This is a genomic window from Nocardia sp. NPDC004123, assembly GCF_053603795.1.
In genome coordinates, this window is record NZ_JBSGGG010000017.1 from 1 (window position 1) to 113,648 (window position 113,648).

Below are 113,648 nucleotides of genomic sequence, written 5' to 3' on the forward strand. Positions count from 1 at the left end.
ACTGCGCGTGGGTAACCCGCTCGAGGAGGGCGTTCTCGTCGGGCCGCTCATCACAGCGCTCTCAGTTCTAGATATCAGCAACAGAATTAGTTGCTGCGACAGCCGATGTTTTCGAGGCCGGTCTGCACGTCGCAGTTTCCGCGCGGGGCCATCACGCTGCGCCCGACCTGGGACGAACTTGTCGGTCCAGAGATAGCCATGCTCGCCGGATTCGTCGATACCCACGAGAAGTCGAGTGCTCCGAACCACGAAATGAGCTGCGCGGCAACCGATCCCGTGCCAGATGGGCTTTCCGTGCACCGGCCTCAGGACAGTTTCGCTTCGGGGGCGAAGGCGGGCAGTTTTTCGAGGCTGCTGCGGACGGCTTCGGTGCCGTACTCGAACATCTGCCGCTCGTAGTCGTCGACCGCGTTACGCAGATCGCGGCGGCCTTCGTCGGCCTCGATCAGGCAGCGGCGCAACAGGTCCGCATCGCGCAGCGCGGTGTTCGCGCCGTTGCCGCCGGTCGGAGAGGTGGCGTGGATCGCGTCGCCGAGCAGCGTGACCGGGCCGGACGCCCAGCGCTCACCGGGCTTGACCACTCGGATCGAGAGCAGTGTGCTGTTGTCCGGGTCGGCCTGCTCGATCAGCGCGCGCAGCGCCGGGTGCCAGCCCTCCATCCTGGACAGCACGGCGTCCTGCGCGGTCAGGTCCTCCAGCGAACTGTTCGGCGGCAGGATCATCGCCCAGCGCACGTAGTCGCCGATGTCGGGCAGCGTGACTTCGGGGGCCAATTGCTCGGCGGCCTGCTTCGGCGGGGTACGGAAGCGCATCGCGCCGAGCAGCAGGCTGACGCCGTCGCCGGCGATCTTCGAGCCGAAAGCCTTGGACAGGGCTGCGAATTCGTCGGTCAGCGGGGTGCGGCCGATGACGAACCGGACGCCGGTGTCGGCGGGGGTGGTGTGCGGCGACAACACCCCGCGGACCGCGGAGGTGACGCCGTCCGCGCCGACGAGCAGGTCGGCGGTGGCCGGGTGGCGGCGGGCGAACCGGGCTCGGACCTTGCCGTCGGCCAGCACGTCGTAGCCGGTCAGCGCGGCATCGGTGTGCACGGTGAGACCGGTCAGCAACAGGTGTCGCAGCACCTGCCGGTCGACGACGATGCCGGTCCGGCCCGCGCCGAGCCTGCCGATCTCGTTCAGTTGCGGGTCCAGGATCAACTGTTCGGCGGAGGCGTCCATGACGATCTCGTCGAGCAGCGGGTGCCAGCGCGTCGGCAGGCAGTTTCGCACCGCCTGGAAACCGATCGGATTCAGCACGAGCCGGTAGCCCTGGAACCGCGCGACGATCCCCGGGTCGCGCTCGAACACGTCGGCCTCGATCCCGGCACCACGCAGACCCTGTGCGAGAGCCAGACCTCCCAGACCGGCTCCGACGACGGAAACTCGCATCACGCACCTCCTGGACAACGATACGAACTTAGTTCGCCATGACGATCTAAGTTCTACGTAACGAACTTAGTTCGTGTCAAGCTATAGTTGCCGGTATGCCCGCCGATCCCCGCCAACGCCGCGCAGCCCGCCACGCCCAACCCGCAGCCGAGGCTGCCGTGTCGGCACCACGCAAGAAGCCCATCACCGTCGAACGGATCACCGACGCCGCTCTGGAGGTCGTCGCCACCGAGGGGTATGACGCGCTGACCATCCGCCGGGTCGCCGCCGCGCTCGGCACCGGTCCGTCGTCGCTCTACGCACACATCGTCAACAAGGACGACATCGACGATTTGCTGATCGGCAGGCTCTACGCCGAAGTCGAGCTCCCCGAACCGAATTCGGACGCCTGGCGTGAGCAGTTGCTCGGGGTGTACACGCAGATCCGCGACCTGTACCTGAAATATCCCGGAGTCTCGCGGGCCGCGCTGGCCATGGTGCCGACCAACCTGGAAACCCTGCGGGTCGGCGAAGGAATCCTGGCGATCCTGCTCGCGGGCGGCATCGAACCGAGGACCGCCGGATGGGCCCGCGACGCGCTGTCCCTCTACGTCAGCGCCTATGCGCTGGAACAGTCACTGGTCCAGCAACGGCGCCGCCATCAGGATCAGGAATGGGTGCTCAGCCACGAGGAGTTGCTGGACCGCTTCACCGCACTGCCTGCCGAGAAATTCCCGCAGACTCGACGCCATGCCGCCGAGCTGATCTCCGGCACCGGACCCGACCGCTTCGAATTCGCCCTGGGCCTGCTCATGAATAGTCTGCGGCCTGCATCCAGTTGACCTGGGGCGCGCACTGGCCACATGGCTCGACATGAGCGTGCAATCAACAAGTTACTGATCGACGGAGCCGTCTTCAGTTGTCAGCCAAAGATATTCAGTGCGATTACGCTCATGAGTCACCTCGATGACCTCGGACCAGCACACCGCCCACCCGGTTCTAGTGCGCGACTACCTGGACTAGCAATCACCCGAGGTCGGGCCGCTGAGCTGCAGCTCAGCGGCCCGATCTCGTATCCGGACACGAGCACACCGCTCTCGATTCTGGGTGGCAGCAACAGAATTGAGCTGCATCGGTCGGAGGTCCGTTTCCCTGCTGACCATTCCGGGTGCGGCGAACGTGGGCAGTGCTGTCAGCTCGGCGAGGCCGGTTTCTCGCCGGGGAAAAGGATCGGGCTGATCAAGTACGGTCTGCGGCCCGGGCCGGGCTGGTTGGCCGCGAGAGGTGTGACGAGGTCGCGGAAGCCGGTGAGCATGGTGTCCAGCTCCTCGGGGCTGAGCCACAGCGTGGCTTGGCGGTAGCCGACCGAGTCGGCGACGGGGTCGGCATCGGGCTGATCGAGGTAGGCGTTGAACTCCCCGATCAGGACGGCCATGGCGGCCGCGAACCCTTGGCGGTGATCGTCCGCGGTCATCGCGCTACTCGCCTCGGGGGAGATGGTCGGGCGATCGGATCGCAGTCGGTAGGAGCGTTCCACCGCGCCGCGCACGCGTCGCTCATCGCCGATCTCGAGCATTCCCCCCTCGGTGAGCAGGCCGATCTGCCGGTAGACGCTGGTCCGGGGCACATCGGGCATGCGGTCGCACAACTCTCCGGCGCTGCGCAATCGGCCGCCGGACAGTGCGTGGATGATGCGCAATCGCACCGGGTGGAGCAGCAACTCGGTCGGGTCCATTCCTCAACTATCCCATATCTGGTACCGTTCCCAAAGTTGGTATCGATAGGAAGGGTGACCGTGATGCGGGATGTTCCTGGGCGTCGAATGACATTGAACGGCAACGAGATCTACTTCGAGGAGTCCGGCACCGGGAGCACCTGGGTGGTGTTCGAATCCGGTTCGGGCGCCGGGCGAACGCTCTGGGATCCGGTGGTGCCGCTCCTGGGCGACACCGCGCGCACCGTCGCCTACGACCGAGCCGGCCGTGGCCGCAGTGGCCGTCCCGCGGAACCGCAGACCATCGACGACATGGCGGCGACCCTGGTGGCGTTGGTCCAGGCGCTCGCGCCGGAGCGGGTGATCCTGGTGGGCCACAGCATGGGTGGGCTGATCGTGCGCCGCGCCGCGGAAACGCTGTTGCCGGCCGGGCTCGTCCTCATCGACCCGACACCGGAAAACGCTCCGAACTACGACAATTGGGCGCCGACGGTCCGAAAGACCGACCGTATCCTCGCTGTGCAGCAGGCATTGAGCCACTTCCCGCCGCTCATGCGGCTTTTGACCAGTTCCTACGGCCGCAAGTTCCCCGCCGACTCCTATGCGACCATGCTGGCCGAGGACTTCACGTCCGCCGGGCTCACCACAACCCGCCATGAGATAACAGCCGTCGCGGCGGCGATCGACGAATTCCGCCGCCGCCCACCAGAACCGCCGAACTCCGGCGTCATCGTGATCTCCGCGATCCACGCCGCCCGCTACCAGGCTCGCAATCTCGACCTTATGCGCGAATACCAGCGCCGATATGCCGAACAGGTCGGCGCGCAATTCGAGGACGCCGTCTCCGAGCACATCATCCCCGCCGAGCGACCCGAGCAAGTCGCTGCCGCGGTTCGCCGACTGATAGACGCTGAAGCATCGCTGGAACCGTGATGGACAAAACGAAACTCCCCCGCCGAGCTACCCGGCCGGTCTCTACGCGCCGGTTGCTGACGAGATCAATTCGATCGCACTGGAAGTGAGCGGTGCTTTACCCACCTAGCTGGATGGACGGTACTTCCGCAACCTGAGGTGGGTCGGCGGGCTTATCGGGCTGTGACGAACCCCTGGGAAACGAGCCAGTCGCGTGCGACGGTGGCGGGTTCGGCGCCTTCGAGGTCGACCTTGCGGTTGAGTTCGGTGATCGTCTCGTTGGTCAGTAGCCGCGAGATCGGCTCCATTACCGTGGCCACCTGAGGGTGTGCGTCGGCGAAGGATTTCCGCATCACCAGTGCCGCATTGTATTTGGGAAAGAAACCGAGATCGTCGTCCAGGATGCGCAGGTCGAGGGCTTTGATGCGGCCGTCGGTGGTGGCGACCGACCCGAACTGGCAGCCGCCGTTCGCGGTGGAGGTGTAGACCAACGCGTCCTGCATGATCTGTTTGTGCACCTTGCCGGTGTCGACGCCGTACTTGCGGGCCATGCCCGGGAATCCGTCCTGGCGGACACTGAATTCGGTGCCCAGGCAGGTGGGTCCGGTGCCGGGTTCGGTGTTCACGGCCCGCGCGTAGTCGGAGAGCGTCTTCGTCCCGGTCCGCTGTGCGCTTGCCGCATTGGTGACCAGCGCGTAGGTGTTGTTCATCGGGGCGAGGTCCGCCCACAGCATGCCGTGCGCGGCCAGGTCGGCGTCGCGCACCGCCTCGAACTGCTGCTGCGAGTCCGGAATCGGCGTCTCGTTGCCCAGGTAGTTGATCCAGCCGGTGCCGGTGTAGTCGTAGGCGATGTCGACCTGCCCGTGTAGCTGGGCATCGCGCAAACTGTTGGACCCGGTGATATTGGTGAGATCACGCACTCGCGCGCCTGCCGCGGTGAGCGCGAATTCGATGACATAGCCGAGAATGTTCTGCTCGGTGAAATCCTTGGACCCCACCGTGATCGCCACGCCCTGCAACCCCGGATCCGGCCGGATGCTGCCCGCTCCGACCGGCAATGGCACCGCCCCGCCGGATTCGAGCCCGCATCCCGCCACCAGCATCAGCCCGAGCGCGGCCAGCACCGCCGTCCATCGCCTCCTCATCGCAGGCCCCGTGGGCCGAGGAACTGTTCGGCGAGGGCTCCCAGCCAATCCACCAGCAGCGCGAGCGCCACCGCCAGAATCGCCCCCACCCACAGCGTCACATTGTCCCGCAACTTGTATCCGGTATCGATGAGAATTCCCAGCCCACCCGCGCTGACCAGGAACGACAGCGTCGCCGTCCCCACCGCCAGCACCAGCGAGGTCCGCAGACCCGCGAGGATGTACGGCACCGCAAGCGGAAACTCGATGCGCCGCAACACCATAGCCGCGGACATCCCCTGTCCCCGCCCGGCATCCACCAGCGTCGGATCAACCTGCTGATACCCGAGAATGGTGTTCCGCAATACCGGCAACAACCCGTAGAACGCGATCGGCGCCACCCCGACCCAGAACCCCGTCCGCTGGGTCACCAGGTAATACAGCACGATGAGCCCGATGGCCGGCGCGGCCGCACCGATATTGGCCATCCCCACGAAAACCGGTGCCAGCCTGCGAAATCCGGGCCGGGTGAGCAAGGTCCCCAATGGAACCGCGACAGCGACGACGATGGCCGCCACCGTCGCCGTGATCACGACATGCTGTCGGGTGACGGTCACGACATTCGCCGCATTCATACTCGCCTGCTGGGTGGCTGTCAGATCCCGATCGAACGCCCACACCAGCACCGCCACCCCCAGCCCAACCGCCAAGGCCGGCTGCGCCACCAACCGAATCAGCTCCGACCGCCGCTCGGTACTCCGCCCCCTCATGCCCGCTCGCCCGATTCCGCCGCGCTGGAATCCTGTACCGCATCAGCGGGTTTCGTGGTGGCTCGGCCGCTCTCGGCGCGGGTGGTGGAGAGGTGGGTGACGAGGGTGTCGATCGCGATCAAGCCTGCGTATTCGCCGTGATCGCCAGCGACCACGGCGTGGGCGGTGCTCTCGGCGAGTAGTATTTCCAGCGCCTCCTGCAGGGACGAGCGCAGGGCGACCGTGCCGGTGACCGGGTGTCCGGCCTCGCGCAGTGAGGGGGCGTGGGCCAGCTCCTCGGCCGAAACCCAGCGCAGGGGGCGGTGTTCCGCGTCCAGCACCAGGCCCCAGTGCCATTCCCGCTCGGCGAGGGTGTTGCGCAGGGGTTGCATCTCATCGATTTCGGTGGCCGTCGGGCACTGCCCGAGTTCGACGTCCTCGACGCGGGTGAGCGTGAGCTGTTTGAGCCCGGCGTCCGCTCCGACGAATCCGGCGACGGTGTCATCGGCGGGTGCGGCCAGGACGGCGGCCGGGGTGTCGTATTGCAACAGTCGGGAGCCGTTGCCCAGCACCGCGATTCGATCGCCGAGTTTGACGGCTTCGTTGAAGTCGTGGGTGACGAAGACGATCGTCTTGTGCAGTTCGGCCTGCAGGCGCAGCAGTTCGTCCTGGAGGAGCCCGCGGGTGATCGGGTCGACGGCGCCGAACGGCTCGTCCATCAGCAGGACGGGCGGGTCCGCGGCGAGTGCCCGTGCGACGCCGACGCGTTGCTGCTGACCGCCCGACAGCTGGCGCGGGTAGCGGCGGCGGAAGGTGCCCGGATCCAGGCCGACCAGGTCGAGCATCTCGTCGACGCGGGCGTTGATCTTCGCGCGATTCCAGCCGAGCAGCGCGGGCACCGTGGCCACATTGCGCGCCACCGTCTGATGCGGGAACAGCCCGGCCTGCTGGATCGAGTACCCGATCTGCCTGCGCAGCTGGTCCGGATCCTGACGACCGATATCGCGCCCGTCGATGGTGATGGTGCCCGAACTCGGCTCGATGAGCCGGTTGATCATGCGCATGATGGTGGTCTTGCCGCACCCCGACGGGCCGACGAACACCACGATCTTCCCGGCCGGAATGGTGATCGAGAATTCGTCGACCGCCGGATCCCGTTGCCCCGGATAGCGTTTGGTGACCGCGTCGAGCACGATCCGCGCGCCATGTGGTGCGTGTGCGGAATCTTTTGCCGCAGTGACGGTTTCAGTCACGAATCCCCCTCGGGGTAGTGAACCGGCCGACGCCGGCCAGCAGGGCGTCGAGCAGCAACGCCAGCACGATGATCAGCACCGTGCCGGTGAGGGCCTGCGGCACCGCGGTCGGGCTGCCCAGCCGGGCCAGCCCGGAGAAGATCAGGTTCCCCAGTCCGGGCCCCTTCGCGTAGGCGGCCATGGCCAGAATCCCCATGATCATCTGGGTGCTGACCCGCATCCCGGTGAGGATCGACGGCCACGCCAGCGGCAGTTCGATGCCGACCAGTACCCGCAGCCGGTTCATCCCGACCCCGCGCGCCGCGTCCGACACCGCCGGATCCACCCCGCCCAGCCCGATGATCGTATTGCGCAGGATCGGCAGCAGCGCGTACAGCACCAGCGCGACCACAGTCGGCCGCACGCCCAGCCCCAGCACCGGAATCAGCAAGCCCAGCAACGCGAACGACGGCACGGTGAGAATGATGCTGGCCAGCGCGGTCGCCAGCGCCGACCCCCACGGGCTGCGGTGCACCGCGATACCGATCAGCACCGCCAACGCGGTCGCGATCAGCATCGACTGCACCACCGCGGATACATGCAGATACGAGTCGGTGAGCAGCTGCCTGCGATGATCGACGACGAAATTCCAGAGCGTGCCCAGAAGCCCCCTCCTGCCTAGGAGTTCACCCCACAGTGTATTGACGCGAACCCCGCCGCGAGCCTTTTCGACTGTCGCCGAGACGATCAGCAGCGGTACGAAGGCCGCTGCGGTCGAACGGACTTCAGTCGGCGCGGTAGCGCAGCATCACCACGGTGTCGAAGTGCCTCGTCTCGGCCAATCGAAGCTGGATGCGCTTGTCCAGTGCCGGGAAGAGCGGTGTGCCGCCGCCGAGCACCACGGGCGAGACGAACAGCTGGTACTCGTCGATGAGCCCGTGTGGCATCAGCGCGGCCGCGAGGCTCGCACCACCGACCTCCATGACGCCATCTCCCGCGGCCTTGAGCCTGCGAACCTCGTCGACCGCGTTCGCGCTGACCAGGGTGCTGTTCCAATGGACTTCGGTGAGCGTCCGGGAGAAGACGACCTTGGGCTTCTCCCGCCACAACCCGCCGAACTCGCGCTCGATGCGTGGCGCGTCCTCCGGCACGTGCGGCCAGTACGCGGCCATCAGCTCGTACAGCCGACGACCGTGCAGCGAGACCTCGATCTCGCGGTACCTGTCGTTGTGGAACTGGTGCAACTCCTCGTCCGGGTCGGTCCAGTCGATGCTGCCGTCGCGGTCGTTGACGTAGCCGTCCAGGGACACGCCGAACCCATAGATCAGTTTCCTCATGACCGGGTAGACCTCCTACGCGCTCGAAACTCATCAGTAGTCATCGACGGCTGTGTCGCTGTGGATCCCACCGGCAACGGCAGCGGTCGACGGTATGTGGTGAGAGACTGCCACGTTGTGGACAACCAGGAAACCGCCCCGGTCTACCGAACCCACGATTGGCACATCCAAGCCCGCGAGTACGCCCGCCACGAAGCTCGCCGTGGACGCCGGTTCGCCTACACCGCTTTCGATCCCCCACGCACAGCACTGGTCGTCCTCGACATGGTGCCGTTCCACGTCACCCATCCTTATGAGTGCAAGAAGTTGGAGTGGTTACCGAATCAGCTGGGGTGCAACGAGTTTGATGACGGCGGCCGCTGGCTTCATATCCGCTGCGCGCCCGAGGTGTGATCTACCTCAGGGGCGGTAGGGTTCGGGCGGTGGAAGGGATGGCATCGATGAGACGACTGGCGGTTGTGGTGGGGTCGGCCATGGTGGTGGCCGTGGGGCAGTTCGGGGTGGGTGCGGCGCAGGACGATTCCGGGGCCTTGGATCGGCTGGTGGAGTTGATGAGCGAGCGGCTCGGTACTGCGGATACTGTCGCGGCCGTCAAGTGGGCGGGCGCGTTTCGGGATGGGGGCGAGCCGGTGATCGACGATCCGGTTCGTGAACAGGCGATCTATGATGCGATGGCTCAGCTGGGGGCGGAGCGGAATCTGCCTGCGGGGCTGGTCCGGCAGGTGTTCGAAGGTCAGATCGAGGCCAGCAAGATCGTCCAGCGTGGGCTGGTGACCGAGTGGCGGTATGGGCTGGCGACGGCGCCGGTGCCCGCGACGGATCTGGCCGGGGTGCGGCCGGTGATCGATGGCCTCAATGTCGCGATCGTCGACGAATTGGATAGCGAGCGGACCGAATTGACGCGCTCCGACTGCCCGGCGCGAGTCGCCGCCGGGGTGCTCGCCGTCGCCGGCCACGACAATCTCGACGCTCTCCACGCGGCGGCGCTCGTGCGCGCGTCGACTCCATTGTGTGGGAGCTGACATATGCCCCCAGCACAAAGACGTCACCCCGATAGGTACTGCCTCAACCGGCACCCGAATTCGGCTGCCGAGCAACAGCGTTCGTGGCAACTCAGTCGAGACAGAATTCGTTGCCCTCGATGTCCTGCATCACGAGGCACGACTCGTTGACGCCATCGGCACGCAGTAGTCGCACGCGTACCGCGCCGAGCGCGACCAGCCGTGCGCACTCGGCCTCCAGCGCGGCCAAGCGCTCTTCACCCACGAGCCCGGTGCCGACTCGCACGTCGAGATGCACCCGATTCTTGGTGATCTTCCCTTCGGGCACACGCTGAAAGAACAGTCGCGGACCCACACCTGACGGATCGACGCATGCGAACGCTGAACCCTGATACTCAGGCGGCAGGGACGAATTGAAATCGTCCCAACTGGCAAACCCCTCCGGTGGCGGCGGAATGACATACCCCAGCACATCGCACCAGAACCGAGCGACACGCTCAGGCTCTGCGCAGTCGAAGGTCACCTGGATCTGTTTGACCGACGTCATCGGTCCACCATAGCGGCGGGGACCTTCGTCTTCCGCACGGCCCGACCTCGAAATCGCCACGCTGACAACGTGATATGGGATCACGTCTGCACAGTCGATACCGAACTGCGAATCGCGCCGGCCTTGTTCAGGGGTTCACCGAGCGGCGAGTGGGCACGATCAGCCATATGCGTTACCCTTAGTTACATCAAAACTGGAGGTGTTGTGGACAGGGTGAGCATGATCGAGCAGCTGGTCGGCGGCATCAACCGGACCGCCGGCCGCAACGGCCGCCCGTTCGACGAACACACCCCGATCCGGACCCCAGCGGGACGCCGCCGCAACTGGGCGCACTACGGGGTGATGGTGCCCGGACTGCCCGCACCGCATCGATTCTTCGGCGTCATGTCGATTCTGGGCACACCCGGCGTTTCGATCTTCGCCAATGACCATGCGATCACCACTACGCCCGCCGACACCGTCTACACCAGTTCGGCCACCGCGGCCATGTCCGATGGGCAATTCCTCGTCCACAGCATCGAGCGCGACTGTGAATTCCGTTCCGACGGGATCTTTCTGAGATACGGCGACGAGCTGCTGATCGAAGGCCGCTACCCGAAGTTCACGCTGCATCGCCGCCATCACGAGGTCGAGGTCCAACTCGACATCTGTGCCACGGACGTGATCTCCCATTTCGCCCACGTCCCCGGCATCTACGACCACTGGAGCCTGTTGGCACGCTGCCGGGGCAGTATCCGCGACCAGCATCAGGTCCTGCCGGTCGACACCCTCTGCACTTTCGAATACGCCACCGGCGTCGGGCTGCACAGCATCGCGCCCGGAGTCCGCCGCAATCTGCCGGTACCGTTCTTCACCTATCACGTACTCAATATCGACCCGGCCACACAGGTCCTGCTCGTACAAGTGCTAGGACCCGCGAACCTGCCCATCCAACGTCGGGTATACGTGCGAGGAGTCGATGACTACGGCAGCGTGCACACCCGCGGCTTCGACTTCACCGTTACCGAATATCGGTCGCGCACCACGCCAACCGGCAAAGCAATGCGCGTTCCGAAGCGACTGCACTGGCAGGTACTCGACTCCCGGAACAACCCACTGATCACCATCGACGGTGTCTGCAACGACGACTTCAGCTACGGCCTCGGCGCCGGTTTCGTCGGCAGCTACGACTACACCGGCATCTTCATCGGCCGCGCCGTATCCGGAACCGCCTACATGGAGTACATCGACCTCCGCTAGCCATCACAGGTCACGGCAGACGATCCGGGCACCTGCCCACTCGCTCTCCAAATCCCGACCTTATCGTCGGGCAACAGGATTGCACCACACCAGGATTCGAACAACGTTGCGGCGGAATGGAAGTCATCGGTGTGCGCCGTAGGGGCGTCGGTGCCGGATCGATCCGGCGATGCGCAAGATCCGGCCGACAGACGGCTGGCCGAGGCGGCGTTGGAGCTCGGCGCGGTAGTCGGCGAAGGCGGCGGCGACCTCGTCGAGGTAGACCAGTCGAGGGAAGTCGATGATCGGCTGGTGGTCGATCAGGAAGGCGGCGGTCAGTTCCACGACGCGGTGCTCGTCGGCTGCGGCGACGCCGAGGTCGGCGAGAACGTCCGGGGCGACTATGAATTGGGATTCGGCGGAGTCGGTGCCGTCGTCGACCAGGACTCGGTATTCGTGGTCGACGACGGGTTCGACTGCGATTCGAGGGTTGGTCATCGGGACAGGGGGCTGTACAAGACCAAGCCGTTGCCTTTGTTGTCGTAGACGACGGCGCGGCGTTCGTGGGCGTCATCGTAGGGGCCCTCGACGATGCCGCCGCCGCTGGCCTCGATGGCCTTGGCGGCGGCGTCCACGTCGGCGGTTTTGATGCCTACGACTACCTGGCCATGGATAGGGTGGTCGACCGCGGTGGCGAGGGCGAGGGTGATGGGGCCGCCGTTTAGGGCGGCGAAGTGGGCGCCGTCGCGGAACTTCAGGGGCATGCCGAGGGTTTCGGTGTAGAAATCGATGGATTCATCGAGGTTGTCGGTCGACAGGATGATCATCTTGACTTCCTGATCGCTCATGGCTGCCTCCTGTGGGCGAAGTGGTGGCGCGCCCGGAATGCCCGGGTTCGGTCGCCCACCATGATGGCCGCTCCGCGCCGCCGGGGATCACCAACGACACGCCGCCGCCCACTGAGTGGGCAAATGTGAGCCGGCTACCGCCCGTTGAGTGTCCGTTTTCCGCCACACTCTTTTGTTTCACGGAATCAACTTTTATAGTTGATTCATGGAAGCAAACAAAGACCAGGTTTCGCGACTCGCCCGCAGCACCGCGCGATTCGCGGAAGCCATGCGGCAGGGCACTTCTCGCGCCTACGACCCGGTCCGGGTCGGCGTGCTGCAGTGCGCGGTCGAGTCCGGGCCGCTGCGGGCCGGGGAGATCGCCGAATGCCTGGACGCGTTGCCGTCTTCCATCACCCGGCATGTCCAGTCGCTGATCGACTCCGGGCTGGTCAGCACCTCCCCCGATCCGGCGGATCGGCGGGCGGTGCTGGTCGAGGCCACCGAGGCGGGGCGGGCCGAGCTCGCGCAGTTCCTGGAGATCGGCGACCAGGTCTTCGGCGAGGTGATCGCCGACTGGTCCGCCGAGGATGTCGACACGCTCACCCGGCTGCTCGATCGCATGATCGAGGCCTGGGCCGCGGCGGGAGCACACCAACAGCAGCGGGCGAGCCGCAAACGCCCGGGCCGATTCGGCTGGAGCCGGATCTGACCTCAGGAGAGGACCAATTGCCATGGCCACCAACACACCCCTGCACGTGATCATCGCCGGCGGCGGCATCGGCGGGCTGGCGCTCGCCAACGGCCTGCGCCGCGCCGGCGTGAGCGTCAGCGTCCACGAACGCGAAACCCAGCGCACCGACCGGCTGCAGGGTTTCCGCATCCACATCAACCCGCACGGCAGCAATGCCCTGGCGGAACTGTTGTCGCCGGAGCTGTATTCGACCTTCGTCGCGTGTGCGGGCCAGGGCGGCAACGGGTTCGGTTTCGTCACGGAACAATTTCGCGAACTCCTCCAGATCGATCCGGAGGAGGGTGAGCACACCGCCGGCGGACACTTCGGCATCAGCCGGATCACGCTGCGGCAGCTGCTGCTCGCCGATCTGGGCGACGTCGTGCACTACGGCAGCATGTTCGACCGCTATGAGCGCCTGCCCGACGGCCGGATCCGGGCCCATTTCGGCAACGGCGTCTCCGAAATCGGTGACGTCCTGGTCGGCGCGGACGGCGGCACCTCCCGGGTACGGGCGCAATACCTCCCGCACGCCGAGCGCGTGGACACCGGAATCGTCACCATCGCAGGCAAATACGGCCTGACGCCGGAATCGCGAGCCCGCCTGGACGTCCGGCTGCTGCGCAATCCGCTCAGCGTCATCCCGCCGAGCGGCTGCGGAATGTTCCTCGCCCCACACGAATTCGACATCCCCGCCGGTGCGGAACGCATCGCCGGGAACCAGCCCGGCCTCGACCCCGGGCTGCTCCTCGACAACACCCAGCCGTACGTGTTCTGGGCCTTCGCGGCCAAACGCGAACGCTACGGCGCCGATCTGGAGGAGCTCTCGCCCGTCGGCCTGCACGAGCTGGCGGTGCGCATGACCACCGGCTGGGCGCCCGAATTGCGCGCCCTGGTAGCCGATTCCGATCCGGAGACCGCCACCCTGCTGCCGATCAAGACCTCGGTCCCGATCCCGGCCTGGCAGACCACGAATGTCACGCTGCTCGGCGATGCGGTGCACAGCATGACCCCGTTCGCCGGTATCGGCGCGAACACCGCACTGCGCGACGCCCGGGGGCTGTGCCGCGCACTGGTGGCCGCCGAACGCCGTGAGCTCGGACTGCTCGAGGGCATCCACCGATACGAAACGGACATGATCGACTACGGCTTCGCGGCGGTGCGGACCTCGCTGACCGCGGCCACCCAGTCGGTGTCCGACAGCCGGTTCGCGCGCGGCGCCGGCAAACTCGTCTTCCGCACCGCCAACGCGGTGCCCGCCATGAAGCGAAAGATGTTCGCCGACTTGGGTGCCGAGTAATAGCTGCCGCGCATGTGCCGCCCGCGTGCCGAGCGGGTGGCATATGCGGATCACCACCCTCCGATGTCCAAAGTCCTACGCGCACATGACATTCAGAAGGCTCGCAGATTGCTGATCCGGCGGAGACGTCCCGGCCGGAAGTAATTTGAATGAAACATTCCCTTTCAATTTCCCAATCCGAACCTTGCCCGGTAGTGTGCCGTCGTCGCCTCCGCGATCGCGAAACCCCTGTTCTGGCAATGGAGTTCGAGTGCTGGAAATTCACCACTTCAGCTACGGTTGGATCACCCCCGTACTGGCGTACGTCATGTCCGTCACCGGATCCCTGCTCGGTCTGCGGTGTACGGCACGGGCCCGGTCCGGGGACGGACGCAGCGGCTGGCTCATCTCGGCGGCCGTGGCCATCGGCGGCACCGGCATCTGGGTGATGCACTTCGTCGCCATGCTGGGCTTCACCATCCGCGGTGCGGTGATCAAGTACAACGTGCCGCTCACCCTGCTCAGCGCCGTCATCTCGGTCACCGTGGTGTGGATGGGCCTGTTCATCGTGGCCCGCGAGCCATTCGGCCGCTTGTCGCTGTTCGCGGGCGGCGCGGTCACCGGGCTGGGCGTCGGCGCCATGCACTACTCGGGCATGTACGCCATGCGGTCCGACGCCATGATCGACTACAACGCCGGCATCGTCACGCTGTCCATGGTGATCGCGGTGGTCGCGGCCACCGTGGCACTGTGGTTCACGCTGGTCATCACCGGTATCTGGGCCACCATCGGCGCAGCCCTGATCATGGGTGTCGCGGTCTGCGGCATGCACTACACGGGCATGGCATCGATGAGCGCGCACCACATGGACAATCCGGCCACCCCGCAGGGCGCGGGCCCGATGGAATTGCTGGCCCCGCTGATGATCAGCGTCAGCATGGTGACGCTCGTCCTGCTCATTCACGTCGGCCTCACCGAGGTGGACGAACGCTCCATGATGCCCGAACCGGAACGGCCCGAAGCGGCGGCGCGCGCGGGCTGGTCGCTGCGGGCGGTCTCGGCGGCGGCCGACACCCGCGGCTCCGGCCAGGACGAGCCCGGTCCCCGCGACTACCGGACCGCGGGCCTGTACGCACCGGCCGCCGACTATCAGGCGCCGGGCCGCCATGAGATGTCCGCGCCCGGCGACTGGCGTTCGGACCAGTTCTACCCGGCGGCCGGCGGCCCGGCGGCGCGCCCCGACCGGAATCCGGTTCCGCCGCAGCGCAGTACCCGCTACTCATAGCCGCACCCGCCCGACTGTGGGCAATCTCCATTCTCAACCGGGCAGGCTGAGAATTGCCGACCCGGTTGGCTGAGAATCCGGTTCCGGTGTTCGACTTTGGGGCACTTCGGCAGCAAACTGACTGCCGTGGAGCACCACCAGCTGGAGTTGATCTTCGCGGTCCTGTTCGCGACCATCCTGGCCCAGCCGCTCGGACGGCGGCTGGGCCAGGCCCCGGCGGTCCTCATGACCGCCTTCGGCGTGGTGCTGGCCCTGATTCCGCAGGTGCCGAATATCGAGATCGATCCCGAACTCATCCTGCCGCTGGTGCTGCCGCCCCTGCTGTACGCGGCCGCGCGGCGCACCTCCTGGCGGCAGTTCGCCGAGAACTGGGTGGCCATCAGCCTGCGCGCGGTGGTGCTGGTCATCGTGACCACGGCGGCCGTGGCCTGGGCCTTTCACCTCTGGTACCCGGCCGTGCCGATCGGTGCCGCGGTCGCGCTCGGCGCCCTGGTCGCGCCACCGGATCCGGTGGCGGTCTCGGCACTGGCCGGCAAGCTGGGCCTGCCCCGGCGTCTGGTCGCGGTGCTCGAGGGCGAGGGCCTGTTCAACGACGTGACCGCGATCGTCCTCTACACGGCCGCGATTCAGGCCGTGGTGACCGGTTCCTTCTCGGCCTGGGGCGCATTCCGCGATTTCCTGGTGTCGGCGCTGGTCGGTTCGGTGGTCGGGCTGCTGTTCGGCTGGGCCGGAAGCAAACTCATGCAGCGGCTCGACGAGGCCCCGTGGCGGGTGGCGTTGGGACTGCTGCTGCCGTTCGCCGCCTACGGGCTCTCGGAGTCGCGGGGCGGGTCGGCGGTGCTGGCGGTGCTGGTCTGCTCGATGTATCTCACCGAAGCCGCAACCGATTTCAGCGACAGCGACTACCGACTGGTCGGCGACTCCTTCTGGGAGATCACCGAAATGCTGGTCACCGGTTTCGCTTTCGGCCTGATCGGGCTCGAGCTGAGCACGGTGCTGCGCGACGCCGGACCCAACTGGCCGCGCTTCATCGGCGGGGCGGCGGTGATCATCGCGGTGGTGGTGGGGTTGCGGCTGATCTGGCTGCTGACCACGACCGTGATCTTCCGATCCTGGTGGCGCACCCGCGACAAGGACGAGCCCCACACCTGGCGCGAGACCGTGGTGACCTGGTGGGCGGGCATGCGCGGGGTCGCCACGGTGGCGCTGGCACTGGCCGTGCCGTTCACCACCGACAGCGGACAACCGTTCCCGGGCCGCACCGAAATCCTGTTCACCGCCATCGCGGTCGTGCTGTTCACGCTGCTGCTACAGGGCCCGACCCTGCCCGCTGTGGTGCGGGCGACCGGCGTGCACGCCGACACCGGCACCGAGCGCGCCTTCGAACGCCAGCTCTGGACCCGGGTACTGGAGGCCGAACTGGCCCGGCTCAAGGAGATCTCGGAGACCGAGCACCTGCCCGAGGAGGTCTACGACCGGCTGCGCACGGGATTCGAACGCCGTCTGGCCCAGGCGGATCCGGAGGCCGCCGAGGACGATCCCCGGACCCACACCGATCGCACGGTGGCCTTCACCACCAAGATGCGGTCCATCACCAATGAGGTGCTGGAGGCGGGCCGGGCCGAGGCGCTGGCCGCGCGCCGCGAACCGGGAGTCCCGCCCGATGTGGTGGACCGTGTCATGCGCCGGCTGGATCTGCGCCGGTGACCGACCGCTACCCGGTCCGGCCCAGCTGCACCAGGACGGCGACGAATTCCCGCAGGAAGGATTTTCGGGTCAGCAGCCGGGAGGTACGTGCGCCGGTGACCTGAGCACGCAGCCCCAGCCGCCGGACCAGCCCGGCCGTCCGCAACACGTGAAAGTCACTGGTGACCACGGTTATTCGCACCTGCTCCGGATCGATGCCGCGCCCGCGTAACTCCCGGACGGTGAACCGCAGGTTCTCCTCGGTATTGCGGGACCGGTTCTCACGCAGGATGAGGTCACCCGAAATGCCCTGCGCCACAAGATAATCAGCCATCGCCTCGGCCTCGGCCACGGTTTCGCGCCCGCTCTGCCCGCCCGACACCACCAGCAGCGGCGTACGCCCCCGGCGGCGTTCCTCCCCCACCACCTCGAGCGTCCGGTTCAGCCGTCTGGCAAGCATCGGCGCAACCCGATCGTGGCGCAGCCGGCAACCGAGCACGACCACCACGTCCGCGCCGGGCCGCGGGGACAGCCGCGCACGACCGACCGTATAGCCGGTGAACCCGAGGAACGGCACCAGCACCGCGGTTCCCGCCAGCGCCGGCACCACTCGCCATCGTCGCATCCCGCCTGTACCTCCTGCTCCGCGCCGCGTCGGCACTGTTCGAGCGGCCTGCCACAAGCCCGGGTGAACAGTACTTCCCGCGCCGGCGGCGAGGCCGGGCGGCAGCGGATTCGCGCAGAACGCGAAGACGTCACCGAGTGGTGCCCACCACCGCCGGTCTACCAGCCGGCCCCACTGTCCGCCGGCTCGACGGGCCGTGGCACTTCCACCGAGAGCGTGTCCGCATCGATGAGCGTACGGTCGGCCGACGTGTCCTTCAGATCGACCCCCGACCGGCCGAGCCGCCGGGCACCATCGACCAACCCCGTGACGACCTGAGCCGCACGTGCGTACGAGAGCCCTTCGGGCGGATGAATATTCGAGATGCAGTTCCGCTCGGAATCGGATCGTCCGGGTCGCGGGCAATGGGTGAGATAGATCCCGAGACTGTCGGCGACCGACAGCCCGGGCCGCTCCCCGATCAACACCAGCACCGTCCGCACACCGAGCGCCGCACCGATGTGATCCCCCAGCGCCACCCGGGCCTGCGTGGCGATCACCGGCGGAGCGAGCGTGTATCGCCCCTCGAACGCCGCGAGCAACGCCGCGAGCATCGGAACCCCGTGATCGGCCAGCGCCCTCGACGAAAGCCCGTCCGCCAGAACGAAACCCACGTCCGCCCCACTGTGCGGCACCGCCGGGTCATCGGTTTCGGGCAGCCGTCCGAGATCCGGACGCCGCAGGTACTCCGAGCGATCGCTCGCCCTGCTGCGCACCTGCACCGGCTCGCCGAGCCCGAGACCCCTCACCTCGGCGGCCAGGGCCGGGCTATCGAGCGGACTGTGCACGGCATCCCGGGCCGCGGCATGGGCCGACCGGAACTCGAGCACCTCTGCGGTGGACAGCGCGTCCCCGGTGCGCCCGAGCCCGATCCGCGCCTGCGTACTGCGCCGCAGTCCGTCCCAGAACGCTTGCGCGGCAATGTCCTCGGTGCGGCGGATCGGGCGCACGGGTTCGATCGGGCTCACTGGTCTCCCTCCGGGTACGGGCCGGCGTTGTCGGCGATTCCGATCGACGGCACCGGACGAGCCTCGGCGATCCGAGTTCCACTTCTGTTCGCGCAGAATCGTTTTCGTGCAGGGGTAACCCGCGAGGTGGCGCCGATGATCACGCCGCCCCCTTGGCGGCCAGTGCACGCAGCGGGGAGGACAGGGGCTCGACGGGGAGAATGCGGCCGGTCGAGTCCATCATGCCGAGACCGTTGAGCCAGGCGGCGAATTCGGGGGCGGGGCGGAGATCGAGGATCTGGCGGGCATAGAGGGCGTCGTGGTAGGCGAGGCTCTGGTAGCCGAGCATGACGTCGTCGGCGCCGGGGACCGCGATGACGAAGGGGCAGCCCGCGGCGGCCAGCAGGGTGAGCAGGGTGTCCATGTCGTCCTGGTCGGCTTCGGCGTGATTGGTGTAGCAGACGTCGACGCCCATGGGGAGGCCGAGGAGCTTGCCGCAGAAGTGGTCCTCGAGGCCGGCGCGGATGATCTGCTTGCCGTCGTAGAGGTATTCGGGACCGATGAAACCGACCACCGTATTGATCAGGAACGGGTCGAGGTCGCGGGCGATGGCGTAGGCGCGGGCCTCGAGGGTCTGCTGGTCGACCGGCTTGCCGCCGGCGCCCAGGTGCGCGCCCGCCGAAAGCGCCGAGCCCTGACCGGTTTCCAGGTACATGACGTTGTCGCCCACGGTCCCGCGACGCAGCGACCGGCCCGCCTCGTTGGCCTCGCGCAGCAGCGAGATGGTCACGCCGAAGCCGGAATTCGCGCCCTGGGTGCCAGCGATGGACTGGAATACCAGATCCACCGGCGCCCCCGCCTCGATGAGCCCGAGCGTGGTGGTGACATGCGAGAGCACACACGATTGCGTCGGAATCTCGAAGCGCTGCCGCACCTCGTCGAGCAGGTACAGCAGATCGGCCGTGGCCTGCGGCGAATCGGTGGCCGGATTGATGCCGATCACCGCGTCCCCGCACCCCAGCAGCAGCCCGTCCAGCACCGCCGCGGCGATTCCGCGCGGATCATCGGTCGGATGGTTGGGCTGCAATCGGGTGGCGAGCGTGCCCGGCACCCCGATGCTGGTCCGGAACCCGGAGCGCACCTCGGCCGCCCGCGCGACCGTGATCAGGTCCTGATTGCGCATGAGTTTGCTGACGGCCGCGGCCATCTCCGGCGTGAGCCCGGGTGCGACGGCCCGCAGGGTGGCCGCGGCATCGGGCCGGGCGGCCACCGCGAGCAGCCAGTCCCGCAGCCCGCCCACCGTCAGATGCGAAATCGCCTGGAACGCACCGCGATCGTGCCCGTCGATGATCAACCGCGTGACCTCGTCGGTCTCGTACGGCACCACCGGTTCCTCCAGGAAGACGCCCAGCGACACCTCGGCCAGCGCCCACTGCGCCGCCGCCCGCTCGGCGTCGGAGTGCGCCGCGCACCCCGCCAGCTCGTCCCCGCTGCGCCGCGGTGTGGCCTTGGCCAGCAGTTCGACCAGCCCGTCGAAGGTGTAGGTGCTGCCGCCCAGGCGCTGATGGAAGATCACCCTCCCGATGGTCCGGGCCCATATTGCCGGTCGGTAACCACCGCTTTCCCCCGGCATTACTGCGCGTTACGCGTGCCGGACTACCGCAGGACCGGCCTCCTCTCCCGCGATGTGGAGGTCGGCCGATGGCCCCGGGCTACCATGGCGCCATGGCAGGCATCTATCAGCCGCCCTGGCTGCGCACCGTCGATCTCGGCGAGCGGTTCCGCACCCTCGGTGTCTGGTGGCGGCAGCCGCACCGGTTGCGGCGCGCGGTCCGCGCCTATCGGAATCTGCTGGCGGTCACCCCGGCATGCATCGCCTACGCCTTCACCCTTTTCATCACCTGGTGGACGCTGCGCGGCGCCAGCGACATCGTGGGCCGGCGGCTGATCTTCTCCGCCTCCACGAATCTGCGCAATATGCAGAGGGATCCGATCCAGGTGCTGGTGGCCTCGGCCTTCTGGACCGACGGCGGCTTCCCCTGGGGCGACATTCTCATCCTCATCACCCTGATGGCGCTCGCCGAACGCTGGCTGGGGTCGCTGCGCTGGATCCTGGTGGTGGCCACCGGTCATGTCGGCGCCACCCTGATCACGGTGCTCGGCATCGCCCACAAGCTCGACAAGCAGCTGATCCCGACCCGGGTGGCGTTCGCCTCGGATGTCGGCCCCAGCTACGGCATCTCGGCCATGATGGCCGCGCTGACCTTCCGGCTGCGCGGCCCGGCCCGCTGGCTGTGGGGGCTGGCCATGGTGGTCTGGTACGCCTACGGCGTCTGGCACGGCCGCACCTTCACCGACTACGGCCATTTCTTCGCGCTGCTCATCGGTTTCACGGTCGGCGCGATCGCGGTGGCGCTCTCCCACCGCCTGGTCGCGGTGCAAGCGCGCAGGGCCGCGGCGAAGCCGGCCCGGGCGGCCGCGAATCCGGCCGCGGCCGGTGATTCAGCCGGGGACGGGATCGACGCGGCCGCGCCCACGCTGGGCGAACCGGACGACCGGCTCGACGAGGCGCGCCGCGATCGGGCCGAGCACGGCCATCATTAGCACGTAGGCCGAGGCCAGCGCGGCCAGCCGCCTGCTCACGCCGCCCAGCGAAACCGCGAGGCCGGCGATGACGATGGAGAATTCGCCGTGCGCCACCAGCGCCGCGCCCGCGCGCGCCCGGCCCATCCTGCGGATGCCCTGCCGCGACGCCGCCCACCAGCCGGTGCCGAGCTTGGTCAGCGTGGTCACGAAGGCGAGCAGGATCGCCCAGCCCAGCACCGGCGGGATCGCCCGGGGATCGGTGTTGAGCCCGAAGGCCACGAAGAAGAGGGCCGCGAACAGATCCCGCAGCGGTTCGAGGAGTTTCGCCGCCTCCTGCGCGGTGGACCCGGAGATGGCGATGCCGAGCAGGAACGCGCCCACCGCCGCCGACACGTTCAGCGTCGAGGCCGCGCCCGACACCAGCAGTGCCGCGCCGAGCAGTTTGAGCAGGAACACTTCCCGATCGTTGCTGTCCACGATGGCCGATACGTAGCGGCCGTAGCGCAGCGCCACGATGAGCACCACGGTGATCGCCACCAGCGCGATGGCCAGCGAGCGCAGCCCGTTGGCGAAGCTCAGCCCGGCCAGCATCATGGTGAGGATCGGCAGGTACACCGCCATGGCCAGATCCTCGAACACCAGGATGGACAGCACCACCGGCGTCTCGCGGTTACCGAGGCGGCCCAGGTCGTTGAGCACCTTGGCGACGATGCCGGACGACGAGATGTAGGTGACGCCGCCCATGGTGACCGCGCCGACCGCGCCCCAGTCCAGGATCAGCGCCACCACCACGCCCGGCGTGGCATTGACGACGATGTCGACCAGACCGGCCAGCCAGGAGCGGCGCAGTCCGGTCACCAATTCGGCTGCGGTGTACTCCAATCCGAGCAGCAGGAGCAGCAGCACCACGCCGATCTCGCCGGCCGTGTGCCCGAATTCGGTGGCGGCGTGCATCTTCACGATGCCGCCCTCGCCGAAGGCCAGGCCGCCGAGCAGGTAGAGGGGAATCGGCGACATGCCGAAGCGGGCGGCCAGTCGCCCCAGCATGCCGAGCGCGAACAAGATCGCGCCGAGTTCGAACAGGGCTAGACCGGTCGAATCCACAGGGTCAGCCGTCGGCCAGAATGCGAGCGGCCGCGTCCAGCCCGTGCGGCGTGCCGACGACGACGAGCACGTCCCCGGAGTCGAGCACCTGATCTGGCCCCGGTGACGGGTGCAGTTGCCCCGCCCGCATGATGGCCACGATGGAGGCCTTGGTCCGGGTCCGCATGGCGGTCTCGCCGAGCATGCGTCCCCGGTACGGCGAATTGCCGCCGATGGTGAGCTGTCTGGTGGTGATCCCGGGTAGGTCCGAGTGTTCTTCCTTGAGCTGCTGCACCAGCTGCGGTGCGCCCAGCAGATTGGCCAGGACCGCCGCCTCGTCGGTCGTCAGGGGCACCTGGGCCAGGCACGCGTCCGGGTCGTCCCGCTGCGACACGATGAGATCGATGCCGCCGTCCCGGTGCGCCACCACCCCGATCCGCCGCCCCGATCTGACCTCGAAATCCTTCCGCACACCGATACCGGGCAGCGCTGTCACATCGACGTTCACGCAGTCCAGATTAGGACAACCCGCGCGAATACCGGGGAGCTACGTTCCGGCGCACCCCGGCGCACGAGTCGCTCGATGCGGGCGCCGGGTCACTCCGCGGTGAGCGGCGCGAACGATCCGTCGGGGCCGGGCAGGAAATCGGTGACCTCGACGACCGCGGCCAGCGGCAGCGGACCGTACAGGTGCGGGAAGGTCATGGAGTCCGGGTCGGTGGGCACGCCCGGCTCCCACTTCACCGGGGAACCGAGCCGAGCCGGATCCAGGTGCAGCAGCACGAGATCGGTGCGACCGGCGAAGAGGCGATTGGCGGGCAGGTGGGCCTGGTAGGGCGCGGAGAGGTGGATGAATCCGGCCTCGGCCAGCGAGGGGGCGCGGTATTCGCCTGCGGCGCGGGCGTTTTCCCATTCCGCCCGGGAGCAGATGTGCAGCAGGGTCGGCGGCGTCATGTCCTGTTCGGTTCCCACCCGTCCAATCTAGGTGAGTGCCTCGGGTTCAGAACGGTTCGGGCCGGGCCACGTGGACGGAGATGTCGGCAACGCCCACCCGGGCGGGGGCGAAGCGCCGACGGCCGTTCCTGAGCCCGGACCGGAGATGCTCCCCCGCCCCCCTCGGACGGTCCCGCGCCATCTGGTAGACCGGCAGGTACGACTCCCCGTACCCGACCGCTCGAGGAACCATGAATCCGTCCAGCATCATGTCCGCCCGCGACCTCGAGTTCCTGCTCTACGACTGGCTGCGGGTGGAGTCGCTGACGGGCCGCGACCGCTTCGCCGACCACTCCCGCGACACCTTCGACCAGGTGCTGCGGCTGTGCCAGGACCTGGCCACCACCTACTTCGCGCCGCACAATCGCGAGAACGATCTGCACGAGCCCACCTTCGACGGCGAGCGCGTGCACATCATCCCCGCGGTCGGCAAGGCACTGCAGGCCTTCGCCGACGCCGGAATGATCGGCGCGGCAATGGATTACGAGATCGGCGGCATGCAGCTGCCACACTCGGTCTACACCGCGTGCATGTCGTGGTTCCACGCCGCCAATGTCGGCACCGCCGCCTATGTGCTGCTCACCACCGGCAATGCGAATCTGCTTGCCGCGCACGGTAGCCTGGAGCAGATCGACGCCTACGTGCGCCCGATGCTGGAGGGTCGCAGCTTCGGCACCATGGCCCTGTCGGAGCCGCAGGCCGGGTCCAGCCTGGCCGACATCACCACCCGCGCCGTGCCCGCCGCCGACGGCTCCTACCGTCTGTTCGGGCACAAGATGTGGATCTCCGGCGGCGACCACGACCTCTCGGAGAACATCGTGCACCTGGTGCTGGCCCGCATTCCGGGCGCACCGGAGGGCACCCGCGGCATCTCGCTGTTCGTGGTCCCCAAGTTCCTGCCCGACGCCGAGGGCAACCCGACCGTCCACAACGATGTCGTGCTCTCGGGCATCAACCACAAGATGGGCTGGCGCGGCACCGTCAACACCGCCCCCGTCTTCGGCGACGGCAATTTCACCCCCGGCGGGGAGCCGGGCGCGATCGGCTATCTGGTGGGCGCGCCGAATCACGGTCTGGCCCAGATGTTCACGATGATGAACGAGGCCCGCATCGGCGTCGGCCTGGCCTCCACCGCGCTGGGCTACACCGGATACCTCAAGTCCCTCGACTATGCCCGCACCCGCCCACAGGGCCGCCCGGTCAGCGCCCGCAACGGCGCGCAGGTGCCGATCATCGAGCACCCGGATGTGCGGCGCATGCTGCTGGCCCAGAAGTCCTATGCCGAAGGCGCACTCGCGCTGCAGCTGCACTGCGGCAAACTGATCGACGAACACCGAACCGCGGCAGGCGAATCCGACCGGGCACGCGCCGCCACCCTGCTGCGCATCCTCACCCCCATCGCCAAGTCCTGGCCCAGCCAGTGGTGCCTGGCCGCCAACGATCTGGCCATCCAGATCCACGGCGGCGCCGGCTACACCCGCGACTACGATGTCGAACAGCACTACCGCGACAACCGCCTCAACCCGATTCACGAAGGCACCCACGGCATTCAGAGCATGGACCTACTCGGCCGCCAGGTCACCCTGGACAATGGCGCGGCCCTGGCCGCGCTGCTGGAGACCATGGCCGCCACCATCGCCGCCGCCCGCGCGACCGGTGACGACGAGCTCGCCGAGTACGCCGCCGCCCTGGAGGCCGCCACCGGCCGCCTGGCCGCCACCACGGCGGGCCTGTGGCGCGCGGGCAATCCCGAGGCGGCCCTTGCCAATTCGGCGGTCTATCTGGAGGCGTTCGGCCACGTGGTGCTGGCCTGGATCTGGCTCGAGCAGGCGGTCACCGCCACCGCGCTGTCCGCCCAGGACCGTCCGCACGCGGCCGAGTGGGAGACCTTCCGCCAGGGGAAGCGACTGGCCGCCCGGTACTTCTTCCGCTGGGAACTTCCGCGCACCACACCGCAATTCGACCTGCTCGACTCCGGCGACCGCACCACGCTGGAACTCGACGAGTCCTGGTTCTGAGCCCCGGGGCGCGAATCCGCCGTTCGCGCTGCGCGAACGGCTCCGTGACCCGATGCGTCACCGCGGTGCCGGCGCGCAGCCATGGGCCGAGGTCAGGCCGGTCGCGGACCGGTCTCCAATCCAGCCGCCTTGATTACGGTTTGCTGGCGTCCCAGCCACAGAGACCAATCGGAGTGTGAGTGTCGGTGTGCCCGGGTAGTCTCCGGGTAGACAACTCGATCAACGTGTTCGAACGGGAGGTTGCGAAGTCCCCACGGGCAGTCCTCAGGACCTGTTCGCTTTCAGCGAAATCGCAGGTCGTGTTACAGAAAACACACGGGAAACTGCACGGGAACAAAGTGCTCGCGCCGAACGTCTGAGAGAGTAGTCAACAACCACTGCTGGGAAGTAGCGGTAGCGAGGTTCGCGGATTGGACCGCGGGCCCCACACCAGGCGAACGGTGCGTGAGGCACCCAGAGCCAGGACGGAGGAGTCATGCCAGGAACCCTGACAAGCACCCCACTGACCGCGGTCGATCGTTGCGACCGCTGCGGGGCGGCTGCGCGCGTGCGCGCAACCCTTCCTGCCGGTGGAGAGTTGCTCTTCTGCCAGCATCACGCCAACGAGCACATGGATCGCCTTCGTGAGCTCGAGGCCGTGATCGACACGGAGTCGGCACCGGCGCTGTAACAGCTCCTCCACCTCGGAGAGACTCGATCGGGAGTCACCGTTCTCCGAGAGCCCGCTCGACAATTGAATCTTCCCAACAGAAAACCCGGCAGCGGGCGACCAGCAGGTCGCCCGCTGCTGCTGTGTACGGGACCGTTCGACGCGTAATGTGACCAGCGACACACCAATTGAGCTGTGGCCGGAGACACATGGATTCCGTTGCACGCAACGCGAGATTCATCATGTGCACACGGCGAGATCGGGCGGGTACAACGGACGGGTGCCGCAGACCTCACAAGCCACCTACCTGCAGGATCGACATATGGTCGCGCTCTGGACGTGGAACGGCCACGCCACCGGAAGCGCGCCGCGAGACCTGGGCGAGGTGGAGAACCTCGCTCTCGCCGTTCCGGGCCGGGACGGCATCGGCGTCACGGACGTGGAATGCGCTCTGGTGGAACCGGAACGGTTATGCACTCTGGCTATCGCCAATCCCGGGGAATCGATACGCCTGCTGCGCGAGGCCCTCGAGACGGAGGTCGAGGCGCGGCGGCTGCCGGTGGCCGCGCACGCCGTCCCGAATGCCACCGGGACCGCCATCGCCTCGGCGGGGCGGACTCTGCGGGCGCTGCGGGACACCGTGTTGCTCGACGCCGAACTGCGGTCCGGGCTGAAGGCCGAGCTGCGGCCCTATCAGGCGCGCGGCATCACCTGGCTGCGCGAGGCCACCGCCACGCACGGCGGCGCGGTGCTGGCCGACGAGATGGGCCTGGGCAAGACGGTGCAGGCCATCGGGTACCTGCTCGGGAAGGCCGGAGACGGGCCACAACTCGTAGTGTGTCCAACATCACTCGTGGGCAACTGGACGCACGAGATCGAGCGATTCGCGCCCGGACTGCGCGCGGTGGCCTGGCGGGGCGGGCCGGCGCCGGAGGCCGAGCCGGGAACGATTGTGGTGACCGGGTATCCCACCCTGCGCGGGCACGGTGCCGCGCTGGGCGGGCAGCGGTGGGCCACCGTGATTTTCGACGAGGCGCAGGTGCTGAAGAATCCGCACACGCAGGTGGCGAAGGCGGCGCGGGCGATTCCGGCCGAGGCGCGGATCGCGCTGACCGGTACGCCGGTGGAGAATCACCTCGACGAGCTGTGGGCGCTGCTGAATCTGATCGCACCGCAGGAGTTCACGCACCGGGCGCAGTTCCGGCGGCGGTTCGTGCGGCCGATCAGCGAGGGATCGGCGAGCGCGGTGCTGCGGCTGCGGGACGCCGTCGAGCCGATCGTGCTGGGCCGCCGCAAATCCCAGGTGGCCGCCGCGCTGCCGGCCAAGATCCACTGCGATCTGGTGTGCGATCTGAGCGCGGAGCAGGAGCAGCTCTACGACCGGCTGCTCGATCGGGCCGAGGCGGCCGGGTTCGGGACCGGGGCGCAGCGGCACACACGGGTGCTGGCGGTGCTGACCGAGCTCAAGCAGGTGTGCAACCATCCGGGGCTGATCACCGGGGAGCTGGGCGAATTGGCCGGGCGCTCCGGGAAATTCGACGTCTGCTCCGACATTCTGGCCAACAACCTCGACGTGGACGCGCCCACCCTGGTGTTCACCCAGTACCGCAAGACCGGTGAGCTGCTGGTCCGGCACTGTGCCGAGGAATTCGGGGTGCGGGTGCCGTTCTTCCACGGCGGGCTGAACCAGCAACAACGCGGGGAGATCGTCGCGGACTTCCAATCACCGGACGGCCCACCCATATTGGTGCTCAGCCTGCGGGCAGCGGGTACCGGGCTGACGCTCACGCGGGCCGCCGACGTCATCCATTTCGACCGCTGGTGGAATCCGGCGGTCGAGGCGCAGGCGTCGGATCGCGCGCATCGCATCGGGCAGACCCGCACCGTCACCGTCACCACGCTGACCTCGGGCACCACCATCGAGGAGCACATCGCGGGCATGCACGACCGCAAGTCGGCGCTCACCGACCTCAGCGATGCGGCCGGAGTCGCGGAGCTGGCGCGACTGGACGACGAACGACTGCTGGAGCTGCTGCGCCGGAAGCGGGGGAACTGAGATGGCGGACAACGAATTCGGGTACACGGCGTGGGGCAAGGACTGGGTGCGGCTGGCGGAACCGCTCAGCCTCACCAAACCCGAGCCGCTGCTCCCCCGCGCGCGCAGCATCGTCCGCAACAACGGCGTCCGGACCGAGATCGAGGGCACCGTGGTGCGGGCGCACATTCATCGCGGGTCGGAGGCATCGGTCACGCACCTGGAGCTGACGTCGCTCCCGCGCGCCACCATCGACGCCATCGCCGCCGTGGTGCCCGCCGACACCCTCACTCTCGGCGACGAGCTGCACGCCGCGGTCATCGCCGCCGGGATCTCGGTGACGCCCATCCTCGCGAGCACCGACTGCTCCTGCCGCGCCCGCAACGCCCGCTGCCTCCACATGCTCGCCACCTGCTACGCGGTGGTCCGCCTGATCGACGAAAATCCCTGGCTCGCCTTGGATCTCCAGGGCTATCGGAGCGCTCCGCCCGCCACGGACACCCCGATGCCGGTCCCCCGCTGGACGCCTATCGACGCGCTCGATCCGGCGGTCTACTTCGGCTGACAGCCGCTGCGACCGACGCGGATACGGTTGCGTTCGTCGCGGACATACCGCAGGCCGACCCGTCCGACCGGCGCACTCTCGCCGAGCTGGCCGCCGCGGTCGCCATCAGTCCGCGCACCCTGGCCCGCGGGTTCCTCGCCGAGACGGGAATCATCTTCGGCCAGTGGCGAACCCAGGTCCGCCCGGCCGCCTCGCTCCCATTGCTCGCTTCGGGCCTGCCGGTCGCCCGCATCGCCACCCGCGTCGGCTATGCCACCCCGAGCGCCTACATCGCCCCCTTCCACCGCGAGGTGGGCGTCTCCCCTGCCCGCTACTTCACCCGCTGACCCCGGCCTTGTCGGACCGGGCGGCTACCGTCGGCCCATGGCGATCTCCACGTACGCGTTCACCGCCGAACTCTGGGAATGGGAAGCACAGGCCTCCTGGCATTTCGTGAGTCTGCCCGAGTCGGTCGCCGACGAGATCGAGGAGCGCTTCGGGCACACCGCCGCCGGATTCGGCTCGGTGAAGGTGAAAGTCGCGGTCGGCGGCAGTCGGTGGTCGACCTCGATCTTTCCCGACGGCAAGCGCGGAACCTATGTGCTGCCGGTGAAGAAGGCCGTCCGGGTCGCCGAGGGGTTGAACGCGGGCGACCCGGTCGAGGTCGAGCTGCAGGTGGTGTAGTCCGCGCTGGTCAGATCCGACGCAGGGCCGCGATGCGCTGGGAGAGCTGGTCGGCGGTGGCGAGAGCCGTTGGGGGGCCGCCGCATTCGCGGCGCAGGTCGCCGTGGATGACGCCGTGCGGTTTGCCGGTGCGGTGGTGGTGCATGGCGACCAGGCTGTTCAGTTCGCGGCGCAGCTCGGACAGGCGGTCCGCGGTGGCGGCGCGTTCGACGGCGGCCTCCACGCCGGCGCCCGAGGGCCGAGCCTCGGCGGCGGCGCTGCGTTCCTGGAGCTGACGGGACTGGCGTTCGCGCAGCAGGGCGCGCATCTGGTCGGCATCGAGCAGGCCGGGAATGCCGAGGTAGTCGGCCTCCTCGTCGCTGCCGGAGAAGGTGGCGGTGCCGAAGGAGTCACCGTCGTAGATGACCTGGTCGAGCTCGGCGTCGGCGGCCAGGGCGACGAACTTCTTCTCCTCCTCGCCCGGCTCGTCCTTCTGCCGATTGGCGTCGATGAGCAGTTCGTCCTCGAGCGCGTTCGCCTCGCGATGCGGCTTGCCGATGACATGGTCGCGCTGCAATTCCAGCTGGGCGGCCAGATCCAGCAGCACCGGCACCGAGGGCAGGAAGACGCTCGCGGTCTCACCGGTCTTGCGGGCACGCACGAAACGGCCGATGGCCTGCGCGAAGTACAGCGGGGTCGAGGCGCTGGTGGCATACACGCCGACCGCGAGGCGCGGTACGTCGACGCCCTCGGACACCATGCGCACCGCGACCATCCACGGGTCGGTGTTCTCGCTGAACTCGCCGATGCGATCGGAGGAGTCCGGATCGTCGGACAGCACGATGGTCGGCTTGGTGCCCGAAATGTGTTCCAGCAGTTCGGCGTAGTCGCGCGCCTTCTCCTGGTCGGTGGCGATCACCAGGCCGCCCGCGTCGGGCATGCCGGTGGCGCGCAGCTGGCGCAGGCGGGTGTCGGCGGCGGTGAGCACCTTCGACATCCAGTCGCCGGCCGGATCGAGGGCGGTGCGCCAGGCGCGGGCGGTCTGTTCGGCATTGAGGGGCTCGCCCAGGCGGGCCGAGTACTCCTCGCCCGCGCTGTCCCGCCAGTGCGCCTCACCGGAGTAGGCGAGGAAGACCACGGGCCTGACCACGCCGTCGGCGAGCGCCTCGGAGTAGCCGTAGGTGTGGTCGGCGCGCGACTTCTCGAAACCGGACTCGTCGGCTTCGTAGGTGATGAACGGGATCTTGGAGTCGTCGCTGCGGAACGGGGTACCGGTCAGCGCCAGCCGGCGGGTGGCGTCACCGAACGCCTCCTCGACCGCCTCACCCCAGCTCTTGGCGTCACCGGCGTGATGGATCTCGTCCATGATCACCAGCGTGCGGCGGTTCTCGGTGCGCACCCGGTGCTTGAACGGATGCGACGCGATCTGCGCGTAGGTGACCACCACGCCGTGGTAGTCCGACGAGGTGGAACCGGTCGAATTGGAGAAGTTCGAATCCAGCTGAATCCCGTTGCGCGCGGCCGACGCAGCCCACTGATGCTTGAGGTGCTCGGTGGGTGCGACCACCGTCACCTGGTCGACAGTGCGGTCGTTGAGCAACTCGGCCGCCACGCGCAGCGCGAACGTGGTCTTACCCGCGCCGGGGGTGGCGACGGCAAGGAAGTCGCGTGGCTTGGTCGTCAGATACTTCGTGAGTGCCCTGCGCTGCCATGCACGTAACGAACCGCCACCACCCGAAGTCACTCGGTAGAGAGTAGCGATCGAACCCGACAGCTTTCCAATCCGACACAGCCCCGCGGAGTGCCGCACGCCACATCGCGGGTCCGGTCCCATTCGAAGCGCTGGTAGGCGATGCTTAGGCCACGATGAACGCGCACGACGAATCTCCGCAACACGCCGACGCGTCAGTGCCGACGGCGTCCGTTGTGCTCGCCGCCACCCGCTGGGGCCGCATCCGGCAACTCGTCGTCCACGTCGCGGCGAAGGCGTGGAACGACGCGATCTTCGCCAAATCCGCGGCGGCCGCCTTCTGGCAGACGCTCTCGCTGGCCCCGCTGCTGCTGGGACTGCTCGGCAGCCTCGGCTATGTCGGGCACTGGTTCGGCCCGAACACGCTGAACATCGTGCAGTCCAAGATCGTCAGCTTCGCGCGGAAGGCGTTCAGCCCCAGCGTGGTCGACAGTCTGGTGCAGCCGACCGTCAACGACGTGCTGCAGCGCGGCCACGGCGGGGTGGTGTCCGTCGGGTTCGTGCTGTCGCTGTGGGCCGGCTCCTCGGCCATGGCCACCTTCGTCGACGCCATCACCGCCGCGCACGGCCAGGCCACCGCGCGCCATCCGGTCTGGCAGCGAATCTTCGCGCTGCTGCTCTACGTCGGCTTCCTCGTGATCGCGGTGCTCATCCTGCCGCTGATCGCCCTGGGGCCCACCCTCATCGGACGGATCCTCCCGCACACCTGGCGCGAGCCGGGCCTGCGGCTCATCGAAGCCTTCTACTACCCGGGCACCGGCCTGCTGCTGATCGTCGGCCTCACCTTCCTCTACAAGACCGCCCTGCACCGCACCCTCCCCTGGCATCGGCTCTTCGGCGGCGCGCTGGTCGCCGGCGTGTTCTTCATGGCGGCCAGCGAGGGCCTGCGCCGCTACCTGGCGTGGGTGACCCGGACCGGCATCTCCTACGGCGCGCTGGCGACCCCCATCGCCTTCCTGCTGTTCACGTTCTTCCTGGGTTTCGCCATCATCCTCGGCGCCGAATTCAATGCCAGCGTCGAGGAATTCTGGCCCGCCCGCGCCACCCGGCTGGCGCAGTTCCGCCACTGGTGGAACGCCCGCAAACGGTCCCGGCCCGCGGACCCGGCGCCCACCGCACCGAAACCGGAGGACCCGCCGCCCGCGCCCGAGTCGCGGTCGCTGCGCTCCAGCCCGTAGGCCTACATCACCGTGTGCCGAGATGCGCCTCGATCGCTTCGACCGCTGCGCTCGCACCGTCTTCCCCGGCGATGTGGGCCGCCAGCCGAGCGGCATTCTCACGGTAGGAGTTGTCACCGGTCAGTGCCCGCAGGGCGCCGACCAAGCCGTCCACCGACAGCTTCTGGAGTGGGATGGTCGCCGGACTGACATCGACCCGGCCGCCAGTCCACCGGACGTGGCGAAACGGCCGGTGAATATCCGTGCAGCACAGGCCATTCCGACGCGGTGCGGCGGCGGCGCAATTCCCTGGCGGACACCTTCGGCAGGCCCAGGTCGCGCCGGAAGCCCGCGACGGGTTCACGATAGACGGTGTCGAACAACCACGCCCCGAACTCTCGGCCGAGCGCCACCGTTAGAGCTACATCATGTAACAGATACCATCTGCTTCGTGGCTAAGCTGAAGGTCTCCGTAGACGTCCCGATCCCGCCCGAGCGGGCCTGGTCGCACGCCTCCGACCTGCCCGAACTCGACAAGTGGCTCACCCTCCACGAGGGTTGGCGCGGCCCTGTCCCCGACGCGCTCACCCCCGGCACCCGCCTCATCGGCGTAGCCACCGTCAAAGGCTTCCGCAATCGCGTCACCTGGATCGTCGAAACCGCCGAACCCCCGAACCGCCTGGTCCTCAACGGTTCCGGCATCGGCGGCACCAAATTCGGCCTCGAACTCCGCGTCTCCCCCAGCCCCACCGGCTCCAAGGTCACCGCCGACTTCACTCTCGGCGGCGCACCCCTCTTCGGTCCCATCGGCTCGGCCGTCGCCCGCGCCCTCCGCGGCGACGTCGAACGCTCCCTCGACCGCTTTGTCCAGCTCTACGGCTGACCCCGCGCAAAAGAGCGCCGTTTCGATGTGGGAGGTCGGATCACTTCGTGCGATTCCGCTCCATGGCGTCGCGGCGGACCGCCGTGACGGCTTTGCGGGCGGCGACCTGGACGGGGTCCCACACCGGGGAGAAGGGTGGGGCGTAGCCGAGGTCGAGGGCGACGATCTGGTCGACGGTGAGGCGGGCGGTGAGAGCCACGGCGGCGATGTCGATGCGCTTGCCCGCCCCTTCGCGGCCGACGATCTGGACACCGAGCAGGCGGCCGGTGCGGCGTTCGGCGAGCATTTTCACCGTCATGGGTGCCGTGCCGGGGAAATAGCCGGAGCGGCTGGTGGATTCGATGGTGACGGTGACGAATTGCAGTCCGACCGCGCGGGCGTCGCGTTCCCGCAGGCCGGTGCGGGCGACCTCCAGGTCGCACACCTTGCTGACCGCGGTGCCCACCACGCCGGGGAAGATGGCGTAGTCGCCGCCGACGCCGGAACCGATGATCTGGCCGTGCTTGTTGGCGTGCGTACCGAGGGGGATGTGGCGCTCGGAGCCGGAGACGAGGTCGAGCACCTCGACGCAATCGCCTCCGGCCCAGATGTTCTCGTGTCCGCGCACCCGCATGGCGAGATCGGTCAGCAGACCACCGGACTCCCCCAGCGGGAGACCGGCCGCACGGGCGAGGTCGGTGGCGGGGCGGACGCCGATACCGAGAACCACCACATCGGCGGGGTATTCGGCATCAGCCGTGGCGACGCCGGTGACCCGGCCCCGCGCATCGGTGTGGACGGCCGTCAGCTCCGCGTTGTCGATGACCTGAATCCCCATGCCCTGCATGGCCTTCCGGATCAGCACACCCATATCCGGATCGAGGGTGGACATCGGCTCGGCGCTGCGATTGAGCATGGTGACCTGGAATCCCCGCCGGAGTAGCGCCTCCGCCATCTCCACACCGATGTACCCCGCACCGACCACCACCGCCCGCCGGCCCGCGATCGACTCGAGGGTGGCGATGAGGGCTTGTCCATCGTCGAGCGTCTGCACCCCGTGCACACCGGCCGCGTCGATGCCGGGCAGCGCGGGCCGGATCGGCGTCGCACCGGTGGCGATCACGAGTTTGTCGTAGCCGATCCAGCTCTCCCGGCCGGTGTCGGGCTCGCGAGACCGCACCCGCCGCCCGGCGACATCGATCTCCACGACCTCGGTTCCCAGCCGCAGATCGATGTCCCGCGCCCGATGTTCGGCGGGCGTGCGCGCGATCAGATCGTCCGGCCCACCGACGTCCCCGCCCACCCAGTACGGGATCCCGCACGCCGAGTACGAGGTGAAGTGCCCCCGCTCGAAAACGACGATCTCGAGCTCCCCCACTCCCTTCAACCTGCGCGCCTGTGACGCCGCCGCCATACCCGCAGCATCCCCGCCGATGATCACCACGCGTTCGCCCATGCCTCACACGGTACGAGCGTTACGGCACTGCCGGCCGATGCCCCGGCATCATGCACAGCCAACTGACAGTCTCATCACATTTGAATGAAGAGATCAGGACATGAGGTGGCATGCGAGCCGCCCCAGGCCGTCGAGGGACCCGATCAGACTTCGAAGGCGGTGGCCGGCAACGGACTTGCGGCGATCCGGCGCGCCTCGTCGTGCGAAACCCCCAGGGCGCACAGGATGAGTTCGGCGGCCCCCGCCGCCGCGTCGCGCCACGACTGGTGGCCCTCCAGCACCATCCACATGGCGCTGACCACGGTGCCCATCAGCATGGAGGCGACACTCAGCTCCATTCCGGGTGCGACGACATAACGGCCGGAGGCGATTCCGGCGGCCACGTCCCGCATCGGCGGGCCGGTCAGCATCTCGCGCAACGACTCGTCGGTCAGCGCGAACCGGACGACGAAGCGGCCCGCCGCGGGGTTCTCGTGCGCCATCCGCACGATCATGCGGGTACCGGTGGACAGCCGCAGCGGCGGGTCGAGGTCACCGTGAGCATCCATCGCCTGCGCGTTGGCACTGTGCAGTTCGAAGGCGAGCTGGGCGCGGACCTGCTCGAAGAGCTGCTCGATGGACTCGACATTGCGGTAGAGCGTGCCCCGGGCGACACCCGCTTCGGTCGCCAGCTCGCTCATGGTCAGGTCCACGCTGCCGCGCTCGGCGAACAGCCGCATTGCCGCCGCGTTGATCCGCCGCTGAGTCGCACTCATCACCCCTCCTTCGCCAACTCGACAGTACAGAACCGTCCCAGGCGGGCCAAACCCCAAACTCTTGAGACGCTCTTGACTCAAATTGAACACTGTTGTTCAATCTACAGCTATGACCGAAACCACATCGGTGCTCGTGGTCGGCGCGGGGCCGGTAGGCCTGACACTGGCCCTGGAGCTCGACTTTCACGGCGTGGAAACCCTTCTGGTAGAGCGCAATTCGACCACCACGCGGCATCCGAAAATGGACATCACCAACAGCCGCAGCATGGAGTTGTACCGGCGGCTCGGCATTGCCGACGACCTGCGCAAGGTGGCGACGCCGCCCGATCACCGGACCACCGTGGTCTGGGCCAGCAATGCGGTCGGATGGGAACTGGCGAAGTTCGAGTACCCGAGCGTCGAGGAGTCCTTCGAGGCGATCGGCCGACGCGCCGACGGCGCTCTCCCACTGGAACCGGCCATGCGCGTGTCCCAGATCATCCTCGAGCCCGCGCTCCGGGACCAGCTGCAGGGCAGGTCCCAGCACGTCGAGGTGCAATATGGTTGGGCGCTGGACAGTTTCACCGAGGACACGGAGGGCGTCACGGCCCAGCTGGTGTCCGGGACCGGCGAACACCGCACCGTGCGCGCCCGCTATCTGGTGGGATGCGACGGCGGGGGCAGCCGGGTCCGGCGGCACCTCGGGATCGGTCTCGACGAGATCGATCTGCGCCGGCTGCTGGTGCGGGAGCTCGGAATTCCCCGGCTCGCAAGGACTTTCACGCGGACATTCCTGGCCGGTGGGCAGCGGCCCCCGGACGGCCGGTTCTACCTGGTGCACTTGACGACTCCCGATCGCGAGATCGCCGCTCGCTTCGGCACCGTGTGGCATCTGCAGTCACCGGAGGGCTGGACCGTCATCTCCCAGAACGACGGCGACACCTGGACCCTGCACGCTCCCCTGAGCATGGGCGCCGACGCCGACAGCATCGACCCGCGCGAATTCGTATTCCGCTGTCTCGGATACCGGTTCGAGATGACCGTGCTGGTCGCCAATGCCTGGACGCCCCGGCTCACCGTCGCCGAGTCCTACGGCCGCGGCCGGGTCTGGCTGGCCGGTGATGCCGCCCACCAGGTGACGCCCGCGGGCGGCTACGGCATGAACACCGGCGTCGGCGATGCGGTCGGGCTGGGCTGGGCGCTCGCGGCCCGGTTGCAGGGATGGGGCGGACCAGGCCTGCTCGAGGCGTATGAGCGGGAACGCCGCCCCGTCGCCCTCCGTAACCGCGAGGCGTCCGCCCGGCACACCGTCGTCCGCGGCGCCATCATGGCCACCTCCCGCGCCACCATGCACAGCGAACGCTGGTTCGGCACGCGTACCCGCCGGCGGATCGGCCGCGAGATCAGCGATCTGGGCAATCTCGAAAACGAAGCGCTGGGAATCGAACTCGGCTACCGCTACGACCACTCCCCCATCGTGTGCCGAGACACCGAGGAGCGGGCCCCGCGGCAGCGGATGGACGAATACCTGCCCGGCACCTGGCCCGGAGCGCGGCCGCCCAGCGTGCGGCTCGCCGACGGCACCGCCATCTTCGACCTGTTCGGCCGGGGCTTCACCCTGCTGTGCTTCGCGGATCACGATGTCGACGGCTTTCGGATCGCGGCCGCTGAACGAAAGGTGCCGCTCGACATCGTCGATATCCGCGACCCGCACGCCCGCGCCCTCTACGAACGCGACCTTGTACTCATTCGTCCCGACCAGCACGTGGCCTGGCGCGGCAACGCCGCACCCGCCGGGCCACTGGCAGTCATCGACCGCGTACGCGGCGCTTGAAATCCCCCGACAACAACGGAGAAGATGACAGTGGACACCCCTGAAAAAGCCGGTTCGAGAAGGGCTTTCATGGTCTGTGCGACGGCAGCTCGACCAAGGAGCACGTCATGATCGGTCAGCCGCGTCCCGATCAGTTGGTAACCACCCGCGGCGTTTCGGTTTCGGTGTCCGCCAAGCGGCGTTCGAGTTCGGCGCCTTCGATGTCGAAGTCGGGCACGTAGCGGGCGAACCACCGCGGGTGGTACCACATGCGATCGCCGATCAGGGCCATGACCGCGGGCACCAGGGTCAGCCGGACGATGAAGGCGTCCAGCAGCACACCGACCGCGAGCGTGAACGCCAACGGTTTGACGATCGGGTTGTCGACGGTGGCGAAGGCGACGAAGACGCCGAACATGATCAGCGCCGCGGCCGTGACGACGCGCGCCGAATGCGCGATCCCATTGCGCACCGCGGCGGTCGCGTCCGCGGTGCGGGTGTGCTCCTCCTTGATGCGGGACACCACGAAGATCTGGTAATCGCTCGACAGCCCGAAGATGATGGCCAGGGTGATGATCGGCAGGAAGCTCAGCGTCTCCGCCTTGGTGATATGCAAAAGGCTTGCGCCCCATCCCCATTGGAAGACCGCGACCTGCGCGCCGAGCGCCGCGAACACCGAGAGGATGAACCCGACGATCGAGGACAGCGGTACCAGGACGGTCCGGAAGGCGATGGTCAGCAGCACCAGCGCCAGACCCACGACGACAACGAGGAAGACCGGCAGCGCCTCACCCAAGCGGCGTGAGGTATCGATGTTCGCCGCGGTGGTGCCGCCCACCAGATACGTTGCCCCGGAGCCGCTCTCGATGGTCGCGCGGTCATCGCGCAGGCGGTTGACCAGATCGGCGGTCGCGCTGTCGTCGGGACCGGTCTTGGGCACGACCTGGATCAGGACCAGGTTGTCGCCCGTGCCCGCGGGCTGCACCACCGCGACGCCGGGCTCCTGCTGCAGCCGGCCCATCACGGTCTGCGCCGCGTCCGGGCCGGTGGCCTGCGAGAGGTCGGTCACCACCAGCAGCGCCCCGTTGAACCCGGGGCCGAACGACCGGCTCACCAGGTCATATGCCCTGCGGGCGGTGCTGGACTCCGATTGCGTTGCGCCACTGGGCAATCCGAGATCCATACGGGTGGCGGGCAACGCGATCACCACCAGCACCGCGATACCCAGCACCAGCAATGGAATCCGGAAGCGGGTGACGAACCGTCCCCAGGCGTGGCCCGCGGTGCGCTCGGGCTCGTAGGCGGCGATGCGCGCGACCTCCTCCGGCTTTCCCGGGTGCAGCGGCGGCGAGATGAATTTGGCGACGGTGCCACCGGCGAGGCTGAGCAGCGCGGGCAGCAGGGTCAGCGCAACGAGCATGGCCACCAGGACCGCGCCGGCGGCGGTCAGGCCCATGACGGTGAGGAACGGGATGTTCGCGACCGCCAGCCCGCACAGCGCGATGATCACGGTCACCGCCGCGAACACCACCGAACTGCCCGCGGTCCCGACCGCCAGCGGAATCGACTCCGCCACAGCCATTCCCAGCACCACCTGGTGGCGATGCCGGGAGAGGACGAACAGCGCGTAGTCGATCCCGCAGGACAGACCCAGCATCAGTGCCAGCGAGGTCGCCGCCGACGGCACGTCGGTGTAGGCCGCGATGCCCAGGATGCCGGTGAGACCGATACCCACGCCGACGGCCGCCGTGATGATCGGCAGTCCCGCCGCCACCACCGCGCCGAAGGTGATCAGCAGAATGACGAAGGCCGCGATGACACCGAGCATTTCGGGCGTGTGCGGGACCTCCGCGGTGAAGCCCGGATAGACGGCACCGGAGAACTCGACCTGCAGACCGGTGTCGCGCGCCCGGTCGGCGACCCGGGTCACCTGGTCGAGGGTGGACTGCTCGACCTCGCCGGCCGAGACGGAGAACTGCACGCTGCCCAGGGCGACGTGTTGATCCGGTGAGACCGCTTTGGCCTGGAACGGGTCGACCACCGCGGCGACCTGCGGCAGCCCCTTCAACTCGGCCATCATCTGCTCGATCTCGCCGGTCACCGGTTGATCGGTCACCTTGGCCAGGTTCGACGTCGCGAACACGACCTGCATCTGCGCACCCGAGAAAGCGGGCATCCGCTGCTGCAGCAAGGAGACCGCGTCCTGCGATTCCGTGCCCGGAACCGTGAAATTGTCGTTGGTCTTTCCGCCCGTCGCGGCGGCGAATCCGATGGCGGCGGCCAGCAGCACGATCCATATCGCCAGCACCCACCAGCGGCGGCGGACGGCGACCTGGCCGAGTGCGTACAGATAGCGGGACATGCGGGTCCTCTCGTGGAGACACCATCCGACCAGCAATCACAGACCTATCGGTACGGTAACACGTCAGATGATGATTTCCTCATAAACGTCGCAATGGTCAGCAACCGGCTCGCCACCGTCGCGCCGGTGCGCCCGGATGGAAAGAAGGCGATGCCGCGCACAATGACCGCACATCTCCGCAGGACTGGACGGTGCCGTCCGGTCGGACCAGAGCCGCGACGGCGCGACCCTGCCGCACCCAACGATGCAGCTCGGTGCCCGGCTCCGCGACGACGATGAACCCGCCGCGCTGCTCGAAACCCGGCCCGTCAGCCGCCGGCGCAGGCGCGGGTGCGCGAGCAACGTGGCCGCGGTGATACCGGCCGGGCTCGCGCCGACGATCACCACCGGGATCGTCGCGGTGCTCACGGCGAAACCCCGGACAGTGCAGCCAGATAGCCGAGCGTGACCAGTCCGGTGACCACCGCGGGCGCGTACTCGGCCACACCGTCGCCGTTGCGGACATGTGCGACCACGGCGCCGGTCATCAACAGTGCCAGGCCGATTCCCGCGGCGATCCCGATCGGCGGGCGGGCCAGACCGATCAGCAGCCCACTCGCGCCGGCGATTTCGAGCGCTCCGATGCCCCGGTAGGCGGCGGTGGAGTAGCCCAGACGCGCGGCGCGTTCCCGCATCGGCGCGAGGGCGAGCGTCTTGGCCGCACCGAACGACAGGAACTCCACGGTGAGCATCGCGGCCAGCATGGTCGACAGGATCTTCATCGGTGCACCTCGACCTTCCAGGTGATCGCGTAGCGACCGAGAATCGCCTCGACGGCCCCTTCGACGGCCTCGGGGCCGAGCTCGACGACGGTCACGATCGCGCCGTCCTCGACCTGCGCGGTGACACCGAGTACGGCCTCGACTCCGGCCAGCGCATCCTGTACCTCGCGACGAGTGGCGTCGGCGCGCAGGGCGAGCTTGTACGGCTTGCCGACGTCGGTCACCGGCAGGACATCCAGCACCGTCACCGTTTTCGGCGTGGCGGCGCGTTCGGGCACCCGCTCCCCCGCCCAGGCGGCGAGCTCCGCCTCGCTCACCTCCGCGCCGGGCGCCAGGGTCACATAGGCCACGGGTACCTCCCCGGCGTGGACGTCCGGGCGGCCGACCGCGCCCGCCGAGGTCACCTGCGGGTGGGACAGGAGCGCGTCCTCGATGACCGCCGGATCGAGATTGTGCCCGCCGCGAATGATGAGATCCTTTGCGCGACCGTGCAGATGAACGAATCCGTCGGCGTCGACATGCGCGAGATCGCCGGTGCTCAGCCACCCGTCGACCACCGCACCGAGCCCGTCCAGCAGGTGCCCGTGCTCGCTGCGGCCGGTCACGTAACCGGCGAAGACCGTGGGCCCGCCGATCACCAAAATGCCGGTCTCACCGGCGGGGAGTTCCGTCCAGACGCCGTCCTCGGACGTGCGAACGACCTTGACCTGCTGGTAGGGCATGCGCTGCCCGACCGAGCCGGGACGCGGCAGATCCGGGAAACTGCGGGCGGTCGCGCACGTCGCCTCGGTGAGGCCATAACCCTCGACCAGCGTGACCCCGGTGTGCGCCTGGAAGTTCTCGCGCACGGCGGCCGGCAGCGGGGACGCACCGACCATCGCGTAGCGCAGGCTCGAGATGTCCGCGCCGATCGGGCACTGCGCCAGCACCGCGTACACCGTCGGCACCGCGCTCATGGCCGCGATCCGGTAGTGCGCCACGATATTCCAGAACTCGCCGTAGAGAGCGAAGTCCCGGTATCCGAGCGGCCCGGCCCAGACCACCGACTGACCGCGGAACAAGGGCGCGAGCAGCGTCACGACGAGCGCGTTGACATGGAACAGCGGCAGCGCGGCGAAGACCACCGCATCCTCGTCGAGCAGGGAGTTGGCCGCGATCATCCACGCATTGGCGACCTCAGCGGACTGCCGGTGCGCGGCCAGTTTCGGCACACCGGTGGTGCCGCCGGTGTGGAACAGGGCCGCCAGATGCGTTGCGGCGGGCGGCTCCCCGGCGAAAGCGGCCCAATCATGTTCGGCTGCAAGGGTATCGAGATAGCCGATGCGCACACCGTCGATGACAGGCAGCGGCACGGTCTCCGTTGCGGCAGCGGTCGGCCGTAGCATCAGCACCGCATCCAGCAGACCCTGGGACGCGAGTTCGGATGCCGACTCCCAGATGTCCGCGGCGAGTTCGGGGCCGGCGGCGATCAGTACCCGAGCGCCGGAGCGGTGCAGGAGCTCCGCGATGTGCGCCCGCGACAGGCCGCCATTGATCGGCGCGGCGATGCCCGCCAGCTGTGCGGCCAGGGTGGCGGGAATCGACTCGGCGCAGTTGGGCGCGATCAGGGCGACCGCGTCGCCGCGGCGCACGCCGAGTGCGTGCAGCAGATTGGCACAGCGGTGCACATCGGCGAGCAACTGGGAGTAGGTGCGCTGCACCGGTTCCCGCCAAGTCGAGGCATCGGGCAGCACGGTGACGGCCGTACGGTCCGGCCACCGCCGCGCGGCGCGCACCAGCAGTGCGTAGGTCGACTCGGGCAGCCCGCGCTCGGCCAGGGGCACCGATTCGATGACGCTCAGGTCCTCCGGACCGCTGTAGCGCGGCCACAGCAGGGCTTCGGCGTCGGACTCGAGGGGCGGGTTACCGGTCACCGCGCGTACCTCACGACCGTGCGCTGGCGGCCCAGGTCGAGGACACCATCATCGGTGCCGATGGTCGCCTCGACCACATCGCCGTCCTGGAGGTACTTCGGATTCTTGGCCTGGCCCTCGAAGAACAGCTTCCACTTCATCTTGGGCGGCAGCAGCGACGCGATGATCTCGACCGGCTTCGGTGGAGCGCTGAGCGCGGTGCCGATCGGAGTTCCGGTCAGCAGCAGGTCTCCGGCGTCCATGCGCTGGAACCGGCTCAAGGCCCGCAGCGTCTCGACCGGCCGGTAGATCATGTCGGCGACCGTCATGTCCTGGCGTACTCGGCCGTTCACCCACAGCCGGAGGCGTAGATCGGTGAACCGCTTCGGCTCGTCGGCGTCCAGCAGCACCAGTGCGGGGCCGACGGGCGTGAAGGTCGGATACGACTTCGCCTCGTAGAATTGGGTTTTCGGCAGCTGCACGTCCCGGGCCGACACGTCGTTCGTCACGACCAGACCCGCGATGTAGTCGCCGAGGGAGTCATCGTCGATCTCGGCGCCGACCGGCATCTCGCGGCCGAACACCAGGCCGATCTCCACCTCGTAGTCCAGCAGCTTCACATGCGCGGGCCGGATCACGTCGTCGTAGGGACCGCTGATCGATCCGGAGCTCTTGCGGAAGAAGGTCAGCGGCACGGTCTCGGGGTTCAGCCCCGAGTCCTTCACGTGGGATGCGAAGTTCGTCATCTGCGCGACGACTCGACACGGTGCGGTCACCGGAGAGATCAGCGAAAGACCTTCGACCGGAACAAGATCCGGGCTAGCGGCGGCCGCGGCGATCGCCGCCCGATCCGCCAGCAGTTCGCGCGTCGTGGTCGCGGCGGTATCGATGCGCGCCGCACCGGCGGGTGTCCGGACCCACCAGGCGTCCGCGGTACGGAGAACGGAAATGCTCATGAGTTGGCTACTTTCAGCAGGCCGCGCAGGCGGCGGAGATCGAATTCGTTGTCCTCGCGCAGCGCGTCGAGGATCGAGCGCACTTCTCTGAGCGATTCCCGCCCAGGGGAGAGACCCAGGAAATCCTTGGTGGCGGGCGGCCCCCACTGCGCCAGCCCCGACGCGCTCATCGGCGCCCAGCCCGGTTCGAGGGTGCAGTCGAACATGTCGCCGTCACTGAAATGCTCGACCATGAAACCGTCGGGATCCCGCCAGTAGTCGAAGATCTGGCTGCCCTGAATGTGGCGTCCGATTCCCCACGACCGCTGATAACCGTGGTCGAGGAGGTACTCGCCGCCGGCGGCGAGCGCATCCAGATCGGCGACCTGATAGGCGGAGTGCACATACCGGTTCGACGGCCCGAGGGTGAGCGCCAGTGTGTGATGGTCGGCCGGAGTCGCGCCACGGTCGCAGCGAATGAAGCTCATCACCGGCCCGCGTTCCCGCTGTCCTGGGTAGAAGAGGAAGTCGCTGACGATCAGGCCCAGATAGCGCAGGTACCAGTCGAGAGTCTCCCGGTACCTGGTGGTCTGCACGACGACATGGCCGAGGCGCTGCACCTGCGCCGGAACCCGGGGCGGCCGCTGGGTGGCATTGACACGCAGTACCTCGTGCCCGCGGTTGAATACCTGCGTCCGCTGCGCGGGCAGCCCGGGCAGTTCGTGGGTTTCGGCGACGACTCGGACCCGCAGCCCGCTCGGATCCACCAGATCGAGACCCAGTCCGCCGAGCGACTCCGGCAGCGGCTGCGGCCGCCGACCGGTTTCCTCGCCCAGGCGCAGCAGATCGCCGGTCTCGGCGGCCCGGAAAGCCGGGCCGACGAACCGGGAACGATCACCGCGCCGCACCAGCACACAGGGCGACCCGGCGTCGGTTCCGCGCAGGTGCAATTCCTCGGATGTCCGCGTGGCGGTGGTGAAACCGAAAGCGCCAGAAAAGATCTCGGCGCGCTCCAGGTCGGGCTTCTCGAATTCCAGCCAGGCCAGATCGAGCACCTTCACCACCGGATTGCGGGCGCGGCCGGGGTGCTCACCCCGCACTGCGCCCTGCGCACTGTGCAGGCCGCTGTGCACGTCGTGATGTCCGCTCATCGACCGCTCCCTTCATGTTCTGACGATATCGTCACTCACGAACCAAAAGTCAGTCAAGACCTTCTGAGAATTTCGTCAGAACTGACCCGGGGCGCTATGCTGGGCGGCCTACGGTGTCAGGGAAGAGGTGGACAGCGATGGTCACGCAATCCGGGCAACCCAATCGCCTGGAGCGCCGGAAGGCGCGTACTCGCGCGGCGCTCGTCAAGGCGGCGCAATCGTTCCTCGCGGCGGGCAGGCTCAGCGTGCCGATCTTGGAGATCACCCAGGCCGCCGACGTCGGGATGGGGTCGTTCTACAACCACTTCCAAACCCGCGAAGAACTGTTCGAGGCCGCCGTCGAGGAAGCGCTCGACCTGTACGGCGTCGTGCTCGACACCCTCTGCGAAAACCTCGACGACCCGGCGCAGGTCTTCGCCCAGAGCTTCCGGCTCACCGGGCGCCTGCACCGCCGCAACCCGATGCTCAGCAAGGTCCTGATCAACAACGGCCTGCAGCTGGCGCGCTCCGAGCAGGGCCTCGCCCCCCGCGCCCGCCGCGATATCGAGGCCGGTGTCCGCGCCGGACGATTCGACGTCCGCGATACCGAGCTGGCGATGACCATCGTCACCGGCGCGGCCATCTGCCTCGGCCAGCTCCTGCACGAGCAGCCCGAACGCGACGACGCCGAAGCGACCGATCAGGTCACCGAAGACCTGCTGCGCATGTTCGGACTCTCCGCGGACGACGCGCACGAGATCTGCGGGCGTCCCCTGCCGTCGCTCGACGCACTGCCGCACACCGACACCGCAGCCTGAACACGTCCGTCGGAATCGCGCGCCGCGCACGCGACGGTCTGGCTTCATGTGCAGCCCGGGGGCTCACTGCGGCTTGCGAACCAGGGGCACTCGCCGGCGCCGACGACGGCCCTCCACCGGTTTCGGCCGGCGCCGAGGGCGGCCGTAGCGCAGCAACTCCATCAACAAATCCTCGGCCGCGCGATACCGCGGTATATCGACCCAGAGCCGCCATACGACCTCCGGATCACCGCGCTCCAGCACGGTCGTGCGCACAGGCAGGACGTAGGCTGCGATCCCCGCGTCGATCAGCGCGAACAGCACTCGGTACACCTGCGACTCGGCCAAGTCGGCGAGGACTGCCCAGGATTGTGAGTTCAGCCCATTGGCCAATCCGCGGGCGGGAACCCAGTGCGGAGTGCTGCGCGAGCCTGACCACGGATCGGGAACCTCACGTGCCGTGGTCATCGCGCCCAGCCGTTCACGGGATGCCTGTCGACCAGACCGGTCAGTCCCGCTTCATCATTTCGTAGATTCGCTTGCAGTCCGGGCAGACCGGGGAACCCGGCTTGGCGGAACGGGTGACCGGGAAGACCTCGCCGCAGAGGGCGACCACGTGGGTGCCCATGACCGCGGACTCGGCGATCTTCTCCTTCTTGACGTAATGGAAGACCTTGGGAGTGTCGTTGTCGGTCGACTCGTCGGTGGTCTCGTCCGGACGGACCAGGGTGTCTGCGCTCACCGTTCAATCATGCCAGGTCGGCCTGTCGCAGGGCGGGCGGCGTGTGCATCCGACGCGCGGTAGTGGAAGACTCGGGGTATGCAGCGTGACGGCGAATCCCAGGCCGACGGCATGAGCGGTGAGGATCGCCCGGACGTCGAGTTCCATCCCGCCGGTTCCATCCCGAAACCACTGCGCCAGTCGCAGGGCTACTTCCCGGGCGAGGAGAAGCAGCATCCGGCGCTGATCACCGAGGCCGCGACCTCGCTCGAGCAGCAGCATCGCGACCGGGTGCGGCGGTACATCACCATCATGTCGTTGCGCATCCCGTGCCTGATCGGCGCGGCCGTCGCCTACAGCGTGTGGCACAGCTGGTGGCTCTCGCTGCTGATCATCGGCGTCTCCGTCCCGCTGCCGTGGATCGCGGTCCTCATCGCCAACGACCGCCCGCCCCGCACCAAGGACGAGCCCAGCCGCTGGGACGGACGACGCGATCAGACAGCGCTGGAATCACGGCCGCACCGGGCAATCGACGGTTAGCGCGGACGTATCCCCGCTGACAGCAGGGCCGCCAGCCCGCACAACCCGCCCGCGATGAACCAGGCCAAGGTGTAGCTGCCCTGCACGTCGCGGATGACGCCCGCGCCGAAAGCGGCCAGGGCGGCGCCGATCTGGTGGGAGGCGAAGACCCAGCCGAAGGCGACGGGTCCGTCCGCGCCGAAGTGGGCGCGGCACAGGGCGACCGTGGGCGGGACGGTGGCGATCCAGTCGAGGCCGTAGAAGATGATGAAGGCCCACATGCTGGGGTGTACGTCGGGTCCGAAGAGGATCGGCAGGAACAGCAGTGAGATGCCGCGCAGCGAGTAGTAGGCGACCAGCAGGTAGCGGGAGTCCACGCGGTCGGTGAGCCAGCCCGAGGCGATGGTGCCGGCGACATCGAAGATGCCCACCGTCGCCAGCAATCCGGCCGCGGTGGTGGCGGGCATGCCGTGATCGTGGGCGGCGCTCACGAAGTGGGTGCCGACCAGGCCGTTGGTGGATGCCCCGCAGATGGCGAAACCGCCTGCCAGCAGCCAGAACACGGGCTTGCGGACGATGGTCGCCAGCACCGTCACCGCGCGGGCCGCGCCGCCCGGCGCCGAGGTGCGCACTCCGACCCCGCTGTCCGGCTCGGCGCCGTAGGCCCGCACCCCGGCGTCGCTGGGGAAGTCGCGGATGAACAGCAGCACCAGCGGCACCACCGCCAGCGCCGTCGCCGACACCACGAGAGACGGTGTGCGCCAACCGTGATCGCGGGCCAGGCTCGCGATCAGCGGCAGGAAGACCAGCTGCCCGGTCGCGCCCGCGGCGGTGAGCACGCCGGTCACCAGGCCGCGATGCTTCACGAACCAGCGCCCGGTGATGGTGGCCACGAACGGCATGGACATCGAGCCCACGCCGACGCCCACCAGCAGGCCCCAGGTCGCCATGAGCTGCCACGGCCGGGTCATGAACACCGTCAGTCCGCTGCCCGCCGCGATCAGCACCAGCGCGCACGCCACCACCCGGCGAATACCGAAGCGATCCATGAGCGCCGCCGCGAACGGCGAGATCAGGCCGTACAGCAGCACATTCACCGACACCGCCGCGCCGATGGTGCCGTGCGACCAGCCGAACTCCTCGTGCAGCGGGTCCATGAGCACACCGGGCACCGAGCGGAAGCCGGCCGCGCCCAGCAGCGCGATGAAGCCCACCACCGCCACGATCCACGCCGGATGCGGCCCCGGCCGCCTGGTCGCGGGTGCGTCGGGCAGCGGTGTGCCGCTCGTGGCCGAGCCGTCCGCGCCGGCGTGCAACGGGGCTGTGCCACCCGATGATTCCCGGCCGAGATCGTCCTTCAGTTCGCTCACCCGATCGAGGGTGACCGAAAAGCCCTTCCGCCACGAGTGGCCAGAATGACACAATGCGTCAAGATCCAGCCATCACGAGAGGAGCATCGTGCCGACACCCCATCTGGTCGCCGTCCTCGTCCTGGAACCGACCGTCGGCTTCGACATGTCGATCCCGCCCGTGGTGCTCGGCGCCGCCGTCGACGAGGACGGCAACCCGCTCTACGAGGTGCACACCTGCGGCGTCGACACCGGCGGTGTGGTCGCCACCGGTGGATACACCGTCATCCCGGAATTCGGCCCCGAGCTGCTGGCCCGGGCCGACACCGTGATCGTGCCCGGCACCCGCATCACCCAGCCGCGGCAGGAGGGCACGCTGCCGCCCCGGGTGGCCGCGGCGCTGGCCACCATCCGGCCGGACGCCCGCATCGTCTCCATCTGCACCGGCGCGTTCGTGCTCGGCGCGGCGGGCCTGCTGGACGGCCGCCGCGCCACCACCCACTGGCAGTTCGCCGACCGGTTCCGCGCGCTCTACCCGAAGGTTCTCCTCGACGAGAACCTGCTGTTCGTGCAGGACGGAAACGTCTGGTCCTCAGCGGGATTGGCAGCCGGCATCGACCTGTGCCTGGATCTGATCCGCACCGATCACGGCAGCGCCGCCGCCAATGGCGCGGCCCGCTACTGCGTGGTGCCGCCCTGGCGTGACGGCGGGCAGTCGCAGTTCATCGAGCGGCAGGTCCCGGAGTCGGGCAGCGAGGGCACCGCGCCGACCCGCCGCTGGGCACTGGACCGCCTGGACCGGGAGCTGGACCTGAACTCCCTTGCCGCGCATGCTCATATGAGCGTGCGCACCTTCACCCGCCGGTTCAAGGCCGAAACCGGCATGGCGCCGGGGGCGTGGATCCTGCAGCAACGGGTCCGGCGCGCCCGACACCTGCTGGAGACCACCGACCTGACCGTCGACGAGGTGGCGCGCAGCGCGGGCATGGGCACCTCCGCCTCGCTGCGCCACCACATGCGCCTGGCGCTGGGCGTGCCGCCGCTGACCTACCGCAAGACCTTCCGCAAGCGCGAAACCCTGGAGACAGCATGACGATTCGCTGGATGTGGGCCTTCCTGGACCGTCCCGCCGCACAATTCGACGACAGCGCCCGGTTCTGGACCACGGTCACCGGCACCGAGCTCTCGGCGCCACGGGGCGAACGCGACGAATTCGTCACGCTGCTACCGGATTCCGGGGCCGCGACGGTCAAGATGCAGGCGATCGAGGGCCCCGCGCGCGTGCATCTGGACCTCGATGTCGACGATGTCGGCGCGGCCACCGAGCGCGCCCAGCAGCTGGGCGCCACCCTCGCCGCGGACTACATCCTCACTTCGCGCATCGGCTACGCCGTCCTGCACTCTCCCGCCGGAATGCCCTTCTGCTTCACACCTTTCCGCGATTCCGCGGGCCCGCTCACCCCGACCGTGACCGGACCCGCCGGCGACCGCAGCCGGCTCGACCAGATCTGCCTCGACATCGGCGCGAGCGACTACGAGACCGAGGCCCGCTTCTGGACCGACCTGACCGAATGGTCCTGGCGCCCCAGCACCCTGCCGGAATTCGCCCGCCTCTCCGCGCGTCCCGGCCTTCCGATCGACCTGCTGCTGCAACGCCTCGGCGATGACCGACCCACGTCGGCGCACCCGGATATCGCCTGCACCGATATCGAGGCCACGGCGACCTGGCACGAGCGGCTGGGCGCACACCGCGCCGAACTCGGCAAGCACTGGATCGTCATGACGGACCCCGCCGGCCAGCCCTACTGCCTGACCGGCCGCCGGCCGGCCTGAGGCGCGGGATCGTCGAAGCCCCCGCGTGCTTCGAGGCTCCTCGGAGCCGGGAAGCACGCAGGGGCTTCGACGTAGCCGGTCCTGCTACTTGCGCTCGGTCTGCGGCTGGCGGCGTGCCGCTTCGCCGGAGTTGGCCAGCGCCTCGAGATCCTCGAGGAACTTCTCGATGCTGTCGGCCCGTGCCTGGGGCGAACCGATCTGCTCGCGCACCTTCTCCTCGGTGAGAGCGAGCATGGCGGCGGCCAGATCCTGCTCCAGGTCACGGATCATCTGCCTGCGGTACTGCAGGATCTGATCGCGGCCCTGCTTGCGCACCCGCTCCACCTCGGCCGCGGCGGCCTCACGCATCTGCTGGATGATGCGGTCGGCGTCGGCCCGGGCCTCTTCGCGCATGCGGTCGAGCTCGGCCTGTGCCTCGGCGACGGCATTGTCGTAGGCAGCCTTGGCGGTGGCCAGTCGCTGCGCCGCCGCCTCGCTCTCCTCGAGTTGCCGCCGGATCTGGTCCTGAGCGTTGTTCATGATCCTCTTCACGGGTGGCACAACGTATTTCACGAAGAACCACACGATGACAGCGAAGCCGAACAGCTGGCTGAAGAAGACGGGCCAATCGAAGGTGATGTTGTAAATACCCTCGGCGAGATGGGTATCGGTGAGGATCATGCAGACCCCCGTCCTCTCTGCTGGCCCGCGCTGGTCCGGGCACGATCGTTCCCGCCCAGGACCCGGGCGGCCAGGTCCTGAGCGAGTGGTTCGACGGCTTCGCGTAGTTCGGCGGCGACCTGGTCGGCCTCGGCGCGGAGGTGCGCCGTGGACTCGGCCACGATCTGGTCGGCCTCTTTCTGTGCCTCGCCGCGCATTTCCTCGAGGATCGCGCGCCCTTGGGCCCGGGCCTGGTTGCGGATGTCGGCCGCTTCCGTACGGGCTTTCTCGAGCGCGGACTCGTAGCGCGCCTCGGCTTCGGCGAAGGTTTCGCTGGCTTCCTTGGCGGTCGCCGTCGTGACCTCGACGCGTGCCTCCCGCTCCGCCAGCACCTTTCGTATCGGCGGAACCACGAAGAACCAGATGACTCCGAGCACGATCAGGAAGATCAATAACTCAGCGAAGAAGGTGCCGTTGGGAACCAGGAAGTTCCCGGCGGCCTCCACATCCGTTCTGGGAGACATGATGACGTCTACTTACCGGGAGTAGCGAATACGAACAATGCCATGAACGCTAGATTGATGAAGTATGCCGCTTCGACCAGACCCACGGTCAGGAAGAAGTTCACGCGCAGGCGGCCCTCCGCCTCCGGCTGCCGGGTGACGCCGTTGATCAGAGCGGCGCCGGCCAGACCGTCACCGATACCCGCGCCGATGGCACCGCCCGCCAGAATGATGCCGCCGCCGATGAGAGCGCCCTGGACGATACTCGCGGTTGCTGGGTCTGCCATTTTTCACTTCCTTTGACAAAGGGTTATAGCGCTGAACAGCTGAAGCCGCTCAGTGGTTTTCACTCTCCAGCGACATCGACTGGCTGAAGTAGAGGATGGTCAGCAGGGCGAAGATGAATGCCTGAATGGCTCCGACGAACAGGTCGAAGACCTTCCAGATGGCATTCGGTCCCCAGCTGATCCAGAAGGGGAACAACGTGATCACCGAAACCATGACGCCGCCCGCGAACATGTTGCCGAAAAGTCGCAACGAGAGCGACAGCGGTTTGGCGATTTCCTCGACCACATTGATGAAAACCATGGGGCCCCAGCCGGTGTGGCCCTTCAGCAACTGTTTCACGTGCCCGCCCGGGCCGCGCCGCCACGCGCCCGCGGCGTGATAGAGCAGGAACACGAACAACGCGAGCGACAGCGTGAAATTGAAATCGGACGCCGGCGGCGCGATCAATTCCCCCGAACCGTACTGAACGGGCAAGACGGACAACCAGTTCGAGAGCAGGATGAAGGTGAACAGCGTGACCGCCAGCGGCAGCACGAACGGCGCGACCCTCATGCCGATGGCCGTCTCCACCTGGCTGCGCATCTGGACCGTGACGGTCTCGAAGAACAGCTGCACCCCGTTGGGCACCCCGGAGGTGATCTTCACCCGCAGGTAGAAGGCCAGGGCCAGTACGATCAGCGCGGCCACCCCCGTGGACACGATGGTGTCCACATTGAAGGTCATGCCCAGCAGATGCGCCTGGGCGTGGTCGCCGACATGGATCTTGGACTCCCCCGAGGAATCCTCGGCGGCCAGCAGCGCCGGCGCCGACGAATGGGCGAGGGAAGCGACGGGAATGCTCATGACTGCTGTCGAAGCCCTTTCACCTCGGGCAGAGCGGTATGGAGTACCAGAATCAGCTGAAAGGCCGCCAGCCCGAAGAAGATTCCGACGCCGTAGGGCCGGGTCAGGAATGCCACCACAATCGACAAAGCGGTCAGAATGAGCAGCCGCGACGCCGAGGACAGCGCCAATTTCTGTTTGCTGGGTGTTTCCGCATCCGTGATACGGACGATGGACATCCAGGTAAGCCGGGCGTTCACCCAGCCGAGCGTCAGCCCGGTGGCCATGAAAACACCCAGCAACAATCGATCGAACGCCCCTGTGACCATCAATGCCAGTACGCCGAAAGCGATTGCAATAGCACTCGCCCTACGCATCCGTAGCCTGTTGAGGTCCAATACGACACCGCCTCGCCGTCATCCCACCTCGTAGTGGGGCCGTGCATGATCAATAGCATACACAGCCCAACCTCGTTGCGGGGCAGTATTTTTGATCTTCAAATTGTTGATCTTGAAATTCTGAAACGCTTTTCAGCGAACTTTCCGCCACTTTATTCGGACATCAGTGTTGCACAGCCTTTTCCGCTCCGGTGCCGGTCAGCGACCGCACCTGCATCTCGGCGTACTTGGCGTCGTCACGTTCCCTCGACAGCACGGTTCCCAGCCAGCCCAGAGCGAACGAAACCGGGATGGACACCAACCCCGGGTTGGCGAGCGGGAACCAGTGGAAGTCATGGGATTTGATCATGGCGGTGGGCGCTCCGGAGACCGCCGGCGAGAACACGATCAACACGATCGTGACGGCCAGTCCGCCATAGATGCTCCACAGTGCGCCGGCGGTGTTGAAGCGCCGCCAGCACAACGAATACAGAATGGTCGGTAGGTTTGCCGAGGCCGCCACCGCGAAGGCCAGCGCCACCAGGAACGCCACATTCTGATTCTTTGCCAGAATGCCGCCCACGATGGCCAGCGCCCCGATCACCACCGCGGTGATCCGCGCGACCCGCACCTCGCCGTCCCGGCTGTCGCCGTTCCCGCGCTTGATGACATTGGCGTACACGTCATGGGCGAAGGACGCCGACGCCGTGATGGTCAGGCCCGCGACCACCGCCAGAATCGTCGCGAACGCCACGGCCGCAACGAATCCCAGCAGCACCGGCCCACCCAGTTCCAGGGCCAGCAGCGGCGCGGCCGCGTTCTCCTTGCCCGGCGCCTTGGCGATCTTCTCCGGCCCCACCAGCGCGCCCGCGCCGTACCCGAGCACCAGCGTGAACAGATAGAAGACCCCGATCAGGCCGATCGCCCACACCACCGACCGGCGCGCCTCCTTGGCCGTCGGCACCGTGTAGAACCGCATCAGCACGTGCGGCAGCCCGGCCGTCCCCAGCACAAGAGCCAGTGCCAGGGAAAGGAAGTCGAGCTTGCTGGTGCCGTTCTTGCCGTACTTGAAGCCCGGCTCGAGCAGCTTCGCACCGGTCTTGCCGCCATGGTTCACCGCATCGTGCAGCAGGCTCGAGAAGTTGAAGTCGTAGCGCCCCAGCACCCACACCGTCATGGCCGCGGCCGCGCCGATCAGCAGCACCGCCTTGACGATCTGCACCCAGGTGGTGCCCTTCATGCCGCCGACGAGCACGTAGACGATCATGATCGCGCCGACGACGGCGATCACCAGATTCTGCCCCGCCGAGCCGGATACGCCCAGCAGCAGCGAGATCAGCACGCCCGCTCCGGCCATCTGCGCGAGCAGATAGAACAGGCTCACCGCCAGCGTGGAGGTGGCCGCCGCCGCCCGCACCGGCCGCTGCCGCATCCGGAAGGCCAGCACATCACCGAGGGTGAATTTGCCGGTATTGCGGAGTAACTCGGCGACCAGCAGCAGCGCCAGCAGCCAGGCCACCAGGAACCCGATGGAATAGAGGAAGCCGTCGTAGCCGTATACCGCGATGGCCCCGGCGATGCCCAGGAAGCTGGCGGCCGACAGATAGTCGCCGGAGATGGCGATGCCGTTCTGCGGCCCGGAGAAGGCGCGCCCGGCGGCGTAATAGTCTGCAGCCGTGCGGTTGTCGCGGCTGGCCCATACCACGATGCCCAGCGTGATGACCACGAAGATCGCGAAGATGGTGATGTTGAGCCCGGGCCGGCTGCCCTCCACGGCCGCTGCCAGATCCACGGTCATCGGGTCGGTCCTTCCAGTTCGGCGCGGATCTGCTCGGCCATCGGGTCGAGGGTGCGGTCGGCGTAACGCACGTAGAGACCGGTGATGACGAAGGTGGAAAGGAACTGCAGCAGGCCGAAGATCAGCCCGACGGTGATGTTCCCGCCCACCTTGTGCGACATGAAGTCGTGCGCGTAGTCGGCGAGCAGCACGTACAGCGCGTACCAGGCCAGGAACAGAGCGGTCATGGGGAAGACGAAGCGCCGGAAGCGATGCCGCAGGCGCTGGAACTCGGGGCTGTCGTAGACCTCGGTCCATTCGAGATCCGGACGGCCGGTCTTGGATTCAGTTGTCAACTGCGATACCTCCTGGTGATCCCGGTCACAGTAGCAACGAAGGTGGTCGCGAGCGGGTCGAATAACCGCAGGTGAGATCGCAAATTCATCGATAAGTGAGCCGAAATTAATGGCGTCCGGCGGCCAGCTACCAACCGGTTTCCCCGCGATCCGATCGGGCGAACCGGGCCCGCCGCCGGATGCCCATCGGTAGCGGTGGCAGAGTTCGATGTCATGCCGACGGATCAGACGACCACCTCGTCCCTGCTCGCCGACCTCGCGCCCGACCTACGCGCGGCGCTGACCCGCGTCCGCTACGACGCGGACACCCTGCTCGAGGCGCTGGGCGACGCCGCCCACGCCGCCCTCGGCCGCGGCGAACCGGTCCCCGTCCGCCGCGCCGCCGCCGATCTCGGCGAGCTCGGCACCCTGGTGCGCCTGCTGCTGCTCGGCGATCCGGTCCCCGAACGTGAAGCGGCAGCGGCCCTTTCGCCGGTGAGCATCGACCGCGCCACCGCGGCGGGGCTGCTGGAGCGCGACGGCGACGAGGTCCGCGCCGCCCTGGATCTGCGTCCCCTCGATCTCGGCGAGGGCACCCGCTGGGTGCTATCCGACCTCGACGACTCCATGCGCCGCCGCAGCCTCGACGCCGACCACGTGCTCGGCGTCGGCCATGCCTCGCTGTCGCTGCTGCGCGCCACCCCGACCCGCCCGGTCGGCACCGTCCTGGATCTGGGCACCGGCTGCGGCGTGCAGGCCGTGCACGCCGCCGCCTACGGCCGCACCGTCACCGGCACCGACGTGAACAAGCGCGCCCTCTGGCTGGCCGGGGCCACCGCGGCGCTCAACGACCTCGATATCGAACTGCTGGAAGGCTCCTGGTTCGAACCGGTGGCCGGCCGCCGCTTCGACCAGGTGGTGGCCAATCCCCCGTTCGTGGTGGGCCCGGCCCGCGTCGAGCACACCTACCGCGACTCCGGCCTCGCCCTCGACGGCGCGAGCGAACTTGTCATCTCCGGCATCCCGGACCTGCTGAACCCGGGCGGCACCGCGGCACTGCTCGCCTCCTGGGTGCACCTCGACGGCCAGGACTGGCGCAGCCGCGTCGCGAGCTGGCTGCCCGACCATGGTATCGACGCCTGGATCGTGCAGCGCGACATCGCCGATCCGGCCCTCTATGTCGGTACCTGGCTGCGCGACGCCGGGTTGGATCCGCGCGAGGGCGCCGCCCAGGCCCGCGCCGAACGCTGGCTCGACGCCTTCCGTGAGGCCGACGTCGAGGGCATCGGCTTCGGTTTCGTCTACCTGCGCGCCACCGACGGCCCGACCGAACTGCTCGCCGAGGATCTGACCCACAGCTTCGACGACCCGCTCGGCCCCGAGGCCATCGCCTACTTCGAGCGCTCGGCCTGGCTGCGCGCCGCGGCCGCCGATCCCGACCTCATCCTCGACTCGCGCTACCAGGTCGATCCGGCCACCGCGCTCGAACGCGTCTATCTCCCCGGCGACGCGGGCTGGACGCAGGCGGTGGCGCGGCTGCACCGCGGCGACGGCCCGCGCTGGCAGCACGAGGTCGACGACACCACCGCCGCGCTGCTGGCCGGGATGCGCCCCGACGGCCTCCCCCTGCGCGAACTCCTCGAACTGCTGGCCTTCAGCGAAACCGGCGACGCCGCGACCCCCGACTTCGAGAGCGCGGCGATGACCGTGGTGGCCGGACTGGTCCGGCACGGTCTCGTCCACCCGCGCTGAGCGAGGGCTCTCCCCCGCCGACGGCCGCCGGGTCTGCCCCGGCGGCCGTCGGTATTTCCGCTGGAAACCGCCGCTGACGGGCGGTGAGGTCCGTCACGATCACATGTCGCCCAGATACCGATCCGGGCGGCCGCGGGAATGCGCCCGAGCCGCGATTCGTTCAACTACGTGCTCGAATCACGACGTCCGGGCAAGGCCCGTACACACGTATTCGCTTGTCGCGTCAGGAAGTTCGGGCGCGGCGGTGGGCAACCACCCGGTCACCGAGGGTCGTCCGCCGGTGGCGCGTGTTCCCGGCGATGCGCGCTTCTCAGGAACTTCTCAGCCGTGCGCCGTAAAAACCGCAGATCAAGCGCGGTTTACCGGTGGTCTGGCGGGGAACTTTCCTGAAGTCGGGTCCGTTGAACGGAGCGAGACACCACCGACAGGAGGCAAGTCATGACAAGCCCCGCCACCACTGACGTGCGCACCAGCGAACAAGACCTCGACGCCCAGAGCCCCGCCGCCGACCTGGTACGTGTGTACCTGAACGGGATCGGTAAGACGGCGCTGCTGACGGCGGCCGACGAGGTCGAGCTGGCCAAGCGCATCGAGGCGGGCCTCTACGCTCAGCACCTGCTGGAGACGAGCAAGCGTCTGTCCGCCGCGAAGAAGAAGGATCTGGCGATCCTGGTTCGCGAGGGTCAGGCCGCCCGCCAGCACCTGCTGGAAGCGAACCTCCGCCTCGTGGTCTCCCTCGCCAAGCGCTACACCGGTCGTGGCATGCCGCTGCTGGACCTGATCCAGGAGGGCAACCTGGGTCTCATCCGCGCCATGGAGAAGTTCGATTACACCAAGGGCTTCAAGTTCTCGACTTACGCCACCTGGTGGATCCGCCAGGCCATCACCCGTGGCATGGCCGACCAGTCCCGCACCATCCGCCTCCCCGTCCACCTGGTCGAGCAGGTGAACAAGCTGGCCCGCATCAAGCGGGAACTGCACCAGCAGCTCGGGCGGGAGGCCACCGACGCGGAACTGGCCAACGAGTCGGGCATCCCGGTCGACAAGATCGCCGACCTGCTCGACCACAGCCGCGACCCGGTATCCCTGGACATGCCGGTCGGCAATGACGAAGAGGCCCCGCTGGGCGACTTCATCGAGGACTCCGAGGCCACCTCCGCCGAGAGCGCCGTCATCGCCGGTCTGCTGCACCGCGACGTGCGCAGCGTGCTGGCCACCCTCGACGAGCGCGAACAGCAGGTCATCCGCCTGCGCTACGGCCTCGACGACGGCCAGCCGCGCACCCTCGACCAGATCGGCAAGCTCTTCGGCCTGTCCCGCGAGCGCGTCCGCCAGATCGAGCGCGAGGTCATGTCCAAGCTCCGCAAGGGCGAGCGCGCCGACCGCCTGCGCGCCTACGCCAGCTAGTTCACACCCGCGGAGCCGGTCCCCCTGCCCGGCTCCGCACTCTCCGATCGTCGGGCCACTTTCGAGGCGCTGGCCCGACTCCCGCCGGCCGATTCCGCTGCCCGAACGTCCCCTCCGGGCGCGCAGAGTCGGCCGGCGTTTCCATGCGCCGGGTCCTCCGATGCGAATGTGGTTGCCGGGCAGCGGCGTCCGCACCCCTGCGGCCCAGGGTCAGAGCCGGGTCAGGGATTGGCAGGGGCTGGGGGCCGGGATATCGCCGCGGAAGTAGGCGGTGGGCGGAACGCCCATGAGGGAGCGGAAGTCTGCGGTCATATGGGATTGGTCGTAGTAGCCGGAGGCCGTGGCCACGTGTGACCACGGCGTATTGCCCGCGGCGGCCAGGACCTGACGAACCCGGGTGATGCGGGCATAGTGCTTGGGCGACACGCCGATTCCGGCGGCGAACAGATTGCGCAGCTGGCGTTCGGAGACGGCCAGGTCCGCGGCCAGCGCGGTGACCGGGCCGGCGGTGTCCATGGCGGCGACCGCCGAATCCAGTAGCCGGCGGTGGTCGCGGCGAACCGAATCCTCCGAGAGGCGGTGCGGGAGCACGGCTTCCAGGAAGGGGGCGACCTCGTCGGGATCGAGCTCGAGCAGCCGGTCGGCCAGATCGGCGACCGGGCCGGGCAGGTCCGACAGCACGGCGATCCGGTCGGTCAGCTCGGCGGCCGCGATGCCCAGCAGGGACTGGGACGCACCGGGAGCCAGGCGGATTCGGGTGCAGCCCGCGGCCGTGTCCGGGCTGGAGTAGGTGGCGCGGGTGCGCGGGCCCAGCACCCACGCGTCCCGGCTGCCGGATTCCTCGGTGCGCAGCACGATCGAGGTGACCGCCTGGGGAATGTGGGTGAAGGCGGCGGACCCGGGGTGGACGGTCGGAATGCAGGCGATCTCGGTGATCCACGGACGCAGCGCGGCAGGCGGGGTCAGGCGGCGTTCGAGATCCTCGGCGGTCACGACGGGAGCCAGGGTTTGCGCAGTGGTCACCCGATCAACTCTAGGCAGCTTCGGCGGTCACGGGTGTGCCGGTTTTTCCTATAGCCGGACGGGGGTGGGTCGGCAGGGTGATTCCCATGATCGTTATCACCGGTGCCACGGGCACCATCGGAAGTGAAGTCGTCCGGCAGCTGGCGGCGCGCGGGGTGAAAGTGCGCGCGGTGACCCGGAATCCGGAGAGCGCCCAGGTCCCCGACGGCGTCGAGGTGGTGCGCGGCGACTACGCCGACACCGCGTCGATGGCCGCGGCCTTCAGCGGGGCCGAAGCCGCATTCCTGGTCGGGCTGCTCGGACCCGACTATGTCGAACTGGATCGCGCGCTGATCGAGGCGGCCCGCGACGCCGGCGTCCAGCGCCTGGTGAAGCTGTCCGCCATCGGCACCGGCGACCCCGATCTGGGCCGGGTCGGCACCTGGCACGCGCCCGGCGAGCGGGCGGTCCGGGACAGCGGCGTGGCGTGGACCATCCTGCGGCCCAGCAGTTTCGCGTCGAACACCCTGAGCTGGAGCGCAGCGATCAAGGCGGGGCAGCCGGTGCCGAATATGACCGGCACCGGCGCGCAGGGCGTGGTCGATCCGCGTGATGTCGCGGCGGTGGCGGTGGAAGCGCTGCTCTCCGACGCGCATTCGGGCCGGGTGCTCACGCTCACCGGCCCGGCCTGGCTGACCACGCGCGAGCAGGCCGACGTCCTCGCCGCCGCGCTCGGCAGCCCGATCGAGGTCACCGATATCCCGCACGACGCGGCACGCGAGTTCATGCTGGGGGCGGGCATGTCCGAGGAATTCGCGGCCGGCGCACTGGCCGGTCAGGCCTACGTGGCCGCGGGCGCGAACGCCATCATCACCGGCGATGTCGAGCGGGTGCTCGGCCGCGCGCCGCGCGGCTACGCCGACTGGGTGCGCGACCACACCGACTCCTTCACGGCCTGACGTCCCCGCCCCGGCCGTTCCCGGGCCTACTCCGGGGTCTGCCGGACCGGCTCGGCGTCCGCGAGGACGGACTCCAGCCGGTCCAGCATGCCCTTCCAGCCGCCGCCCATGATGCTGCGCGCCCGCTGCATGACCGGATCCTCCGGATCGAAACCACGGTGGCTGAACAGGATTCGGGTGCCGCGCCCCTCCGGCCGCAGGGTCCAGCTGATCACCCAGCCACTGTCCCGATCGGACTTCGCGTCGTTCCAGCTGACGCTGAGCAGCTGCGGCGCAACGACTTCCAGCACCTCGCCGCGAATCTCGCCGGAAAAGTTCTGACCTGGCATCGGCTGGGTCCTCATCTCGAAGACCGTGCCCACCACCGGTTCGAAACCGATGGGCCGCATCATCCACTGCCCCATGAGTTCCGGCGTGGTGAGCGCGCGCCACACCTTCTCCGGCGGATGCGGGTAGTAGTGATCGAGTTCGATCGTGGTGATGTCGTCGGTCATCATCGGTCCTTCTCCTCGGGATCGTCGGGCATGGCATCCAGCACCGCGCCCAGGTCGCGCAGCCGGGCCCGCCAGAACCGTTCGAACGGATCGAGCCAGGACTGCAAGTCGTGCAACGGTTCGGGTTCCACCCGGTAGAACCGCTGCCTGCCGCGCTTGTCCTCGGCCACCAGCCCCGCATCCCGCAGCACCTTCAAATGCTCCGACACACTGGGCCGCGCCATATCGAAGCGCTCCGCGATCACCTGCACCGACTGCTCTCCCTCGAGCAGCAGCTCGAGAATGTCGCGCCGGGTGGGATTGGCCAGCGCCCCGAACACCCGATCGGCGGTCCCGGACTTCAAGCGGTAGGGCATGACCACACGATAGGTAGGAAATCACCTACCCGTCAACCGTAGGATTACTCCTACCCAATTGACCGAAAGACGGCCACGGAGTCGGACACCGTGGCCATCGAAACGAAACGACGGAGCTCAGAACCCGAGACTGCCGGTGCCGATGCTGCCGCCACCACCGCCGCAACCCGTGGTCGAGGGAGTCGGGACCGGGGCACCGGCGGGCGCCGGAGCGACCGCCACGGTCTGCGTCACCGAATCCGAACCCTGCGAGAGCGTGACCGTGTGAGTGCCCGCGGTCGTCGGCGTCCACTCGGCGCCGAACCCGGCCTCGTCCATCCCGGGATAGAAGGCATAGAAGCAAACCCCGTTGTCGCGGAAGATCACCCGCGAGCTCGCGGTCGGGAACAGCGAACCACCGGCCATCGCCTGGATGCCCGCGGTCGCGCCGACCACGAAGCCACCGGAGGGCGGGATGATCTTCATCTGCAGCAGGCCGTCCGCCGAAGCGGTCGCCGCGGTCATTGCGACCACAGCAGCCCCGGCCATCAAACTCGTTGCACCCCAGCCGATTCGGCGACGGAGCGTTCTACTCACACGCATTTGAAACTCCTGTTCGTCGACCCCGCCGACGGGGTCGACGAACACTAACGTTCGCAGAGTGTGAAATATCGAGATTCCACTTATCTGGGCTGCCCACGCTTTCCGGGGCAGCCGAGTCCCTTCGGGGGCAGCCGAGTCGGGGCCGAGTGCGGCTAGCCGGAGTTGCGGAGTGCGGTGGCCAGTCCGTTCATCGTGAGCAGGATGCCACGCTCGACCAGTTCGGAGGTGTCGCCGGCCCGGCGGCGGCGTAGCAGTTCGACCTGGAGCTGGTTGAGGGGTTCGAGGTACGGGAAACGGTTGTGGATGGACTCGGCCAGGGCCGGGTTGTCGGCGAGGAGTTCGTCGGTGCCGGTGATGGCGGCGTGCATGCGGGCGGTACGGGTGAACTCGTCGCAGATCATGTGGAAGACGGTGTCGCGCAAGGCTTTATCGGGGACCAGGCCGGCGTAGGAGGCGGCGATGTCCATGTCCGCCTTGGCCATCACCTGGGCCAGATTGGACAGGACGGTGCGGAAGAAGGGCCAGCGGCGGTAGAGGTCGGAGAGGGTGGCCAGGCGGGCCGGGTCGTCGCCGATCCACTGTTCGAACGCGGTGCCGGTGCCGTACCAGCCGGGGAGCATGACGCGGGACTGGCTCCAGGCCATGACCCACGGGATGGCACGCAGGTCGTAGACGGAGTTTGTGGGCTTGCGGGAGGCGGGGCGGCTGCCCAGGTTCAGGTCGGCGACCTCCGCGATCGGGGTGGAGGCCCGGAAGTAGTCGACGAAACCGGGGGTCTCGTGGACCAGCTTCGAGTACGCCGCGCGGGCCGATTCGGCCAGCTCGTCCAGCATTTCGTAGGCGGGTTCGGCATCCGCGCCCAGGCCCTCGACATCGAGCAGGGTGGACTCCAGGGTGCCCGCGACGAGCGCCTCCAGATTGCGGTAGGCGGTGCCGGGATCGGCATACTTGGTGGAGATGACCTCGCCCTGCTCGGTCAGGCGCAGCGCACCGCGCACCGCACCGGCGGGCTGGGCCAGGATGGCGTCGTAGCTGCGGCCGCCGCCGCGGCCGACGGTGCCGCCGCGACCGTGGAAGAGCCGCAGGCGGATTCCGGTCTTGCGGGCCACCTCCACCAGGTTCAGCTCGGCGCGATACAGCGCCCAGTTGGCAGCCAGGTACCCGCCGTCCTTGTTGGAGTCGGAGTACCCGAGCATGACCTCCTGCTGCATGCCGCGCGCGGCCACCAGCCGCTGATAGGCGGGCACTTCCAGTGCGGCGCCGAGGATTTCGGCGCCGTCGCGCAGGTCGTCGATGGTCTCGAACAGCGGCACCACCCCGACCGGACTGGACGGTGGAGTGTCCGCGTCGCCCGGATCGAGAATGCCCGCCTCCTTCAGGAGCAGGGCGGCTTCGAGTATGTCGCTCACCGAGGTGCACATGCTGATGATGTAGTTGGGCACGGTGTCCGGGCCCAGATCGTCGAGCGCGGCCCTGGCGGCGCGCACCACTCCGAGTTCCTTGGCGGCGAGCTCGCTCAGCGCCGCGTTCGGTCCGACCAGCGGCCGGCGCGTGGTCAATTCGGCGGACAGCAGCTCGACCCGCCGCGCCTCGTCGAGGGAGGCGTAATCGGAATGCACTCCGGCCCAGGCGAACAGCTCGGCCACGACCTGCTCGTGGGTTTCGGAATTCTGGCGCATGTCCAGGCCCTGCAGATGAAACCCGAAGGTCTGCACCGCGGCCCGCAGCGTGGCCAGCTGGTCATCGGCCAGCAGCCCGTCGCCGGATGCGCGCATGGAGGCGTCGACCACGCCCAGATCGGCCAGCAGCTCGGCGGGCCCGGCGTACGGTTGCGCGCCGACATCGATACCGTCCGTGGGGATCTCCCCCAGCGCCCGGCACGCGGTGGCGCTCAGCCGCGCACGGATACCGCGAACGGCACGGCGGTACGGCTCGTCGGCGCGCTGCGGTGAATCGTCGAATCCGGCGTCGGCGAGAGCCGACAGCTCCGGGGTCACCGGCACCAGTCGCGCCGACTGCGACAGCGTCTTCTCCAGTTCCAGCAGCGATTTCAGGTACCGGTCGAAGGCGACCGCACCCGCGCGGTGGGTGGCCCGCTGCACCACGTCGGCGGTGACGAAGGGATTGCCGTCCCGGTCGCCGCCGATCCACGAGCCGGGCCGCAGGATCGGGCGCGCCAGCAGTTCGTGTCCGGGCCACCGCGATCGCAGCGCGGCCCGCACCTGATCGTTGATGCGCGGGATGACATCGAACAGCGTCAGGTCGTAGTAGCGCAGCCCGACCTCGATCTCGTCCTGAATCCGCAGGCGCGCCAGCCGGATCAGCGCCGCCCGCCACAGCTGCAGTACCTGCCGGCGGATGTCGACCTCGAGCTCGGCGAACTCCGGCTCGTATTTGTTGTAGCGCTGCCGCTGCCGCATGAGCTCGGTGATCCGGGCCTGCACATCGAAGATGGTGCGGCGCCGGGTCTCGGTCGGATGCGCGGTGATGACCGGCGACACCAGGGCGTCGGTGAGCAGGTCTGCCACCATGTCCCCGTCCGGTCCGGTGGCGTCGAGCTTGCGGTAGGTGGCGGCCAGGCTGGAATCCTGGGGCGGCTCCCCCGCCGCCTCGTGCACCGCACGCCGCCGATCCCGCTGCAGGTCCTCGGCCAGATTGGCCAGCAGCAGGAAGTGGCTGAAGGCGCGGATCACCGGGATGGCGGTGCGGATGTCGACATCGCGCAGCATGTCTGCCACCGCGCTGCGCTCCACCTCGGAGCGGCGAATCCGGAAGGCCTCCACCCGGACCCGCTCGATCAGGTCGAAGATCTCCGCACCCTCGTGGTCGCGAATGGTGTCACCGAGGATCCCGCCGAGGAACCGGATGTCGTCGCGCAGTGGCGCGGTCGCTGTCTCGATCTGGTTTGCCTGCACTACGTTCACCTCTCCGAAGCACTGCTTCTGGTGTCCCGGGCCGCTCGTCCTTGTCATAGTCGGGGTCGGGGCGGCTGCTCAACCCATCCGGCGCGGACCGATGTCGAACCTGTTGGGTTCCGGCCCGATCCGCACCCGTCCGTACAGCACGGCCGCGCCCTCCGGCGAGGCCAGTACCGGTTCGCATTGCAGCTCCCGCACCTCCGGCAGGTCGTCGCACAGCGCCGAGATCCGTTGCGCCAGTTCGGCCAGCGCGCCCTTGTCCACCGGTTTGCCGATATCGCGGCCGCCCACGGTGCCCGACAGCAGCGGGGCGGCGCGGGGCGCGTCGATGAGTTCGGCCGACTCCGCCTCGGTCAGCGGCAGCGCCCGGTAGACGCGGTCGCCGAGCAGATCGATGATGGTGCCCGAGAGCCCGAAACTGATGACCGAGCCGAACGACGGGTCGTCCTGCACCCGGAAGGTACAGCCCACGCCCTTGGTCGCCATGCGCTGAATGTGTACCGGATTGCCCGAGATCTCGCGCAGGTCGGTGAACGCGCGCCGCACCGCGTCCGGGCGCCACAGATCCAGCCGCACCCCGGTGAGATCCGGCCGATTGCGCCACATTTCGCCGGTCGCCTTGGCCGCCACCGGAAAACCCAGCTCTTCGGCCGCGTCCACCGCGGCGTCCGCATCGAGCACCTCCCGGAACTCCACCACGCGAATTCCGTAGCAGCCCAGCAGTTCCGCGGCCTGCAGGTCGGTGAGCCAGTGCGCCGAGTCCGCGTTCATCCACTCCGCCACCAGTTCCCGTGCCCGCGCGGTGTCGACGCCGCCCGGACGGACCACCGGCGACAGCGGTCGGGTACGCCAGTCGGCGTAGCGGCGCGCCCGGGCCAGCGCCCGCGCGGCCCGTTCCGGATCCCCGTAGGAGGGAATGGAACCGCGCTCGAGAATTCCGCCCAGCCCGCGCGTGGCGAGCAGGTTGGGCATGCCCTGATCGGCGACGAAGGTGGTGAGAACCGGTGTGGCGGGATCGGATTGGGCGCCGGAGCGAATGGCCTCGGCAAAGGAGGCGACCGCCGCCGGCACCGGCGGCGAATAGATGACGATGACCGCGTCCACCGCCCGGTCGGTGACCGCCGCGGCGACCGCGGTCAGGTAGTCCGCCGGACTCGCCTGCGGCCCGAGGTCGGTGGGCTCATCGACCTCGAGTCCCTCCCCGCGTGCCGCGTCGACCGCCAGCCAGCTCAGCGCGGCGCTGTTGCCGATCACCGCCAGGCGCGGCCCGGCCGGCAGCGGCTGATAGGCCAGCAGCATGGCGCAGTCGAAAAGCTCGGTGATGGAATCGACCTGGATGATCCCGGCCTGCGCGAACAGATTACGCACCAGCGACCGGTCCAGGTCCCGGTCCCCCTCCACCCGTGCGGCATTGCGGCCGCTGTTCACGGCCACAATGGGTTTGGTGTGCGCGACCCGCCGCGCGATGCGGGAGAACTTGCGCGGATTGCCGAAGGTCTCCAGGTACAGCAGCACCACATCGGTGTCCGGATCGCTGTCCCAGTACTGGAGCAGGTCGTTGCCGGAGACGTCGGCGCGGTTGCCGGCGGAGACGAAGGTGGACAGTCCCAGCTGCCGCGCCGCCGCCTCACCGAGAATGGCCGCGCCCAACGGTCCGGACTGACAGAAGAATCCGATGCGCCCGCGCCCGGGCAGCACCGGTGCGAGGGTGGCGTTCAGGGCGATCCGCGGATCGGTATTGGCGATACCGAGCGCGCTCGGCCCCACCACCCGCATACCGTGCGCCCGCGCGGCGTCGACCAGCTCCCGCTCGGCCTGATAGCCGTACGGACCGGTCTCGGAGAATCCGGCGGTCAACACCACCAGCCCCTTGACGCCCTTGGCCATGCAATCGTCGAGTACCGACCCGATCTCGGTGGCGGGCACCGCGATCACCGCCAGATCGACCTCGTCGGGAATGTCGCGCACCGTCGGATACGCCCGCACCCCGCGCACGGCCGTGCGATTGCGGTTCACCGGGAACACCGGCCCCTGGTAGGCCCCCGACAGCAGGTTGGCCAGCACCGCGCCACCCACCCGGCTGGTCGACGGGGTGGCCCCGATCACCGCGATGGACTTGGGCGACAACAGGTTCCCGACACTGCGCGCCTCCGAGGCTCGCTCCCGCGAATCCCGCACCGACAGCAGCGCCTCGGTGGGGTCGATGGCGAACTCCAGATGCAGCACCGACCCGTCGCGGCTGCGCTGCACCTGATATCCGGCGTCCCGGAACACCTGCACCATGGCATTGTTCTCGGCCAGCACCTCGGCCACGAAGGTCTCGAAATCGTTCTCGGCCGCCGCGCCCGCCAGATGCTCGAGCAGAATCGAACCCAGCCCACGCCCCTGATGGCCGTCGGCGACCACGAAGGCCACCTCGGCCGCACGGGGTCCCGGCCGATCGGCCAGGTACTCGTAGCGGCCCACCGCGATGATCTCGTCGCCGAGCTCGGTCACCAGCCCGACCCGGTCCCGATAGTCGACGTGCGTGGTCCGGTACAGATCCTTCGGCGTCATGCGCGGGTACGGACCGAAGTACCGCAGATACCGGGTGCGGTCCGACAACCCCTCGTGGAAACGCTCCAGCGCCTCCGCGTCGTCGGGGGTGATCGGCCGCAATCCCACCACGCCACCGTCGGAGGCCAGCACGTCGGCGAACCAATGCTCCGGCGGCGGAGGCGGATTCACGGGTGTGCCGGGCGTGTCCGAGGGCAGGGGCGGGGCGGCGGAGTCAGTCACGGGGATCCTCCGGATCCAGGCCGAGCAGGCCGAAACTCGCCCGGCGCGTAGCCAATACGGATATGTCGAGAGCCCGGCGGGCGCGGTCGGCGCGCTCGTCGCCGGTTTCGCGGCCGCCCCCGGGGCCGTCCCAGCGCGCGAAGCCGATATCCGCGCCGTCGCCCATGCTCTCGGGCACGGCGACCATGGGCGCGTAGGCGCCGACCTGCTCACGCCACTGCAGCGGCGTCGGGGTGGCGGGATCGATGGTGCGGTCCAGAGCCGTTGCCAGCAGATGGGTCCAGGCCCGGGGCACCACCCGGATCAGCCCGTACCCGCCGCCGCCGACCGCCAGCCAGCGGCCCTCCGCATATCGGTCGGCCAGATCGCGCATGGCGATGAAGGCGGCGCGCTGACCGTCCACCGTGAGTTCCAGATCCGCCAGCGGATCCTCGCGATGGGTGTCGACCCCACACTGGCTGATCACGATCTGCGGCCGGAACGCCGCCAGCGCACCCGGCACCACGGCATGGAAACCGCGCAGCCACAACGGGTCCCGGGTGCCGGGCATGATGGGCAGATTGATGGCTGTCCCCTCGGCCGGACCCGAGCCCGTCTCCTCCGGCCATCCGGTGTTGGGCCACAGCGTCGCCGGGTGCTGATGCACCGAAATGGTCAGCACGCGCGGGTCACCGTAGAACACCCGCTGCACACCGTCACCGTGGTGCACATCCACATCGACATAGGCGATGCGGTCGAACCCGTTGTCCAGCAACCACGAAATCGCCACCGCTACATCGTTGTACACACAGAACCCCGCTGCCGAGGCCGGCATGGCGTGATGCATACCACCACCGATGCTCACCGCCCGCCGGGTGCGCCCGGCCGCGATCTCCTGCGCCGCGGCCAGGGTGCCGCCCACGATCACCGAGGCCGCCTCGTGCATGTGCGGGAAGACCGGATTGTCGGCCGAGCCGAGTCCGTAGGGAGGTGCGGTCGGAACGGGTCCGGGCGGTTGCTGAGCGTGCTTGACCGCCTCGATGTAGTCGTGGGTGTGCACCCGCAGCAGTTCCGATTCCGCGGCCGCCCCGGGTGTGATCAGCTCCACTCCGTCGAGTAGTCCGAGCCCCTCGGCGAGCGCCATGGTGAACTGCAGCCGCACCGGCCGCATGGGATGCTCCGGGGTCCAGGTGTAATCGAGGAACCGATCGGACCAGACGACGGTTCCATCGCCGGCAACGGTTCCGTCGCCGATGGGGGTTCCGTCACCACGAACTCGGCCAGGCATACCTGCCACGCTAATGCGTCGCACGAGTTCGTAGGCTTTGGACACCGCAATGCTGTCGTACCGGGATGGCAGGGTATCGCCGACGCTGTGTGCGCACGGAGAACCCGCAGGGAACACGCTGCCCGTCCTGGGTGTTGACAATGAGTTCGCGAAATAAGCTGTCGCCCGGTGCAGCCGCCGTGCATGGGTAGAATTCGTGCCGACGAAGGGGTTTAACAGGTGAAGGATCTGGTCGACACCACGGAGATGTATCTCCGTACCATCTACGACCTCGAGGAGGAGGGTGTCACGCCGCTGCGCGCGCGCATCGCCGAACGTCTCGAGCAGAGCGGCCCGACGGTGAGCCAGACGGTCGCGCGGATGGAGCGCGACGGCCTGCTGACCGTCGCCGGTGATCGCCACCTCGAACTGACCGAGAAGGGCCGCGCCATGGCGGTCGCCGTGATGCGCAAGCACCGGCTCGCCGAGCGATTGCTGGTCGACATCATCGGGCTGGAGTGGGAGAACGTGCACGCCGAGGCGTGCCGCTGGGAGCACGTGATGAGCGAGGAGGTCGAGCGCCGCCTGGTCGAGGTGCTCAACCACCCCACCACCTCCCCCTACGGCAATCCCATTCCGGGCCTGGACGAACTGGGCCTGCAGGCCAATGCCTCCGCCGACGAGAAGCTGGTCCGGCTCAGCGATCTGCCGACCGGGCAGGCGCAGGCCGTGGTGGTGCGCCGGCTCTCGGAGCACATCCAGACCGATCCGGAGACCATCAATCAGCTCCGGGAGGCGGGCGTGGTGCCCGACGCCCGCGTGACCGTGGAGACCAAACCGGGTGCGGTGATCATCTCGGTGCCCGGCCATGAGGGATTCGAACTGTCCGACGAGATGGCGCACGCCGTCCAAGTGAAGTTGGTCTGATACGTGAAGCTTCTGGTTACCGGAGGCGCCGGCTACGTCGGTGGCGTCTGCGCGCAGGTTCTGCTCGAGGACGGCCACGAGGTCGTGGTCGTCGACGATCTGTCCACCGGCAACGCCGACGGTGTCCCGGCCGGGGCCAAGTTCGTCGAGGGCGATATCGCCACCGCGGGCGCCGAGCTCATCGCGGCCGAATCCTTCGACGGTGTGCTGCATTTCGCGGCCCAGTCGCTGGTCGGCGAGTCGGTGGTGGCGCCGGAGAAGTACTGGCACGGCAATGTGGTGAAGACCCTCGCCCTGCTCGAGGCCATGCGCGACGCGGGCACCCCGCGGCTGGTGTTCTCCTCCACCGCGGCCGTGTACGGCGAGCCGGAGCAGGTGCCGATCGTCGAGGACGCGCCCAAGCAGCCGACCAACCCCTACGGCGCGTCGAAGCTGTCCATCGACTACGCCATCACCTCGTACGCGGCGGCGCACGGTCTGGCCGCGACCAGCCTGCGCTACTTCAATGTGGCCGGCGCGTACGCCGGGCTCGGCGAGAACCGTGTGGTGGAAACCCATCTCATCCCCCTGGTGTTGCAGACCGCACTCGGTCATCGTGAGTCGATCTCGGTGTTCGGCACCGACTACCCGACGCCGGACGGCACCGCGGTGCGCGACTACATCCACATTCGCGATCTGGCGCAGGCGCACCTGCGGGCGCTGGCGCAGTCGCAGCCGGGCGTGCACCGCATCTTCAATCTGGGCAGCGGCACCGGTTTCTCGGTGCGCGAGGTCATTTCGGCGTGCGCGCGGGTGACGGGCCTGCCGATCAATTCGGTGGACGCACCACGCCGTGCCGGTGACCCCGCCGTGCTGATCGCCTCCAGCGCCAAGGCCATCGCCGAACTCGGCTGGCGACCCGAGCACACCGATCTCGACGAGATCGTCTCCGACGCCTGGGATTTCCTGCGCTCGCTGGGCGACCGCGCGCACAGCGCGCGCTGAGTCCGCGGCGACGGCCGTATTGTCATCGCGGCTCCGGCCCGAGGTGGATGCCGAGTTCGGCCGCCGTCTCCCGGCCGGAGTCCGCGAGGCGGCCCAGCCGCTCCGGTCGCAGACCCGTCTGTAAGCCGAGGTCCAGCAGCATCGCCATGCGGTGCTTCGGATCGGCGGCCAGCGCGGCGTCCAGTGCCACGCCCGCGAGCGGGCCGTCCCCGCGCGTGTAGGCGCAATAGCCCAGCAGTGCCGCCGCTTCGGCGCGATCCGGATCCGGCAGCGCCCGCGCCAGCTGCAGCCACAACGCCTCCGCACCGTCGGCGCGCGGGCCCGGGGCGAGCCCGAACATGATGTCGCGCAGCGCCGAATCCCGCAGGGCCACGGCCACCTCCGCCACCTCGGCCGGCGTGAGCCGGGCACCGGCCTCGACGCGTTCCAGGTAGCGCAGCACCCGGCACACCTCGAGCCGCAGCTGCAGGCGCGGATCGCCGTGCTGCACAACCCGGGCCGGCCGCCGGGCCGCGGCGGCGACCGCCACCTCCAGGGCGGCGGCGGTGGCGTCGCGTGCCGCCGGGTCGACAGCGAGGATATCGGTCAGCTCCCGCCGGGAACCGCGCAGCGGCCGGCCCTCCAGCACATGCCGCAACGTCACCATCGAGGCCGCCGGATCCGGTTGCAATCCGCGCGACCACGGTCCGGACAGCGTCCACCACGGCAGTTCGGCGCCGATGGCCTGCACCGCCCAGGCCCCCGCCAGCGGCACGGCGTCGACATCGAGCCGATGTTCCAGCGCCGCAACGAGATCGTGGTGCTTGCGCGCCCGCACACCGCGATGCTTGCGGGTCGGCACCGTGGCCCGGTCGTCGACGACGAGGGCCAGCGCCGCGACGGCCCGGTGCCGTACGCAGATGCCCGCGACCCGCTCGACCAGCATCCCCATCGCGCTCCGCCCGGGATTGTCGAGATCCATGCGGGTCACCACCTCGACCGCCGCGATATCCGGCGACGCCTGATCCGCTCGCAGCACCGTCACCACCAGCGACCGTGCGGGCATGAATCCGAGCATGGCCGGGACGGCCGCGATCAGATCGCCGGGCGCCCGCAGCCGCGCCCCGGGCTCGCCGGGATCTTCGAAGGGCGGGTCGGCGGCAGGTTCGGGGCGATCGGGTGGCTCGGGCTCGACGGCCGACTTCGGCTCGACGGGTGGCGTGGGCTCGCTGGGTGCGTTCATGCCGTCGAGAGTGCGCCGCGCCGCAGACCGCTCCGGGCGGCCGACCTCGGGTTTCGCTGAGGCTGTGGATGTTTCGGCGCGCCGTGGACTACTCGGCGAGCCCCGGGCGGATACGGCCGCGAGCTGTCGGTGCCCGCTGCTACCGTGCGCCCGGACCGCCGGACCCGAACTTGAAATGGATTCGTTTCATTTTGACCGAGCGGGCGCGGTCACGCTGTTACAGTCCGCCTCGGCACTGGTCCTGCACAGTGCTGGAAGGAGTGCCCTGCACAGTGCCGGAAGGAGTATCGCGCCATGCCGAGCACGATTCATCACGGCCGGGACTCACCGAGGATCTCCAGGTAGTGCGGATTGGACATGATGCCCAGGACATTGCCGAACGGGTCCACCACCGAGGCCGTCACGAACCCGGTCCCCTCGCCGCGTTCGATGATCGGCTCGTAGACGGTGGCTCCCATGTCGAGCAGCCGCCCGAAGGTGGCCGCCACATCGTCGACGTGCCAGTTCACGATCTGGCCGCCCGGGACATCCGGGTGGGAGGGCGCGAACTTCCTGTTGATGATCCCGAGCTCGGCCTGGTAGTCGCCGATGCGGAACTCGTAGTACCCGCCCGGCACGGTGAAATACGGTGCGACACCGAGCAGTTCGCTGTACCAGTCCTTGGCCGCCTCCAGATCGTCGGCGAAGTAGTTGACGGTGGCCATTCCACGCAGCATGGTCGTCCTCCTGGGTCGGGGGTGGTTCTCGATCTGAATCCATCATCGCGCTCAAAGTGCTCACCGAATGAGCACTTTTCCGGGCAGAATTCCGGATATGCGCGCGGATCGACTGGTGGCGACCCTGCTGTTCCTGCAGGCCCGGGGCCGGGTGACCGCGGCGGAGGTCGCGGCCGAGCTCGAGGTGTCGGTGGCCACCGCGCGCCGGGACCTGGAGGCCTTGTCCACGACCGGGATTCCGATCTACCCGCAGCCCGGACGCGGCGGCGGCTGGGCCCTGGTGGGCGGCGCGCGCACGGATCTCAGCGGCCTCACCGCCGCCGAGGCCCAGGCCCTGTTCCTGCTGCTGGGCCCGGTGGCGACGGCCACACCCGCCACCAAGTCGGCCCTGCGGAAATTGTTGCGCGCCTTGCCGCAGCCCTTCCGCACCGAGGCCGAGGCGGCGGCGGGCGCGATCGTGGTGGACCCGGCCCGCTGGGGCGAATCGGACCAGCGGCCGCCCGCGCTGGTGGACGAGTTGCAGCGAGCGGTGGTGCGCCGCCGCCGGATCCGGTTCGCCTACGACCGGGCCGGGCGGCGGACCGAGCGGGTGGTCGATCCGTGGGGCCTGGTGGACAAGGACGGCAACTGGTACCTGGTGGCCGGAACCGAGCACGGGCAGCGGACCTTCCGCGTGGACCGGATCGCCACCCTGGCGATCACCGACGAGGTCGCCCACCGGCCGGAGGATTTCGACCTGTCGACGGCCTGGTCGGAGGTGGTCGAGGAGGTCGAACGGCAGCGCTCCGCCCTCTCGGCCACCGTGCTGATCCCAGCCGAGCTCGCGCCGGTGCTGTGCAAACAGCAAGGGCGGCACTGCGTTCTGGACGGCGCGACCGCCGACGGGCGGGTCCGGGCCCGGGTCACCGCGCCGACGCCGCTCATGATCGCTCAGCAGCTGGCGGGCTGGGGCGCGGCCCTCGAGGTGATCGAGCCGGAGTCGGTGCGCGCCGAACTCGCCCGGCTGGGAGCCGAGTTGGCACAGCGCTACCGGACTACCGGGCAGTAAGCGACGGCCGGTCATGCAATTACTGAATCATATTGCAGCACAAGCGATTTCGCGATATTTGATGTTCTTCACTGTTACAGTCCGCTCGGCGCGACCCCATCAACGCGCCGAAAGGATCCTCCTGATGAGAAATAAGCTCCACCGAGACCTCCGACGGCCCGCCGCCGGTGCGGGCGCGGCTGTCGCGCTCGCCGTCGTCGCCGGCTCGATGCTGGCCGGCCCGGCCAACGCGTCCATCGACAATGTCAGCGTCGCCGGCCTCGCCAGCGGCAAGTCGTGCTCTGTCGCCGACGGTTGCACCATCCAGGCGCGGCTGACAGGCAACGACCAGCTGACCCCGGTCGACTTCCTGGTGAACGGCACGGTCATCGGGACCGTCACGCCGACCCTCACCTGGGCCGGCGCCGTCGCGAACATGCCCTGGCACCCGGACGCCGACGCTACCTACACCATCGGCGTCCGCCAGGGGTTCTCCAGCGTGACCACCTTCTACGTCGTGGGCGCGGGCGGCGGCGGCTGCCCGTCGATCTCCTCGCTCTTCCCGGGTTCGTCGAGCAGCGGTTCGGCGGGCTCCGGTTCCGCGGGCAGCGGCTCCGGCGGAAGCGGTTCGGCCGGAACGGGTTCGGCGGGCAGCGGTTCCGCATCGGGGTCGGCCACCCCGCTTCCCATCTGCTGATCGGGCCCGGGAGCCGAAACAAGGCAGGGGTCGGCTCCCTTTCCCGGGTTCCGCAGCTCGCCTTCGGGTTCTCAGCCCTTGCGGACCTTGCGTACCGCGGTGGTGAACAGGCCGTCGAGGGCCTCGCTGTCGGAGGTGGACCCGGAGGTCATGTAGGTCACGGCGATTCGCACATCGCCGATCTGCCCCACCAGCGTCTGCATGGTCCTGGTGAGGCCGGTCGCACTCTTGTCGGTGCCGACCGTGCGGCGCAGCGCGAGTGAGTCGTCGGCATCGATCGGCGGTGGCGGATCCAGCTGCGTGGTCACCACCGAGGTGACACCGGAGTGCCCGACGCGCACGGTTCCGCAGCGCTGCAACTGATCTCGCAGTGCCGACAGCGGTCGACCCGACCGGGTGAGCGCCACGGTGAGGGTGGCGCGGGTGGTGTCGTCGGTGCCGACCGCCACGGCCGGGCCCGCGGTGGGCGTGGCCGGTGCGCAGGTGTTCGGATCCACTTGTGCCCCCGGCAGGTAGCCCTCGAGATCATTGGCGGCCTGGCTCGCGGCCGCGGCGGGCAGCACGATCGCGGGGTACCGCGACGGGAACTGCGAGGGATCCGGCAGCAGTTTGGTCAGACCGGTGTCGGAGCCGGCCGCCGGCACCGGATTGCGGGCGGCGATCGGATGACCGGATACCGTGGTCCCACAGGCGGCGAGCAACCCGCCCAGCGCCATGATCCCCACGGTGCGCGCGGTCCTGAGGCTGCTGCGTGCGGGAGTGCGGAAGGGCGCGATCACTCCGCCCACTATGCCGAAAATCGGCTGTTCACACCGAATGCCACGCCGCGTCACACCGAATGCCACGCCGCGCGGCGCACGGCCGGGAATGCGTGTCCGGGCCCGGCGCGTTGCACACCCAATGCGGGTGGTGCACACCTGTCATGCGCATGAGGGACAATGTGGGTTGGTCGCGAAAGTGGGCCACGCAGGAAGGAGTACGCGATGGACTACGAGTCGCGAATGTACGAGCTGGAGTTCCCGGCTCCGCAGCTGTCGTCCGCTGACGGCTCGGGTCCGGTGCTGGTGCACGGTCTCGAGGGTTTCACCGATGCCGGGCACGCGGTACGCCTCGCCACCACGCATCTGAAGGAAAGCCTCGAGCACGAACTGGTCGCCTCGTTCGACATGGACGAACTGCTCGACTACCGCTCGCGGCGGCCGCTGATGACCTTCAAGACCGACCACTTCTCCGACTACACCGAGCCGGAACTCAGCCTGTGGGCGCTCAAGGACACCGCCGGTACGCCGTTCCTGCTGCTGGCCGGGCTGGAACCGGACCTGCGCTGGGAGCGGTTCGTCACCGCGGTGCGCCTGCTCGCCGAGCAGCTGGGCGTGCGCCGGACCATCGGTCTGAGCGCGATTCCCATGGCGATTCCGCACACCCGTCCCCTCGGCGTCACCGCGCACGCCTCCGACTCCGATCTGATCGGCGATCACCAGCGCTGGCCGGGTGAGCTGCAGGTACCGGGCAGCGCGTCCTCGCTGCTGGAGTTCCGGATGGCCCAGCACGGGCACGAGTCGGTCGGTTTCTCGGTCCATGTGCCGCACTACCTGACCCAGACCGCCTACCCGGAGGCCGCGCAGACGCTGCTGGAGAACGTCGCCGAGAACGCGGGCCTCGAACTACCGCTGGCCGCGCTCACCGATGCTGCCGCGCGGGTGCGCGAACAGGTCAACGAGCAGATCGCCGGCAACTCCGAGGTGGAGACCGTGGTGGCGGCGCTGGAACGCCAGTACGACAGCTTCGTCACCGCCCAGGAACGCCAGTCCAGCCTGCTGGCCAGCGAGAACGACCTGCCCACCGGCGACGAGCTGGGCGCGGAGTTCGAGCGCTTCCTGGCCGAGCAGGCCGGCTACGCCGACGGCGACGGACCGGAGAACCCGCCGCTGCGGTAGTGGTCGCTACCGACGCCCGCGGCGGCGACCGGTAACGTTGGGCGGCGTGCAGCTGTCCGAATTGGTTCCCGACCGTGCCGTATCCGACGTGGACCCGGACTGGTTGTACGAGACCTTCGCCGACTGGGCGAGCTCGGCCGGCCTGAATCTGTACCCGGCGCAGGAAGAAGCGCTGCTGGAGCTGGTCACCGGGTCGAACGTCATCCTGAACACCCCGACCGGGTCCGGGAAGTCGCTGGTCGCGCTGGGCGCGCACTTCGCCGCGCTCAACCGGGGCCAGCGCAGCTACTACACCGCGCCGATCAAGGCGCTGGTGAGCGAGAAGTTCTTCGCGCTGTGCGACGTCTTCGGGGCCGACCGGGTGGGCATGGTGACCGGCGACGCGGCGGTGAACCCGGAGGCGCCGATCATCTGCGCCACCGCGGAGATCCTGGCGAATCTGGCACTGCGCGAGGGCGCTTCCGCCGATATCGGACAGGTGATCATGGACGAGTTCCACTACTACGCCGACCCCGATCGCGGCTGGGCGTGGCAGGTGCCGCTGATCGAGCTGCCCGGCGCGCAGTTCCTGCTCATGTCGGCCACGCTCGGCGAGGTCGACTTCTTCGCCGAGGATCTGACCCGGCGCACCGGCCGCGAGACCGCCGTGGTGTCCGGTTCGGAACGGCCGGTGCCGCTGAGCTTCTCGTATGTGCGCACACCCATCACCGAGACGCTCGAGGATCTGGTGACCACCAGCCTCGCGCCGGTGTACGTCGTGCACTTCACCCAGGCCGCGGCCATGGAGCGGGCGCAGGCGCTGATGAGCGTCAATGTCTCGTCCAAGGCCGAGAAGGAGGCCATCGCCGCGGCCATCGGCGAATTCCGCTTCGCCACCGGCTTCGGCAAGACGCTGTCGCGGTTCATCCGCCACGGCATCGGCGTGCACCACGCGGGCATGCTGCCCAAGTACCGGCGACTGGTCGAGAAGCTCGCTCAGGACGGGTTGCTGAAAGTGGTGTGCGGCACCGACACCCTCGGTGTCGGCATCAACGTGCCGATCCGCACCGTGATGCTGACCGGACTCACCAAGTTCGACGGCGTGCGCACGCGCCGGCTCAATGCCCGCGAGTTCCATCAGATCGCGGGCCGGGCGGGGCGCGCGGGCTACGACACCCTGGGCACGGTCGTCGTGCAGGCTCCCGAGCACGAGGTGGAGAACGCGCGACTCATCGCCAAGGCGGGCGACGACCCCAAGAAGCTGAAGAAGGTCCAGAAGAAGAAGCCGCCCGAGGGTTTCGTGTCCTGGTCGGAGGACACCTTCGACCGGCTGGTGGCGGCCTCGCCCGAGCCCATGGTGTCGAGGTTCAATGTGACCAACTCCATGCTGCTGAATGTGATTGCGCGCAAAGGCAATTGCTTCTACGCCATGCGACACCTGCTGGAGGAGAACCATGAGCCGCGGGCCGCGCAGCGCAAGCACATCCTCAAGGCGATCCGCCTGTACCGGGCGCTGCGGGACGCGGGCGTGGTCCAGCAGCTCGACGAACCCGACCGGTACGGACGACATGCCCGGCTCATGGTCGACCTGCAGCGCGATTTCGCGCTCGACCAACCGCTCTCGCCGTTCGCGCTGGCGGCACTGGAACTGCTCGACAAGCAATCGCCGACCTACACCCTCGATGTGATCTCACTGATCGAGTCCACCCTCGAGGATCCGCGCCAGCTGCTCATGGCCCAGCAGCACCGGGCACGCGGCGAGGCGGTCGCGGAGATGAAGGCAGACGGGATCGAATACGAGGAGCGCATGGAACTCCTCGAAGAAGTCACCTGGCCCAAGCCCCTGGCCGCCGAACTCATCGAGCCCGCGTTCGAGACCTACAAGGCCGGCCACCCCTGGGTGTCGGAGTTCGAGCCCTCCCCCAAATCCGTGGTGCGCGAGATGGTCGAGCGGTCCATGACCTTCGCCGAATTGGTGTCGGGTTACGAGCTGGCCCGCTCCGAGGGCGTGGTACTGCGGTATCTGGCCGACGCGTATCGCGCGCTGCGGCGGACCGTGCCCGAGCAGGCGCGCACCGAGGAACTCGACGACATCACCGAATGGCTCGGCGAACTCATCCGGCAGGTCGACTCCAGCCTGCTCGACGAGTGGGAGCAGCTCACCAATCCCGGTGCGGAGTCCGACGATCAGCAGGTGGCGTTCGGGGCCGAGACCGTACGGCCGATCACCGCCAATGAGCGCGCGTTCCGGGTGCTGGTGCGCAATGCCATGTTCCGGCGGGTGGACCTGGCCGCGCTGCGGCGCTGGGACGCGCTGGCCGAGCTGGGCGACGAACTGGACTGGGCGGCCGAACTCGGCCCCTATTTCGACGAATACGAGACCATCGGGACCGGTCCGAACGCCCGTGGACCACAGCTGTTCCGGGTCGAGCAGCGGCCGGGATTCTGGGATGTCCGGCAGGTGCTCGACGACCCCAACGGCGACCACGGCTGGTCCATCGGCGCCATCGTGGATCTGGCCGAGTCCGATGCCGCGGGTGAAGTGGTATTCGACGACCTTTCGGTCACCGCGGGCTGACTCCCGGTGACCTGGGGAAGAGCGGCGGGCCGCTCCTGGTGGTCCGAGGTCACACTCCCGTAAGACGTCGCGCGGGGCAGCCGAACGAATCCCGGCGTTAGAGTGACGTAATCGATCGTCCACCGGTTCGTTTTTCGAGGCTCAACGCGTGTATCGTCTCGCAGGTTGCCTGAGTCCCTGCCGTTGCGGCCGACAGAAAAGAGTTCCCTTAGATTGCCCGGTCGAAACCTGCCCGAGTCACCCTGTCTGGTCATCGACCTCGACAAGGTCCGCGCGAACTACCGCGCACTGCACGCCGCACTTCCCGCGGCACGAATTCGCTTCGCCGTCAAGGCGAGTCCCGTGCCGGAGATCATCCGGCTGCTGAACGACGAGGGCGCGGAGTTCGACGTCGCCAGCGTCGGTGAGATCGAGCTCTGCCTGGCGGAAGGTGTCGATCCGGCCGTCATGTGCTACGGCAACCCGATCAAGAAGGCTTCCCAGATCGCCACCGCATACGCGGCGGGCGTGCGGCGCTACGCCTTCGACACCGAGGACGACCTGGAACGCATCGCCGAGCACGCGCCGGGTTCCGAGGTCGAGTGCCGGTTCCTGTCGTCGGCTCCGCAGTCGCAGACGCCGTTCGGGACCAAGTTCGGCTGCGCGCCGGGTGAGGCCAAGCGGCTGCTGGTGCGGGCGCACGATCTCGGCCTGACCGTGGTCGGCCCCTATTTCCACGTCGGCTCGCAGCAGCTGGACCCGAAGGCCTGGGGCATCGGGATCGAGCAGGCAGGCGCCATCGCGGAAGCGTTGGCGGTCAAGGACATTCCAGTCACGGCGGTGAATATCGGTGGGGGACTTCCGATTTCGTACGCCGATCCGGCTCCCGGACTCGCGGAGCTGGGCGCGGCCATCGCCGAGGCGGCGAGCCGCTTTCTCCCGGAACACACCGAACTCGTCGTGGAACCCGGTCGCGCCCTGGTGGGCAACACCGGTGTGATCCACGCCGAAGTGGTGAATGTTCGCGTAGCGCCGGACGGGCGGCGCTGGGTATACCTCGACATCGGCCGCTACAACGGCATGGCCGAGACCGAGAACGAGTACATCGCCTACCGATTCCAAACCGATCGGGACGCGGATCCGAAGGACGAAGCTGTGGTAGCCGGTCCTACGTGTGATGGCGACGATGTACTCTATCAACGCACGCGTGTCCTCCTTCCGACCACGTTGCGAGCCGGTGATCCCGTTCGGATCCTCGAGACCGGCGCCTATACGGCGAGCTATTCGTCGGTGTCCTTCAACGGTTTTCCGCCTTTGACTGTCCATGTCACTGGCGCTGAGCGAGAGTGAGTTTTAGCCATGATCACGGCAGAATTCACCGGCTGGCACGTGCTGGCCGAGTTCGGTGGTGTCGACGCCAGCCTCTGCGACGACCTCGAACGACTCGAAACCGCGCTTCGAAAATCGTTGGTCGCCGCGGGGGTGACCATCTGCGATGTCGTGAGCAAGAAGTTCGAGCCGCAGGGTGTCACCATCCTGGCCCTCCTGGCCGAGTCGCATGCCTCGATCCACACCTACCCTGAGTCCGGCGACATCTTCGTCGACGTGTTCACTTGCGGCAGTATCGGTTCCGGCGCCACCAAGGCCGTCGAACTGCTGCAGCAGGAGCTGTCTCCGGGTTCGGTGAACATCGAGGTCATCCAGCGCGGCCACACCGCCCGCCGGATCCACGAGCCGGTCGGCGAGGGCTTGACCCGGGTGTGGAACACCACGGAAACCATCGTGGACACCAACACCCCGTTCCAGCACATGGTGATCGCGCGCACCGAGCAGGGCATCTCCCTGTTCTCCGACGACGACCGCCAGTCCACCGAGTTCTCGCAGCTCACCTACCACGAGGCCATGCTGGTCCCGGGTTACGCGCTGGCCGAGAAGCTGGACAAGGTGCTGATCATCGGTTCCGGTGAGGGTGTCGCCTCGCAGATGTCGGTGGCCGCGGGCGCCTCGCTCGTCGACCACGTCGACATCGACCAGCTGGAGGTGGAGCTGTGCGCCGAGCACCTCCCCTACGGCTACAGCCAGGCCGATCTGGCCGAGGCGGTCGCGCAGACCGGCCCGATCAAGATGCATTACGCCGACGGCTGGGACTTCCTGGCCAAGGCCGAGGCCGCGGGCGTGCGCTACGACATGATCTGCATCGACCTGCCGGACGAGCGGGTCGAGGACGCGCAGCACAACCGCCTCTACGAGGACGACTTCCTCAACCGCTGTAAGGCGCTGCTGGCCGAGGGCGGCGTGCTCGCCGCGCAGGCCGGCTGTCAGACCATGTGGCGCAACGAGACCCTGAAGCGCTCGTGGACCCGGTTCCACAACCTGTTCGAGACCGTCGTGCCCTACGTCAGCGACGAGCACGAGTGGACCTTCATCTTCGGCACCCCGAAGGCGATCGCGGATCCGGTGGCCAAGATGACCGCCACCCTGGCGACCCTGCCCTACCGGGCCGAGACCATCGACGCGCAGGCCCTGGTCCGCGGCGCGATCGAGCCGCACGCGCTGCGTGTGGGCGTGAGCGTCTAGTCGATCAGCCCCACCCAGGAGCGCCCCCGTACGGACTTCCGTGCGGGGGCGCTTCTCATTGCTACGGTTTCCGTCGCTTCACACAACGGATTTCGTTGTCTGCTGGCCGATCGTCAGGCGATGGCGGGGAGTTTGACCACCTGACCGGCGTAGGCCAGGCCCGCACCGAAACCCAGCAGCAGCGCGGTGTCGCCCGGCCGGGACACACCGGAGCGCAGCAGCTGCTCCATGGCCATCGGGATCGAGGCGGCGCTGGTGTTACCGGTCTCAGCGATATCCCTTGCGACAGAGATGCTTTCGGGCATGTGCAGGGTGCGCACCAGCGCATCGGTGATGCGGCTGTTGGCCTGATGCGGCACGAACGCGTCCAGATCCTCGACGGTGACGCCCGCCTGATCCAGCGCGTCGCGGCACGCCTTCTCCAAGAACGTGACGGCCCAACGGAATACGGCCGTACCATTCATCCGGATGTACGGCCGCACAGTGGTGCCGCCGGTCGCCTCGGCCTCGGCCACCTCGGCGAAGTACTGCTGAAAGTCCTTGTCCTGCTTGATCGCCGCGGTCTGACTGCCGTCCGAACCCCAGGCCACCGGCCCGATGCCCTCGGCCTCCGACGGTCCCACCACGACCGCGCCCGCGCCGTCGGCGAAGATGAACGCGCAGGTCCGGTCCTCCTGGTCGAGCAGGTCCGAGAGCCGTTCCACCCCGATCACCAGCACATGCCGGGCCTGTCCGGCACGCACCAGGTTGGCGGCATTGGCCAGCGCGTAGCAGAAGCCCGCGCAGCCGGCCGAGACGTCGAAGGCGGCGGTGTCGTGCATGCCGAGTTCGGTGGCGACCACGGCGCCGGCCGACGGTCCCAGCACCATCTGGGAGGACGTGGCCAGGATGACCGCGTCGATCTGCTGCGCGGTGACGCCCGCGGCCTCGAGCGCGTCGACGGCGGCGGCGGTGCTCATGCTCACGATGGTCTCGTCCGCTTCGGCCCAGTGGCGGGCCTCGATACCGGAGCGGGTCCGGATCCATTCGTCCGAGGAGTTGATGCGGTCGACGATCTCGGCGTTGGGGACCACCCGGCGTGGTCGGTACACGCCCAGGCCGAGCAGCGCGGCGTGGGCGACCGGGGTGGCGGTGGCGATCTGGGCTGACATGCGCGGAATTCCTCTTTTCCCATATGAACCGATCGGTCCACATGGGAAAGGTTTAACATGGACCGATCGGTTCACACAAGGGCTGGAGGGATTTGCAATGACGGCGGGACCGCGCGCCCGATTGATCGCGAGCACCATCACCACGGTCCAGGAGCACGGCGTGCACGCGGCCGGGCTGAACGAGCTGCTCAAGCGCAGCAACGCCTCCCGAAACTCGCTCTACCAGCACTTCCCGTCCGGCAAGGGTGAATTGGTGGCGACCGCCGCCCGCATCGTGTCCCGCATGGTCTACTCGCACGTGAGCCGCATGTCCGACGCGCTGCCGGGCGCGCCCTCACTGGCGGCGTGGGTGGACGAACTACTCGGCTTCTGGCGCGGCCAGCTGGAGACCAGCGAGTTCCGGGCGGGCTCGTTCATGATGGCCGCCGCTCTCGACGAACTCGACCCGACGCTGCAGTCGGCCGCCGGGCAGGCGTTCTCCGAGTGGACCGCGCGGCTGGCCGACGGCTTGGTGGCGGCCGGGGTCGAGCGGGCGACGGCGTGCTCGCTGTCGGGTTTCGCACTGTCGGTGATCGAGGGCGCGATCGTGCAGAGCCGGGCGCTGAAATCCGCCCTGCCCTTCACCGACGCGGGCACCCAGCTCACCGTCCTGCTCCACCACCACATGCCGAACCGCCGGTGAGTGTGCGACTCCGCGGTTTCCGGGTTGACCTGGAGCACACTCCAGGTCGTAGCGTCGTGTCCGTGCGCGGCTCCCGCCGCGAATTCCAGTCCCACCGAGGAGGATTCACCGCATGATCGCGACCAGGAAGCTCGGCGAACTGACCGTCGGCGCGCAGGGCCTCGGCTGCATGGGCATGAGCCACGCCTACGGCGTGCACGACAATGACACCGAGTCCATCGCCACCATCCATCGCGCTCTGGACCTCGGCGTCACCCTGCTCGACACCGCCGATGTCTACGGCCCCGAAACCAATGAGCGCCTGGTGGGCCGCGCCATCGCCGACCGCCGCGACAAGGTGGTCCTCGCAACCAAGTTCGGCATCGTCTGGGGCGACCAGGGCGCGATGGGCGCCCGCGGCGACGCCGCCTACGTGAAGCAGTCCTGCGACGAATCCCTCGCACGGCTCGGCGTCGACCACATCGACCTCTACTACCAGCACCGCGTCGACCCGAACGTGCCGATCGAGGAGACCTGGGGCGCCCTGGCGGAGCTGGTCCAGGCGGGCAAGGTCCGCTACCTCGGCATCTCCGAAGCCTCGGTGGACAGCATCCGCCGCGCCCACGCCGTCCACCCGGTGACCGCGCTCCAGAGCGAATGGTCCCTCTGGACCCGCGATATCGAGGCCGAGATCCTCCCCGCCTGCCGCGAACTCGGCATCGGCATCGTCCCCTTCTCCCCGCTGGGTCGGGGCTTCCTCACCGGCGCGATCACCTCGACCGCCGACCTCCCGGCCGACGACATGCGCCGCCGGTTGCCCCGTTTCGCCGACGGCAACTTCGACGCCAACCTCGCCATCGTCGCGGCACTGCGCAGCCTCGCCGACGAAAAGGGCGTCACCCCCGGTCAATTGGCGCTGGCCTGGGTCCAGTCCCGGGGTCTGGACGTGGTCCCCATCCCCGGCACCAAGCGCCGCACCTACCTCGAGCAGAACGTCGCGGCCACCGAGATCACGCTGACGGCCGAGGACCTGGCCCGGATCGAGGCCGCCGCCCCCTCCGGCGCCGTCGCGGGCGCCCGATACCCCGAGGAACTGGCGCGCGCGGCCGGTCGATGACCGTCCGCTCGCCGCAGCGGCGATACTGCATCCATGAGGATTTCGGTTGCCGCTGACGAGGACACCGGCGTGGCCGCGGCCGTGGTCGAGGAGCTGCGGGCGCGCGGGCACGAGGTGACCGTGCACGGCGCGCTGGAGCCCGCGGAACGCGACGACTGGGCCTGGGCCAGTGAGTCCGCGGCGCGGGATGTCGCGGAAGGACGGGCCGAGCAGGCGGTGGTGTGCTGCTGGACCGGGACCGGCGCTTCGATTGCGGCGAACAAGGTGCCGGGGGTGCGGGCGGCGCTGTGCGTGGACGCGTATACCGCCGAGGGAGCACGGAAGTGGAACGACGCCAACGTGCTGGCATTGAGTCTGCGGCTCACCTCACGGGCGCAGCTGGCCGAGATTCTGGATGCCTGGTTCGCCGGGGCCCCGAGTGCGGACCCCGGCGATCGCGCGAATATCGCGCACCTGGACGGGATCGCGGTATCAGGCCTCGGTGGCGAGATGGGCGTGGGCGGTGCGTAGTTCGCGTTTGAGGATCTTGCCGCTCGGGTTCTTGGGCAGCGCCTCGACGAACGTCACGTACTTGGGGACCTTGTAGCCGGCGAGCCGCTGCTTGCAGTGCGCGATGACGGTGGCGGCGTCGGGGTCGGTTCCATTGCGGGCCACCACGATCGCGGTGACGGCTTCGATCCAGTGCGGGTGCGGGATGCCCACCACGGCGGCCTCGGAGATCTCGGGGTGCTCGTAGAGGACCTCTTCGACCTCGCGGCTGGCGACGTTCTCACCGCCGGTCTTGATCATGTCCTTCTTGCGGTCGACGACGCTGAGGTAGCCGTCGGCGTCCAGGACGCCGAGGTCGCCGCTGTGGAACCAGCCGTTGCGGAAGGCTTCCGCGGTTTTCGCGGGGTCGTTCCAGTAGCCGAGCATGGCCTGCGGAGAGCGGTGCACGATCTCGCCTACCACGCCGACACCCACCGGAATGTCGTCGTCATCGACCACGCGGGTCTCGACATTGAGGGCCGGGCGGCCCGCCGAACCGGGCTTGGTCAGCTGGTCCTCGGGTGCGAGGACCGTGGCCAGCGGCGCGAGTTCGGTCTGGCCGTAGAAGTTGGTGAGCCCCACCCCGGGTAGCCGCTCGGAGAGTTCGACCAGCACCTCGACGGGCATGATGCTGGCGCCGTAGTAGCCCTTGCGCAGGGACGACAGGTCGTAGCGGTCGAAGTCGGGATGCCGCAGCAGCGACACCCACACGGTCGGCGGGCAGAACAGTTTGGTGGCGCGCTCGGTTTGGATGGTGCGCAGGATCGTCGCGGCATCGGGGCCCGGCAGCAGGATGCTGGTCGCGCCGAGCCACAGATCGGGCGTGAGGAAGCAGTGCAGCTGGGCGCAGTGATACAGCGGCAGCGCGTGCACCTCGATGTCGTCGGCGCTCATGCGCCCGTCCACCACCACACTGGTGTACTGCGCGATGAGCCCGCGGCTGGACAGCACCGCGCCCTTGGGGCGGGCCTCGGTGCCGGAGGTGTACATGATCTGGATGGGATCGTCGTCGCCGACGAACACCTGCGGCGCCGAGGCGTCGGGATGGTGTTCCCACGCGCTCACGTCCTCCCACCCGGCCGTCGCGGGCAGCCCGCCCAGCCCGATCCAGCCGAACAGCCGGATCTCGCTGTCACCCAACTGTTTCACCGCGGCCTCGGCCTCCCCGGCCAGTCCGTCCTCGGTGATCAGCGCGACAGCCCCGGAGTGTTCGAGGATGAAGGCCACCTCGTCGGCGGTGAGCATGAAGTTGATCGGGACCGAGATCGCGCCCAGCCGCGCCAGCGCGAAGTACACGAGCACGAACTCACGGCAGTTGTGCGAATAGATCGCGACCCGATCGCCCTGCGTCACACCGCGATCGGCCAGGCTGTGCGCGACCCGGTTCACCGCCGCGTCGAGATCGGCGTAGCTCTCCCGCCGATCCCGCCAGACCAGCGCGGTCTTGTCCGGGACCCGGGCGGCGCTGCGCCGCAGGAGATCTCCGAGCGCCTGCGACCGCGCGCCCGCCACTGTTGGCTCAGTGCCCTCTGCATCCATGCGATCAACTTCTACCGCACGAGTGTGTCCGGCGTCATACAGTCTCGCTGAGCAGGATCAGATTCCGCCGCCACGCAGCGCATTTCCCGACGTAACGCGGCAGGTGCTCGGAGGCGAAGGCCGTCGGCGACCACTCGAAGTCCTCGACCTCGGCGGTCCAGGCATAGGTCCACGCGTAGCCGACCCGCTCCCCCGCGTGCACGGACACCGGCAGCAGATCGTATTCGTCGTCCTCGAAAGCGTCGAGCACCCGCCACTCGTCGGCGGTCAGCCCGGTGAGCAGGTATCCCTCGGTCACGGAGCCGGTCGCGGTCACCAGTCCCGGATACGCGCGGCCGGGCAGCGCGGCCGCCCGCCGCCCGATCGACCGCGCGGGTTCCATGGCCGGTACCCGACCGATCAATTCGGTCAGCACCGGGCCGAATTGTAGAGTCCCGTAGACGAACAGGGGCTCACCCGCCGCCGGTAACCGCGATCGCCTCCACCGCGAACCGCGGGGCGGCGGAGCGGGGAGTTCCCGCGAGCCGGGGCTGGTCATCTGCCGGCCGTACGGGCGAAAATGCCCGCGTCGTGCGAGTTGATGATGGTCACCTGGTGACCGTGCAGCTTCCTGAGTTCCCGCAGCCGCCGCTGATTGGCCCGATACGCCTCGCCCGCAATGGCTCCGGTCTCGTACACCTTCCACCAGAACGGCGTGAAGGGCTCCTCGGGATGGATGGTGGACTCCGCGAAGAACGAGTCACCCGCGTGCAGCAGCCACCCGTTGCCGTGGTCGATCGCGACCCCGGCGTGCCCGCGGGTGTGCCCGGCCAGCGGCACCACCAGGATTTCCGGCGGCAGCCCGGGCAGGTCGCGCACCGCGGTGAACCCGAACCAGTCCTCGCCGCCCTCGACCTCGTTCACCATCCACTTGGGCCCGTGCGCCCACTGCGCGGCCCGGTAGCGCAACCGCTCGGACAGGGTCGGTGTGGCGGTGGCTGCACGGAATTCGGGTCCGTGCACGTGCACGGTGGCCTCGGGAAAGTCCGACAGCCCGCCGGAGTGGTCCAGGTCGAGATGGGTCAGGATGACGTGGCGGACATCGCGCGGGTCATAGCCCAGGCGCTGGATCTGGCGCACCGCCGTCTCGGCCTCGGCCGGCTTCGCCCCCAGCAGGAAACGGCCGGCACCCACCATCTTGCCGGGCTGCCGCACGGCCTCCAGCCCGAACCCGGTGTCGACGAGCACGAGCGCGTCCCGGGTCTCGATGAGCAGGCAGTGATCGATCAGGCCGAATCCCATGGTGCCGCAGTTCAGGTGGTGAATCCGCATAGGCCCGAGCGTTTCAGACACCCTGTGGTGACGCAACCGCGCAGGTTGCCGGAATTGTCGGGGTCGCCGGCCGGCACTGCACGAGGGGTCAGCGCCGTGCACCGCACGAGGGGTCAGCGCGGCCGGCATTCCCGGATGATCTCGGCGAGCTGGTCGTAGTCGTCGCCCCGGGCGGTGGAGGAGCGGAACGCCAGTCCGACCGTGCGGCCCGGCGCGGGCGCGGCGAAGGTCGCGATGTCCAAAGTGCCGCGCGCGGTTTCGGCGGCCACCGCCATGGCCGGGATCAGCGTGACGCCTAGATCGCCCGCGACGCACTGCACCACGGTGGCCAGCGAGGCCGCGCGGGTGTCGCCGACCGCACCCGGCTGCGCGTCGTGCGCCCGGCACAGTTCCAGGGTCTGGTCGCGCAGGCAGTGGCCCTCGTCGAGGAGCAGCAGCGGCTGCGCGTCCAGGTCGGCCGGTGTCAGGTCGGTGCGCCCGGCCAGTTCGTGCTCGCGCGGCAGCACCAGCACGAACTCCTCGGTGTAGAGCGGTATCTCGACCAGTCCGGCGACATCGGTGGGCAGCGCCAGCAGCGCCACATCCAGGACGCCCGAGCGCAGCCCGTCCAGCAACCGGGCGGTCCGGTCCTCGATGACGTGCGGCACCAGAGCGGGCACCCGCGTACGCAATTCGGGCAGCAGCCGGGGCAGCACGTACGGCGCGATGGTCGGGATGATGCCGAGCCGCAGGGTGCCGCGCAGCCCCTCACCTGCAGCGGAGGCGACAAATCGGTCAGCGGCCTCGAGGGTGGCAATGGCTTGCGGCAGTAGCCGTTTGCCGTCGGCGGTGACCAGGACCCGCCGCGTACTGCGCTCGATCAGCTGGAGCCCCAGTCCGTTTTCCAATGATGCCAGTGCCTGCGATAGCGTGGGCTGGCTCACGCCGAGCCGCGTCGCCGCGGTGCCGAAGTGCCGGTATTCCGCGATGGCAGCGAACGCACGCAGCTGTGACAGGGTGGGCTGATAAGTTTGATCAGTCACGCCTATCAGTGTAGTGCGACCGATCACGTTTACCTCTCACCGCAGTTCGGCAATGATCGTATACACGTCTCGACACAATCGGTACGACTACATATGAGGAGAGCAAGCATGGCACTGCTGACCATCGGCGATCAGTTCCCCGCCTACAACCTGACGGCTGTCATCGGCGGCGATCTCTCGAAGGTGAACGCTCAGCAGCCCGACGACTACTTCACCCAGATCTCGAGCGACGACTACGCCGGCAAGTGGCGCATCGTCTTCTTCTGGCCCAAGGACTTCACCTTCGTGTGCCCGACCGAGATCGCCGCCTTCGGCAAGCTGAACGAGGAGTTCGCCGACCGCGACGCGCAGGTGCTGGGCGCCTCTGTCGACAACGAGTTCGTCCACTTCCAGTGGCGCGCCCAGCACGAGGACCTCAAGACCCTCCCGTTCCCGATGCTGAGCGACCTCAAGCGCGAACTGTCCACCGCCACCGGCGTTCTCAATGCCGACGGCGTCGCCGACCGCGCCACCTTCATCGTCGACCCGAACAACGAGATCCAGTTCGTGTCCGTCACCGCCGGTTCGGTGGGCCGCAATGTCGAGGAGGTGCTGCGGGTGCTGGACGCGCTGCAGTCCGACGAGCTGTGCGCCTGCAACTGGAAGAAGGGCGACCCGACCATCCAGGCCGGCGAGCTCATGACCGCGTCGGTGTAACAAGGCTCACAAGGGAATTCGTCGTGACCATCGAAAATCTCAAGAACTCGCTACCCGAGTACGCCAAGGATCTGAAGCTCAACCTGTCCTCGCTGGCGCGCACCACCGTGCTCAACGAGCAGCAGCTGTGGGGCATCCTGCTGGCGTCGGCCGCGGCCACCCGCTCGGCGACCACGCTGCGCGAGATCGCCGAGGAGGCGGCCGACGTGCTGTCCGCCGAGGCGTACAACGCCGCACTCGGCGCCGCGTCGATCATGGGCATGAACAACGTGTTCTACCGCGGCAAGGCATTCCTGGAGGGCCGCTACGACGATCTGCGCGCGGGCCTGCGCATGCAGATCATCGGCACGCCGGGCGTGGACAAGGCCGATTTCGAGCTGTGGTCGTTCGCGGTCTCCTCGATCAACGGCTGCCAGCACTGCCTGGAGGCGCACGAGCACACACTGCGCGAGGCGGGCGTCTCGCGCGAGGTGATCTTCGAGGCGCTGCGCGCCGCCGCGATCGTGGCGGGCGTGGGCCAGGCCGTGGCATCGACCGAGGCGCTGGCCACCGCCACCGTCTAGTCGAGTCCGGCCGAAAGGGCTGTACACCTGCGGGTGTACAGCCCTTTTCTGCATTTGCTCGTCGATTGCCGCAATACGGTCGCCGGTCGGATCGGAAAGCGCCCTGGCCAACGAGCCGGCCATATGCGGGCCTCCCGCGAATCGATAACTGTCGGTAAGCTCGCTTGACATGACCGTTCCGGAAAGTGATGGCGCTCAAATCGAAGTCGTGCGCGTGTTCACCGACGCGGCCGGGCGTTTCGGCAATCCGCTCGGCATCGTCCGCCGCTCCGCCGTCGAGAATGCCGACCATCAGGCGCTGGCGGCCCGCGTGGGCTACAGCGAGACCGTGGTGGTCGACGACCCGGTCGACGGGCGAGTGAAAATGCGTATCTACACCCCCGCCACCGAGCTGCCCTTCGCCGGGCACCCCACGGTCGGCACCGCGTGGTGGCTCAATGACCAGCGGCAACCCGTGGAGATCATCGACGTGCCCGCCGGGCCGGTCGAGGTGACCCTCTCCGAGGGCCTGACCTGGGCCCGGGCCCGGGCCGAATGGGCCCCGGCCTTCGAATTCCACCAGTTCGAGGATCCGGCCGAGATCGCCACCCTGGATCCGGCCGACTTCCCGGCAGGCCAGCACTACTGCTGGGCCTGGACCGACGAGCCGCGCGGCGCGGTCCGCGCGCGAATGTTCGCCCCCGCCATGGGAGTTCCCGAGGACCAGGCCACGGGCGCGGCCGCCATCGCGCTGACCGCCCTGCTCACCCGCGGGCTGAACATCACGCAGGGCGAGGGCTCCCAGATCTTCACCGAATGGGATTCCGACGGCTGGGCCCGGGTCGGCGGCCGCGTGGTCGCCGATCACCCGATCCTCATCTAACGGCAAATCCTTTTCGGCACACCGTGACCCGATCGGCCCGGACGGCCTAGGCCGCCGGGCCGATGCGCTGCCCGAAGGCAAGCCGATGGCCGCCCGGAATGCGCAGCACGAAATCCCGCAGCCCCCACGGGTGTTCGGTGAGCTCGCTGGTGATCTCGCCGCCGTGGCGCACGCAGTGCGCGTAGAGCGCGTCCACATCGTCCACGCCGACGTATCCGGCGGTGGTCTCGTTGACGGCCGGCCGGGGCGTCCGCACGATGCCCAGTCCCACTCCGCCGCGGCGCAGCAGCGCCAGCCCCATCGCGGGCTCGTCGACCTCGACGACGAACCCCAGCACATCGCGCAGGAAGTCGACGGTGGGCGTGAGGTCGGCCACCTCGAGGTTGGCGCGGTAGCTCTCGAACTCGGCCATTGCCGCAGCATACCGGCGGTGCCGCGGCAAAATTCGGTTGCGCGGCTGTCGGTGGGCGGTGAGATGGTTGGGACGCGCCGCAGTCATCGGCCGCAGTTGATCACCCCAGGAAAGGACTTTCGCCGTGGACACCTCCGTCGAGTCACCGACCGTGCCCGAGCGGTCCGACCGGGCGGGACGGCGCGAGTGGATCGGCCTCGGGGTGCTGGCGCTGGCCTGCCTGGTCTACGCCATGGATCTGACCGTGCTGCACCTGGCCGTGCCACAGATCAGCGCGACACTGCATCCGAGCAGCACCGCACTGCTGTGGATCATCGACGTCTACGGGTTCATGCTGGCCGGTCTGCTCATCACCATGGGCACGCTCGGCGACCGCATCGGACGACGGCGGTTACTGCTGCTCGGTGGGGCGCTGTTCGGCGTGGTGTCGGTGGTCGCGGCCTTCTCCCCCACCGCCGAATTCCTGATCGGCTGCCGGGCGCTGCTGGGCATCGCGGGCGCGACCATCGCGCCGTCGACACTGTCGTTGATCTTCAACATGTTTCGCGATCCCCGGCAGCGGTCGCTGGCCGTGGGCACCTGGGTGAGCGCGTTCTCCGCGGGCGGCGTGGTCGGCCCGCTGCTGGGCGGCATACTGCTGGAGCATTTCTGGTGGGGTTCGGTGTTCCTGCTGGCCGTACCGGTCATGGCGCTGCTGCTGGTGCTCGGGCCGCGGGTGCTGCCGGAGTTCCGTGATCCGGAGGCCGGGCGGCTCGATCTGACCAGTGCCGCACTCAGTGTGGTCACCATGGTGGCGCTGGTGCTGGCCATGAAGAAGGTCGCGCAGGATGGACCGGGGACGGTGCCGCTGGTGGCCGCGGTGGCCGGGCTGCTCGCGGGCGCGCTGTTCGTGCGCCGTCAGCTCACCAGTCCCGATCCCATGCTGGATCTGCGGCTGTTCCGGCTGGGCGCGTTCCGCACCGCGTTGGGCATCAATGTCATCGCCATCTTCGTGGCGTTCGGCTATTTCCTGTTCGTGGCCCAGTACTTCCAGCTGGTTCTGGACATGACGCCCATGCAGGCCGGTGCGGCCATGGCGCCGTCCAGTGTCGGCTTCATCATCGGTTCGCAGGCGGCCCCGCGTATCGTGCGGGTCGTGCGGCCCGCCTACCTGATCGGCGCCGGAATGGTGCTGGCCGCACTGGGATTGGTCATGCTCACCGAGCTTTCGGCGCACGGCGGCCCGGTCCTGGCGGTGATCGCCTCGCTGCTCATCGCCCTGGGGCTGGCCCCGGTCTTCGGCATCACCACCGAGCTCATCGTCGGCTCCGCCCCGCCGGAGCAGGCGGGGGCCGCCTCCGGGGTGTCCGAGACCGGCGCGGAACTCGGTGGCGCCCTGGGCATCTCGATCCTGGGCAGCATCAGCCTGGCCATCTACCGCGCCGATCTGGCCGACGCGCTGCCGCGCGAGCTGCCGGGCGCGGACGCGGTGCGCGAAACGCTGGGCGAGGCGGTCCAGGTGGCCGCGACCCTCCCCGGCGATATGGGTGCCGCGGTCCTGACCGCGGCCCGCACGGCGTTCATCCACGGTGTGCACATCACGGCGGGAGTCGCGGCGGTGGGCGCGCTCCTCGTGGGTGTGCTGGCCGTGGCCAAGCTACGCCACGTGCCCGCCGGTGAACTCTCCGGCGGGCACGGGCACTAGCGTTCGGGCACTGCCCCCGGTCCGGTTCAGCCCAGGGCGCGGGCGAAGCGGTCGGCCATCTCCGCGACCTGGGCCTCGGTGATGACGAACGACGGCGAGATCTGCAGGGCGCCCTGACCGGCGGCGCGGGTCGAGACACCGTGGGCGCGCAGGGTTTTCACCATGGCGAGGGCCTCGGCCGGGTCGGCCAGCTGGACCGCGGCGACCGCACCCAGGCCGCTGCGCACCTCGGCGACCCGCGGGTGCTCGGCCAGCGGCGAGAAGTACTGGTGCAGCAGGGATTCCAGGTTCTTGCTGGCATCGAGCAGGTGCTCGCGCTCGACGATGTCGAGGTTGGCCATGGCCGCGGCGGCCGCGCCGGCGTGACCGCCGTAGGTGTAGCCGTGCCGCCACCAGACGCCGCCGGCGAAGAACGGCTCGGCGACGCGGGGCGCGACGAAGACCGCGCCCATGGGGACGTACCCGGAGGTGAGGCCCTTGGCGGTGGTCATGAGGTCGGGTTCCAGGCCGAAACGCGAGGAGGCGAACCAGGATCCGCCGATGCGGCCGAAGCCGGTGACGACCTCGTCGGCGACGAAGAGGATGTCGTTGTCGCGGCAGATCCGCCGGACCTCGGTGAGGTAGCCCTCCGGCGGCAGGTACACCCCGCCCGCGCCGATGATGGGCTCGGCGAAGAACGCCGCGATCCGGTCCGCGCCGACCTCCTCGATGAGGGCGGTCAGTGCCTTGGCCTGATCCCATTCGATGGTGCGGGTGTCGGGCATGAGGACACCGGTGTAACCCTCGGCATTGACCGGGATGCCGGACAGCGCGGTGCCGCCGACATGCATGCCGTGGTACGCCTTCTGACGGCCGACCAGGATGGTCTTCTCCGGGCGGCCCAGCTCCTGCCAGTACCGGCGGGCCAGCTTGGCGGCGGTGTCGACGCCGTCGGATCCGCCGGAGGTGAAGAAGATCTTGCTGCCGGGCACCGGCGCCAGGGCCGAGAGCCGCTCGGCCAGATCACGGGTCACCGGTGAGGCCAGATCGCCGAAGTTGGAGTAGTGCGCGACCTGGGTCAGCTGGGCGGCGACCGCGTCGGCGATCTCGCGGCGGCCGTGCCCGATATTGGCGAACCAGAGACCGCCGGTGGCGTCGAGGTACTGTGTCCCACCCTCGTCCCAGATGTACGCGCCCTCGCCGCGCGCCACCACGAACGCCCCGTCCCGCTCGACCGCACCCATATCGGCGAAGCCATGCCACAGCGAACCCATCCAGAGCACCTCCATCACCCGATATCGGCCACGCCCATCCGGGCGAACCGACCTTTCTTCACCATCTCACCATCACGACGGTGAACAGGTCGAACGGCCCCCGGGTCACCCGGCAGCGACGGCGACGAGCATGTAGGCGGTGCCGAGATCCATGACCAGGTGCGGCACCACGGCCAGCGATCCGGTCATGCCCATCGGATGCGGGAACACCCGTGGCAACCGGTGGCGCAGCGCCGGCACCGCCATGACCGCCGCGTCCGCCGCGAACAGTGCCGCCAGCATCAGCACCGGACCGGGCGCGGGCCCCGCGTGCCCGTGCCCACCGTGTTCGTGCGGCCCGTGCCCGCTCATCGCGTACAGCATCGCCGCGGCCCCCAGCACGTGATACGCGAACGCGCCGACCGTGCCGCCCCCGGTGTCCGGGTCCGAAATCCCGCTGCGCCACCGCAGCATCCGATCTCCCAGCAACAGTGTGTACACGACCACCATGGCCGTCAGCACCCCGCGCACCGCGTGCGGATCGGCGACCGTCGGAAACACCAGCATTCCCAGCATGACCAGGCACATCACCAGGTGCGCGGTATCCGACTCCCGATCCGCGCGCATCCCGGCGCACAGCCCCGGGCGCGCCGTGCCCAGCCTGGCGGCCACCAGGGCGGCGGCCAGGCAGAAGGCGATCACCGCGACCCACCGCACCGCCCCGTACTGCTCCACGAATACCGCCACACCCCACCACCTCTCACCGCGGCGACCGGCTCCCCTTCCATGCTGACACCGTCCGGCCCCGGGGCCCCCGCCTTTCCCCTGCCGAATCACCCGCCCGGGCACCGCCACTGGGGTGACCGATTACCCGGCCGAGCGCGAACCCGAATCTGCTGCGCTATTCGGTCGAGCAGACGACCGAGGCAATGAAAGAGATCCTCCACGAGACGCGGAGCTTCGACGCACGACTGAGCACCATGGAGGCCGGTCTGGCGACCCCGCAGCGAACAAGAAGTAGTGCAGCTCGAAACCTTTTTCCGGCAATGTATTTCGTGGCGGGTATTTCCCGGCAGGCAGGAATTCCCCGGTCGACACGCCTTATCGCCGCGTTCGCTACCCGGCCCGATGTCTCCGATACGCTCTATTTGCCAGCCATTAGCGGCTGTTCCTGCGATATCGAACTCTGGAAGAAACGCTAGCGCACATCTTCGAGAAAGGATCCAGGTTTGCGGCGTCTACTAATCGTCGCCGCGGCGGGCACGGCCGTGGCAACCCTGGGGGTCCTGGGCGTGTGGGCCTGGGGTGCCGATGTGGGCAGAGCCCAGCCACCCGGCGCCGATGTAACCGGTTCAGGAGTTCATGTGACGGCATCGGTCGACAGCGTCGGGGTGAATCCGCCCGGCAACCGGACTCCGAACTATCTCATGACGTTCTCGCATGCCGCGCAGATGTCCGGCGATTACTCGGTCAATGTGGAGGGTGAACCGATCACGGCCGGTCAGGCCGTCGCAGGGTTCATCCTCGGCTGCGGGATCAGTGTGGCCGGCGGCTTCACCGTCGGAATCGAGCCCAATCAAGGCTGGGCCGGCGCCCTCGCCCCGACAGTGAGCCCTGCAACTCCTGCGAGCCCCGCGAGCGATGTCAGCGCGCCGATCGCGACGGTCACGCCCGTCCCGAGTACGCCCATCGCCTCTGTCACCACACCCAGCGCCATCACACCCACTACCAGCCCAGCCCGCGTTGCCTTACGCACTACCAGCCCAGCCCGCGCCGCCTTGACCACTACCAGCCCGGCCAGCGCCGCCCCAACCACTACCACCCCAACCACCCCGACCACCCCGACCACCCCAACCACCCCAACCACCCCAGCCAGCGCCAGCCAAACCACCCCGACCACCCCGACCACCCCAACGACCCCAACCACCCCGACCACTCCAACCACCACGACCACGACCACGACCACCAGTGCCACTCCACCCAGCATCGACCTCGGACCCAGTGTCGGCGGGGCGCTGGGCCTGACCGAAGTCTTGACGGCCACCTTGGGGCCCGGCCAGGTCACCATCGCGACAACGGCGACGTCGGCCCTGGACAACACCACCGTGTTCCCGTACCGCATCACGTTCAACAACGCCGCGTTGAACGTCGCCCAATGCGCCTCACCGGTGTCGGCCGTCCCCTTCGTCACGACCACGGTGAGTACCGTGCAGGGGGTGGTACAGACCACCGCCTACGGCGATCAGTTCACCTTCTGAGGCCCGGAGCCGATTCCAGAAGTGTTGGGGGTCAGCGGATCCGGAACACCGGTCCGCGGGGGCGGAACGGTAGCGCGGCGCCCGCGGGGATCAGGAAGGCGTGTTCGTGCCGGATGCGCAGGACATCGATCATGCCGTCGGTGATGACCAGAATCGGTCCGTCGGCCGGGAAGTCGTCGGCGCGTTCGAGCAGCCGGATGCCCGGTTGCAGCACGGTGCCGCCGCGACCGCGCACGCGAACGCGGGAGGCGATCTCGTCGACCGGCAGGTATCCGGCATCGTGGGCGGCCGCGTCGCAGAACACGACTCGGGCACGCGGCACGTCGCGAGCGAGGGCGTAGGACGCGATGGCGCCCAGCCCCTTGCCCATCAGCTCCTCCGACATCGAGCCCGAGGTATCGAGTACGACGCCGAAGGTGGGCAGCCGCACCGATTCATCCGGGCGCGCCCAGGCCGGGCGCGGAATGTCGGGGGTCGCGGACTGGCGGCGTGCGGCGCGGGCGTAGCTGCGGCGCTTCTCGACGGCCGGGACATGCTCGTCGAACCATTGCGCCAGTTGGGCATCCCAGGGCAGCGGCGGCTGATCGAGCGCGCGGATCTCCTGTTCCAGTCCGGCCGGAAGCAGTCCGCGGCCGCTGGACTGGTGGTAGGCCAGGCCGGTGTGCAGGGCATTGCGGTAGTACTCGTCCAGGTCCAGGTAGCGGCCCGGAGTGTGGCTGTGCGGCAGCGGTTCTCCGAGGATGTCGCTCTTGCCGCGCCCGCGCAGGGTGGCGATCTTGCGCAGGCGACGCAGATCGGTCGCGATGCGGTCGTAAACCTGTTCGGCCGAAAGACCCTCGAGCTGCGGGTCGTACAGCAGCCCCGCGGGCAGCTCCCCGACGCCCATCTCGACGAGCCAGCCGTTGATCACGTAATCACAGGCGACGTTGAACAGGTAGTGGTCACGCCAGCCGGCGCGGTCACTGTGCCGCAGCGCCGCGTGCAGCATTTCGTGCGCGAGGACGAAGCGCCACTCTTCAGCGGACAGCGCCGCGAACGGATTGATGTAGATCTCGGCCGCCTCGGCATTGACCGCGGCGATCGAAATGTCCCAGCCGCGCGCGAGATCCGCGTCGGCGACGATCGTCATGCCCGCGGCCAGCGCGCCCAGCAGTGGATAGGACGAGACGAACCAGTTGAGCGCCCGGTCCCAGACCCGAAGGGTCGCGGCCTGCCCGCGCGTGACATCGCGGCCGGCCGCGGCCAGCGCCTCCCGGGCCGCCTCGCCGATACCGGCGGCGAAGCGCGACTGATGATCGCGCTTGGCGGCCGTCTCGGGCGTGTCGACGAAGAAGTCCGGGAACTCGGTGCGGCGGTAGGGCTCCGGGACGCTCGACTGCCACCAGCGCTCGGCCAGGCCACGTTCATCCGACCCGCCGGGCGGGGGCGGCAACTCGTGCGGCGGGCGGCCGATCTTCAGGGTCAGCAGATACTGGTCGACCACCGTGCAGCAGGCGGCTCGATAGACCGGATGGGGCTGACTCGACGCCGTGATCCAGGTGCGCGCGTGGACATTCGGCTCCAGGGCGCGCTCCGGCAGGACGCGTGGATCGAGGTGGCCGAACCCCGCATGCAGCAGCAGATGCGCGAAGACCCACGCCCACTCCTCGGCGGAGCCACGCCGATTCGAGTCGTAATAGACAGTGCCCCAGGGTGATACGACCGCCCATACACCTTCGGGCAGGCGGCCGTCGATGTCGATGGACCCGTTCTGGATCCGCCGGAACATCGGATGCTGGCACACCTGCCGCCACCCGGTGTCGAGATTCTCCCGCCACGGGTCGATCACCCTGCCGCGCTGGCGATTCGAGCGTCCGGCCACGGGCTACCGCCGCGCCGCCAGCCGCGGCAGATCGCGGGTGACCTCGACCAGGAACCAGGACGGCAGCACCGGCAGCCCGTCGTCGTCGGCGGCGACGACCAGCTGCGCGCACTCGACCGAGATCTCGGCCAGTTCGGTGAGCATGGTCTTGGCGCGCAGCGAGAACCGTTTCACCCCGGGCGACGCGTGCTCGCGGGATGCGGGGAGTTCCTTGACGAGCCGGGCCCGGAACGCCTCCGACAGGAAGTACAGCAGGTCGCGGTCGGCGGGATTGCGAGGCCAGCCCGCCTCACCCTTGACGACCGCCTCCAGGTCGTAGGCGTGCCGGACGGTCTTCACGAAGGCACGGAAGCCGGAAGCGTGTGCGGCGGTGAGGATTCCGGACGACAGCACCGCCAGGGTGGTGTCGTCGATGTCGTCGCCGTAGGAGTGCAGGGCGTCGGAGAGCATGTGCCAGCCGCGCGGGGTCGAGAACGGCTGCTCGGTCTTGGGCGGCTGCGCCCACAGGTGGTCGGGGCGCTGCATGACGTACTCGATCACCCAGGCATGAATGTCATTGCCGGCGGCCCATTTCAGCCAGTCGTCGACGTCGGCGCGCAAGTGCACGTGCACCATGCGGTTGACCAGCGCGGAGGCCATGGGGCGGGCGAGGGCGTTGTCCGTGGCGCGGTTGCCCGCACCGATCACGACCGATCCGGCGGGCAGCTCGTAGGCGCCCACGCGCCGGTCGAGAATCAGTGAGTAGAACGACTTCTGGACTTCCGCGGGCGCGGCATTGAGTTCGTCGAGGAACAGGCAGTACGGCTGCTCGCGGGCGATCATCTCCGGCGGCGCGAACCGGCTGCGATTCTCGACGATCTGCGGCACGCCGATGAGGTCCTCGGGGGCCAGCTGCGTGCCCAGCAGGGTGACGCAGTCCAGGCCGAGGGCCTCGGCGAAACCGCGCACCAGCGAGCTCTTCCCGATTCCGGGCGCACCCCACAGAAATACCGGACGCACCACCGCGACGTGCAGCAGCAGCTCCGGCAACTGGTCCGGGGTCACCGTGACAGTCGCTTCCAAATCGTCCTTTCAGGTCGGATGTGGACCCAGGTTAGGAGCGCACACTCGAGGGCGGCCAATGATTTTCGGCGCGGGACGACGTCGATGGAGCAGCGGGGGCGAGTCAGTAGAGCAGCGGGCCCAGGCGGGCGGCGCAATCACGGGCCGGATCGCGGTGGGTCTCGAGCGCCGGAAGGCGGTTGCTGGGGCCGCTCAGGCACAGCGCGCCCGCGAGGCTGCCCAGGGCGTTGTAGATGGGCAGGGCCAGACAGGCGACGCCGGGCACGAGTTCGTCTGCGGCCCTGGCATATCCGGACTCGCGGACGGTCCGCAGATCCTCGGCGAGGGCGGCGTGATCGATCTTGGTGCGCGCCGCGATACGCACCGGGTGCGCGACCAGCGTGCGCCATTCGGTCCGTGCGGCGAGCAGTAGTTTGCCCGCGGCGGAGGCGTGCAGATGCCGTGACAACTCCCGCTCGCCCGGAATCGGATGGTCCGGGTCCTCGCTGAGCACCTGGACCGCGGCCGGTCGGAAGTTCATGAGGTGCACCGCGAATCGGGTGGACGCACGGAATTCGCCGAGCAGCCCGCTCGCTGCCGCAGGCACCACCGGCATCCGGATGGCGGCCGCGAATCCGTGCAGCCGCGCACCCAGCGCGAAGCCGCGCAGATCGGCAGTGCGTACCAGATACTCGTCGGCGACAAGGGAATTCAGCAGCCGGTAGGTGGTGGCGGGGGCGATGCCGAGGCGTTCGGCGATCTCCTTGGCGGTGACGCCCACGCCGCAGTCGGCGACCGCCTCGAGAATGGCGATGGAGTTGGAGACGGTGGTGGTGCGGCGGGAGTCCTTCATCGCGCCTACCGGAAGGTCGCGGTGGGCAGCAGGTCCGCGCGCTGCGGCTCGTCGTAGATGCCGAGGCCGCGCAATCGATCCGGCGCGCAGACCCGCAGCGCGACGGTGAAGAGCGCGGCGGCCGCAAGCACCGCGGCGTAGGCGATCACGACGGTGACATTGTCGTTGCGGGCCGATACCGCGGCGGCGACCATGAGGATTCCGAGCAGCGTCGCGGTGACCGTGCCGAGCAGCGCCATGCCACGGCTGGGTTCGCCGATGCGGCGCAGCAGCGCCGGAGTGGCCAGGCAGGCGGGCAGATACGAACCCAGATAGCCGAGCGCGCTCAGGGTGAGGAAGCTCCGAATCCCGTCCTGCGGTTCGGCTCCCGACAGCAGGTACCAGACCGCGCAGGCCGTCACCGCGCCGACCGCCGCGACGATCGCGGGCGCGGGCGTGTGGAAACGCGGGTGCGTGCGACCGGCCGCGGCCGGGGCGATGCCCTCGCGGCCCATGGTGAACAGGACACGGACCAGGGCATTGATCGAGGCGACCGTGCAGGCGAAGAACGATGCCGCCACCCCGAGATCCAGAACCGCGCTCAGGAATCGCGAATTGTCCTGCAACACCAGGTCCGTCACCGGTGTGGAACCGGCGGCCAGGCCCGGCGGCGCGGCGGCCAGCGCCACCGCCTGCGCGGACACCGTGAACAGATAGATCACCGCGGCGGCGACCGGCGTCCACGCCAGTGTGCGCGGCACCGACCGGAAGGGCCGGTAGGCCTCCGAGGACAGCGTTGTCGCACTCTCGAACCCGACGAAAGCGCTGATCGCCACCACCGCACTCATGGCGAGACCACCGGTGCCACCGTGCCATTCGAAGGCGCGGCCGGCCTGCGCGCCGACGCCGTCGCGGGTCAGCAGGTAGCCCATCAGAGCGAGGACCGTCACCACCGAGACGCATTCGATCAGCAGGGTCACCGAGGCGGACAGCCGGATCCCCCGCACCATGAGCACGGCCGCGGCCGAAGCCGCGATCAGCAGCAGTGCGACAATCGTTGCGGTCCCGCCGAATCCGGCGAGTCCGGCGGTCACCGCGACCTGGTCCAGATACGTGCCGACCGCGATCAGCCCCGCCACGCTGACGCTCGCGTACCCGGCGATCGCCGACCAGCCGACCGGTACGGCCATCGCGGGGCCGAGCCCCTTGGCCACATACGTGTACAGCCCGCCGGTCACCGCCAGCCGCTGCGCCATCGGCCGGATCACCAGCGCCACACCCCAGGCCAGCAGCGCCGCCGCCAGGAACGCGGCCACGCTCGCTCCGCCCCCGGCCGCGCCGATCACGAACGCCGGGGTGACCACGGCCGTTCCCGACGGGGCGATGGCCGCGACCGACTGCGCGAACACCGGCACGAAAGGCAGTTCGCGCCGGGTCAATCCGCGCACCGGCGAACGTCCGGACACCGGGGGCCGACTCGGCGCAGCCGATCTCATACGTGCGCCTCTCTCTGGACCGGTTCCCTGACCACGGGTTGCCACAGCGTCGCCGATCCGTATTGCACGGGCGTAAACACAGGTAACATCGGCTTGTCTCGAGGCGAGAGAAAAATCTTGCGCCTTTCCCGCCGACGGTCACCGTCGCACACCCGCCGCTGTTACAGACCGTCTATAGCGTTCCGCGCCATTGGAAAAGACCCCGCCACCCGGTGATTCCGGGGCGGGCGCAGCAGAGAGACGGATCCATGACGCAGCAGATCGAACGCGCCACCGCCGCGCCGCCCGGCGCCAATCCACCCGACGGGGTGCACCGCCTCAAAGCCAATGCCGTGGGTTTGCTCGGGGTGGTGTTCATGGCCATCGCCACCGCCGCGCCGATCACCGCCATGACCGGCAATGTGCCGTTCATGATCTCGGCCGGGACCGGGACGGGCACGCCCGCCGCGTTCCTGATCGCCATGGTGGTGCTCGCGGTGTTCTCGGTGGGCTTCACCACCATGTCCAAGCACATCACCGCGACCGGCGCGTTCTACGGGTTCATCTCGTTCGGACTGGGCCGCTCGGCCGGGCTGGCGGCGGGACTGCTGGCCACCTTCGCGTACATGGTGTTCGAGGGATCGCTGGTCGGGATCTTCTCCAGCTTCGGCACGAATACCGTTGCGGCACAGTTCGGCGTGCACGTGCCCTGGTGGGTGTTCGCGATCGTCATGCTGGCGATCAATGCTCTGGGCACCTGGTTCGGGGTGGCCGTCGCGGAGAAGTTCCTGGTCGTGCTGCTGGGCACCGAGTGTGCGGTGCTGGCCATCATGGGTATCGCGGTGGCGCTGCACGGCGGTGGGCCGCACGGATTCTCGTTCGCGCCGCTGAATCCGGTCAATGCCTTCACCGGGCCGTCGGCAGGGCTGGGCTTGTTCTTCGCGTTCTGGTCGTGGGTCGGATTCGAGTCGACGGCCATGTACGGCGAGGAATCCCGTGACCCCAAGCGGATCATCCCCAAGGCCACCATGATCGCGGTCATCGGCGTGGGCGTGTTCTACGTACTCGTGTCGTGGATGGCCATGTCCGGCAACGGCATCGGGGAATCGGCGGCGCTGGCGGCCTCGGACAACCCGATGGACCTGTTCTTCCACCCCACCCAGACCTACGTCGGGCATTGGGCGGTGAGCGCCATGCAGTGGCTCATGATGACCGGATCCCTGGCCTGCGGCATGGCATTCCACAACTGCGCCGCCCGCTACCTCTACGCGCTCGGCCGCGAGGGCGTCTTCCCCGTGCTCGAGCGCACCGTCGGCCGCACCCATCCTCGGCACGGGTCGCCGCACGTCGCGGGCGTGGTCCAGACGGTCATCGCCTGCGTGCTGGTCGCGGGCTTCGGAATCGCGGGCAAGGATCCCTATTCCGGCACCTACACGCTGCTGGCGATCCTCGGCACCATGGCCATCCTGGTGGTCCAGGCGGCCTGTTCCTTCGCGGTGCTCAACTATTTCCGCACCCATCACCCCGAGAGCCGGCACTGGTTCCGCACCGTACTGGCTCCGCTGCTGGGCGGACTCGCCATGGCCGCGGTGGTCGGTTTGCTGGTCCTCAATATGGGTACCGCCGCGGGCGCCGAATCCAGCTCCCTGGTCCTGAAGGCCACCCCGTGGCTGGTCGCCGCAATCGCCCTGGGCGGCTTCGGTTTCGCCGAATATCTGAAGCGTCTCTCCCCAGCCCGGTACGCGCGGGTCGGCCGGACCGTCCTGGAGGAAACCCACGAACGCTGACCCGCCCTGATCGGGGCCATTCCGGAACTCGCGGCATTCGAGGTCCGGCGGCGTGGAAACGGCCCGGAGCCTTGCGGCTTCCGGGCCGTCTTCAGCTTCGAGTCGGCGTGCACGTATCCGACGCCCCGCGGTAGCACCCTCGGAACCGTGCCATTGCGGTTCGCCCCACGACGGCCCGAACAGCCGAGCCGGATAACCCGAAATGATCACGAAACCCGGCCGACCACACCGAGTCTCACCGGTCGCAGGAGTACACACGCACCACACCGGAACGGACGGCACGGTAGGTCGGCGGGTTGGCGCGTGCGGTCAGTACCCGGAACCGGCGGCGCGGCCTGTGCAGTCATGGTCCCGAGCTCGGCGGATAGCCTGGCGGCATGCGCATTGTGATCGACGATCTGAGCGGGGACGAGGTGATCGGACTGCTCGAGGCCCACGTTGCCGAGATGCTGGCGAACTCGCCCGAGGACAGCATGCACGCGCTCGACGTGGCGGCGCTGCGCAAGCCGGAGATCACCTTCTGGTCGGCGTGGGAGGGCCCGGAACTGGCCGGGTGCGGAGCGCTCAAGGAGCTGGATCCGGTGCACGGTGAGATCAAGTCCATGCGGACCGCGGCGAGTCACCGGGGGCGCGGGGTGGCGTCACAGTTGTTGCGGCACATCCTCGCCGAGGCCGCCGCGCGCGGATACGCGCGGTTGAGCCTGGAGACCGGGGCGTCGGAGTTCTATCTGCCAGCGGTGCGGCTGTACGAACGCTACGGGTTCGAAGAGTGCGGGCCGTTCGCGAATTACGCGGCGGACCCGCACAGCGTCTTCATGACCCGGGCGCTCTGAACCGGAGTCAGCGGCCGACGGCCCTGGGTACCAGCCCCCGTTCAGCGCCACCGCGGTCACGCCCAGGATGGCGAAGATCACGGCCTGATCACCAGCCCGCCGGACGGCTGGGCGTAGCCCTGGTCGCGGGGGTCGATGAACGGGTAGGGGTACCAAATCGTCGAACGGCCCGCGCGACAGCGTGTAGGCGCCGTAGGCCAGCGGGTAGGCCAGGCGGCCCAGGATGAGCCAGCTGGTCGGCTTCAGGCCCGCGGCCACCAGCAACCAGTCCGCGATCAGCACGATCGGGATCACCAGGGCGCCACCAGGCCCACGATTCCGAAGACGATGCGCAGCACCCGGATCCACGCGGGCGTTCCGCCTCTGACGGCCAGGGCTCGATGGTCGCATGCCGAACCACCCGACCGCGGACGATACGCCGGTGCGGCACACTTGCGGCAAGCGCGAGATCGGGCCGCCGGACACCGCGCCGACCGGCCCGGACCGGCACTTCGCTATCGTTGACGATGCAATGACCAGGACCGCCGCCACCTCTCGCGAGCTTCGTACCCGCCTGGCCGATCTCTCGATCCGCGACGAGCACCGGTTGCGTCGCAGGCTCGACAAGGCCCGCGGCGGCGATCTCACCGACCTCGAAACAGATATCGACGCCGCGCAACGCCGGGTGGACGCCCGCCGCGCCGCCGTCCCGGCCATCAGGTATCCCGAGCAGCTACCGGTCTCCGCGCGCCGCGACGACATCGCCGGCGCCATCGCCGCGCACCAGGTCGTGATCGTGGCCGGTGAGACCGGCTCCGGCAAGACCACCCAGATCCCCAAGATCTGCCTCGAGCTCGGGCGCGGGATCCGCGGCACCATCGGCCACACCCAGCCGCGGCGACTGGCCGCCCGCACCGTGGCCGAGCGCATCGCCGAGGAACTCGGCACCGAACTGGGCGACGTGGTCGGCTACACGGTCCGCTTCACCGATCAGGCGTCGGACCGCACGCTGGTCAAACTCATGACCGACGGCATCCTGCTCGCCGAGATCCAGCGCGACCGGCTGCTGCGCCGCTACGACACGATCATCATCGACGAGGCGCACGAGCGCAGCCTCAATATCGACTTCCTGCTCGGGTATCTCAAGCAGCTGCTGCCCAAGCGGCCGGATCTGAAGATCATCATCACCTCCGCGACCATCGACCCGGAGCTGTTCGCGCGGCACTTCAGTGACGAGAACGGCACGCCCGCACCGATTGTCGAGGTGTCGGGACGATCGTATCCGGTGGAGGTCCGATACCGGCCGCTGTCGCTGGAGCTTCCGGTCACTTCCGAGGACCCCGACGACGAGGACACCCGGATCGTCGACCGCGACCCCACCGACGCCATCGGCGACGCGGTGCGGGAACTGCAGGCCGAGGGCGACGGCGACATTCTGGTCTTCCTCTCCGGCGAGCGCGAGATCCGCGATACCGCGGATTCGCTGCGGGACATGCGGCTGCCGCGCACCGAGATTCTGCCGCTGTACGCGCGGCTGTCCGCGGCCGAGCAGCACCGGGTGTTCGAATCGCACACCGGCCGGCGCGTGGTGCTCGCCACCAATGTGGCCGAGACCTCGCTCACGGTGCCGGGCATCCGCTACGTGATCGACCCTGGCACCGCACGCATTTCGCGTTACTCCATGCGCACGAAGGTGCAGCGGCTGCCCATCGAGTCCATCTCGCAGGCGTCGGCGCGACAGCGGTCCGGTCGCTGCGGCCGTGTCGCGGACGGTATCGCCATCCGGCTGTACTCCGAGGACGACTTCGAATCCCGGCCGCAGTTCACCGAACCCGAGATCCTGCGCACCAACCTGGCCGCCGTCATCCTCCAGATGACCGCGCTCGGACTCGGCGATATCGAGAGCTTCCCGTTCGTCGAGGCCCCCGACGCCCGTGCCATTCGCGACGGCATCGCGCTGCTCGAGGAACTCGGCGCGCTGGCCCGGGCGGAGGCCGAAGCCAGTGCGCGCAAGGACATTCCCGACGCCGGTCTGATCCTCACCCCCATCGGCCGCGAAATGGCGCAGATCCCGGTCGATCCGCGCATGGCCCGCATGCTGGTCGAGGCGAACCGCGGCGGCTGCCTCGCCGAGGTCCTCATCATCGTCGCGGCCCTGTCCATCCAGGATGTCCGCGAGCGACCCGTCGAACACCAGCAGGCCGCCGACACCAAACACGCGCGCTTCACCGTCGAGGGCTCCGACTTCCTGGCCTACCTGCGCCTCTGGGACTACCTGCGCGAACAGCGGAACGCCCTGTCCTCCAACCAGTTCCGCCGCCTGTGCCGCGACGAGTTCCTGCACTACCTCCGTATTCGCGAATGGCAGGACCTGCACGGCCAGCTCCGCACCATCACCCGCGGCCTCGGCTGGAACACCGCGGGCTCGGACGCCCAATTCGACCGCACCGCACCGTCTTCCGATGCCGACGGCACCCCGCGTAACCGCCGCGGCCGGAGCGCGAGCCGCACAGATCGCAGCGAGAGCAGATCCGAAACCGGACCCGGCGGCCACATGGCCACCACCGAGGCTCCCGACGGTCATACCGGACGAAACCGGCGCGGGAGCGACGTCGCGCACGCCAACGACTCGGGCCGTGCGGGGCGATCTCACGGCGGGCGCGGCAGAGGCGCGACATCGGACAGCGGCAGGGCGGAGTTGGCCGAGACCCTCGCGGCGAAAACGGGGCTGGACAACGACTCGCTGCCGTGGGATGTGACGTCGATCCACCAGGCGCTGCTGGCGGGCATGCTGTCGCATATCGGTGTGCGGGAGGCGGAGACCCGGGAGTTCCTGGGAGCCCGCAATGCCAAGTTCATGATCTTCCCGGGATCGTCGCTGGCCAAGAAGCCGCCGCGGTGGGTGATGGCGGCCGAGCTGGTGGAAACCTCGCGGTTGTGGGGCCGGACGGCGGCGCGGATCGAACCCGAGTGGGCCGAGCGGCTGGCCGGGGACCTGGTGAAACGCACGTACTCCGAACCGCACTGGTCGGCGAAACGGGGTGCGGCGGCAGCCTACGAGCGGGTGACGCTGTACGGCATTCCGCTGGTGACGCAGCGGCGGGTGGACTTCGGGCGGATCGATCCGGAGTTGTCGCGGGAGCTGTTCATCCGGCACGCGCTGGTGCAGGGCGAGTGGCAGACCAAGCACGACTTCTTCGCGCGGAACCGCGAATTGCTCGACGACGTCGCGGATCTCGAGCATCGGGCGCGACGGCGCGACATCCTGGTCGACGACCAGGTGCTGTTCGACTTCTACGACCAGCGCATCCCGTCGGACATCGTGTCGGTGCGGCACTTCGACAGCTGGTGGCGCAAGACCCAGCGCACCGATCCGAACCTGCTGGACTTCACCGCCTCCACGGTGGTGAACGAGGATGCGGCACTGCTGGATCCGACCGCCTACCCCGACAGCTGGCGGCAGGGCGAGCTGACCTTCCCGCTCACCTACCAGTTCGAGCCCGGTCAGGCCGACGACGGTGTCACCGTGCACATTCCGATCGCCCAGCTCGCGCACGTGCGCTCGGTCGGCTTCGACTGGCTGGTCCCCGGCATGCGTGAGGAGCTGGCCGCCGCTTTCATCAAGACGCTGCCGAAACAGCTGCGCCGCACCGTGGTTCCCGCACCCGACTTCGCCAAGGCCGCCCTGGACCGCCTCACCCCGCGCGCCGAACCACTGCGCACCGGACTGGCCCGGGAACTGTCCCAGCTCGGCTCGGTGACCATCGCCGCCACCATGCTCGATCCGGCGGGCCTGCCCGACCACCTGCGGATGACCTTCGCCGCCACCGACCCGACCGGCGCCGTCGTCGCCCGCAGCAAGAGCCTGGCCGAACTGAAATCCAGCCTGGCGGAACAGGTCTCGAAGTCGGTGGCGCGCGCCAACAACGCCGCCGAGCGGGCCCCGTCCACGGTGTGGACCTCCGAATCCCTGGGCACCCTGCCGTCCTCGGTGAAACGCCAGGTCAGCGGTCAGACCATTACCGGTTATCCGGCCCTGGTCGCGGAAGCGAACGGCGTGGCGGTACGCGTCCTCAGCTCCCCCGCCGCCCAGGCCACCGCCATGCGCACCGGCACCCGCGCCCTGCTGCTGGGCGCGATCACCACCAATACCCGCGCCGTCACCGCGGGCCTGCCGCCCACCGATCGCCTTGCGCTGAGCCAGAATCCGTACGGCACCCTCGACGCCCTGGTCGAGGACTGCCGCGCCTGCGCCGCCGATGAACTCATCGCCGCCAATGGCGGACCGGTGCGCAGCCCCGAGCAATTCCAGGCGCTGGTGGAGAAGGTCCGCCCGCAGTTCACCACGGCCGTCGCCACCATCGTCCGCTCCGTCGTCCCGGTCCTCGCCGAGGCGCACCGGCTGCGCGCCGCCCTCGCCGAATCCCGCGACCGGGACGCCACCGACGATGTCACGCACCAGCTCGACGACCTGATCTTCCCCGGTTTCATCGCCGAGTGGGGCAGCGCCCGGCTGCGGGAACTCCCCCGCTATCTGGAAGCCGCCCGCCTGCGCCTGGAGGCGCTCCCCGCCTCCGCCAACCGCGACCGCGCCGGCCTGGCCGAACTCGACCGCGTCCACGCCGCCTACGACCGGCTCGTCGGCAACCTCCCCGAGGCGCGCCGGGGCGGCCGCGACATCGTCGAAATCTGGTGGATGATCGAGGAACTCCGCGTCAGCCTCTTCGCCCAGCAGCTCGGCACCCCCTACCCGGTGTCGGCGAAGCGCATCGAGAAGGCGATCGACATCGCCCGCCGCCCACCCCAGCAAAAGCGCTGACGGGGCGCGATCTTCCGCGCAACACCACGGGCATGCACTGGCGCACATGCCTTCTCGGAAAGCGGTTGCGGGCCAGCGCATCGCGCCTCGGCCAGGACATGAGACGCCGGGAAATGAAGCGGTCCGGCTCCGAATTGCTCGGGGCCGGACCGGGAATCGATGTGGGGGTGACCGGTAGCGGTCGCCCGTTTACTGGGTTGCCGCGCCCACGGTGTGGTCGGCGCGGTGCTTGCGCAGGTCGGCGATCTCGCGTTCGAAATCCTCGGCGGAGCTGAAGGATCGGTAGACCGAGGCGAAGCGGAGGTAGGCGACCTCGTCGAGATCACGCAGCGGGCCGAGGATGGCGAGGCCGACCTCGTGGCTGGGCACCTCGGGGGAACCCTTGGCACGCACCGCATCCTCCACCTGCTGCGCGAGCAGGTTCAGCGCATCCGAATCGACCTCGCGGCCCTGGCAGGCGCGGCTGACGCCGCGGATGACCTTCTCGCGACTGAACGGCTCGGTGACACCGCTGCGCTTCACGACCGACAGGATCGCGGTTTCGACCGTGGTGAACCTGCGCCCACACTCCGGGCAGGCACGTCGCCTCCTGATGGCGGTACCTTCCTCGGCCTCACGCGAGTCGACCACCCTCGAATCGGGATGACGACAGTACGGGCAATGCATCCGGGATCCTTCGTCGATGCCTGGGCTTCCACAGCAACCTCGAGCAATCTCGAGGATACCGTGACGGACCCGATCGGCGGCGTCCGCCCGGGTCCGCAGGCCCGAATCAGGTGGTCACCTGCCACTGCGAGGTCAGGTCGGCGAGCAGATCCGGCAAGCGCTGCACCAGCCGCCCAGTAGTCAGCATGACCGGGAACGGCACGGCCAGAACCGGTCTCGCAGCGGCCGGATTCGCGCACAGTTCCAGATAGCGCGGCAGCAGATCGTGGGTGATGTAGTTCCACCGCGTGTCGCGGTCGGCCCAGTTGAAGTCGGGCAGCGGGGCGCGCAGCGACATCGCGCCCGTGGTGAGGGTGGTGGGCGCGAAGACGCCGGGCGCGCGGACGCCGGGAACAGCGGCCTTGCCCGCGATCGTGCTCACATAGGTCATGACCCGACCCATGTCGCCACGGCCGTGCGAGGTGACATCCCATTGGTCGGCGATGATCTGGTTCTGTTCCCGGTCGGTCATGCGCAGCGCGGCGTCGGCCAGGCCGTCGGGGGTGCCGGAATCGATCTCGCGCCAGGCGGTGATGGCGTTCTCGTCCAGCACGCCGGCCCGGTACATCTCCTCGACACCGGCCAGGCCCGCAGCCGCGTAGGCCTCGTGCATGGGCACCTGGTCGATGAAGATGTGCTTCTGCATGATCATCAGCCGGGTCTGGTACCAGGCCAGATCGTCGGCGGTGAGCCGCTCGCCCGCGGTGCCGAGGGTCCGGATGTCGGCGGGCAGGATGTCCAGCAGCTGCGGCGGGGTGCCGTGCAGCAGATCGGCCACCGAGTCACCGAGCTGATGGATGCCCGGCACGGTGAGAATGGCCGACACATCGCCCATGTCGAAGAAGCCCGACGCGAACGACCCGCCGGCCAGCCCGGCCAGACCGGTCCACCAGTAGTCCGGGTGAGCGTTGTCGAGCCGCAGGTAGTTCACATAGACCTGGGTGAAGGTGCGGGTATTCGCCGCGACGCCGCGCCCGGGATCCCAGGCCGCCAGGTCGATGTCGGCATTCCGGGTCGCGGTGACCAGCCAGTACTGATGCAGCAGCGTCGCGTAGCGCCGCGGCTCGACACCCGCGACGCGCGCGTCGTCGAGCGCGGCCCGCAGGGTGTCCGGATCCAGGGGCAGTGCGGGATTCAATCCGCCGCCGCCCGCGCCGTCACCATTGACCGACGGCAGATCCAGATACGCGGCATAGGCGGACTCCGGATGCGCGGCCGGTGCGGTCACCAGCCCGATCGTCAGGCAGGTGAGGACACCGGCCACCCGGATCAGCCCTCGAACTCTCGGCATTGACGCCCCCTGTCGCTGTGCGCGCGGGCCGGAGCACGGCCCGCGCGGATGTAGCCTCTGTCACATCCAGGGGGACGCTAGCAACACGTTTCAGTTTTCAATCTGCATTTTCGGCCACGCCGATGGCCGTCGAGCTCTATCCCGAATAACGGCTATGACCGGGCAACTATCGCAGCAGCGGGCTCGCTATCGCACCGGCGCCTGGACCAGCTGGACCGAGGACGGGGTGGTCTGCGAATCGAAGTCGCCGGAACGCAAGTGGGCCAGACCGATCAGACCGGCCACGGCCAGCGCGCTCATCAATGCGGTGATGGCGAGGGCCGCGAGACCGACCTGGGCGCGCTGCACCCGATCCAGCGGATGCGCGCCACGGGCGCGCCGGGCCGCGTGTCGCACCACGACATGGTCGCGTCGAACACCTGCGCCGGCGGCGGGCCGAACCCGTGCGCGGCAGGGGCGGCGGTCCAGGGCGGGACGGCCCGCAGCCGCGGGCGTCCCGGCCCGGAACCGATCCGAACGCAGCTCCCAGGGGATGCTGTCGAATCCCAGATCGCTTCCCAGAGTGTCGATTTCGCTGACCACGGTGCGCATCGAAGAAACCTCCAAAGTAGGGCGGACCGAATGATGCTGGACAACTGACTCGATCATGTGTTCGAAGAACTGATGTTCGAATTTTTACCACGGCCCACCGACAATGTCACTGATTTCCCCGACATGCGTCGAACAGATGTTTGATCACACGCGTCACACGGACTACAGTCGAGACACGAGTTCCCCGGACGCACGATGAACCGCATCCGGGAACGAATTCCGGTGAGCGACAGCAGTGAACGGAGGACGGCGGCGGTGAGCGAACACGGCGGCGCGGATGGTGAGAACGGACCCCTTGGTCCCGACGGTGACGGCCCCCTGTCCGAATCGTCCGGTGTCGGCGCCGATCTGACCATGCGCCAGCGCAAGGTACTGGAGGTCATCCGCACCTCGGTGCACGACCGCGGCTATCCGCCCAGCATCCGCGAGATCGGCGATGCCGTCGGCCTCACCTCGACTTCCTCGGTGGCACACCAGCTCCGGGCGCTCGAGCGCAAGGGCTATCTACGCCGCGACCCCAATCGCCCACGCGCCGTGGATGTCCGGGGCCTGGACGAGACGGCGATGCGCGCCACCGCCGGCGTGTCGCAGCTGCGCGCGGTCAATACCGAGGCCGACGCCTCCGACGGGCACCCCGCCCCGACCTACGTCCCGGTGCTGGGCCGGATCGCCGCCGGTGGCCCGATCCTGGCCGAGCAGGCGGTGGAGGACGTCTTCCCGCTGCCGCGCGAACTGGTCGGCGAGGGTTCGCTGTTCCTGCTGAAGGTCGTCGGCCAGTCCATGATCGACGCCGCCATCTGCGACGGCGACTGGGTGGTCGTGCGGCAGCAGAACGTGGCCGACAACGGGGACATCGTGGCCGCCATGATCGAGGGCGAGGCCACCGTGAAGACCTTCAAGCGCACCGGATCCCAGGTGTGGCTGATGCCGCACAACCCCCTGTTCGAGCCGATTCCGGGCAATGACGCCCAGATTCTCGGCAAGGTCGTCACGGTCATCCGCAAGATCTGACCGTGCCCGCACTGCCGTGGCCCGGCGACCGCCCCGCAGACCGGCCGCCGGGTCACGACAGTCGTCTCCGTCAGTGGTTGAGCACGCCGTTCCACACCGCGTGCGCCCCCGAGTCCCCGACCCGGTAGGTCTGCCACCCGGCCGCCGCGCCGCTCGCGATCACCAGCAGTGCGATCACCGCCGGCACCGCCCGGCCCAGCGGCTTCCCGCGGCCGCGCCGCAGGTGCACGAAGACCAGCAGTACGGTCGAAACCAGCAGCGGCGCAACGAAATACAGCATCTGATGGCCGAGCCGCGCGTGCTCGTCCACCACCGGGGGATTACCGAGCTGCCGCTGGAACCACTCCCCCGCCTCCACGGTCACCGGCGTCAATGCCGTCACCAGCACCGCCAGGACGGCCGTCGGCCAGATCAACCGGCTGCGGGCCGCGGGCCACAGCGCACACAGGATCAGCAGTCCCGCGGTGAGCGGGACCAGCACGACAATCACGTGCACCAGCAGGACATGGGCGGGCAGCCCATTGAATGTCGACATATATCGGCTCTTTCGAACTCGGCGAACGAAGCCCGGCGTATCAGAACAACGTAAGCCGGGCCCGGCCGGTTCGGTTCGGACCCACGGTCGTCCGGCGAGTTCGGATCGGGACCGTGGGTCGCGCGAGCAGTCAGTCGGTTTCGGTGGGCACCACGATGCGAGAGATGAGCTGGGTGGGCGCCTCGTCGCGTCCGGGCATCGGCTGGGCGGCGACCTTCGGGGCGACGGTCTCGGGCGCCGCGGACGCGGCCGGCTCGAGCGCCGCGGGCTCGGGGGCGGCGACCGCCTCCGGCGCGGGAACCGGTAGCACATCCACGATCTGGGGGGCCGGCTTGTCCTGGGCGGGCGTCGCGGGCAGGTCCGGCATGGAGGCCAGCGCAGCGGCCGGGTCCAGATCGCGGGCGGCGGGTGCGTCGGAGTTCAGCGCGGCCAGGCGGCGGGCCCGCAGGTCGCCGCTGAGCGCCGCGGTCACCTGATCCGGCGATCCGGCGGGGGTCTGGACGATACGGCGGGTCGGGACGTCCTCGACCGGCGCGGCCTCGGCCCCACTCGGCAGCCCGGAGCCGGCGGCGAAGCCGAGCACCTCGTACTGCGTGCCGATGGTCATGACGGCCGAGTTCTTATCGTGCGCAATGTATCCCTGGTTGGTGCCCATGACGCGACGCAGCGACTCCAGCCAGCGATGGTCGAGGACGCGGCAGTCGGCCCAGGGGAAGTACTCCAGCCCGGTCCGTAGATAGAAGCGGTCACCAATGCGCGCACCGCGCAACAGCTCCAGCAGCCAGGCATCGATGAGATTCGGCTGCGCATTGCGATAGATGCGGGACTGCGGGGGCACGGAACCGTTCGCGAATTCCCCGAAGGAGTTCAGCAACTCACCCGGAAACTCTTCTAACTTCCCAAAACCCACGACATCTAAACCAAGAAGTTGCTCTGGAAGTTGGGCGGCGATCCTGCGCTCGTCGTGCAGTTTGAACTTTCTATTGATGTTCTCAGTGCGCATTTGTCTCCGACTTCCCATTCCAACCTGACGGAACCCTAGCATGAACCAGACCGTTTCAAACCAGTTTGGTCGGCCGCCCAGAGCCGTGGTACGGCCACTCCCGCAACTAATCCGCAACCAGCAGTTACGGCTATCACGACGCAACGAACCGCCCGTTCGGGATCATTGGCCATAGCGTCCGGCGATGATTTCCCCTTGATGCCACAGACCCGGATTCGCAGGCTCCCAGTAGTTTCCGTGTGACACGACATCGAACGGCAGGGCCCGCAATACGGGAAGGTCGATAGTGGCTCCGGAAGAAGTGAAAGCCGTTGCGCGAAATTCGCGATCGACCGGATCGACCCCATGGAGAAACTGTCCGAACTTGGGCACCGGATCAGCGGGGTCGGCCGTGGCATAGACATGCGCACCGTTGTGGCCCGCAGGTATACCCGTCAAACGCAATTTCGAAACATCACCAACACCTACCCCAGGACTTCCCACGAACACCAGATCGTCGGCCGCCAGAGAGTTCGCTCCGCTGGCCGCCGCTCCGATCACGGCGCTCCCGTAGCTGTGCCCGACGACCGTCTGATGGGCCGCGAGCCCTAGGTGGCCGGCCCGCAGGCCACTCTCGAACCGATCCAGCGCGGGCGCGCCCGCCCGAGCCCGGCGATCACGCGCCGCCTCGGCCAGATCCGGCGGT

The 113,648-nt window shown here is 68.6% G+C and carries 111 protein-coding genes (1 of these 111 running past the window's edge); 47 read left to right on the forward strand and 64 right to left on the reverse strand.

Translation table 11 applies throughout. From position 1 onward, the window contains the following. Positions 1-305: 305 nt before the first annotated feature. A complete protein-coding gene (locus ACWEQQ_RS24605) occupies positions 306-1,430 on the reverse strand; it encodes an FAD-dependent oxidoreductase (protein WP_452349849.1) in 1,125 nt (374 codons plus the stop codon). Between the two features lie 95 nt (positions 1,431-1,525). Here ACWEQQ_RS24605 and ACWEQQ_RS24610 point away from each other — a divergent pair, with 95 nt between their 5' ends. Continuing rightward, positions 1,526-2,251, forward strand: a complete 726-nt coding sequence (locus ACWEQQ_RS24610; RefSeq protein ID WP_452349850.1) for a TetR/AcrR family transcriptional regulator — start codon at positions 1,526-1,528, stop codon at positions 2,249-2,251. Positions 2,252-2,601: 350 nt separating this feature from the next. Here the strand turns inward: ACWEQQ_RS24610 and ACWEQQ_RS24615 are convergent, their stop codons facing one another. Continuing rightward, positions 2,602-3,144 carry a helix-turn-helix domain-containing protein gene (locus tag ACWEQQ_RS24615; RefSeq protein WP_452340725.1) on the reverse strand — a complete coding sequence of 181 codons (543 nt, stop codon included), beginning with the start codon at positions 3,142-3,144 and terminating at the stop codon, positions 2,602-2,604. 63 nt (positions 3,145-3,207) lie between these two features. Between ACWEQQ_RS24615 and ACWEQQ_RS24620 the strand changes: the two genes are divergently transcribed. Continuing rightward, positions 3,208-4,056 (forward strand): alpha/beta fold hydrolase, encoded by an 849-nt coding sequence (locus ACWEQQ_RS24620; RefSeq protein ID WP_452349851.1) that lies wholly within the window; start codon positions 3,208-3,210, stop codon positions 4,054-4,056. Between the two features lie 152 nt (positions 4,057-4,208). On the opposite strand, the gene ACWEQQ_RS24625 is transcribed toward ACWEQQ_RS24620, so the two are convergent. The 5 genes from ACWEQQ_RS24625 to ACWEQQ_RS24645 form a co-directional block, all read right to left on the reverse strand. Next, positions 4,209-5,180 carry a glycine betaine ABC transporter substrate-binding protein gene (locus tag ACWEQQ_RS24625; protein WP_452349852.1) on the reverse strand — a complete coding sequence of 324 codons (972 nt, stop codon included), beginning with the start codon at positions 5,178-5,180 and terminating at the stop codon, positions 4,209-4,211. After that, positions 5,177-5,929 carry an ABC transporter permease gene (locus tag ACWEQQ_RS24630; protein WP_452349853.1) on the reverse strand — a complete coding sequence of 251 codons (753 nt, stop codon included), beginning with the start codon at positions 5,927-5,929 and terminating at the stop codon, positions 5,177-5,179. Before ACWEQQ_RS24630 ends, ACWEQQ_RS24625 begins: the two co-directional genes overlap by 4 nt. Beyond that, positions 5,926-7,161: an ABC transporter ATP-binding protein gene (locus tag ACWEQQ_RS24635; protein WP_452349854.1), complete on the reverse strand. Its 1,236-nt coding sequence runs from the start codon at positions 7,159-7,161 to the stop codon at positions 5,926-5,928. Before ACWEQQ_RS24635 ends, ACWEQQ_RS24630 begins: the two co-directional genes overlap by 4 nt. Then, positions 7,154-7,804 carry an ABC transporter permease gene (locus ACWEQQ_RS24640; protein ID WP_354837086.1) on the reverse strand — a complete coding sequence of 217 codons (651 nt, stop codon included), beginning with the start codon at positions 7,802-7,804 and terminating at the stop codon, positions 7,154-7,156. Before ACWEQQ_RS24640 ends, ACWEQQ_RS24635 begins: the two co-directional genes overlap by 8 nt. Positions 7,805-7,925: 121 nt before the next feature. Then, positions 7,926-8,477, reverse strand: a complete 552-nt coding sequence (locus ACWEQQ_RS24645) for a dihydrofolate reductase family protein (protein WP_452340720.1) — start codon at positions 8,475-8,477, stop codon at positions 7,926-7,928. A gap of 117 nt (positions 8,478-8,594) precedes the next feature. On the opposite strand from ACWEQQ_RS24645, the gene ACWEQQ_RS24650 reads away from it, so the two are divergent. Together ACWEQQ_RS24650 and ACWEQQ_RS24655 are read left to right on the forward strand one after the other, a co-directional pair. After that, positions 8,595-8,870 (forward strand): hypothetical protein, encoded by a 276-nt coding sequence (locus ACWEQQ_RS24650; protein ID WP_452349855.1) that lies wholly within the window; start codon positions 8,595-8,597, stop codon positions 8,868-8,870. Between the two features lie 80 nt (positions 8,871-8,950). Continuing rightward, positions 8,951-9,499: a chorismate mutase gene (locus ACWEQQ_RS24655; protein ID WP_452349856.1), complete on the forward strand. Its 549-nt coding sequence runs from the start codon at positions 8,951-8,953 to the stop codon at positions 9,497-9,499. 91 nt (positions 9,500-9,590) lie between these two features. Here the strand turns inward: ACWEQQ_RS24655 and ACWEQQ_RS24660 are convergent, their stop codons facing one another. Next, the gene (locus tag ACWEQQ_RS24660; RefSeq protein WP_452340717.1) at positions 9,591-10,025 is read right to left on the reverse strand and encodes a VOC family protein; all 435 of its coding nucleotides are present in this window, start codon (positions 10,023-10,025) and stop codon (positions 9,591-9,593) included. Between the two features lie 219 nt (positions 10,026-10,244). On the opposite strand from ACWEQQ_RS24660, the gene ACWEQQ_RS24665 reads away from it, so the two are divergent. Further along, a complete protein-coding gene (locus ACWEQQ_RS24665) occupies positions 10,245-11,264 on the forward strand; it encodes a DUF6670 family protein (protein WP_452349991.1) in 1,020 nt (339 codons plus the stop codon). A gap of 123 nt (positions 11,265-11,387) precedes the next feature. Here the strand turns inward: ACWEQQ_RS24665 and ACWEQQ_RS24670 are convergent, their stop codons facing one another. Together ACWEQQ_RS24670 and ACWEQQ_RS24675 are read right to left on the reverse strand one after the other, a co-directional pair. Continuing rightward, positions 11,388-11,741: a hypothetical protein gene (locus ACWEQQ_RS24670; RefSeq protein ID WP_452349857.1), complete on the reverse strand. Its 354-nt coding sequence runs from the start codon at positions 11,739-11,741 to the stop codon at positions 11,388-11,390. After that, positions 11,738-12,091, reverse strand: a complete 354-nt coding sequence (locus ACWEQQ_RS24675) for a VOC family protein (RefSeq protein WP_452340715.1) — start codon at positions 12,089-12,091, stop codon at positions 11,738-11,740. Before ACWEQQ_RS24675 ends, ACWEQQ_RS24670 begins: the two co-directional genes overlap by 4 nt. A gap of 205 nt (positions 12,092-12,296) precedes the next feature. Between ACWEQQ_RS24675 and ACWEQQ_RS24680 the strand changes: the two genes are divergently transcribed. From ACWEQQ_RS24680 to ACWEQQ_RS24695, 4 genes are all read left to right on the forward strand, one after another. Next, positions 12,297-12,782 (forward strand): MarR family winged helix-turn-helix transcriptional regulator, encoded by a 486-nt coding sequence (locus tag ACWEQQ_RS24680; protein ID WP_452349858.1) that lies wholly within the window; start codon positions 12,297-12,299, stop codon positions 12,780-12,782. A gap of 22 nt (positions 12,783-12,804) precedes the next feature. Next, positions 12,805-14,103: an FAD-dependent oxidoreductase gene (locus tag ACWEQQ_RS24685; RefSeq protein WP_452349859.1), complete on the forward strand. Its 1,299-nt coding sequence runs from the start codon at positions 12,805-12,807 to the stop codon at positions 14,101-14,103. A gap of 250 nt (positions 14,104-14,353) precedes the next feature. Next, complete coding sequence (locus tag ACWEQQ_RS24690; RefSeq protein WP_452340713.1) at positions 14,354-15,367, forward strand: MHYT domain-containing protein; 1,014 nt, start codon at positions 14,354-14,356, stop codon at positions 15,365-15,367. Between the two features lie 126 nt (positions 15,368-15,493). Further along, positions 15,494-17,074 carry a Na+/H+ antiporter gene (locus ACWEQQ_RS24695; RefSeq protein WP_452349860.1) on the forward strand — a complete coding sequence of 527 codons (1,581 nt, stop codon included), beginning with the start codon at positions 15,494-15,496 and terminating at the stop codon, positions 17,072-17,074. A gap of 7 nt (positions 17,075-17,081) precedes the next feature. Here the strand turns inward: ACWEQQ_RS24695 and ACWEQQ_RS24700 are convergent, their stop codons facing one another. The 3 genes from ACWEQQ_RS24700 to ACWEQQ_RS24710 all read right to left on the reverse strand — a co-directional run bounded on the left by ACWEQQ_RS24700 (position 17,082) and on the right by ACWEQQ_RS24710 (position 20,240). Then, on the reverse strand, positions 17,082-17,678 hold the full coding sequence (locus ACWEQQ_RS24700; RefSeq protein ID WP_452340711.1) for a YdcF family protein: 597 nt from the start codon (positions 17,676-17,678) through the stop codon (positions 17,082-17,084). A gap of 158 nt (positions 17,679-17,836) precedes the next feature. Then, positions 17,837-18,676: an ethanolamine ammonia-lyase subunit EutC gene (gene eutC, locus ACWEQQ_RS24705; protein ID WP_452349992.1), complete on the reverse strand. Its 840-nt coding sequence runs from the start codon at positions 18,674-18,676 to the stop codon at positions 17,837-17,839. 148 nt (positions 18,677-18,824) lie between these two features. Next, positions 18,825-20,240, reverse strand: a complete 1,416-nt coding sequence (locus ACWEQQ_RS24710) for an ethanolamine ammonia-lyase subunit EutB (protein WP_452349861.1) — start codon at positions 20,238-20,240, stop codon at positions 18,825-18,827. Positions 20,241-20,389: 149 nt separating this feature from the next. On the opposite strand from ACWEQQ_RS24710, the gene ACWEQQ_RS24715 reads away from it, so the two are divergent. Next, positions 20,390-21,268: a rhomboid-like protein gene (locus ACWEQQ_RS24715; protein WP_452349862.1), complete on the forward strand. Its 879-nt coding sequence runs from the start codon at positions 20,390-20,392 to the stop codon at positions 21,266-21,268. Here ACWEQQ_RS24715 and ACWEQQ_RS24720 read toward each other — a convergent pair. From ACWEQQ_RS24720 to ACWEQQ_RS24730, 3 genes are all read right to left on the reverse strand, one after another. Further along, a complete protein-coding gene (locus ACWEQQ_RS24720; RefSeq protein ID WP_452340708.1) occupies positions 21,167-22,354 on the reverse strand; it encodes a cation:proton antiporter in 1,188 nt (395 codons plus the stop codon). The two genes, ACWEQQ_RS24715 and ACWEQQ_RS24720, sit on opposite strands and share 102 nt — an antisense overlap. 4 nt (positions 22,355-22,358) lie before the next feature. Beyond that, positions 22,359-22,841, reverse strand: coding sequence for a cation:proton antiporter regulatory subunit (locus ACWEQQ_RS24725; protein WP_354836952.1), 483 nt, complete (start codon positions 22,839-22,841; stop codon positions 22,359-22,361). A gap of 89 nt (positions 22,842-22,930) precedes the next feature. Next, entirely contained in the window at positions 22,931-23,287 is a 357-nt protein-coding gene (locus ACWEQQ_RS24730; RefSeq protein ID WP_452349993.1) for a DUF952 domain-containing protein, read from the reverse strand. 230 nt (positions 23,288-23,517) lie between these two features. Between ACWEQQ_RS24730 and ACWEQQ_RS24735 the strand changes: the two genes are divergently transcribed. From ACWEQQ_RS24735 to ACWEQQ_RS24760, 6 genes are all read left to right on the forward strand, one after another. Then, on the forward strand, positions 23,518-25,344 hold the full coding sequence (locus ACWEQQ_RS24735) for an acyl-CoA dehydrogenase (RefSeq protein WP_452349863.1): 1,827 nt from the start codon (positions 23,518-23,520) through the stop codon (positions 25,342-25,344). A 475-nt stretch (positions 25,345-25,819) separates the two neighbouring features. Next, entirely contained in the window at positions 25,820-26,014 is a 195-nt protein-coding gene (locus ACWEQQ_RS24740; protein ID WP_033087939.1) for a DUF7455 domain-containing protein, read from the forward strand. A gap of 301 nt (positions 26,015-26,315) precedes the next feature. Next, entirely contained in the window at positions 26,316-28,049 is a 1,734-nt protein-coding gene (locus ACWEQQ_RS24745) for a DEAD/DEAH box helicase (protein WP_452349994.1), read from the forward strand. A 1-nt stretch (position 28,050) separates the two neighbouring features. Then, a complete protein-coding gene (locus ACWEQQ_RS24750; RefSeq protein ID WP_452349864.1) occupies positions 28,051-28,593 on the forward strand; it encodes a hypothetical protein in 543 nt (180 codons plus the stop codon). A gap of 86 nt (positions 28,594-28,679) precedes the next feature. Then, complete coding sequence (locus ACWEQQ_RS24755) at positions 28,680-28,919, forward strand: helix-turn-helix transcriptional regulator (protein WP_452349995.1); 240 nt, start codon at positions 28,680-28,682, stop codon at positions 28,917-28,919. 37 nt (positions 28,920-28,956) lie between these two features. After that, a complete protein-coding gene (locus tag ACWEQQ_RS24760) occupies positions 28,957-29,256 on the forward strand; it encodes a DUF1905 domain-containing protein (RefSeq protein ID WP_452340705.1) in 300 nt (99 codons plus the stop codon). Positions 29,257-29,266: 10 nt separating this feature from the next. Here the strand turns inward: ACWEQQ_RS24760 and ACWEQQ_RS24765 are convergent, their stop codons facing one another. Then, positions 29,267-30,979: a DEAD/DEAH box helicase gene (locus ACWEQQ_RS24765; protein ID WP_452340704.1), complete on the reverse strand. Its 1,713-nt coding sequence runs from the start codon at positions 30,977-30,979 to the stop codon at positions 29,267-29,269. Between the two features lie 122 nt (positions 30,980-31,101). Here ACWEQQ_RS24765 and ACWEQQ_RS24770 point away from each other — a divergent pair, with 122 nt between their 5' ends. Beyond that, complete coding sequence (locus ACWEQQ_RS24770) at positions 31,102-32,163, forward strand: YihY/virulence factor BrkB family protein (RefSeq protein WP_452349865.1); 1,062 nt, start codon at positions 31,102-31,104, stop codon at positions 32,161-32,163. A gap of 7 nt (positions 32,164-32,170) precedes the next feature. Here ACWEQQ_RS24770 and ACWEQQ_RS24775 read toward each other — a convergent pair whose 3' ends face one another. Continuing rightward, positions 32,171-32,317, reverse strand: coding sequence for a hypothetical protein (locus tag ACWEQQ_RS24775; protein WP_452349866.1), 147 nt, complete (start codon positions 32,315-32,317; stop codon positions 32,171-32,173). Positions 32,318-32,593: 276 nt separating this feature from the next. On the opposite strand from ACWEQQ_RS24775, the gene ACWEQQ_RS24780 reads away from it, so the two are divergent. After that, positions 32,594-33,025, forward strand: coding sequence for a type II toxin-antitoxin system Rv0910 family toxin (locus ACWEQQ_RS24780; protein WP_452349867.1), 432 nt, complete (start codon positions 32,594-32,596; stop codon positions 33,023-33,025). Positions 33,026-33,065: 40 nt separating this feature from the next. Here ACWEQQ_RS24780 and ACWEQQ_RS24785 read toward each other — a convergent pair whose 3' ends face one another. Then, on the reverse strand, positions 33,066-34,460 hold the full coding sequence (locus ACWEQQ_RS24785) for an FAD-dependent oxidoreductase (RefSeq protein ID WP_452349868.1): 1,395 nt from the start codon (positions 34,458-34,460) through the stop codon (positions 33,066-33,068). A 143-nt stretch (positions 34,461-34,603) separates the two neighbouring features. Further along, a complete protein-coding gene (locus ACWEQQ_RS24790) occupies positions 34,604-35,215 on the reverse strand; it encodes a TetR/AcrR family transcriptional regulator (RefSeq protein WP_452349869.1) in 612 nt (203 codons plus the stop codon). A 109-nt stretch (positions 35,216-35,324) separates the two neighbouring features. On the opposite strand from ACWEQQ_RS24790, the gene ACWEQQ_RS24795 reads away from it, so the two are divergent. Next, entirely contained in the window at positions 35,325-37,028 is a 1,704-nt protein-coding gene (locus ACWEQQ_RS24795; protein ID WP_452349870.1) for an FAD-dependent monooxygenase, read from the forward strand. Between the two features lie 130 nt (positions 37,029-37,158). Here the strand turns inward: ACWEQQ_RS24795 and ACWEQQ_RS24800 are convergent, their stop codons facing one another. From ACWEQQ_RS24800 to ACWEQQ_RS24825, 6 genes are all read right to left on the reverse strand, one after another. Then, positions 37,159-39,369, reverse strand: a complete 2,211-nt coding sequence (locus ACWEQQ_RS24800) for an MMPL family transporter (RefSeq protein ID WP_452349871.1) — start codon at positions 39,367-39,369, stop codon at positions 37,159-37,161. Positions 39,370-39,432: 63 nt separating this feature from the next. Continuing rightward, positions 39,433-39,777 (reverse strand): hypothetical protein, encoded by a 345-nt coding sequence (locus tag ACWEQQ_RS24805; RefSeq protein WP_452349872.1) that lies wholly within the window; start codon positions 39,775-39,777, stop codon positions 39,433-39,435. Continuing rightward, positions 39,774-40,130, reverse strand: coding sequence for a DoxX family protein (locus ACWEQQ_RS24810; RefSeq protein ID WP_452349873.1), 357 nt, complete (start codon positions 40,128-40,130; stop codon positions 39,774-39,776). Before ACWEQQ_RS24810 ends, ACWEQQ_RS24805 begins: the two co-directional genes overlap by 4 nt. Further along, the gene (locus ACWEQQ_RS24815; protein ID WP_452349874.1) at positions 40,127-42,043 is read right to left on the reverse strand and encodes an acyl-CoA synthetase; all 1,917 of its coding nucleotides are present in this window, start codon (positions 42,041-42,043) and stop codon (positions 40,127-40,129) included. Before ACWEQQ_RS24815 ends, ACWEQQ_RS24810 begins: the two co-directional genes overlap by 4 nt. Next, complete coding sequence (locus ACWEQQ_RS24820; protein ID WP_452349875.1) at positions 42,040-42,978, reverse strand: fumarylacetoacetate hydrolase family protein; 939 nt, start codon at positions 42,976-42,978, stop codon at positions 42,040-42,042. The genes ACWEQQ_RS24815 and ACWEQQ_RS24820 overlap by 4 nt, the downstream gene beginning before the upstream one ends. Next, the gene (locus ACWEQQ_RS24825) at positions 42,975-44,108 is read right to left on the reverse strand and encodes a VOC family protein (RefSeq protein ID WP_452349876.1); all 1,134 of its coding nucleotides are present in this window, start codon (positions 44,106-44,108) and stop codon (positions 42,975-42,977) included. The genes ACWEQQ_RS24820 and ACWEQQ_RS24825 overlap by 4 nt, the downstream gene beginning before the upstream one ends. Before the next feature lie 137 nt (positions 44,109-44,245). On the opposite strand from ACWEQQ_RS24825, the gene ACWEQQ_RS24830 reads away from it, so the two are divergent. Then, on the forward strand, positions 44,246-44,905 hold the full coding sequence (locus tag ACWEQQ_RS24830) for a TetR/AcrR family transcriptional regulator (RefSeq protein ID WP_452349877.1): 660 nt from the start codon (positions 44,246-44,248) through the stop codon (positions 44,903-44,905). A 63-nt stretch (positions 44,906-44,968) separates the two neighbouring features. Here ACWEQQ_RS24830 and ACWEQQ_RS24835 read toward each other — a convergent pair whose 3' ends face one another. Beyond that, positions 44,969-45,208 (reverse strand): hypothetical protein, encoded by a 240-nt coding sequence (locus ACWEQQ_RS24835; RefSeq protein WP_452340691.1) that lies wholly within the window; start codon positions 45,206-45,208, stop codon positions 44,969-44,971. Between the two features lie 184 nt (positions 45,209-45,392). After that, positions 45,393-45,626 (reverse strand): DUF3039 domain-containing protein, encoded by a 234-nt coding sequence (locus ACWEQQ_RS24840; protein WP_354837011.1) that lies wholly within the window; start codon positions 45,624-45,626, stop codon positions 45,393-45,395. Positions 45,627-45,704: 78 nt separating this feature from the next. Here ACWEQQ_RS24840 and ACWEQQ_RS24845 point away from each other — a divergent pair, with 78 nt between their 5' ends. Beyond that, a complete protein-coding gene (locus ACWEQQ_RS24845; RefSeq protein ID WP_452340690.1) occupies positions 45,705-46,145 on the forward strand; it encodes a DUF3099 domain-containing protein in 441 nt (146 codons plus the stop codon). Here the strand turns inward: ACWEQQ_RS24845 and ACWEQQ_RS24850 are convergent. Next, entirely contained in the window at positions 46,142-47,398 is a 1,257-nt protein-coding gene (locus ACWEQQ_RS24850) for an MFS transporter (RefSeq protein ID WP_452349996.1), read from the reverse strand. The two genes, ACWEQQ_RS24845 and ACWEQQ_RS24850, sit on opposite strands and share 4 nt — an antisense overlap. Before the next feature lie 241 nt (positions 47,399-47,639). On the opposite strand from ACWEQQ_RS24850, the gene ACWEQQ_RS24855 reads away from it, so the two are divergent. Continuing rightward, complete coding sequence (locus ACWEQQ_RS24855; RefSeq protein ID WP_452349997.1) at positions 47,640-48,566, forward strand: GlxA family transcriptional regulator; 927 nt, start codon at positions 47,640-47,642, stop codon at positions 48,564-48,566. After that, entirely contained in the window at positions 48,563-49,306 is a 744-nt protein-coding gene (locus ACWEQQ_RS24860; RefSeq protein WP_452349878.1) for a VOC family protein, read from the forward strand. Before ACWEQQ_RS24855 ends, ACWEQQ_RS24860 begins: the two co-directional genes overlap by 4 nt. An 84-nt stretch (positions 49,307-49,390) precedes the next feature. Here ACWEQQ_RS24860 and ACWEQQ_RS24865 read toward each other — a convergent pair whose 3' ends face one another. From ACWEQQ_RS24865 to ACWEQQ_RS24895, 7 genes are all read right to left on the reverse strand, one after another. Next, on the reverse strand, positions 49,391-49,966 hold the full coding sequence (locus tag ACWEQQ_RS24865; protein ID WP_356998204.1) for a F0F1 ATP synthase subunit B family protein: 576 nt from the start codon (positions 49,964-49,966) through the stop codon (positions 49,391-49,393). Beyond that, positions 49,963-50,469: a F0F1 ATP synthase subunit B gene (locus ACWEQQ_RS24870; RefSeq protein WP_452349879.1), complete on the reverse strand. Its 507-nt coding sequence runs from the start codon at positions 50,467-50,469 to the stop codon at positions 49,963-49,965. The genes ACWEQQ_RS24865 and ACWEQQ_RS24870 overlap by 4 nt, the downstream gene beginning before the upstream one ends. Positions 50,470-50,477: 8 nt before the next feature. Continuing rightward, positions 50,478-50,735 carry a F0F1 ATP synthase subunit C gene (locus tag ACWEQQ_RS24875; protein WP_040810042.1) on the reverse strand — a complete coding sequence of 86 codons (258 nt, stop codon included), beginning with the start codon at positions 50,733-50,735 and terminating at the stop codon, positions 50,478-50,480. 49 nt (positions 50,736-50,784) lie between these two features. Next, entirely contained in the window at positions 50,785-51,579 is a 795-nt protein-coding gene (atpB, locus tag ACWEQQ_RS24880; protein WP_452340688.1) for a F0F1 ATP synthase subunit A, read from the reverse strand. Then, a complete protein-coding gene (locus ACWEQQ_RS24885) occupies positions 51,576-51,845 on the reverse strand; it encodes a hypothetical protein (protein ID WP_364618754.1) in 270 nt (89 codons plus the stop codon). The genes atpB and ACWEQQ_RS24885 overlap by 4 nt, the downstream gene beginning before the upstream one ends. Positions 51,846-52,119: 274 nt before the next feature. Further along, positions 52,120-53,733, reverse strand: coding sequence for a solute symporter family protein (locus tag ACWEQQ_RS24890; RefSeq protein ID WP_452349880.1), 1,614 nt, complete (start codon positions 53,731-53,733; stop codon positions 52,120-52,122). After that, positions 53,730-54,068 carry a DUF485 domain-containing protein gene (locus tag ACWEQQ_RS24895; protein ID WP_452349881.1) on the reverse strand — a complete coding sequence of 113 codons (339 nt, stop codon included), beginning with the start codon at positions 54,066-54,068 and terminating at the stop codon, positions 53,730-53,732. The genes ACWEQQ_RS24890 and ACWEQQ_RS24895 overlap by 4 nt, the downstream gene beginning before the upstream one ends. A gap of 213 nt (positions 54,069-54,281) precedes the next feature. Here ACWEQQ_RS24895 and ACWEQQ_RS24900 point away from each other — a divergent pair, with 213 nt between their 5' ends. Together ACWEQQ_RS24900 and ACWEQQ_RS24905 are read left to right on the forward strand one after the other, a co-directional pair. Next, the gene (locus ACWEQQ_RS24900) at positions 54,282-55,799 is read left to right on the forward strand and encodes a DUF7782 domain-containing protein (protein WP_452349882.1); all 1,518 of its coding nucleotides are present in this window, start codon (positions 54,282-54,284) and stop codon (positions 55,797-55,799) included. 438 nt (positions 55,800-56,237) lie between these two features. Further along, positions 56,238-57,206, forward strand: coding sequence for a sigma-70 family RNA polymerase sigma factor (locus ACWEQQ_RS24905; protein ID WP_354837030.1), 969 nt, complete (start codon positions 56,238-56,240; stop codon positions 57,204-57,206). A gap of 210 nt (positions 57,207-57,416) precedes the next feature. Here ACWEQQ_RS24905 and ACWEQQ_RS24910 read toward each other — a convergent pair whose 3' ends face one another. Further along, positions 57,417-58,229: a helix-turn-helix domain-containing protein gene (locus ACWEQQ_RS24910; RefSeq protein ID WP_452349883.1), complete on the reverse strand. Its 813-nt coding sequence runs from the start codon at positions 58,227-58,229 to the stop codon at positions 57,417-57,419. Positions 58,230-58,315: 86 nt separating this feature from the next. On the opposite strand from ACWEQQ_RS24910, the gene ACWEQQ_RS24915 reads away from it, so the two are divergent. After that, entirely contained in the window at positions 58,316-59,167 is an 852-nt protein-coding gene (locus ACWEQQ_RS24915) for an SDR family NAD(P)-dependent oxidoreductase (RefSeq protein ID WP_452349884.1), read from the forward strand. A gap of 26 nt (positions 59,168-59,193) precedes the next feature. On the opposite strand, the gene ACWEQQ_RS24920 is transcribed toward ACWEQQ_RS24915, so the two are convergent. From ACWEQQ_RS24920 to ACWEQQ_RS24945, 6 genes are all read right to left on the reverse strand, one after another. After that, positions 59,194-59,661 (reverse strand): SRPBCC family protein, encoded by a 468-nt coding sequence (locus ACWEQQ_RS24920; RefSeq protein WP_452349885.1) that lies wholly within the window; start codon positions 59,659-59,661, stop codon positions 59,194-59,196. After that, entirely contained in the window at positions 59,661-60,017 is a 357-nt protein-coding gene (locus tag ACWEQQ_RS24925) for an ArsR/SmtB family transcription factor (RefSeq protein WP_354837038.1), read from the reverse strand. Before ACWEQQ_RS24925 ends, ACWEQQ_RS24920 begins: the two co-directional genes overlap by 1 nt. Positions 60,018-60,134: 117 nt before the next feature. Next, the gene (locus ACWEQQ_RS24930; protein ID WP_452349886.1) at positions 60,135-60,521 is read right to left on the reverse strand and encodes a hypothetical protein; all 387 of its coding nucleotides are present in this window, start codon (positions 60,519-60,521) and stop codon (positions 60,135-60,137) included. Positions 60,522-60,751: 230 nt separating this feature from the next. Continuing rightward, a complete protein-coding gene (gene ppc / locus ACWEQQ_RS24935) occupies positions 60,752-63,571 on the reverse strand; it encodes a phosphoenolpyruvate carboxylase (RefSeq protein ID WP_452349887.1) in 2,820 nt (939 codons plus the stop codon). Positions 63,572-63,592: 21 nt separating this feature from the next. After that, positions 63,593-66,295 carry a bifunctional acetate--CoA ligase family protein/GNAT family N-acetyltransferase gene (locus ACWEQQ_RS24940; RefSeq protein ID WP_452349888.1) on the reverse strand — a complete coding sequence of 901 codons (2,703 nt, stop codon included), beginning with the start codon at positions 66,293-66,295 and terminating at the stop codon, positions 63,593-63,595. After that, positions 66,288-67,562, reverse strand: coding sequence for an acetoin utilization protein AcuC (locus ACWEQQ_RS24945; protein WP_452349889.1), 1,275 nt, complete (start codon positions 67,560-67,562; stop codon positions 66,288-66,290). The genes ACWEQQ_RS24940 and ACWEQQ_RS24945 overlap by 8 nt, the downstream gene beginning before the upstream one ends. Positions 67,563-67,781: 219 nt before the next feature. Between ACWEQQ_RS24945 and ACWEQQ_RS24950 the strand changes: the two genes are divergently transcribed. Together ACWEQQ_RS24950 and galE are read left to right on the forward strand one after the other, a co-directional pair. Beyond that, positions 67,782-68,468, forward strand: a complete 687-nt coding sequence (locus ACWEQQ_RS24950; RefSeq protein WP_354837046.1) for a metal-dependent transcriptional regulator — start codon at positions 67,782-67,784, stop codon at positions 68,466-68,468. Positions 68,469-68,471: 3 nt separating this feature from the next. Next, entirely contained in the window at positions 68,472-69,452 is a 981-nt protein-coding gene (galE, locus tag ACWEQQ_RS24955; RefSeq protein ID WP_379401582.1) for a UDP-glucose 4-epimerase GalE, read from the forward strand. A 22-nt stretch (positions 69,453-69,474) separates the two neighbouring features. Here galE and ACWEQQ_RS24960 read toward each other — a convergent pair whose 3' ends face one another. Both ACWEQQ_RS24960 and ACWEQQ_RS24965 read right to left on the reverse strand, forming a co-directional pair. Then, positions 69,475-70,674 (reverse strand): DUF4192 domain-containing protein, encoded by a 1,200-nt coding sequence (locus ACWEQQ_RS24960; RefSeq protein WP_452349890.1) that lies wholly within the window; start codon positions 70,672-70,674, stop codon positions 69,475-69,477. A gap of 311 nt (positions 70,675-70,985) precedes the next feature. Then, the gene (locus ACWEQQ_RS24965; protein ID WP_356998227.1) at positions 70,986-71,390 is read right to left on the reverse strand and encodes a VOC family protein; all 405 of its coding nucleotides are present in this window, start codon (positions 71,388-71,390) and stop codon (positions 70,986-70,988) included. A gap of 97 nt (positions 71,391-71,487) precedes the next feature. Here ACWEQQ_RS24965 and ACWEQQ_RS24970 point away from each other — a divergent pair, with 97 nt between their 5' ends. Further along, complete coding sequence (locus ACWEQQ_RS24970; RefSeq protein WP_452349891.1) at positions 71,488-72,438, forward strand: helix-turn-helix transcriptional regulator; 951 nt, start codon at positions 71,488-71,490, stop codon at positions 72,436-72,438. Positions 72,439-72,562: 124 nt separating this feature from the next. Beyond that, complete coding sequence (locus ACWEQQ_RS24975) at positions 72,563-73,114, forward strand: hypothetical protein (RefSeq protein WP_452340673.1); 552 nt, start codon at positions 72,563-72,565, stop codon at positions 73,112-73,114. 71 nt (positions 73,115-73,185) lie between these two features. On the opposite strand, the gene ACWEQQ_RS24980 is transcribed toward ACWEQQ_RS24975, so the two are convergent. Then, positions 73,186-73,893: a sensor domain-containing protein gene (locus tag ACWEQQ_RS24980; protein ID WP_452349892.1), complete on the reverse strand. Its 708-nt coding sequence runs from the start codon at positions 73,891-73,893 to the stop codon at positions 73,186-73,188. Between the two features lie 204 nt (positions 73,894-74,097). Between ACWEQQ_RS24980 and ACWEQQ_RS24985 the strand changes: the two genes are divergently transcribed. From ACWEQQ_RS24985 to speD, 4 genes are all read left to right on the forward strand, one after another. Further along, the gene (locus tag ACWEQQ_RS24985) at positions 74,098-75,051 is read left to right on the forward strand and encodes a proteasome assembly chaperone family protein (protein ID WP_354837060.1); all 954 of its coding nucleotides are present in this window, start codon (positions 74,098-74,100) and stop codon (positions 75,049-75,051) included. A gap of 88 nt (positions 75,052-75,139) precedes the next feature. Beyond that, on the forward strand, positions 75,140-77,608 hold the full coding sequence (locus ACWEQQ_RS24990; RefSeq protein WP_452349998.1) for a DEAD/DEAH box helicase: 2,469 nt from the start codon (positions 75,140-75,142) through the stop codon (positions 77,606-77,608). Between the two features lie 228 nt (positions 77,609-77,836). Next, a complete protein-coding gene (locus ACWEQQ_RS24995; RefSeq protein WP_452349999.1) occupies positions 77,837-78,937 on the forward strand; it encodes a type III PLP-dependent enzyme in 1,101 nt (366 codons plus the stop codon). A gap of 12 nt (positions 78,938-78,949) precedes the next feature. Continuing rightward, complete coding sequence (gene speD / locus ACWEQQ_RS25000) at positions 78,950-80,164, forward strand: adenosylmethionine decarboxylase (RefSeq protein ID WP_354837098.1); 1,215 nt, start codon at positions 78,950-78,952, stop codon at positions 80,162-80,164. Between the two features lie 113 nt (positions 80,165-80,277). Here the strand turns inward: speD and ACWEQQ_RS25005 are convergent, their stop codons facing one another. Next, on the reverse strand, positions 80,278-81,315 hold the full coding sequence (locus tag ACWEQQ_RS25005; RefSeq protein ID WP_452349893.1) for a beta-ketoacyl-ACP synthase III: 1,038 nt from the start codon (positions 81,313-81,315) through the stop codon (positions 80,278-80,280). Between the two features lie 97 nt (positions 81,316-81,412). Between ACWEQQ_RS25005 and ACWEQQ_RS25010 the strand changes: the two genes are divergently transcribed. From ACWEQQ_RS25010 to ACWEQQ_RS25020, 3 genes are all read left to right on the forward strand, one after another. Then, positions 81,413-81,997, forward strand: a complete 585-nt coding sequence (locus ACWEQQ_RS25010; RefSeq protein WP_379436634.1) for a TetR/AcrR family transcriptional regulator — start codon at positions 81,413-81,415, stop codon at positions 81,995-81,997. A gap of 112 nt (positions 81,998-82,109) precedes the next feature. Then, positions 82,110-83,093, forward strand: a complete 984-nt coding sequence (locus tag ACWEQQ_RS25015) for an aldo/keto reductase (RefSeq protein ID WP_452349894.1) — start codon at positions 82,110-82,112, stop codon at positions 83,091-83,093. Between the two features lie 33 nt (positions 83,094-83,126). Further along, positions 83,127-83,603 carry an RpiB/LacA/LacB family sugar-phosphate isomerase gene (locus tag ACWEQQ_RS25020; protein ID WP_452349895.1) on the forward strand — a complete coding sequence of 159 codons (477 nt, stop codon included), beginning with the start codon at positions 83,127-83,129 and terminating at the stop codon, positions 83,601-83,603. Here the strand turns inward: ACWEQQ_RS25020 and ACWEQQ_RS25025 are convergent. The 4 genes from ACWEQQ_RS25025 to ACWEQQ_RS25040 form a co-directional block, all read right to left on the reverse strand. Further along, the gene (locus ACWEQQ_RS25025) at positions 83,565-85,160 is read right to left on the reverse strand and encodes an acyl-CoA synthetase (protein ID WP_452349896.1); all 1,596 of its coding nucleotides are present in this window, start codon (positions 85,158-85,160) and stop codon (positions 83,565-83,567) included. The genes ACWEQQ_RS25020 and ACWEQQ_RS25025 overlap by 39 nt on opposite strands. A gap of 34 nt (positions 85,161-85,194) precedes the next feature. Then, positions 85,195-85,698, reverse strand: a complete 504-nt coding sequence (locus tag ACWEQQ_RS25030) for a gamma-glutamylcyclotransferase family protein (protein ID WP_452349897.1) — start codon at positions 85,696-85,698, stop codon at positions 85,195-85,197. Then, positions 85,695-86,471, reverse strand: coding sequence for an MBL fold metallo-hydrolase (locus ACWEQQ_RS25035; RefSeq protein WP_452349898.1), 777 nt, complete (start codon positions 86,469-86,471; stop codon positions 85,695-85,697). The genes ACWEQQ_RS25030 and ACWEQQ_RS25035 overlap by 4 nt, the downstream gene beginning before the upstream one ends. Before the next feature lie 113 nt (positions 86,472-86,584). Then, the gene (locus tag ACWEQQ_RS25040) at positions 86,585-87,493 is read right to left on the reverse strand and encodes a hydrogen peroxide-inducible genes activator (protein ID WP_354848135.1); all 909 of its coding nucleotides are present in this window, start codon (positions 87,491-87,493) and stop codon (positions 86,585-86,587) included. A gap of 108 nt (positions 87,494-87,601) precedes the next feature. Here ACWEQQ_RS25040 and ACWEQQ_RS25045 point away from each other — a divergent pair, with 108 nt between their 5' ends. The 3 genes from ACWEQQ_RS25045 to ACWEQQ_RS25055 all read left to right on the forward strand — a co-directional run bounded on the left by ACWEQQ_RS25045 (position 87,602) and on the right by ACWEQQ_RS25055 (position 89,614). After that, positions 87,602-88,189, forward strand: a complete 588-nt coding sequence (locus tag ACWEQQ_RS25045) for a peroxiredoxin (RefSeq protein WP_452349899.1) — start codon at positions 87,602-87,604, stop codon at positions 88,187-88,189. Positions 88,190-88,212: 23 nt separating this feature from the next. Further along, entirely contained in the window at positions 88,213-88,752 is a 540-nt protein-coding gene (locus ACWEQQ_RS25050) for a carboxymuconolactone decarboxylase family protein (RefSeq protein ID WP_452349900.1), read from the forward strand. Positions 88,753-88,921: 169 nt separating this feature from the next. After that, positions 88,922-89,614 (forward strand): PhzF family phenazine biosynthesis protein, encoded by a 693-nt coding sequence (locus ACWEQQ_RS25055; RefSeq protein ID WP_452349901.1) that lies wholly within the window; start codon positions 88,922-88,924, stop codon positions 89,612-89,614. A gap of 46 nt (positions 89,615-89,660) precedes the next feature. Here ACWEQQ_RS25055 and ACWEQQ_RS25060 read toward each other — a convergent pair whose 3' ends face one another. Beyond that, the gene (locus tag ACWEQQ_RS25060; RefSeq protein ID WP_452349902.1) at positions 89,661-90,026 is read right to left on the reverse strand and encodes a VOC family protein; all 366 of its coding nucleotides are present in this window, start codon (positions 90,024-90,026) and stop codon (positions 89,661-89,663) included. A 151-nt stretch (positions 90,027-90,177) separates the two neighbouring features. Here ACWEQQ_RS25060 and ACWEQQ_RS25065 point away from each other — a divergent pair, with 151 nt between their 5' ends. Next, on the forward strand, positions 90,178-91,710 hold the full coding sequence (locus tag ACWEQQ_RS25065) for an MFS transporter (RefSeq protein WP_452350000.1): 1,533 nt from the start codon (positions 90,178-90,180) through the stop codon (positions 91,708-91,710). Positions 91,711-91,736: 26 nt separating this feature from the next. Here the strand turns inward: ACWEQQ_RS25065 and ACWEQQ_RS25070 are convergent, their stop codons facing one another. Further along, positions 91,737-92,963 carry an aminotransferase family protein gene (locus tag ACWEQQ_RS25070; RefSeq protein WP_379384119.1) on the reverse strand — a complete coding sequence of 409 codons (1,227 nt, stop codon included), beginning with the start codon at positions 92,961-92,963 and terminating at the stop codon, positions 91,737-91,739. A 105-nt stretch (positions 92,964-93,068) separates the two neighbouring features. Continuing rightward, positions 93,069-93,689: a DUF5134 domain-containing protein gene (locus tag ACWEQQ_RS25075; RefSeq protein ID WP_452349903.1), complete on the reverse strand. Its 621-nt coding sequence runs from the start codon at positions 93,687-93,689 to the stop codon at positions 93,069-93,071. Positions 93,690-93,871: 182 nt separating this feature from the next. Between ACWEQQ_RS25075 and ACWEQQ_RS25080 the strand changes: the two genes are divergently transcribed. Then, positions 93,872-94,144 carry a hypothetical protein gene (locus ACWEQQ_RS25080; protein ID WP_452340659.1) on the forward strand — a complete coding sequence of 91 codons (273 nt, stop codon included), beginning with the start codon at positions 93,872-93,874 and terminating at the stop codon, positions 94,142-94,144. A gap of 111 nt (positions 94,145-94,255) precedes the next feature. Beyond that, positions 94,256-95,200, forward strand: a complete 945-nt coding sequence (locus tag ACWEQQ_RS25085) for an MspA family porin (protein WP_452350001.1) — start codon at positions 94,256-94,258, stop codon at positions 95,198-95,200. A 31-nt stretch (positions 95,201-95,231) separates the two neighbouring features. On the opposite strand, the gene ACWEQQ_RS25090 is transcribed toward ACWEQQ_RS25085, so the two are convergent. The 4 genes from ACWEQQ_RS25090 to ACWEQQ_RS25105 form a co-directional block, all read right to left on the reverse strand. Continuing rightward, positions 95,232-97,028 carry a vWA domain-containing protein gene (locus ACWEQQ_RS25090; protein ID WP_452349904.1) on the reverse strand — a complete coding sequence of 599 codons (1,797 nt, stop codon included), beginning with the start codon at positions 97,026-97,028 and terminating at the stop codon, positions 95,232-95,234. A 36-nt stretch (positions 97,029-97,064) separates the two neighbouring features. Then, positions 97,065-98,123, reverse strand: coding sequence for an ATP-binding protein (locus ACWEQQ_RS25095; RefSeq protein ID WP_452349905.1), 1,059 nt, complete (start codon positions 98,121-98,123; stop codon positions 97,065-97,067). A 103-nt stretch (positions 98,124-98,226) separates the two neighbouring features. Next, entirely contained in the window at positions 98,227-98,955 is a 729-nt protein-coding gene (locus ACWEQQ_RS25100; protein ID WP_452340655.1) for an IclR family transcriptional regulator, read from the reverse strand. A 5-nt stretch (positions 98,956-98,960) separates the two neighbouring features. After that, positions 98,961-100,400, reverse strand: a complete 1,440-nt coding sequence (locus ACWEQQ_RS25105; protein ID WP_452349906.1) for an APC family permease — start codon at positions 100,398-100,400, stop codon at positions 98,961-98,963. A 278-nt stretch (positions 100,401-100,678) separates the two neighbouring features. On the opposite strand from ACWEQQ_RS25105, the gene ACWEQQ_RS25110 reads away from it, so the two are divergent. The 3 genes from ACWEQQ_RS25110 (at position 100,679) to hrpA (ending at position 107,827) form a co-directional block, all read left to right on the forward strand. Beyond that, on the forward strand, positions 100,679-102,196 hold the full coding sequence (locus ACWEQQ_RS25110; protein WP_452349907.1) for an APC family permease: 1,518 nt from the start codon (positions 100,679-100,681) through the stop codon (positions 102,194-102,196). Between the two features lie 377 nt (positions 102,197-102,573). After that, positions 102,574-103,029: a GNAT family N-acetyltransferase gene (locus ACWEQQ_RS25115; protein WP_452349908.1), complete on the forward strand. Its 456-nt coding sequence runs from the start codon at positions 102,574-102,576 to the stop codon at positions 103,027-103,029. 511 nt (positions 103,030-103,540) lie between these two features. Continuing rightward, positions 103,541-107,827: an ATP-dependent RNA helicase HrpA gene (hrpA, locus tag ACWEQQ_RS25120; protein ID WP_452349909.1), complete on the forward strand. Its 4,287-nt coding sequence runs from the start codon at positions 103,541-103,543 to the stop codon at positions 107,825-107,827. Between the two features lie 189 nt (positions 107,828-108,016). On the opposite strand, the gene nrdR is transcribed toward hrpA, so the two are convergent. The 3 genes from nrdR to ACWEQQ_RS25135 all read right to left on the reverse strand — a co-directional run bounded on the left by nrdR (position 108,017) and on the right by ACWEQQ_RS25135 (position 110,414). Further along, positions 108,017-108,493, reverse strand: a complete 477-nt coding sequence (gene nrdR / locus ACWEQQ_RS25125; protein ID WP_452349910.1) for a transcriptional regulator NrdR — start codon at positions 108,491-108,493, stop codon at positions 108,017-108,019. A gap of 106 nt (positions 108,494-108,599) precedes the next feature. Continuing rightward, positions 108,600-109,823: a hypothetical protein gene (locus tag ACWEQQ_RS25130; protein ID WP_452349911.1), complete on the reverse strand. Its 1,224-nt coding sequence runs from the start codon at positions 109,821-109,823 to the stop codon at positions 108,600-108,602. Positions 109,824-110,009: 186 nt separating this feature from the next. Beyond that, a complete protein-coding gene (locus tag ACWEQQ_RS25135; RefSeq protein WP_452340649.1) occupies positions 110,010-110,414 on the reverse strand; it encodes a hypothetical protein in 405 nt (134 codons plus the stop codon). A gap of 222 nt (positions 110,415-110,636) precedes the next feature. On the opposite strand from ACWEQQ_RS25135, the gene lexA reads away from it, so the two are divergent. Next, positions 110,637-111,425 carry a transcriptional repressor LexA gene (gene lexA, locus ACWEQQ_RS25140; protein WP_452349912.1) on the forward strand — a complete coding sequence of 263 codons (789 nt, stop codon included), beginning with the start codon at positions 110,637-110,639 and terminating at the stop codon, positions 111,423-111,425. Positions 111,426-111,495: 70 nt separating this feature from the next. Here the strand turns inward: lexA and ACWEQQ_RS25145 are convergent, their stop codons facing one another. The 3 genes from ACWEQQ_RS25145 to ACWEQQ_RS25155 all read right to left on the reverse strand — a co-directional run. After that, positions 111,496-111,960 carry a DUF2231 domain-containing protein gene (locus tag ACWEQQ_RS25145; protein ID WP_379384090.1) on the reverse strand — a complete coding sequence of 155 codons (465 nt, stop codon included), beginning with the start codon at positions 111,958-111,960 and terminating at the stop codon, positions 111,496-111,498. 130 nt (positions 111,961-112,090) lie between these two features. Beyond that, positions 112,091-112,870, reverse strand: coding sequence for a hypothetical protein (locus ACWEQQ_RS25150; protein ID WP_452349913.1), 780 nt, complete (start codon positions 112,868-112,870; stop codon positions 112,091-112,093). 255 nt (positions 112,871-113,125) lie between these two features. Next, positions 113,126-113,648 carry the final stretch of an alpha/beta hydrolase gene (locus ACWEQQ_RS25155; RefSeq protein WP_452349914.1) on the reverse strand. The gene runs 1,076 nt beyond the window's last position, so the window shows 523 of its 1,599 coding nt (coding positions 1,077-1,599); its start codon lies beyond the right edge, outside the window — the gene reads right to left on this strand; the stop codon is at positions 113,126-113,128.

Coding starts and splice junctions, on each gene's coding strand:
- ACWEQQ_RS24930 (WP_452349886.1), bottom strand. CDS start 60,521: ATGACCGCGGCGACCGCTTCGGCGGACGGCCTGCTGCAGATGAAGATC.
- ACWEQQ_RS24845 (WP_452340690.1), top strand. CDS start 45,705: ATGCAGCGTGACGGCGAATCCCAGGCCGACGGCATGAGCGGTGAGGAT.
- ACWEQQ_RS25070 (WP_379384119.1), bottom strand. CDS start 92,963: ATGGGTTCGCTGTGGCATGGCTTCGCCGATATGGGTGCGGTCGAGCGG.
- ACWEQQ_RS25080 (WP_452340659.1), top strand. CDS start 93,872: ATGAAAGAGATCCTCCACGAGACGCGGAGCTTCGACGCACGACTGAGC.
- ACWEQQ_RS24900 (WP_452349882.1), top strand. CDS start 54,282: ATGCCGACGGATCAGACGACCACCTCGTCCCTGCTCGCCGACCTCGCG.
- ACWEQQ_RS24715 (WP_452349862.1), top strand. CDS start 20,390: ATGGCAGGCATCTATCAGCCGCCCTGGCTGCGCACCGTCGATCTCGGC.
- ACWEQQ_RS24905 (WP_354837030.1), top strand. CDS start 56,238: ATGACAAGCCCCGCCACCACTGACGTGCGCACCAGCGAACAAGACCTC.
- atpB (WP_452340688.1), bottom strand. CDS start 51,579: ATGAGCATTCCCGTCGCTTCCCTCGCCCATTCGTCGGCGCCGGCGCTG.
- ACWEQQ_RS25005 (WP_452349893.1), bottom strand. CDS start 81,315: ATGTCAGCCCAGATCGCCACCGCCACCCCGGTCGCCCACGCCGCGCTG.
- ACWEQQ_RS25010 (WP_379436634.1), top strand. CDS start 81,413: ATGACGGCGGGACCGCGCGCCCGATTGATCGCGAGCACCATCACCACG.
- ACWEQQ_RS24630 (WP_452349853.1), bottom strand. CDS start 5,929: ATGAGGGGGCGGAGTACCGAGCGGCGGTCGGAGCTGATTCGGTTGGTG.
- ACWEQQ_RS24740 (WP_033087939.1), top strand. CDS start 25,820: ATGCCAGGAACCCTGACAAGCACCCCACTGACCGCGGTCGATCGTTGC.
- ACWEQQ_RS24985 (WP_354837060.1), top strand. CDS start 74,098: ATGGACTACGAGTCGCGAATGTACGAGCTGGAGTTCCCGGCTCCGCAG.
- ACWEQQ_RS25055 (WP_452349901.1), top strand. CDS start 88,922: ATGACCGTTCCGGAAAGTGATGGCGCTCAAATCGAAGTCGTGCGCGTG.
- ACWEQQ_RS24865 (WP_356998204.1), bottom strand. CDS start 49,966: ATGATCCTCACCGATACCCATCTCGCCGAGGGTATTTACAACATCACC.
- ACWEQQ_RS25030 (WP_452349897.1), bottom strand. CDS start 85,698: ATGACCAGCCCCGGCTCGCGGGAACTCCCCGCTCCGCCGCCCCGCGGT.
- ACWEQQ_RS25045 (WP_452349899.1), top strand. CDS start 87,602: ATGGCACTGCTGACCATCGGCGATCAGTTCCCCGCCTACAACCTGACG.
- ACWEQQ_RS25020 (WP_452349895.1), top strand. CDS start 83,127: ATGAGGATTTCGGTTGCCGCTGACGAGGACACCGGCGTGGCCGCGGCC.
- ACWEQQ_RS25110 (WP_452349907.1), top strand. CDS start 100,679: ATGACGCAGCAGATCGAACGCGCCACCGCCGCGCCGCCCGGCGCCAAT.
- ACWEQQ_RS24655 (WP_452349856.1), top strand. CDS start 8,951: ATGGTGGTGGCCGTGGGGCAGTTCGGGGTGGGTGCGGCGCAGGACGAT.
- ACWEQQ_RS24645 (WP_452340720.1), bottom strand. CDS start 8,477: ATGAGGAAACTGATCTATGGGTTCGGCGTGTCCCTGGACGGCTACGTC.
- ACWEQQ_RS24750 (WP_452349864.1), top strand. CDS start 28,051: ATGGCGGACAACGAATTCGGGTACACGGCGTGGGGCAAGGACTGGGTG.
- ACWEQQ_RS24665 (WP_452349991.1), top strand. CDS start 10,245: ATGATCGAGCAGCTGGTCGGCGGCATCAACCGGACCGCCGGCCGCAAC.
- ACWEQQ_RS24620 (WP_452349851.1), top strand. CDS start 3,208: ATGCGGGATGTTCCTGGGCGTCGAATGACATTGAACGGCAACGAGATC.
- ACWEQQ_RS24795 (WP_452349870.1), top strand. CDS start 35,325: ATGACCGAAACCACATCGGTGCTCGTGGTCGGCGCGGGGCCGGTAGGC.
- ACWEQQ_RS24605 (WP_452349849.1), bottom strand. CDS start 1,430: ATGCGAGTTTCCGTCGTCGGAGCCGGTCTGGGAGGTCTGGCTCTCGCA.
- nrdR (WP_452349910.1), bottom strand. CDS start 108,493: ATGCATTGCCCGTACTGTCGTCATCCCGATTCGAGGGTGGTCGACTCG.
- ACWEQQ_RS24970 (WP_452349891.1), top strand. CDS start 71,488: ATGCGCGCGGATCGACTGGTGGCGACCCTGCTGTTCCTGCAGGCCCGG.
- ACWEQQ_RS24945 (WP_452349889.1), bottom strand. CDS start 67,562: ATGCCTGGCCGAGTTCGTGGTGACGGAACCCCCATCGGCGACGGAACC.
- ACWEQQ_RS24785 (WP_452349868.1), bottom strand. CDS start 34,460: ATGGGCGAACGCGTGGTGATCATCGGCGGGGATGCTGCGGGTATGGCG.
- ACWEQQ_RS25130 (WP_452349911.1), bottom strand. CDS start 109,823: ATGCCGAGAGTTCGAGGGCTGATCCGGGTGGCCGGTGTCCTCACCTGC.
- ACWEQQ_RS24810 (WP_452349873.1), bottom strand. CDS start 40,130: ATGAAGATCCTGTCGACCATGCTGGCCGCGATGCTCACCGTGGAGTTC.
- ACWEQQ_RS24920 (WP_452349885.1), bottom strand. CDS start 59,661: ATGACCGACGACATCACCACGATCGAACTCGATCACTACTACCCGCAT.
- ACWEQQ_RS25115 (WP_452349908.1), top strand. CDS start 102,574: ATGCGCATTGTGATCGACGATCTGAGCGGGGACGAGGTGATCGGACTG.
- ACWEQQ_RS25060 (WP_452349902.1), bottom strand. CDS start 90,026: ATGGCCGAGTTCGAGAGCTACCGCGCCAACCTCGAGGTGGCCGACCTC.
- ACWEQQ_RS24960 (WP_452349890.1), bottom strand. CDS start 70,674: ATGAACGCACCCAGCGAGCCCACGCCACCCGTCGAGCCGAAGTCGGCC.
- ACWEQQ_RS24745 (WP_452349994.1), top strand. CDS start 26,316: ATGGTCGCGCTCTGGACGTGGAACGGCCACGCCACCGGAAGCGCGCCG.
- ACWEQQ_RS24925 (WP_354837038.1), bottom strand. CDS start 60,017: ATGCCCTACCGCTTGAAGTCCGGGACCGCCGATCGGGTGTTCGGGGCG.
- ACWEQQ_RS24735 (WP_452349863.1), top strand. CDS start 23,518: ATGAATCCGTCCAGCATCATGTCCGCCCGCGACCTCGAGTTCCTGCTC.
- ppc (WP_452349887.1), bottom strand. CDS start 63,571: ATGACAAGGACGAGCGGCCCGGGACACCAGAAGCAGTGCTTCGGAGAG.
- ACWEQQ_RS24820 (WP_452349875.1), bottom strand. CDS start 42,978: ATGAGCATTTCCGTTCTCCGTACCGCGGACGCCTGGTGGGTCCGGACA.
- ACWEQQ_RS24975 (WP_452340673.1), top strand. CDS start 72,563: ATGAGAAATAAGCTCCACCGAGACCTCCGACGGCCCGCCGCCGGTGCG.
- ACWEQQ_RS24860 (WP_452349878.1), top strand. CDS start 48,563: ATGACGATTCGCTGGATGTGGGCCTTCCTGGACCGTCCCGCCGCACAA.
- ACWEQQ_RS24965 (WP_356998227.1), bottom strand. CDS start 71,390: ATGCTGCGTGGAATGGCCACCGTCAACTACTTCGCCGACGATCTGGAG.
- ACWEQQ_RS24625 (WP_452349852.1), bottom strand. CDS start 5,180: ATGAGGAGGCGATGGACGGCGGTGCTGGCCGCGCTCGGGCTGATGCTG.
- ACWEQQ_RS25145 (WP_379384090.1), bottom strand. CDS start 111,960: ATGTCGACATTCAATGGGCTGCCCGCCCATGTCCTGCTGGTGCACGTG.
- ACWEQQ_RS24615 (WP_452340725.1), bottom strand. CDS start 3,144: ATGGACCCGACCGAGTTGCTGCTCCACCCGGTGCGATTGCGCATCATC.
- ACWEQQ_RS25135 (WP_452340649.1), bottom strand. CDS start 110,414: ATGCGCACCGTGGTCAGCGAAATCGACACTCTGGGAAGCGATCTGGGA.
- ACWEQQ_RS25035 (WP_452349898.1), bottom strand. CDS start 86,471: ATGCGGATTCACCACCTGAACTGCGGCACCATGGGATTCGGCCTGATC.
- ACWEQQ_RS24790 (WP_452349869.1), bottom strand. CDS start 35,215: ATGAGTGCGACTCAGCGGCGGATCAACGCGGCGGCAATGCGGCTGTTC.
- ACWEQQ_RS25100 (WP_452340655.1), bottom strand. CDS start 98,955: ATGAAGGACTCCCGCCGCACCACCACCGTCTCCAACTCCATCGCCATT.
- hrpA (WP_452349909.1), top strand. CDS start 103,541: ATGACCAGGACCGCCGCCACCTCTCGCGAGCTTCGTACCCGCCTGGCC.
- ACWEQQ_RS24890 (WP_452349880.1), bottom strand. CDS start 53,733: ATGACCGTGGATCTGGCAGCGGCCGTGGAGGGCAGCCGGCCCGGGCTC.
- ACWEQQ_RS24800 (WP_452349871.1), bottom strand. CDS start 39,369: ATGTCCCGCTATCTGTACGCACTCGGCCAGGTCGCCGTCCGCCGCCGC.
- ACWEQQ_RS24825 (WP_452349876.1), bottom strand. CDS start 44,108: ATGAGCGGACATCACGACGTGCACAGCGGCCTGCACAGTGCGCAGGGC.
- ACWEQQ_RS24875 (WP_040810042.1), bottom strand. CDS start 50,735: ATGGCAGACCCAGCAACCGCGAGTATCGTCCAGGGCGCTCTCATCGGC.
- ACWEQQ_RS24830 (WP_452349877.1), top strand. CDS start 44,246: ATGGTCACGCAATCCGGGCAACCCAATCGCCTGGAGCGCCGGAAGGCG.
- ACWEQQ_RS24670 (WP_452349857.1), bottom strand. CDS start 11,741: ATGACCAACCCTCGAATCGCAGTCGAACCCGTCGTCGACCACGAATAC.
- ACWEQQ_RS25025 (WP_452349896.1), bottom strand. CDS start 85,160: ATGGATGCAGAGGGCACTGAGCCAACAGTGGCGGGCGCGCGGTCGCAG.
- ACWEQQ_RS24730 (WP_452349993.1), bottom strand. CDS start 23,287: ATGACGCCGCCGACCCTGCTGCACATCTGCTCCCGGGCGGAATGGGAA.
- ACWEQQ_RS24915 (WP_452349884.1), top strand. CDS start 58,316: ATGATCGTTATCACCGGTGCCACGGGCACCATCGGAAGTGAAGTCGTC.
- ACWEQQ_RS24870 (WP_452349879.1), bottom strand. CDS start 50,469: ATGTCTCCCAGAACGGATGTGGAGGCCGCCGGGAACTTCCTGGTTCCC.
- ACWEQQ_RS24770 (WP_452349865.1), top strand. CDS start 31,102: ATGAACGCGCACGACGAATCTCCGCAACACGCCGACGCGTCAGTGCCG.
- ACWEQQ_RS24680 (WP_452349858.1), top strand. CDS start 12,297: ATGGAAGCAAACAAAGACCAGGTTTCGCGACTCGCCCGCAGCACCGCG.
- ACWEQQ_RS25015 (WP_452349894.1), top strand. CDS start 82,110: ATGATCGCGACCAGGAAGCTCGGCGAACTGACCGTCGGCGCGCAGGGC.
- ACWEQQ_RS24660 (WP_452340717.1), bottom strand. CDS start 10,025: ATGACGTCGGTCAAACAGATCCAGGTGACCTTCGACTGCGCAGAGCCT.
- ACWEQQ_RS24855 (WP_452349997.1), top strand. CDS start 47,640: ATGTCGATCCCGCCCGTGGTGCTCGGCGCCGCCGTCGACGAGGACGGC.
- ACWEQQ_RS24700 (WP_452340711.1), bottom strand. CDS start 17,678: ATGCGACGATGGCGAGTGGTGCCGGCGCTGGCGGGAACCGCGGTGCTG.
- ACWEQQ_RS24675 (WP_452340715.1), bottom strand. CDS start 12,091: ATGAGCGATCAGGAAGTCAAGATGATCATCCTGTCGACCGACAACCTC.
- ACWEQQ_RS24885 (WP_364618754.1), bottom strand. CDS start 51,845: ATGGCCACCGGGCTGACGCTCGGCTGGGTGAACGCCCGGCTTACCTGG.
- ACWEQQ_RS24685 (WP_452349859.1), top strand. CDS start 12,805: ATGGCCACCAACACACCCCTGCACGTGATCATCGCCGGCGGCGGCATC.
- ACWEQQ_RS24610 (WP_452349850.1), top strand. CDS start 1,526: ATGCCCGCCGATCCCCGCCAACGCCGCGCAGCCCGCCACGCCCAACCC.
- ACWEQQ_RS24760 (WP_452340705.1), top strand. CDS start 28,957: ATGGCGATCTCCACGTACGCGTTCACCGCCGAACTCTGGGAATGGGAA.